Raw genomic sequence first — 115,343 nt, 5'->3', positions numbered from 1 at the left:
CGGCGCTGCTGCCGAAGGCGAATAGTGCCGTGACGCATGACGGCTTTGGCGTGCCCCTGATCCTGACCCGGGATGGCGAGGAGCGAGTGCATGCGTTTCTGAACGTCTGTCGCCACAGAGGAACCCGCCTGCTGGACGCAGACGAAGTGGTCAGCGCGCCGCGGATAATATGCCCCTATCATGCGTGGGCCTATGCCGGCGACGGGCGCCTGACGGGCTTGCCGCGGCCCGAGACCTTTCCCGGCCTCGACAAGGAGACGCGGCGGCTGATGGAACTGCCCGTGCGAGAGGCGGGGGGCATGATCTGGGTCGGGCTGGACCGCAATCGTGACTATGATTTCGCCCTTGTGGAGGGGCCTCTCGCCGCCGATTTCGACGCCCTTGGTCTCTCCGGCATACATCTTTACGCGCGCCGCACGCATCATGTTCCCGGCAATTGGAAGCTGATCATGGACGCCTTTCTGGAAAGCTACCACGTCCAGCGGCTGCACAAGAACACGCTGGCCCGTTTCTTTGCCGATGGAGAGGGCGCCGGCGACATGATCGGTCCGCATCAACGGTCTCTGGTCACGCGCGACTTTGATGCGGACGAAGTGGACATCGAAGATTGGGAGCAATTGCGCCGGGTCGGAACCTATACATATCAGATGCTGCCCGGCACGGTCATTGTCGCCTCACCAGATTATGTAAACGTCATGACATTGATGCCGCAGGATGTCGGCAACACGCTGGTCGAGGATTTCATGTTGATCCCCGAAGCGCCGCAAACTGAAAAGGCGGAGCAGCACTGGGCGCGAAGCTGGCAACTGCTGGATGGTCAAGTGTTCGGACAGGAGGATTTCGGCGCCATTGCGCTTGGCCAGCGCGGCCTCGATTCTGGCGCAGTGGGTGAAATGGTCCTGGGGACACTGGAACAGGGGATCCGCCGCTTCCATGACGAAGTGGAAAAGCGCCTCTAACCGCACCCGCGCTCAAAACGGCAGAATGCGGGTTTTAGAACGCCATGCCCAACCCGGCCTGCCTGTCCCCGTCCTGCAGCTCGTCGCCGATGATGCGCGCAACGTGCAGCACATTCGTACTGCCGGGCGTGCCGAACGGGACGCCTGCCATCACCACCATGCGGTCGCCCGCGACAGCAAGCCCGGTCCTGAGGGCCATGCGCCGCGACTTGCCAACCATTTCCTCGAAATCTGACACGTCGCGCGTGTGGACGGCATGAACGCCCCATAACAGACCGATCCGCCGTGCTGTTTCCAGATTTGGCGTCAGTACCAGCAGCGGCACCGGCAGGCGTTCGCGGCTGGCACGCCGTGCGGTCGATCCCGAGGACGTAAAGCAGCTGACCACCGCACATGGCACGGTTTGCAGCACCTGGCCCGCAGCAGACGCCATGGCATCTGCCGTCGTCGGCTGCGGCATTGTTCGCGTAAAGTGCACATGGCGCGCGAATTCCGGGTCCGCTTCCGCCTCCAGTGCGATGGCGTTCATCATGCGGACCGATTCTACAGGATAATCGCCGGCCGCGGTTTCCGCCGACAGCATCAGGCAGTCGGCGCCCTCGTAAATGGCATTGGCGACATCGCTGACCTCCGCCCGCGTCGGGGAAGGGGCGCCAACCATTGAGTCCAGCATCTGGGTCGCCACTACGACGGATTTGCCCGCTGCGCGCGCCAGCTGGATGATTTCCTTTTGCGCGCGTGGCACCTTCTGCGGCGGCAGTTCGACACCAAGATCGCCCCGCGCGACCATCAGCGCGTCGGACAGTTCCAATATGCCATCCAGCGTATCCATCGCTCGCGGCTTCTCGATCTTTGCCAGCAGCGCGGCACGACCCGCAATCAATCGCCGCGCCTCTGCCACATCATCCGGCCGCTGCACGAAGCTGAGCGCAATCCAGTCGACCCCTTCATCAAGGGCAAAATCCAGATCTCGGCGATCCTTTTCCGTCAACGCTGGCAAAGGAATGACCGCGTCGGGCACATTGATGCCCTTGCGGTCGTTCAGCTCGCCATCGTTCATGACCGTGGTGACGATCCGCCCCGAATCGGCGCTGTCGATATGCAGTGCCAGCTTGCCGTCATTTAGCAAAAGCCGTTGCCCCGCCTCGACCGCGGCAAACACTTCCGGATGGGGCAGACCGACGCGGGCGCTGTTGCCGGGCGCATCGCCCCTATCCAGCGTGAAGCGGTCGCCCTCCTTCAACTGCACCGGCCCGTCTGCAAAGGTACCGATCCTGATCTTCGGCCCCTGCAGGTCGGCCAGGATGGTCATGGGCCTGTCCAGCTTCGCCTCCAGCGACCGGATATGGCCGATGACGGCCCGATGATCCTGGTGGCTGCCATGGCTCATATTGACGCGAAATGCATCGGCCCCGGCGCGGTACAGCGCCTCGATCTTTTCCGCTGTACTGGATGACGGGCCCAGCGTGGCCAGGATACGGGCCTTGCGCCGGCGCGGTTCGATGCTCATCACTAGGCTCATCTCCCGATTGCGAAGGGGCCGGCCCCCTGCCCGGCCTTTTCCGTCCCACGCCCGAAAGTGCAAGCGAAGGATTGATGATGACTGACAATGTCGACACCGCGACCCGCACCGAATTGGAGGCTGCCGCATTCAGGCGGCTGGTCGCCCATTTGCAACACCGCACCGATGTGCAGAATATCGACCTGATGGGGCACAGCGGATTTTGCCGCAACTGCCTGGGCGACTGGTATCTGGAGGCTGCAGAGGCGAAGGGCCTCGACCTGTCCAAGGAGGACGCGCGCGCCGCGATCTATGGCATGCCGCAGTCGGAGTGGAAGGAGCGTTTCCAGACCGATGCAACCGACGAACAGCTGGACCGGATGAAGACAAGCGTTGCGAAGAATCAGTAGCGCCGTCTACACCTGCGCCATCGCCATTCCCATGCGGGTGGGGATCCGTGACTGAGCCAACTGACGGGTCTGCCTCGGCAATCCTGATAAGGCGCTCTTCGGATTCCCGCTGGTTTGGGAATGGCATATTCATTTTGAACGATAGGATTTCCGACCATGGCCGACGCCACCCACTCCGCCGAGCAGCTGCGCCTGTTCATCGAAAGAATCGAACGGCTGGAGGAGGAGAAGCAGGCGATCGCCGATGATGTGAAACTGGTCTATGGCGAGGCAAAGTCCGAAGGATTCGACCCAAAGATCATGCGGATGATTGTCCGCCTGCGGAAGATGGACAAGGACGACCGCGACGAACAGGAAGCGCTGCTGGAAACGTACAAGGCGGCAGTGGGCCTGCTAGGCTAACGAACGGACCGACATGGCGGGCCCTGGCGGATTGATTTGATCTGACACCTTCCGCCAGCGGTCGTCCTGGCCGGGACGCGCGAAGTGAACGCGCCCGCCCGGCGACCCCTAGGCGGCCTGTTCCATGGCGAGAAACTTCTCGCGCCGCTGTTTGCGTAGTTCGTCCGGCGACATTCCGTTCATCGACGACAGCTCTTCGGACAGCGCTTTCGCCAGCGACGCCATGACCGCCGGACGATCGCGGTGCGCGCCGCCCAGCGGCTCCTCCACGATACGGTCGATCAGGCCCAGTTGCTTCAACTCGCTGGCGGAAATGCGCATGGCGGCGGCGGCATCCTCTGCCTTGTCGGCGGAACGCCACAGGATCGACGCACAGCCCTCCGGCGAAATCACCGCATAGAAACCATGTTCCAGCATCAGGATACGATTGCCCGCGGCCATGGCGAGCGCTCCGCCGGAACCGCCCTCGCCCGTGATCGTCGCCACCATGGGTACGCCCAGACGCAGGCACGCCGCCGTCCCACGCGCCAGCGCCTCTGCGGCGCCACGCTCTTCCGCCTCAATGCCAGGAAAAGCTCCCGCCGTGTCAACGAAGGTCAGAACCGGTATCTGGAAGCGGTCGGCCAACTCCATCAGGCGCACCGACTTGCGGTAGCCCTCCGGCTTGCCCATGCCGAAATTATGCTTCAGCCGGGATGCGGTATCGCGCCCTTTCTCATGACCGATGATCATGACCGGCCGCCCCTCGAACCGTGCCATGCCGCCGACGATTGCGGCGTCCTCCGCGAAATACCGATCGCCTGCCAGCGGCTCGAAATCCGTAAACAGCGCCTCAGTAAAGTCGGAAAAATGCGGTCGCTCCGGATGTCGTGCGACCTGCGCCTTCTGCCAGGGCGTCAGATTCGCATAGATCCGCGCGAGTTCGCTATCGACCTTCTTTCTCAGCTTCTTCGTTTCGCTGGCAATATTGACCGGGCTGCCCTCGGCACTGCCTTCCAGCGCAACGATGCGCTCCTGCAGGGCGGCAATGGGTTTCTCGAATTCTAGAAAAGTGACCATGCCGCCGCTTTAGCAAGGCTTGCCGCGTGGGCAAACGGCGATCAACGGTCCGCCAGCGGGTGCTTCGCATTTACCAGCGCGACCAGCGCGTCGGACTGGACGTGGGTATAGATCTGCGTCGTCTGAATGTCCGAATGCCCCAGCATCGTCTGCAAGGCGCGCAGGTCCGCCCCGCCCTCCAGCAAGTGCGTTGCAAAGGCGTGGCGCAGAACGTGCGGGCTGATGCGATCGGGCGCGATTCCAGCAGATGCGGCAACCTCTCGCACGATTTGGAACAGGCGCACCCGGCTCAGGTGTCCCTTTCGCGACGGAAAAAGGTAGATGCCCGTTGTCGGCAGTGTTTCCCTATGCTCCTGCGCCGCGATGGCGGCACGAGCGCCCAAGGGTACCAGCCGCTCCTTGTCGCCCTTGCCGCGGAGGATCGCAAAGGGCGTATCTGGGCGAATGGCACTGCGCGGCAAGGACACCAGTTCGGTCGCCCTCAGCCCCGATCCGTAGAGCAGCTCAAGAAGCGCGCGGTCACGCAATGCGTGGGTGCGCCCCTCGGCAACCTGTCTTTCGGCAGTCTGGAACAGGGCCTCGATATCCTGACGCGACAGAATCTTGGGTAGGGATCGACGCGGCGCAGGACTGGGCAACTCTTCCGCCGGATTATCGGCACGATGCCCGTCCGACTGCAGGAAGGTGAAGAAGCGCCGGATTGCGGACAGCTTCCTCGCCAGCGTGGCCGGCGCGGCGTCGGACCAACGGTTCGGCAGGGCCTCCAGCGCCGCCGGTTCCGCCGTGGTCAGCGTGCCACCAAGCGCCTCGCTGGCCTGTTTCAAATCACGCTCATAGGCAATGATTGTATTCGCCGCCGCGCCGCGTTCGGCGCGCATCATGTCCAGAAACAGCGCGATTGCTTCGCCGTCTGCCAGTTCTGCCGTCACGCGCCCCGCATATAGGCTTCGGCGGCCAGCATACGGGCCTCGTCGCCCAGGCCTACTCTGCTCCATGCGGACAGGATCGGGCGCACGTCCTGTGGACGCACCCCGCTCCAACCGGTTTGCAGGCCGATCCCGGACAGGATCGCCACCTCGCCGCGGCGCCCGCTGCGCGCCGCGCGCTCCAGCGCCTCCGTATGGATATCCTCCCGCGCGGTAACGCCGAAATCCTCGTACAGGCTGCCCCAGCCTCGCCCCGAAATACGACCGAGGCCGGCAAGAGACGACAGCAGGCTGCGGATTCTGCGACGCGCCGCGTCGGCGCCCTCTTCCTCTGCAAACACGCGATAGGCGGACCGCATCAACCCGGGATTCAGCGGCACGACACCGCCCCGATCAGCCAGCAACAGCAACGCCCACCCCTCGAACTGAAGTGGCTCTTCCGCATTTGCCAATACCGGCCACCAAGCCAGCGCCTGATTGAAACGACCTGCGGAAAGCATGGATCGAATCAGGTCGGGCGCCGCTTCGATTGAATCGGCAGATGGCTCGATCAACGCAGCCGCGGGTGCCGTTGCGATCAGTGCGCCGAATGTGTCCGTCGACGTCTCTCGGTCCGCCCACAATTCCCGCATGGCGGAGATCCGCTCGCTGGACGTGCGGCCAGCATAGGCGGCGCGCATCTGCCGTGCGCTTTCCGGAACCTCGTCCTGGTCGGAGCGCGCAGAGACGGCTGCTGAAACAGCGGCCAATTCCTGTGCGGAAACGATCCCGGCGACCGCCGCACGCGGTGCAACCTGCGCCCTGCGTTCCAGCGCGACCTGCCCATTGCGAAACGCCCATCCCTTGACGCCCACAGGCGCATCGTTCCACAAATCGTCGGAAATCTCGAGTTCGCCAGCCGCTGCCATGCCGAACCTATAGGCAGTTAGGGAATCGGCCTCCGCCCAGTTAATGTTCGCCGCGCGGCCGATGCCGCTTGCGACGCTGGTGACGTGCTCCGCCAACAAAATGTTGAAATCATCGGCATTGCCTGATCGGCGCAGACTGTTGAACAGGGCCGACGACGTGCCCTCGTCGCCCTCGAAGCCGGCACAAACGGCCTGCGCCAGCACCCAGAAATCGTCCTCTGAAATCGTGCGCGCCGTCGGTGCCAGCGGGCAGAGCGCCGGCACATCGCCCGCGGCCATGTGAACCTGGCTGGCGACCTGATAGAGGCGCGGTGTGAAGCGATCGATCGGCAAACGGTCGATCAGCAGCTTTGCGCCATCGACCTCCCCCATCTTCAACAGCATCAGCGCGCGTGCCGCCACCCAGTCGGCAGCATTGATGCCGTTTGGCGTCGGTGCGCGCGACAACAGCGCGCGTCGCAGCACGATATGTGCCCAGCGGCTGGCAACCGGTGCATCGAGCCGATTCAGCAGAATCGACATGAACCTGCCTTCAGAGCCCGCAAAGGTACGCGCACCATAACCGCCTCGCGCAGGGGTCAGCGGACCGACATTACCGATATTGGCGGTTGCCCTCCTCGTCGCCATTGGATCGGGCGCCGATGGCGGAGCCAGGGCGTCCATGGGCTGGTCGGCAGCGCCGAACTCCTCCCCCACTTGATCCAGCGCCGATTCTGGCGTTTCGGCAGAACCGGGCGCGTCGGGCGTTGACGAGGGCGAGGGCGTCGGTGAACGATCGCGCGGGTCCGGCGCCGATGGTGCGGGCGCCGGCGTTTCCTCGAACAGGTCCGGCAACAGGCTTTTCGGCGCGTTTTGCGTCAGGGCGGGTACGGCAAGCGCGAAAACTGCCGTGCCGAACAGGCCGGCTTTAAAGGCCGAGCGCATCGGCGCTCACTTCCTGCTCCATCGTGGATTGCTCTACGGGCACGTCCTGGAAACCGAACCAGACCGACAGGCCGATCAGCACGACCAGGATCAGGACAATCAACCACATCAAAATTCGGCCCAAAACTCACCACCTTTGCAATTCACGCTGCGCCCCTCGCAAGGGGCATGTCGGACGTGTATAGCGCGGCGCAGGATGCAGAGTGAACCGAAAACGACGGCAGGCCCCCTTGTGCTCGTAGGGCTGATGGGCGCGGGCAAATCCACCGTCGGTCGGCGGCTGGCGGCGCGGCTGCGCCTGGACTTCGTCGACGCGGATGACGAGATCGAAGCCGCAGCCGGGCTCTCCATCGCCGAAATCTTCGAACGTTACGGCGAAGCGCAGTTCCGTGATGGTGAGCGGCGCGTACTGTCGCGCCTGATAGAGGAGGGGCGCGGCGTCATCGCCACCGGGGGCGGTGCCTTCATCGACCCCGAAACACGCGCAACAATTCTGGATCATGCCGTTGCCATCTGGCTGGACGCGGATATCGAAATACTGGCCGACCGGGTCTCCCGCCGCAACACGCGGCCGCTTTTGGCCGGCAAGGATCCGGCGATCGTGCTGAGAGAGCTGGCAGAGATACGCAATCCAATCTACGCGCAGGCGCACCTGCATATTTCCAGCTCTCCCGCGCCGCATGCGCGAACAGTCGACACGATAATCAAGGCATTGAAAAAGGGCGGTATCCTGTGACTCGCATCGACGTAGCGCTGGCGGGGCGCAGCTATCCCATATTCATCGAAAGCGGCATCAGCGCGCACGCCGGCATGCATATTCAGGGGCCTGGCGGCGACCGGCCACAAGTCATTGTCACGGACGAGACCGTGGCCGACCTGCATCTGGAAAGGCTGCGCAATGGCCTGAACCGTGCGGTCGAAACGATCATTCTACCACCCGGCGAGGCGACGAAAAACTGGACGCAGCTAGAGACGCTGGTGGAACGTCTGCTCTCTTTCGGCGTCGAACGAGGCGATAACATCATCGCCTTTGGCGGCGGCGTCATCGGCGACCTGACCGGCTTTGCGGCGGCAATCCTCAGGCGCGGCTGCCGCTTCGTGCAGGTGCCGACGACACTGCTGGCCCAGGTGGATTCGTCGGTCGGGGGGAAAACCGCGATCAACTCCGCAGCGGGCAAGAATCTCGTTGGCGCGTTCCACCAGCCCAGCCTGGTTCTGATCGATCCGGATTTTCTTGCGACACTGCCGTCTCGGCACCTGCGAGCCGGCTATGCAGAAGTGGTAAAATACGGGCTGATCGGCGATGCCGATTTCTTCGAATGGTGCGACGCGCATGCGGCGGCATTGCTGGCCGGAGAAACGGACGAACAAATCCACGCCATCGCGGCCTCCTGCCGCGCAAAGGCCGCCGTCGTCGCGGCCGATGAGAGGGAAACGGCAGACATGCGCGCGCTTCTAAATCTGGGCCACACATTCGGCCACGCATTGGAAGCGGAGGGCGGCTATTCCGACCGCCTACTGCACGGCGAAGCGGTGGCAAGCGGCATGGCGCTGGCATTTCGCTATTCCGCCCGTCGCGGGCTATGCCCCGCCGAAGACGCCCGGAAAGTCGAGAGGCATCTGCAGGCACATGGCCTTTCCACGCGAATCCCCGACTTCGCTGCCGATCCGGACCGCCTGATCGCGCACATGCGGCAGGATAAAAAGGCCGTTTCCGGAAAAGTGCCGCTGATCCTGGCGCGGGGCATTGGACGCGCGTTCGTCGCACATGATGTCGACCTTGAGGATGTCAGATCTTTTCTGTCGGAGGAGATTGCCGGATGACCGAGACGGTTCCGCATATCAGCGTTGAAGCCCTTGGCGTTCCGAACGGCTTTTTCGGCCGTGAGGGCGGCGTATCGACCGGGGTCATGGCCAGTCTGCAATGCGGCTTTGGCGCCGACGACCCCGAGCAGGCAATCGCAGAGAATCGTCGTCGCGTGGCCGATACGCTGGTTCCCGGCGCCTCTCTGTCCAGTCTCAACCAGGTTCACGGCACCGACGTCGTCACATTGACGGAGCCGATCAGCGATTCTCCCAGACCGAAGGCTGATGCCATGGTCACGGACAGGCCGGGCCTTTTGCTTGGGATATTGAACGCCGACTGCACACCGATTCTCTTTTCCGATGTGCAGGCGGGCGTTGTCGGCGCCGCCCATGCGGGGTGGAAGGGCGCGCTGGCGAATATTGCCGGCACGACGGTCGCAGCAATGGAGGCGCTCGGCGCGGAACGCGATCGCATCATTGCCGCCGTCGGCCCCTGCATCGCCCGCGCCAGCTATGAGGTGGACGAGGGTTTCTTCCAGCGCTTTCTTGCCGACGATCCTGCGCATGAACGTTTCTTCACCGCCGGTCGGCCCGGACACCACCAATTCGAACTTGAGGCATTCAATGGGGCCCGCCTGGCCGCAGCCGGGTTGACGCGTGTCATCCTGCTCGGTGAGGATACCTATGCCCAGGAAAACCGCTATTATTCCTACCGCCGCTCGACGCACCGGGCAGAGCCAGATTATGGTCGGCAGATAAGCGTGATTGGCCTGCCCCTGACATAAATTCGTCACCTCCTCCGTTGCCGGGACTGCCGCGGGGGGTTAGGCGGTCGGACGACGGACGGGGCCGAATCGCCGCCCCCAAGAACAGGGAACCGCCACGCCGATGAAGATCATGACCGGCAACGCCAATCTGCCGTTGGCCAAGGATATCTGCTCCTACCTCGAAGTATCGCTGACCGACGCCAGCGTTCGTCGGTTCGCCGACGAGGAAGTATTTGTGGAAATCCACGAAAACGTCCGTGGCGAGGACGTGTTCGTCGTGCAGTCGACCCCGGCGCCCGCAAATGACAATCTGATGGAACTGCTGATCATGATCGACGCGCTGAAGCGTGCGTCGGCCAAGCGGATTACGGCGGTTGTTCCCTATTACGGCTATGCGCGGCAGGACCGGAAGCCGGGACCGCGTACACCCATATCGGCAAAGCTGGTCGCCGACCTGATTACCACGGCGGGTGCACATCGCGTGCTGTCGGTCGATCTGCACGCGGGGCAGATCCAGGGCTTCTTCAATATTCCTACCGACAATCTTTATGCCGCACCGGTAATGGCCGAAGACATCAAGGCCCGCTTCGACATCGGCAATTTGACCATCGTAAGCCCGGATGTCGGCGGTGTGGTGCGTGCACGCGCGCTGGCCAAGCGCCTCGACAACGCACCGCTCGCCATCGTTGACAAGCGTCGCGAACGTGCAGGCGAATCCGAGGTGATGAACATCATCGGCGATGTCGATGGCCGCTTCTGTATTCTGATCGACGATATCGTCGATTCAGCGGGTACTTTGTGCAATGCCGCCGCCGCCCTGACGGAGGCTGGCGCGTCAAAGGCGCTCGCTTATTGCACCCATGGCGTGCTTTCGGGCGGTGCCGTCGCTCGCGTTGAAAATTCGGTGCTGGAAGAACTGGTGATCACCGATTCGATCACCTTGCCCGACAATGCGGAGGATCAGGGCCTGCGCAAGCTGACCATCGCCCCGCTTCTGGGGGAGGCGATCCGGCGTATCGCGGACGAAAGCTCTGTTTCCAGCCTGTTCGACTGAGGCGCGACTCAATCTTCCGGCGCAAGCACCTGAATGGTCTTGTCATATGATGCGGATGACAGGCTGTCCGGCGTCACCACGACCGTCGTTCCCGGGGTCAGGATGCTCGCCAGTTTCTGCCGGAAATCCTCGTTCAGCACCAATTTAGCGCGCTCTTCCGGGGCCACCTGCCCCCCTGAATCCTCCGCCGCGATGGGGACCCTCACCCATTGGAATTCGTCCCGGTCCGCATTGGCCCGCTGCAGGCTATAAACTTCAGTCAGTTCAACCGCCCGCTCCAGACGCACCGGCGCGCGGGCGATCTCTACGGCATTTCTCACCACGCGAAGCTGATGATCTGCGGCGCTGACCAGAATAGAGATGGGCCCCTCTTCCTGTAGCCAAGGTCTCCAGAGGGTATCCCCGGCAATGTCCGTGTCGCCGGACATTGCCGACCCTTCGCCCTCGCTCGCGGCGAGGCGCGGAACATCGGCACTGTCCGCAACGATAACGGTTATGCCGAGGCTGGTGACGGCGAACAGCTTTTCGGCAAACGCATCTGGCAGGCGGATACACCCATGAGAGGCCGGGTGGCCCGGCAAATTACCTGCATGCAGGGCAATTCCATCCCAGGTCAGCCGCTGCATGAATGGCATGGGTGCGTCATTATACAGGTTGGATTTGTGATCCCGGGCCTTTTGCAAGATTGTGAAAACGCCTGTGGGGGTTTCATGTCCCGGCTTCCCGGTGGAAACGCTTGAAATGCCTATGATGACACCGTTTCGATATACATAGACCCGCTGCAATGGCAGGCTGATAAGGGCGGTTACCGGCCCCTCCGGCGACACCTTCTCACTCCACAGGAAATCGCCCGGGGCAAGGTTCCGCACCGCCATCTCGACAGAACCGTCGGAAAGCGGAAGCTCTTTTGCGAACGCAGGCTGCGACAACAGGGCGAGAAAAAGAAGAATGCGGATCATGTCGATCGCGATACACGAAACGGGGCGCGATTCACGCAGGAATTTCTCCCAAGCCACCCGGGCTCAGGCCAGACAGGTTACCCGACGCGCTCTTTTTCCTTCTCGGCGCGTGCGGCCAATTTCTGGCGACCGTCGCAGTCGATGCTGATCGTGGGGTAATCGAGGTCGATGAGATTACGCAGAACGCCGGGCGCCGCTTCATGACATGCCTGGACACTGTTGAAGTCGGCATCAACGATTTTCAAGGTAGTGCATGCACTGCCCGCATCGCCACATCCCATGATTGCCATTGCAACGAAAAATTCCTGCATTGTCTTGCCGCCTTTCTGAATGGTCTAACCCTGATGGCGGCATTTTGTTCCCCTTCTGAACCCGGCGCGGGGCAGTAGAACCGTGGGCCGCAGCCCGCTTGCTCGGCCGAAAGTGGCAAATGATGCTCGTTCTTCCCATATAAACTCCATGGTATCAGAACGGCGGACCCTGCTCCGCTTCCTCCCTTATTTATGGCCTGTCGAACGACCGGACCTCCGCATCCGCATCGCCGCGGCAATGGCGCTTGTCCTCGCATCGAAAGGTGTGATCCTGCTGATGCCCTTCGCCTATAAGGCGGCAGTCGACACGATGAGTGCGGATGGCGGACCGGCGGAATCTGCCCTGTGGGTCGCGATTGCGATGGTGGTTGCCTATTCGGGTGCGCGTTTCGGCGGCACGTTGTTCGACAATATGCGCAATACGGTGTTCGAAAAGGTAGGGCAGAACGCCGCTACCGAATTTTCCATGGACGTCTTCCGTCACATGCACCGGCTCAGCCTCCGCTTCCATCTGGATCGCCGCACGGGCGCGCTGACCCGGATTATCGAGCGTGGGACGAAGTCGATCGATTCGATGCTTTATTTCCTGCTCTTCAATATTGCGCCGACGGTGCTGGAGCTGGCGGTGGTATGCGGCATCTTCTGGGTAAAGCTGGGCCCGCCCGCAGTGGCGGCGATGCTGGGCGCGGTCGCCGCCTATATCATTTTCACACAGAAGGTGACGGAATGGCGGCAGGCCCTGCGCCGGCAGATGGTCGACCATGACAATCACGCGGCGCAGCGCGCTGTCGACAGCCTGCTGAATTACGAGACGGTGAAATATTTCAATGCCGAGAAGATCGAGGCAGAAAATTACGATCGTGCGGTGTCGACCTATCGCGACAGCGCCGTCAAATCGGAAAACTCCCTTGCGCTGCTGAATGTGGGCCAGGCGCTGATCACCAACCTGACCATGGCGGGCGCGATGGCGTTCACTGTCTGGGGGTGGCGCCAAGGCCGCATGACGGTCGGCGATCTCGTCCTCGTTAACACGCTGCTGATGCAGCTGTTCCGGCCGCTCGACGCCCTTGGTTGGGTCTATCGCTCCATCAAGCAGGGCCTGATCGACATGGAGGAGATGTTCCGGCTGATCGATACGGAGGCGGAGATAGAGAACCGCCCGGGCGCGAAGCCGCTGAAGGTTGCGGGCGGTGAAATCGCGTTCCGCGACGTCGTCTTCCGTTACGAGGCAGACCGCACCATCCTGCATGGTCTGTCCTTTACCGTCCCGGCGGGCGGAACCGTCGCCATCGTCGGCGAATCGGGGGCAGGGAAATCGACGCTCAGCCGCATTCTCTACCGCTTCTATGAAATCGAATCGGGCAGCGTCTCCATCGATGGACAGGACATTGCGGACGTCACCCAGGACAGTCTGCGCGCGGCGATCGGGATCGTTCCGCAGGACACGGTGCTGTTCAACGACACGATTGGCTATAATATCGCCTACGGCCGCGCCGGTGCCACCCGCGCGGAAATCGAGGCCGCCGCCGAAGCTGCGCAGATCCACGATTTCATCCTGTCATTGCCGCAGGGTTACGACACCCTGGTCGGAGAGCGCGGATTGAAACTGTCCGGCGGAGAGAAGCAACGCGTGGCCCTCGCCCGTACCATGTTGAAGAATCCGCCCATCCTGATCCTGGATGAGGCGACCAGCGCCCTCGACAGCCGCACCGAACAGGCGATCCAGGCGTCTCTTCGGGAAGTCGAGAAGGGCCGCACCAGCCTGGTTATCGCGCACCGACTTTCGACAATCACCGATTCCGACGAAATCCTCGTCATGTCGGCCGGCCGCATTGTCGAACGAGGCACGCACAATGCGCTGCTTTCGCGGCGGGGCCTCTATGCCGACATGTGGGCCCGCCAACAGGCGGAGGCGAAGGCGGAGGCAGTTTGAGTTTTGGCTGGCAGAAGAACAGGCCTGCGCGCCCTACCGTCCCGTAAATTCCGGCTTTCTCTTACCCAGAAACGCCGTGACGCCTTCCATGAAGTCCTTCGTGCGACTGGCCTGCATTTGATTGCGACGCTCGGTTTTCAGCGCATCGGACAGGCTGTGCTCCATGCAGTCGCGCACGCCTTGGCGAATCATCGCATAGGCCTGTGTCGGTCCGTTCCCCAAACGTTGCGCCAGCGCCGCCGCCGCGTCCATCAGCTCGGCAGCGGACACAACCTTGTAGATCATGCCCCACTCCAGCGCTTTTGATGCCGGAATCTTTTCGCCCAGCATCATCATCTCCAGCGCGCGCGACCGTCCCACCACCCGGGGCAGCAACCAAGTGGATCCCATGTCTGGCACCAGGCCGATATTTGCGAACGCCTGCAGGAAATAGGCGTCATCCGCTGCGATCACGAAATCACCGAACAGGGCGAGCGAGCACCCCGCCCCCGCCGCCGGCCCGTTGACGGCGGTAATGACCGGCACGTTCAGCGCCATCATGTTTTCAAGAAGCGGATTGTAATGCGTTTCCAGCATTTTGCCCGCGTCCGCCTTGCCGCTGCTGATATCATCGCCGATGGACGACAGGTCCGCGCCCGATGAAAAACCCCTGCCCGCCCCCGTCAGGACCAGCACACGTGCATCTTCGTCGTCGCGTACCGCCTGCACCGCGTGCAGCATTTCCGCCAGCGTCGCCAGATTCAGGCCGTTCAGCTTGTCCGGCCGGTTGATGGTCAGCGTCGCAATACCGCCGGCCTGTTCCAGTATGATATTCTCATAGGTCATATTGGCCCTTCCACAATTCGTTCAGCTTTGGCGCGACCATAGGCGCGCCGCCGCCGAAATGCTCTGGCGAAAGCGGCAGGTGCGGGCTGCGCTTGCCGATCAGCGGCGCGATCCGCGCGCCAGCTCGCTCAGCCACAGGGGATATCCGCCGATCAGATGCGGGCCCGCCACCTCCTTCGGCCAGGCTCCGAACAGGGTGATGCCCGCCTGCAACAGACGCACTGGATCATCCGACCCGAAGGCTTCGAACGCGATCGTCGTCCATTTCGACCCTTGCGCCTCTACCATCGTATATTCGATGGCCAGCCCCTCCTCGACTTCATCCTGTCCACCCGCCTCCTGCCAGCCCCCATCGGCGAAGCCCAGAACGCGGCTCAGGCGCTCTTTCCCGACGGCGATCGTGTTTTCATCGTTCAGCGGCAGGGCGACGCTTTCCGCCTTCACCCATGTTTCCGCCTGGCCGGACATTGCCGGCGGCAGAGAGATATCGGGCAAGCCCGACAGCATCTTCACCTCAACCGCGCCGCCGGCCCGGCGTTTTATGCCGATGTCCGTCTGCTGGCTGTCGGCGAGGTAGAGGTCGGTCCGAAACTCCCGAATGGGGGATACGCCGCGCAGGACCCAGTCGCGTAACGCGGGCATGGCATCCGCCTGCCACCACCATCTGATTTCCGCCGTTGGCCACATGGTCCCGCCCCCTTTATAGGGCTTCCTTAAAAGAGTTTTTACCTTGCGGTCCAGATGCCGCAGTGTTGGCTCGCCTGTACCCTCGGAAGGATCGATCTCCGGCTATGGACAATCTGGCCCACACCCTCGCGGGCGCGGCTCTCGCCGAGGCGGGATTGAAGGAAAAGACGGGCCTGGGTCTCGCCACGCTGATGATTGCGGCGAACCTGCCGGATGTCGATATCATCGTGCTCGCATTCGGAGAGAACCTCGCCTACCGCCGGGGTGTGACGCATGGCCCTATCGGCCTTTTCATTCTGCCGCTTGTCCTGACCGCCCTGATGCTGTGGTTCGACCGCTGGCAGGGCAAGCGCGGAGAGCGCCCGGCGTCCCGACTGCCGGTCCGACCCGGCTGGCTGTTGCTGCTCGCTTACATAGGTATCCTGACCCATCCATTCCTGGACTGGCTGAACGTCTACGGGATCCGCTGCCTGGCACCGTTCAGCGACGAATGGTTCTATGGCGATACGCTTTTCATTATCGACGTCTGGCTGTGGAGCGTGCTGGCGATCGGCACATTCCTGTCGCAACGACGTCGGCGGGCAGGAAAGGACGCTCCCCGCATCCCTGCGCGCGCCGCCCTGGGCGCGGTCGTGCTTTATATCGGGGCCATGGGCGCTGGCACGGCGGTCGCGGAAAACCGCACCCGCGCGGCGGTGATTTCTGCCGGCTATGGAACGCCCGACACAGTAATCGCCAGCCCGCCGCCAGTTAATCCGTTCCGGCGCGACATGATCTACCGTGCGAGCGGAAACATCGGCGAAGGCGTGGCGCGATTCACGCCGGGGCTCGACCTGCGGCTTGGCGAAGCTCCTTTTGCCGACAAAATGGACGATCCGGCCGTGGCACAGGCGATGGCAGTGTCCAAGCCGCTGCGCGATTTTCTTTTCTGGGCCCGGACGCCCTATGCCCGAATTGAGGAAACCCCGATGGGCACGAATGTCACCGTATCCGATGCGCGTTACGATGATTCGCCGAATGGCGGCACCTTCACCGTGAAGGTGGCATTGCCGGCCGAGTGAGACCAAACCATCCCAACAGCGCCCATCCCACCATCAGAATGACGCCGCCCGTGGGCGCCACCGGCCCCAGGGACACCGCCAACAGAGCGCTGCTGTAAAGAGCGCCCGCAAACAACAGCGTTCCGGTCTGAAAGACGATCGCGGTAAGGATGGACGCCCGCCCCTTCAACAGGGCGAGAGCCGCAAGAGATGCCAGAGCGTGGATGAATTGCATGACGGTCGCCGTTCCCACCGTCGGCGGAAATCCCATATGCGCCGCCGCCGCCGCCATCGCGACACCGGTCAGCCCATAAAGGGCGGCGATGAAGATCAGTACGCGCCGTATCACGCGACCGGCGCCGACAGTTCTGATTCCGCCTGCGCCGCTGCCGCCGCTTCGGCGGCAGCCTCCCACGCCAGCAGGATGGAGGGATGGCGCGCCTTGTGAGGCTGTGCAGGGCCAAATATCTCAAGCTCCGTCAGCGGGTGTGGCAGGGGCGTCCCCTCTGCCAGAAATCCTCGCAGCGCATCGGCCGCAGAGCGCAGTTCGGCAGCGTTCAGCCCCATCACCCGGCTTCCCAGCAATGAAGCCGATGCTTGCCCCAGCGCGCAGGCGCGAACTTCCTGGCCAAATTGGCTGACTTCTCCCGCCGCGTCCAGGGTAACGTCGGCGGTGACACGGCTGCCGCAGATGGGCGACACCTTTCGAACCGAGGCCTGCGGCGTCTCGAGCCGCTCGTCCAGCGGGATGGCAGCGGCCAGGCGCAGGATGCGGGTATTGTATAGCTGCTCTGACATTATCGATCGATATAGGGCGTGGTGCGCACGCCGCCAATGCACGCCCGAGGGCCGAGGGCGCGGGCCATCATGCGCGGGGCGCTATTTTGCCCGCCCGTGTACAAACTGGTCGACCAGCGGATTGCCACTATTTTCCAGCTGGTCCACCGGGCCAGACCAGATGATCCGCCCCTCGTGCAGCATGGCGACTCGGTCGGCGATGATCTTCGCGCTTTCCATGTCGTGCGTGATGGTCAGGGCAGTGGCGCCAATGCCCGTGGTCAGATTGCGAATCAGATGATTGATCGTATTCGCACGGATTGGGTCCAGGCCCGTCGTCGGCTCGTCAAAGAAGATCAGGTCCGGGTTCGCCGCGATCGCCCGCGCCAGCGCCACACGCTTTTGCATGCCGCCGGAAATTTCCGCCGGGCGCAGATCGGCGACTCTTTCTTCCAGGCCCACCTTTTCCAGCATTGCAACAGCGATGCGGCGCATCTCCTTCGATTTTCTTTGGCGGCCGCGTGTCAGGGCAAAGGTGATGTTGCGCCACACGTTCATTGAATCGAACAGTGCGCCGCCCTGGAACAGCATTCCACAGCGATCGCGCACTTCCTCACGCTCGCTGCGGGGCGCGTCGGTCATATCCACGTCGTCGATCAGGATCGTACCTGTGTCGGGCGGCATCAGGCCCAGAATACACTTCAGCAGAACCGACTTGCCGGTACCCGACCCGCCGATGATAACCAGCGATTCGCCCGGCGTGGCGCCCAGATTAACGCCATCAAGAACGATCTTGTCGCCAAAGCTTTTTCGCAGGCCGGCGATCTCAATGGATGCGCCCTTGCGCCGTTGTTGGCCGTCTTCCACCATCAGCCGAATACCAGCACGGTGATGATCAGGTTCGCCAGCAGGATCATCAGGAAGGCAGAAACGACGCCGTTGGTCGTCGCGCGTCCCACACCGGCGGCGCCGCCTTCGGTATGATAGCCGTGATAACAGCCCATCAGCGCCAGCAGGAATCCGAATACGCCCGCCTTCACCATGGAGGAGACGATATCGTCCCATTCCAGATAGGCGCGCGTGGTTTCCAGATAATTCGCCCCGTTGAAGCCCAGTCGGTAAACCGCGAGGATATACCCGCCCAGCACACCGATGGCATTGGCAACCAACACGAGCAGCGGCATGACTATGGTACCGGCGAACAGGCGCGGCGCGATCAGGAATTGAAAGGGGTCGGTACGCAGGGTCTTCAGCGCGTCGATCTGTTCGGTCACGCGCATGGTCCCCAGCTCTGCCGCCATGGCGGAGGATACCCGGCCCGCCACCATCAGTCCGCCCAGAACCGGGGCCAGTTCGCGAACCATGGCGATCACCGTCACTGCAGGAACCGTGCTTTCCGCGTTGAAGCGGCTACCGCCGACATAGATTTGCTGGGCCAGCGCCGCGCCCGTAAAAAGGGCCGTCAGGCCGACCACCGGAAGGCTGAAATAGCCGAGCGAAATCAACTGCTCGATCAGCCGAATAGGATAATAAGGCGGCCTCATCGCGGACCAGATGGCGCGTGCGGCGAAAATGGACGCACGTCCGATAGACGCGAACAGGGCAATAATGGCCGCGCCCGGACGAGAAAAGACCTGAATAAGCGTTTCCATCATATATACCGCCGCTGATAGCGGTGGCCGAGGCCAGTAAGCAACTCATATTGGCTCTGCCCCGAAACGGCCGAGACCGCCGGCAGGTCATATTCCACTTCGACCCAGTCACCCTCGTCGACGTGAGCGTTGCCAATATCGACTGTCGTTAGGTCCATCGAAATCCGTCCGATGACAGGTCGCCGCTCTCCGCCGACGAGGACTTGACCTTCATTGGAAAAGCCGCGCCGATAGCCGTCGGCATAGCCGATGTTCAGCACCGCAACCCTCGTACCCACCTCAGCGCGCCACATACCGTTATAGCCAACGATGTCGCCTGCCGCCACGTGCCGGACAATGAGTACTTCCGCCTGGGGACGAACGACCTGCTGAAGGCAGCCCGCCGCCATCGGATGCGGAACGCCGCCATAGATGCCAAGGCCGGGTCGCGTCATGCCGAAGGCGAAATCCGGCCCCCGGCATATACCCGCCGAACCGGCAAGCGCCGCACGCGGCGGTCTGACGCTCGCGACGATCTCCTGAAAGCGGCGCTGCTGAATATCGTTCAGCGGGTTGTCCGGCTCGTCCGCGCTGGCGAGATGGGAATGCAGGGTACCGAGGTTCAGCCCGTCCAGCATTCCCCTCTCGAATTCACGCCAGCCAATACCCAAACGGTTCATTCCGGTGTCGACCATGACGTCGCATTTCCCGCCGGGCGCCGCTTCGCGCCAGCGGGCGATCTGCTCCTGACTGTTCAGGACGGGGACGATACCGGGTATCGGCTTCTCGCCTGGCCGCAGCCCATGAAGCGCATAAACGGTGCAACCGTCTGCCAGCGGCAATAGCCGCGCCGCCTCTTCGAAGGTGGTGACGAAAAATTCCCGGCATCCGGCACCGGCCAGGGCCGTGACGACCGCGTCCGCGCCAAGTCCATAGCCGTTCGCCTTGACGGCGGCGCCCGTGACTGCGCCATGCGAATGGTCGCGAAACCAGGTCCAGTTTGCCGTCAGTGCCTGCAGGTCGATGTTGAGGCGCAGAGGACCGTCGCCGTTCGCGCCGGCAGGCGTCATTCCCATGCCGCCAGCGGAGGAAGGCTCATCAATATCGCCTCGATATTACCGCCGGTCTTCAGCCCGAACAGGGTACCGCGATCATGCACCAGATTGAATTCGGTATAGAGGCCGCGATAACGCAGTTGCGCCTGCCGATCCTCCTCCGTCCATGACTCGTGCATGCGGCGCCGGACGAGCTTCGGATACGCGGACAGGAATGTTTCGCCCACGTCCTTGGTAAAGGCGAAATCGGCATCCCAGCCGCCGATCTCTGCGGCGCTGGACAAGCGATCGTAGAATATACCGCCGACACCGCGGGCGCGCTTGCGATGCGGAACGTAGAAATATTCGTCGCACCACTTTTGGTAGCCGGGCCCGTCCGCCACCTCGTGCCGTGCGCAGCAGTCTTGCCAGTCGCGGTGCCAGTCCTCGGTATCCTCCGCGCGCGGCAAGGGCGGATTCAGGTCGCCGCCGCCGCCGAACCAGTCGCGCGTCGTCACCAGATAACGTGTATTCATGTGGACCGCTGGAACGTGCGGACTCGCCATATGCGCCACCAGACTAATCCCCGTCGCAAAGAAACGAGGATCGTCGTCCGCACCCGGAATCGTCTTGGCGAATTCCGGTTCGAAGGTTCCCTCCACGGTAGAGATGTTGACGCCCACTTTCTCGAACAGGCGCCCCTTCATCATCGACATTACGCCGCCGCCGCCGGGTTCACCGGACGGATCCTCTCTTTCCCACGACTTTCGCACGAACCGCCCCGGCGAACCGGACAGGTGCGTCGCCTCGTCTTCCAGCGTTTCGAATTCCGCGCAGATTCGGTTGCGCAGGCTGGTGAACCAGTTGCGGGCAAGGGTTTTTCGGTCGGCGGGCGCGGTCATATTCCGCGCGCCTCTATGCGAAATTTCCGCCCGGTGCCAGTGAAGGTCGAACAACTCGCGGAACATGAGGTAGGTCTCGCGGCAAATTGCCCGTTGCACTTTTGCCCTCTGCGCGGCTATCAGGCGCGGCAGCATTTCAGATGGGGGCTGGCAGCGAGAACCCGCGCGCTCCCGCAACCTAAGAGTACAGGGACTTCTTCATGGCAACAGCTCCTGACGCCGGGGATCACACTGTCGGCGAAGCCGTCGGTCATTCTCCAGATGGTGTCCGTCGTCGCGATTTCATCTATGTCGCCACCGGCGCCTTTGCAGGCGTGGGCGCGGTTGCCGCCATATGGCCGTTCGTCGATCAGATGAACCCCAGTGCCGACGTGCTGGCGCTGGCATCGGTTGAGGTCAACCTGGCACAGCTGGCCGAGGGGCAGGGCATCAAGGTGTCATGGCGCGGCAAGCCCGTTTTCATCCAGCACCTCCCGCCCGCCAAGATCGCCGAAGCACAGGCAGTGGATGTTTCCTCGCTGCGCGATCCGCAAACCTATGATGAGCGCACCCAGGACGGGCATCGCCAGTATCTGATCCAAGTTGGCGTCTGCACTCACCTTGGTTGCATTCCTTCTGGGGTGGCCTCGGGCGAGGTGAAGGGCGACTTCGACGGCTTCTTCTGCCCCTGCCACGGATCGCATTATGATGACGCGGGGCGCATCCGGAAGGGTCCGGCGCCGAAGAACCTCGTCATTCCCGAATATGAATTCCTGTCCGACACCAATGTGAGGATCGGCTGATGTCCTTTGGCTGGAGCAAACCCTACGAGCCGAAGAGCGATTTCGGCAAATGGATGGACGCGCGTCTGCCGCTCCCTCGTCTGGTCTATGGATCGGTCGGCGGCGGCTATGAAGTGCCTAAGAACATCAATTATTTCTATAATTTCGGCGTTCTGTCCGGCCTCGCGCTGCTGATCCAGATCGTCACCGGCATCGTTCTGGCCATGCATTACGCGGCCAATACCGAGGTGGCGTTTTCCTCCGTTGAGCACATCATGCGCAACGTCAACTATGGTTGGCTGATGCGCTACATGCACGCCAACGGCGCCAGCTTCTTCTTCATCGTCGTTTATCTGCACATGTGGCGCGGTCTCTATTACGGCTCTTACAAGGCCCCTCGTGAGATGGTCTGGATGCTTGGCGTGGTCATCTTCCTGCTGATGATGGCAACGGCGTTCATGGGATACGTTCTGCCCTGGGGTCAGATGAGCTTCTGGGGTGCGACCGTTATCACCAACCTGTTCTCCGCGATCCCGATCGTCGGCGACACGCTGGTGACCTTCCTCCTCGGCGGCTTTGCAGTGGACAATGCGACCCTGAACCGCTTCTTCAGCCTGCACTTCCTGCTGCCCTTCGTGATCGCCGGCGTGGTGATTCTGAAGATCTGGTCGCTGCACATCCCGGGGTCGAACAACCCCACGGGCGTGGAGGTGAAGGGGCCCGCGGACACAATCCCGTTCCACCCCTATTTCACGGCAAAGGACCTGTTCGGCGTCGGCGTCTACCTGATCGCCTTCTCGATCTTCCTGTTCTTCATGCCGAACTTCCTTGGGCACCCGGATAATTATATCGAGGCGAACGCCCTTGCGACGCCGGAGCACATCGTTCCCGAATGGTATTTCTGGCCATTCTACGCGATCCTGCGCGCCTTTACGTTCGACTTCATCCTGCCTGCCAAGCTGTGGGGCGTGATCGCCATGGGTGCAGCCATCGTGCTGCTCTTCTTCCTGCCATGGCTCGACTCGTCGCCGGTCAAGTCGATGCGCTACCGCCCGAAGGCGCGCATGTGGACATGGGTGCTGGCCGCGGACATTATCGTGCTGTCATGGTGTGGCGGTGCAGTCGCGGAACAGCCGTACATCATCATCTCGCAGATCGCCTCGATGTACTATTTCGCGCACTTCCTGATCATCCTGCCGCTCGTTTCGCGGACGGAGACGCCCTTGCCGCTGCCCGCATCGATTTCCGAAGCGGTCTTGAAGGGCAAGGAATCGACCGGCGCGCCCGCAGGGCAGCCAGACTCCGGTCCCGCCCCCGTCGCTCCCGAAGCTCAGCCCGCTGAATAGGACGCATACATGTTTCGTTTCATCTCCTACGCCATCGGGCTGGTATTCATCTTCGTACTGGCGCTTGCGGCCGTCACCGGCCTCATCGACTCTGCAGGTGCGGAAACCAGCGAGGCCGATCTGGTCCGTGAAGAATTCCACGCCTCCAACAAGGACGTTCATTGGTCTTGGGAAGGGCCGATGGGACTCGGCGTCTTCGGCGGCTTCGACGATCGTCAGTTGCAGCGCGGATTTCAGGTCTACAAGGAAGTCTGCTCCAGCTGTCACAGCCTGAAGCGCGTCGCTTTCCGCAGCCTTCAGGATATCGGCTTCAACGAAGCCGAGGTGAAGCAGATCGCTGCCGACTGGATCAACGAAGTTCCAGACATCAATCCGGACACTGGCGAGACGACCACGCGTAAGGCCACGCCTGCCGATACCATCCCGCTCGTCTATCCGAACGAGATCGCTGCACGCGCCGCCAATAACAACGCGCTGCCGCCAGACATGTCGCTGCTGACGAAGGCACGGCCCCACGGGTCCGACTATCTTTACTCGCTGATTACCGGCTATGAGCCTGTCCCTGCCAACTTCCCTGAGGATCAGGTTTCAGAAGGGCTGCACTACAACCCGCATTTCCACAGCCTGTGGATCGCCATGCCGCCGCAGCTTTCCGATGGCCTCATCACCTATGCCGATGGTACGCCGGCAACGGTCGACCAGATGGGTCAGGACGTGACCGCGTTCCTGACCTGGGCGGCGGAACCGAAGATGGAGGCCCGCAAGGCCGCCGGTATCGGTACCATCGTCTTCCTGATCATCTTCACGGCCTTCGCCTACGTCGCATATCGCCGCGTGTGGGCGGACGTGAAGCACTGAGGGCTTCAGCACCCTTTTGGCCGTCACTCCCTTTCGGGCGGCAATCCATAACCGGTCGCGCCAGACCGCATTGCAAATCACGCAGACTTATGGATTGCCGCTCGCCCGGGTCAGATATTTGACGTGACCGTTCTGGGCATCATTGGCGGCAGCGGACTTTACGATCTCGATTCGTTGGAAGATCGCGAGTGGCGGCCAGTCACGACCCCTTGGGGCAATCCTTCCGATGACCTGCTCTTCGGCCGTATCGGCGAGCGACGCATGGTCTTCCTGCCCCGGCATGGCCGCGGCCATCGCCTTCTTCCACATGAAATCAATTATCGCGCAAACGTCGCCGCACTGAAGCTCGCCGGCTGCACCGATGTCCTGTCAGTAGCGGCATGCGGTTCCTTCCGGGAAGAACTGCCGCCCGGCAGTTTCGTGATGATCGATCAAATCGTCGACCGCACGCGGGCGCGGCCGCGCACCTTCTTCGGAGAGGGGATCGCCGCGCACGTCGGCCTCTCCGATCCTATTTGCGGGCGTCTCCGCGGCATTGTCGGAGATGCTGCAGCCCAGGCCGAAATCAATGTCACACAAAATGGCACCTATCTCTGCATGGAGGGACCGCAATTTTCAACGCGGGCGGAGTCGCGCCTTTATCGCGCCGGTGGCCTGGATGTGATCGGGATGACAGCCATGCCCGAAGCCGCCCTCGCGCGGGAGGCGGAGCTTTGTTACGCCGTCATGGCCATGGTCACCGACTATGACAGCTGGCAGGACGACGAGGGCGGCGCGCATACGGCAGACATCCTTTCTGTGATGCATGCCAATGTGGAATATGCACGCAACATCGTTACCGCCCTTGCCCGTCTCGATCATGGCGACCGCCAACCGTGTTCGCATGGCTGCGACAGGGCACTCGACCACGCCATCATCACCCCCCGCGCGGCATGGCCGGACATGACAGTCCGTGCGCTGCAAACGATTGCCGGACGTGTCCTCTCGTGACGATCGATCTGAAATCGTTGATTCGGACGATTCCCGATTATCCGCGCCGCGGCATTCGTTTTCGCGACATCTCGACCCTGCTGACCGACCCGGCCGGTTTCGGCGATGCCGTCGAACGCATGGTATCGCTTGCGCCCCGCGATATTGATCTGGTCGCCGGTATAGAGGCGCGCGGCTTCCTCTTCGCGGGCGCAATGGCCGCGCGGCTGGATGCCGGCGTTCTGATGATCCGCAAGTCGGGCAAGCTCCCCGGTCCCGCCATGGGCGCCGATTATGCGCTGGAATATGGTGCCGACCGGCTGGAAATGCACCAGAATTCGGTACCGAAGGATGCCCGCGTTCTTATCGTCGATGATCTGATCGCCACTGGCGGCACTGCCATCGCGGCGACAAAACTGATCGAAAGCGCGGGTGGCGAATGCGCCGGCGCCGTCTTCCTGATCGATCTGCCGGACCTAGGCGGTGCGGCGCGGCTTCGCGACAGCGGCCTGGATGTCCACGCGTTGATCGAATTCGAGGGCGAATAGCCGACTGGCCCCGCCGCCCATTGCTTTCGCGAAGGTAGATGGCAGGATGCGCGCACTCTTTCCCATCTGAAGGGCGGAAATCCATGGCCGAACGCACGCTGCATCCTGAAACCCTGGCGCTTCACGCCGGCTGGCGCGCAGATCCCGCCACGGGGGCCGTCGCCCCGCCTATCTATCAAACGACCTCCTATCAGTTTCGCGACACCGAACATGCCGCGAGCCTGTTCGCTCTGTCGGAAATGGGCAATATCTACACGCGGATCGGCAATCCCACGACCGACATATTGGAACAGCGTGTGACAGCACTGGAGGGCGGCGCGGCCGCCGTCGCGGTTGCGTCCGGTCAGGCCGCGTCCGCCTATGCGATCCAGACGCTCGCCCGCGCCGGGGACAATATCGTCAGCGGCACCGACCTTTATGGCGGCACCTATAATCTGTTCACCAACACGCTACCGGACATGGGGATAGAGGTGCGTTTCGTCGATCCCGCCGACCCGGACGCCTTCGCCCGCGCCGCGGATGACAAGACACGCGCCTTTTACGCCGAAACCCTACCCAATCCGAAACTGGCCGTCTGCCCCATAGGCGAGATCGCCGCGGCCGGCCGGCCGCTCGGCATTCCGCTGATCATGGATAATACGGCCGCGCCCCTCCTCTGCCGCCCCTTCGATCATGGCGCGGCGATCATCGTCTATTCGACGACGAAATATATTGGCGGTCACGGAACCAGCATCGGCGGTATGGTCATCGACGGCGGCAATTTGGACTGGGCGGCACATGCCAAGCGACAGCCCATGCTGAACCGGCCCGACCCCAGCTATCACGGCGTTGTCTGGGCAGAGGCGGCAAAGGCCCATGGGCCGGTCGCTTATGCCCTCCGCCTGCGCACCGTGCTGCTTCGCGATCTGGGCGCCGCGCTATCGCCGCTCAGCGCTTTTCAATTGATCCAGGGTGTCGAAACACTGCCGCTACGCATGCCCCGCCACTGCGACAATGCGCTGAACGTCGCCGCTTTCCTGAACGAACGGAGCGGGGTGACCCGCACGATCCATCCGTCGCTTGCGACGGGGGTGCAGAAGGACCGCGCGCAGAAATATATGACCGGCGGTCTGGGTGCCTTGGTCGGCTTTGAACTGGCGGGGGGAGAGGCGGCAGGTCGCGCCTTCATCGACGCGCTGCAGCTGTTCTACCATGTCGCCAATATCGGCGACGCCCGCAGCCTGGCCATTCATCCCGCGTCGACCACCCACTCTCAGCTGTCGTTAAAAGATCTGGAACTGACGGGCGTATCGGCCGGCTATGTCCGCCTGTCCATTGGCCTCGAACATAGTGACGACATCATCGCCGACCTCGACCAGGCACTGACGGCGGCGGGGGCGTAAACGCCTCCTGCCCGCTATGTGCCCAGTTGGGAGTCCGTCGATGGCCGCGTCGCCACCAAGACGATAGATTTCATGGTCATCACCGCCTGATCCTTTTGATTGAAGACGGTAACCAGCGAATGCACGGAACCCAGTTCCGGTCGCGACCGGCTGGGCCGCACATCGGTCAGTTCGGTTTCCACGCGCAATATGTCGCCGGGAAAGACCGGTTTCAGCCAGCGCAGTTCGTCGATCCCGGGTGAACCCAACCCGGCTCGCCTGTCACTTTTCTGATCCTCGACGATCATCGCCATGGTCATCGCGCAAGTGTGCCATCCCGATGCGCTCAACCGACCGAAATGCGTCTTGGCCGCCGCTTCGTCATCCAGGTGAAACGCCTGGGGATCATACTTGCGCGCAAAATCCAGCACCTCTTCGCGCGTGACCTCATAGCGACCAAACTGCGCCTTCGTACCGACGATCAGGTCCTCTAGATATTTCATGATTAGGATTCCTGCGCTGAAAAAAGGGCGACCGTCACCAAGCGTCCTGCCTCACACATTAAAGCGGAAATGCATGACGTCGCCGTCGCGGACCAGATATTCCTTGCCCTCCAGGCGCAGTTTGCCGGCCTCTTTCGCGCCCGTTTCTCCGCCGCAAGCGACGAAATCGTCATAGGCGGTGGTTTCCGCGCGGATGAAGCCCTTCTCGAAGTCGGTGTGGATTTCACCCGCTGCATTCGGTGCAGTGGCACCCTTCGGCGTCGTCCAGGCCCGTGCTTCCTTTGGCCCCACGGTGAAGAAAGTGATCAAGTCCAACAGGCTGTATCCCGCACGGATAATCCGGGACAGGCCGGTTTCGGAAAGGCCGAGGTCGGACAGGAAATCGGCGCGATCGGCTGGGTCCATCTGGCTGATTTCCGCTTCGATCGCGGCGGATATCACAACGCTCAGCGCGCCTTCCGCTTCCGCCTTTTTCGCGACCGCTTCGGAATATGCATTGCCCGTCGCCGCTTCCTCCTCGCCGACATTGCAGACGTAGAGCACGGGCTTGGCTGTCAGCAGCTGCGCCTGCTTTAAGACACGCGCCTCCTCGATATCCTTCGGTTCGGTCAGACGGGCGGGCTTTCCATCCAGCAGCAATTTCAGCGCCTGCCCCAGAACGCTCGCCTGGATCTTGGCTTCCTTATCTCCCTGTGCCGCCTTCTTCTCGGCAGCGGGAACCCGGCGCTCCAGACTTTCAACGTCGGCCAGCATCAGTTCGGTTTCAACGACTTCGGCGTCGGCAACCGGGTCTACACGGCCATCGACATGGGTGATGTCGTCATCCTCAAAGCATCGCAGCACATGAACGATGGCGTCGACCTCGCGAATGTTCGCAAGGAATTGATTGCCGAGCCCCTCACCAGAGGAAGCGCCCTTCACCAGTCCGGCAATGTCGACAAAGGCCAACTGCGTCGGAATGGTCTTTGCCGATTTCGCGATCTCCGCCAGCTTGTCCAGCCGGGGGTCGGGAACGCCGACCTGTCCGACATTGGGTTCGATCGTGCAAAACGGAAAGTTCGCCGCCTGCGCAGCCTGCGTTTCCGTTAAGGCGTTGAACAGAGTGGACTTGCCGACATTGGGCAGGCCGACGATACCGCATTTGAAACCCATGTAATTCTCAGTCCTCTTTCATCCGCCAGGCACAGTGGCGGCAATCCGCGACGCCATATGCGGGATATATATTGATGTGCGCCAAATTTCGCAGCCATGCCTGCACATCAGCGCCCGCTCTCATCGGGGCGTCAGCGGCGGAATGCAAGACCTGCGGCGGCCGTCTGCCACCCGTGCTATGACCTATAGAAGGCGGCGCACCGGGCGGGCCATAAAAGCCAACGGGGAGGATGAAAGCGCTGAGGTAAATCCATCTATCCGGTCGCGCCGCCTCAACACCTTTCTTAGCATGCTTTCTAGCCTGGGTGACAACCCTTTGCGCTCAGCCATTGCGAGATGCTCTTCCACAATAGACCGCTTGTCGTAGAGGCTGCCCTTGTACCACAGTGCCTCGTCGCGCCGGGCCAAGTCTGGAAATCCATCCAGCTTTCCCAGCAGTTCCAGTTCAATCGCGGTGCGAACGCATTTACCACACCTGCCGCAATTATAGTCCTCGCCATCGTTAACGGCGCAGACGCGCAGAAATGCCTTGGTCAGGTCTTCATCCCAGGCGAAAATCTTTTCGACCTTCTCGGCGCGCGTCACTTCGCAGCCATCGTGAATGATCGTGCAGGCATCATTGGAAAACAGCTCGTCCGTGAGGGGCGACGTGCCATAGCGCATTTCAAGGCCGCTATAACTGTGCGTCGATCCGATGCAGATAAAATCGAAGTTCCCGGACAGCGCCAAGCCGATGCTGGCAAGCACACTGCCGATATAATGTGGCTCCCACTCCAGGGTGACCTCGGTTGATTCCGCTATGTTTCGCAGATTGGTTGTGCCGATAATCAGATTTAAGCCGACCTCTTCGGCAAACTTCCGGGCCTGTTCGGTTGTGCCGGCGAGATCACCCATCCGGTCGAGGCGGTTTTCAACGCCGATCATATAAACGATGTCCGTCAATCTGGCGGGCAGTGCGGCGGCATCGTTTATATGTTTCAGGACCGTGTAAAGCGAATCGACGCCTCCCGAGAAAAACGCGGCTGCCCGTCCGGTGGGTCGGACGAGTGTCGTACCACGGTCCAGCTTCAGATCGACCAACGGCAGTTGCGGGAACCATTGGTGATAAATGCGGGCAAGACGTGGAAGCTGGGTATGCAGGCGTGGGGATATTGCCTGCTCGGCTGATAGGGCTTCGCCATTTGCCATGGCCGGCATCAGCATGGCCGCCACAAATGGGTCTGCTGCGTTTTCCGGTCCCGCCAGCCCCTCGCCCCGAAACTCGAAATAGGCTTCCTCGCGCGCGCCTGCCGTAAAGATTTCAGCGGTTAAGCGCAGTGTATGCTTTTCAACGACAATAGAAGGATTGCGAATTTCCATCATGAGTTCCTTCTATGGCGGGCGCGGGACCAAACGCGCGGCGTTCTAACAGCAAAAAGTCAGCATAGCGGGAAAATTTTGCGTACGCCCTGCCCCTTGTGCCCACGGGCATCAGCGTCGATAGTCGGGCCATGGCGCTGGCAGCACGCGAATGGCAATTCCGGATCGACCGGGGCGGCACCTTTACCGATATCGTTGCGCTGGGGCCGGACGGCCGCGTGACGACGGCAAAGCTGCTGTCCGATAATCCCGAAGCATATGACGATGCGGCGGTTGAGGGCATGCGGCAACTGACCGGCACGGCGAAGGGCGATGCGCTGCCGCCGCTCGATCTTCGTATGGGAACGACGGTTGCCACCAACGCCCTGCTGGAACGCAAGGGCGAGCCTGTTTTGCTCGTCATCACACAGGGCTTTGGCGACGCACTGGCGATCGGATATCAGGCGCGCCCGGATCTCTTCGCGCGTCACATCGTCAAGCCCGCACCCGTCTATGCCGACGTACTGGAGGTGCAGGAACGGATCACCGTCGACGGCGAAGTTCTTTTGCCGCTCGACGAGGATCATGCCCGTGCAGGCCTCGCCGCCGCCCGAAAACGCGGCCTGCGCGCTGCGGCCATTGTCACCATGCATGGCCATGCCCATCCCGCACATGAGGCAAGGCTGGCTGAGCTGGCGCGGGAAGTGGGCTTTACCCAGGTTTCGGTCAGCCACGAGGTCGGCGCACTGATCAAGCTGATCGGACGCGGCGACACGACGGTGGTGGATGCATATCTGTCCCCCGTCCTCGACCGTTACATCGCCCGCCTGACCGCCAGTCTGGGCGAGGATGCGGACGTTCTTTTCATGCAGTCCAATGGCGGCCTGGCAGAGCCCGGCCGGTTTTGCGGCAAGGATGCGATTCTGTCCGGCCCTGCAGGCGGCATCGTCGGCATGGCAAAGACGGCCGAGGCTGCCGGATTCGACCAAATAATCGGTTTTGATATGGGCGGCACCTCGACCGACGTGTCGCATTACGCCGGCGAATATGAGCTAAGCCACGAAACCCAGGTCGCCGGCGCCCGCATTCGCGCACCGATGATGGCGATACACACCGTGGCGGCGGGCGGCGGTTCCGTCTGCCGCTTTGACGGCGTGCGCCTGCTGGTCGGCCCTGAGAGCGCGGGGGCGGTGCCTGGCCCAGCCTGCTATCGGCGGGGCGGTCCCATGACCATTACCGACTGCAATCTGATCCTGGGCAAGGTACAGCCCGACCACTTCCCCCATGTATTCGGCGAAACCGGCGATCAGCCGCTCGATCGCGCCGCATCGGAGCGTCGAATGACCAGCCTCCTCGACGAGATGGAGGCCGCGACGGGCCAGCGCATGGCGGCAGAGGATGCCGCACGTGGCCTGATCGACATTGCGGTCGCCAATATGGCGAATGCGATCAAGCGTATCAGCGTCGGGCGCGGGCGCGACGTCACGCGCTATACCCTGGCCTGCTTCGGTGGCGCAGGCGGACAGCATGCCTGTCTGGTTGCTGACGCGCTCGGCATGAAACGCGTCATGATCCACCAGCATGCCGGCGTGCTCAGCGCCTATGGCATGGGCCTGGCCGACCGGCGGGCATCGCGCGGCAGGACGCTGGGCATTCCGCTGGAGGATCAGGACGCCATCACGGACGCGCGGCAGACGCTCGCCGCCGCCGCCCTCGACGAATTGGGAGAGGCGCGCGGCACAGAGGCCGAACCGCGGACCGAGACGCGGGTATTTTTGCGCTACGAGGGTACCGACCACGCCATAGAACTTGCCTTTGCATCGACCACCGAAATGCGCGCTGCATTTGAGGATGCTCACCGCGCGCAATTCGGCTTTGTCGGCGATGCGCCACTGATCGTCGAGATGATCCGCGTGGATGCAATTGCCGCGACCGGGTCGGGGCGAGAGAACAAAGTAGATCTGCCGGACAGTTCCGGCGAACCCATCGGACAGACAAACTATGCAGGGGCGCCGATGCCGCTTTACGACCGAAGCACCCTGGCGGTCGGGTTTTCGGTTTGCGGCCCTTCGCTGATCTTCGACAGCGTATCGACGACCATGGTGGAACCAGGTTGGACGGCGCAGGTCGACCGGCTCGGAAATCTAATTCTTGAGCGCACCGGATCGGCGGACAACATCGCCGAGAGCGACAGACACGCCCCCCGCGCTCTCGATTCTTCATCCGGCGGCGAAACGCAGCCAGTGGCTTCGCCGGACCCTGTCCGCTTGGAGATATTCAATGGCCTGTTCATGGCTATTGCCGAGGAGATGGGCGCGGCGCTGCAGCGTTCTGCCTCCAGCGTCAATATTCGCGAGCGGCTGGATTTCAGCTGTGCATTGTTCGACGCAAAGGGCGCCTTGATCGCCAATGCGCCGCACATGCCCGTCCATCTGGGTTCCATGGGCGCCAGCGTGGCTGCGGTCCGCGAAAGGCGCGGCAATGGCGTTCGCCCCGGCGACGTCTATGCGCTGAACGATCCTTATGCTGGCGGCACGCACCTGCCCGACATTACGGTGATCATGCCGGTTTTCCTGCGTCCGGAAGATGACGCCCCCGCCTATTGGGTGGCCGCGCGTGGTCATCATGCGGACATTGGCGGTATCGCCCCCGGGTCGATGCCGCCGGGCAGCCGCACGATCGCGGAAGAGGGCATATTGTTCGACAATGTACGCATTGTGACCAATGGCGCGTTTCAGGATGGCGAGGTCCGCGCACTGCTCGGCTCCGGCCCTCATCTGGCGCGAAACCCGGATCAGAATATTGCCGACCTGAAGGCGCAGATTGCCGCCTGCGCGCGCGGCGCCGAACAGTTGCGTCGCATCGCGGCCGATTACGGGCGCGGTGTGGTCGACGCCTATATGGAACATGTGCAGGATCAGGCAGAGGCGGCCGTCCGCCGCCTGCTTGGCCGGATCAGCGGCGGCCATATGCGCTACGAGCTCGACCAGGGGGCCGCGGTTGAAGTGAGGGTCGATATAGAGGGGGACCGCGCAAGCGTGGACTTCACCGGCACCTCGCCCCAGCTGGATGGAAATTTCAACGCGCCCTACGCGGTCGTGCGGGCCGCCGTCCTCTATGTCGTTCGGACGCTGCTCGATGAGGATATACCGATGAATGACGGCTGCCTGCGGCCAGTCGAAATTCACGTTCCCGAGGGGTCGATGCTGAACCCGCGCCCTCCCGCCGCGGTGGTCGCCGGCAATGTCGAAACCAGCCAGGTCATTTGCGATGCGCTGTTCGGCGCGCTGGGCGCGATGGCGGCGGCGCAGGGCACGATGAACAATTTTACCTTCGGCAATGATTCCTACCAATATTATGAAACCATAGCGGGCGGATCGGGAGCAGGCGCCGACTTTGACGGCGCCGACGCGGTGCAAACGCATATGACCAACAGCCGCCTGACCGATCCCGAAATCCTGGAGACGCGCTTTCCCGTCGTGCTGGAGGAATTTTCCATTCGACGCGGATCGGGCGGTACCGGCCTTCACAAGGGCGGAGACGGGGTCGTTCGCCGTCTGCGGTTCCGCGAAGCGGTGGAGGCGAACCTGCTGGCAAACCGCCGGCGAATCGCGCCCTTTGGTTTGGCCGGTGGCGCAGACGCCCTGCCAGGTACGGCCCGGGTCGAACGCGCCGATGGTACGATAGAAACCATCGGCAGCACGGGCAGCGCATCGCTGGCGCCCGGCGACGCCTTCCTGATCGAAACACCAGGCGGCGGCGGCGGCTATGGAGACCCGGGCTAGCGGATCGCGATCCCATCCCGCCGGGATAGAAGCAGCGTAAATCCTTACACGTTCCGTCCCATATGCACTTGACGTTTACGCGCACCGTGCAAATCTACTGGACAAGCGGGGCCGCCGCACTGGCGCGGCCGGTTCCTGGGATGAGGAACCTTATATGCCTGCGTTTTCACGCGAACTTGAAGCTACCCTCCACAACGCGCTCGCCCAGGCGGCACAGCGCAGCCACGAATATGCGACGCTGGAACATCTGCTCTTCGCCCTTATGTCTGACGAGCATGCGGGCGCGGTCATTCGCGCTTGCGGCGTCGATCTGGAAATTCTGGGCGGACAGCTGACGGAATATCTGGATAATGAGCTTGAGCCGCTGCGCACCAGCGCCTCGGTCGATCCCAATCCCACGGCCGGTTTTCAGCGCGTGGTTCAGCGCGCCATCCTGCACGTGCAATCGTCCGGCCGGGACGAGGTCACGGGGGCCAACGTCCTCGTCGCCCTGTTCTCGGAGCGTGAGAGCCATGCCGTCTATTTCCTGCAGCAGCAGGACATGACGCGCCTGGATGCCGTGTCCTATCTCAGCCACGGGGTGGCCAAGAACGGCACCGCAAAGCCGAAGGTTGCGCAAGGGACGGAAGAGGCCGACGCCGCCGACACCAAGAAAAAGGGCAAGCAAACCGAATCGCCGCTCGATCAGTTCACCGTGAACCTTAATGAAAAGGCGAAATCGGGCAAGATCGACCCCCTGATCGGCCGTCATGGAGAGGTGGATCGCACGATCCAGATTCTCTGCCGCCGCTCAAAGAACAACCCGCTCTATGTGGGCGACCCGGGCGTCGGCAAGACCGCTATCGCCGAGGGGCTGGCGCGCCGCATCACGGAAGGGGACGTGCCGGAAGTCCTGAAGGACGCCGTCATCTTCTCGCTCGACATGGGCGCCCTCCTTGCCGGAACGCGCTATCGCGGCGATTTCGAGGAGCGGCTGAAGGGCGTCGTGTCAGAGCTTGAGGACAAGCCAGAGGCCATTCTGTTCATTGACGAAATTCACACGGTGATTGGCGCGGGCGCCACGTCCGGCGGCGCCATGGATGCGTCGAACCTTTTGAAGCCGGCCCTGTCATCGGGGTCAATCCGCTGCATTGGTTCGACCACCTACAAGGAATTCCGCAATCATTTCGAGAAAGACCGCGCCCTGCTGCGCCGGTTCCAGAAGATCGATGTCACGGAACCGACCGTTGAGGACACGATCAAGATAATGCACGGCCTGAAACCCTATTTCGAGCGCCATCATGCGGTGAAATATACTCATGACGCGATCAAATCGGCGGTGGAGCTGAGCGCCCGTTACATCAATGACCGCAAGCTGCCGGACAAGGCCATCGACGTCATCGACGAGGTTGGCGCGTCGCAGAACCTGCTCGCAAAGTCGAAGCGCAAAAAGACGATGGGCGTGAAGGAGGTGGAGGCGGTCATCTCCACCATGGCGCGCATTCCGCCGAAATCGGTGTCATCGGACGACAAATTGCAGCTGGCGACGCTGGAACAGGATCTGAAACGCGTTGTATTCGGCCAGGACAAGGCCATTTCCACGCTATCCTCCGCCATCAAGCTGTCGCGCGCTGGCCTTCGCGAGCCGAACAAGCCCATCGGCAATTATCTGTTCTCCGGCCCCACGGGTGTCGGCAAGACCGAAGTTGCAAAGCAGCTTGCCTCCATTCTCGGCATCCCGCTGCAACGCTTCGACATGTCGGAATATATGGAACGCCACAGCGTCTCGCGCCTGATCGGCGCCCCTCCGGGCTATGTCGGCTATGATCAGGGCGGACAGCTGACCGATGCCGTGGACCAGAACCCGCACAGCGTCCTCCTGCTCGACGAGATCGAAAAGGCGCACCCGGACCTGTTCAACATTCTTCTGCAGGTCATGGATGCGGGCAAGCTGACCGACCACCACGGCAAGACGGTGGATTTCCGCAACATCATCCTGATCATGACGACCAATGCAGGCGCGGCGGAAATGGCGAAGGAAGCCATCGGCTTTGGCGCCTCCACGCGGGAGGGAGAGGATGAGGAAGCCATCAAGCGCATGTTCTCGCCCGAATTCCGCAACCGCCTGGATGCGGTCGTGCCGTTCGACTATCTGCCCACGGAAGTCGTCGGCATGGTCGCGGAAAAATTCGTTCTGGAGCTGGAGCTGCAACTGGCCGACCGTGATGTCCACATCAGCCTTGGCGACGACGCAAAGGCGTGGCTGACCGAACGCGGTTATGATCGTCTATATGGCGCCCGGCCGATGGGCCGTCTTATTCAGACGGAAATCAAACAGCCCCTTGCAGAAGAACTGCTATTTGGCAGACTGATGCATGGCGGCGAGGTCGTGGTGCGTATGAAGGACGGCAAGCCCTCCTTCGAAATCACCGCAGCTCCGCCCAAGCCCAAGCGCAAACCGCCCGGCAAGAAGAAGGCGTCTGACGATGCGGAGGCCTCCAGTGCCGGCAAGGGGGGCGACGAAGGAGACAAGGTCGATGCATAATGACGGAATAGACTGGAAACGCACCGGCCTCGTCGCCGGTGCCGTCGCCGCACTGGTCGGCGTGTCACAGATCGATAATCTGTTCGATCACGATTCCCGCGCTGGGCTGGTCTGGCATTCTTCCGGCGACGATTTCGGTCTGCACGTCCCGCACGAACGGGCCGATGTGCGCGTGGAGGTCGATGCTGTGCGCGACCGGGTGCAGAACATGGATGAGCGCCTTGCCAATGGCAGCGGCGCCTTCGAAGCAAGCTCGGATGCGTTCGAGCTGGAGATGGAACGTCTTGCTGACCAGCTCGAGAAGCTCGCCGACGAGCATGAGGATGCACGCGGCGCAGAACGCGCGGCAATCGAATCGCAGATGCGGCAATTGGGCGGGCGAATGGCGCAACTGACCACGGAGATGGCCGGCAATGCAATTAGCGAGGCACTGGGCCAATAGGCTGCGCCCAGCACGGCCGCGGCTGATGATCGGCACTCCCGTCGCCTGACGCCCCTGACGCGCGTCCGCACCGGACGATTAAGGCAGCGGCCGCTTGTGCTGTTCCGCACCACCAAACGACCCTGCTATCGTCTCCACCTGCAAATGGTGTGGCCCGGTTGGAAAGCTCCTCTAGCTGAAACGACACGCGACAACTTTCAGCCGCCGTTCAGGTCAGCTTCGATGTTCGCCCCTCAGGCAGCGGCTTTCGTGAGTAATCTCCTATCCGTGCCGATGTGCGCGCACAGAACGGCTCCTGGCGTCTGCCGTCTCCTGGGGCATTGGTGCCTGCCGACAGATTAAACGCGTCAGCAGCACCCGGCATTCCCGCGATGTCCGCAGATGAGCGCCGCACATAAAAAAGGTCCGGCAAGGTTTCCCTTGCCGGACCCCTTAAGTCCGATCGGCTCGGGCGCTCACGCCCCTCCTGACCTATTCGCGGTTGCCGAACAATTGCAGCAGGAACAGGAACATGTTGATGAAGTCGAGGTAGAGGGTCAGGGCGCCCATCACGATGGACTTGCCCATGAAATCGGTCCCTGCGACCTGGAAGTAGATATTCTTGATCTTCTGCGTATCGTAAGCCGTCAGGCCGGCGAAGATCAGCACGCCAAGGATCGAAATGGCCAGTTGCAGAACCGACGATCCGACGAAGATGTTGATCAGTGATGCGACCAGGATACCGATCACACCCATGATCAGGAACGTGCCCATCCCGCTCAGATCTTTCTTCGTGGTGTAACCCCACAGGCTAAGGCCAGCAAAGGCAGCCGCCGTGGCAAAGAAGACCTGCGCAATCGACGTGTTCGTATAAGCCAGAAAGATATACGAAATGCTGACGCCCATCACTGTCGCAAAGCCCCAGAAGGTGGCTTGCGCGGCGAATGTCGACATTCTGTTCAGGCCAAAGCTGAGCGCCAGGACAAAGCCCAGCGGAGCCAGCATCACGACCCAGCGCAGAATGCCACCGGAATAGAACAGCTGCTCGGCCATACCGCTCTGCGCGAACAGAAACGCGACGAGGCCGGTCAGCAGGACGCCGGATGCCATGTAATTATAGACCGACAGCATGTACTTCCTGAGGCCCGCATCATAGCTGGCCCCGCCGGCGCGCGGAACCGCGGTCGCGGATGCGCCATGCTGGCGGACGGTGAAACGAGGATCGGTACGGTTTACCATCGCTCTGTACTCTCTCCCAATCGTGCGCGCGCGATAGGCGCGACGCTCATGGGTGTATTGTGGGGTCGCGACACTCCAATTTCAAGCAAAACCGCTATAGGGTTCTCAGCGCCTGCGCCGGACGAACACGCAGCGACTGCCATGACCCGATCAGGCTGAACAAGATAACCGTGATGGCACCGGCTGCGGTAATCCCTAATACCGGCGCCCATTCGGGTAACCAGTCCAGCTCGAACACCTGCGTCACGACGTACCACCCCCCCACAACCCCAAGGCTCAGTGCCAGGACAGAGACGGTGACGGCCAGTAGGACGAACTCGATCAGAAATGCGATCAGCACCTGCGTCCGGGTCGCGCCCAGAACCTTCAGCATGACGGCATCATAGGTGCGGGCACGGCGCGCGGCAGCGATGGCACCGATCAGAACGGCAATGCCCGCCAGAATGGCAACGGCGGCGGATGCGCGTATGGCTGTGGTCAATTGCCCCAGCAGTGCCTCGGCACTGTCGACCACGTCGCGCACCCGGATCACACTCGCACTTGGAAATGCCTGGCCCAGTGCCTCCGACAGGGCGCGATCGGCGCTGTCCGCCGCACGGATTGTCGCCATGAAGCTGTGCGGTGCGTTTTCGATCGGCCCCGGAGAATAAACCAGCCCAAAGTTGAACCCCATGGAGCGCCAGTCAATCTCGCGCAGATTGGCGATCCGTGCCTCCAGTGGCAGGCCGAGTATCGTCACCGTAATGCGATCACCGACCGCCAGGCTGAGATTTTCCGCAATCTCCGCGTCCATGGACACTAGTTGCGGGCCGTCATAATCCGTCGGCCACCAGTCGCCCGCGACCACGCGGTTTCCTTCGGGCAGATCGGCGGTATAGGTCAGGCCACGATCGCCGCGCAGGATCCAGCCGCCTTCCGGAATTTCTTCCATATCGGCAACCCTGACATCGTTCAGCATCGTGACCGGACCGCGCAGGCTGGGAACGATGCGAACACCCGCACCTTCGGCGGCGCCTTCCACGACGGCCCGGAATTCAGGGGCCTCGTCAGAGGGTATGTCGAGAATGAAATGGCTCGGCGCCTCGGCCGGGATCGTCTGTTCGATCTGCCGTCCAAGATTGGTTTCGATGACCGCCAGCGTTGCGAACAGCGTCAGGCCGAGCCCGAGGGCCACCGTCAGCTCCCTGGTCATCCCACCCGGCCGCGTCAGATTGGCAAGCGCCAGCCTGAGGAGCGGCTGACGCGGGCGCGGCACCCGGCGGGCTGCGGCTGTAATCAGGCTGGCCAGCAGGCCAAGAATGAACAAGACGGCGACCGCCGCGGCGAGGAATCCGGCGGCGAACAGGGGCTCGCGCGCCTGCACAACCGCGAGAGCCGCAATGATCAGCGCGGCGGCGGCGATGATGGCGACGACGCGCGCCGGCGGCCTTTGCATCGTTTCAACGCCGGCTCGGAACAGGCGGGCCGCCGGCACATCCCGCGCCCGGGTTAGCGGTACGAGCGCAAAAACCGTCGCGGCGAGCAGGCCATAAACGGCGGCACTCAACAGCGGCAGGGGGTATATGCCTACACGCGGCGGCACCGGCAGCGCGTCACCGGCAATCTGCCCGACGATTCCCGGCACCAATGCACCGACAATGGCGCCCGCCATTACCGCCGCCAGAGCGACGATCCCGATCTGGATCAAATAGATAGCAAAGATCGTGCCCGAATCCGCGCCGATGCTTTTCAGGCTGGCGATGGATCGCGTCTTGGACGCCAGGTAAGAACCGACCCCGCTCGCCACGCCGACGCCCGCAACCAGCAGGCTGGTAAGGCCCACCATGGTCAAAAACTGCCCGGTATTCAGGATGAAACGGCGTGCACCGGGGGCTGCATTTGTGCGATCCTGAACACGAAAGCCTGACTGCGGAAACGCCTCTTCCAGCCGCGTCGCGACCGCTTCCGGGTCGGCTGTCTCGGGCGTCCGGATGCGGTAGTGCACGCGATAGAGACTACCCGGCCGCTCCAGCTGAGTCTGCGCCAGCCGCGCTTGATTTATCAGCAATGTCGGACCCAGGACGAAGCCCTCAGCAACCTTATCGGGTTCCTGATCCAGAACGCCCGATACCGGCAATTGCGTCAGACCGATCCGCACGAAATCGCCAATGCCGACGCCCAGCTTCTCGCTTGCCTGGCGTCCGATCAGCACTCCTTCTTGCAGCGCGGATTGAAGGCTGCCGCCTCCCACCAGCGTAAATTCGCCGTAAAGCGGATATGCGTCATCGACCGCTTTCAGCTCGCCGATCATCGACTCTTCGTCGGTGGCGACATTGGCCCGCATCTGCACGACCTCGGCCACGGCTCCCTCTGCGGCGAAGGATTGGCGCTCCTCCTCGGTCGCACGGCGCTGGGCAATGCGAACCTCAACGTCACCGCCCAAAATCGCCTGGCCCTGCGCTGCCAGCGCGGCGGCAATGGAGGATGACAGACTGCCGACACCTGCGATCGCCGCCACACCCAGAAACAGACAGACAGCCAGCAAGCGCAAGCCGCCCAGACCGCCCCGCAAATCGCGCAGCGCCAGCCGTAATGGCAGCCACGTGGTCATGCCGCCGTCCTGCCGCGCAGACGCATCCATTTTTGCCGCATCAACTGGCACGCTCGCGGTCGGAAATGATGCGGCCATCCTTCATCTCGACGATACGCGCGCAACGGACCGCAACCTCTGGATCATGCGTCACCAGCAGCAGCGTCGTTCCCTGCGCGGCCTGCCGGTCGAACAGAAGATCGATGATCTCATGGCCGGTCGTACCGTCCAGATTGCCTGTGGGTTCGTCCGCGAACAGGATGGCCGGGCCCGGCGCAGTAGCACGCGCGATGGCCACGCGTTGCTGTTCGCCGCCCGACAATTGCGCGGGGTAATGGGTCAGCCGGTGGCCCAGCCCGACGGCCCTCAGTTCGGCCTCCGCCCGCTCAAAGGCATCGCTGGCCCCTGACAGCTCCAACGGTACGGCGACATTTTCCAGCGCGGTCATCGTAGGCAGCAGGTGAAATGCTTGCAGGACAATGCCGATGCGGCCGCGACGCGCCCGTGCCAGCTGATCTTCCGACAGACTGCCGAACTCCGCGCCGGCGACGCGGATCGTGCCGGATGTTGCGCGCTCAAGGCCCGACAGCACCGCCATCAGGGAGGATTTGCCAGACCCCGACGGCCCCAGCACAGCAACGCTGCCCCCCGCCCGCAGGCTCAGATCGACCCCCTTCAATATCTCGACCGGTCCGGCCGCGCCCGACAGCGTCAAGGTGACATTCAGTGCATCAATGACAATATCGTTCGCGGAACCACCATCCGGTTTCGCCATGAAGGAATGATCCCGTGCCAGAAAATATTAAGCCGCACTCATATGGGGGCATGCGCGCCTTTGTCCATGCGGCACTGATGGTTCTGGCATTTGTGATGACGGCGCCGGCTCTAGCGCAGACAAAGACGGTTCTGGCGTTCGGCGATTCCCTGATGGCCGGGTATCAGCTCGACCAGGGCGACGGCTTCGCGCCGCAGCTGGAGCGTGAACTTGGCGAACGCGGCATAGATGCGCGGGTGATCGGCGCGGGCGTTTCGGGCGATACCAGCCGGGGCGGGCTACAGCGCATCGGATGGACGCTCGACAATCTGCCGGTGAAGCCGGACCTTGTCATCGTGGAACTGGGCGCCAATGACATGTTACGCAATCTCGACCCCAAACAGACGCTGCGCAATCTGAACGGCATCATTGAAGAGATAGACCGTCGCGGCATCGACGTGCTGATCGCGGGAATGCTTGCGACGCCAAATGTGGGCGAGGAGCGGTTCCGCTATTTCAACCGCATTTATCCCTTCCTCGCGCGTCGTCACGATGTGCCGCTTTACCCCTTCTTCCTGCGGGGCGTAGCAATGCGGCAGAAATATCTGCTGGAGGATTATCTGCACCCCAATGCAGAGGGCGTAAAAATCATCGTGGAGGGCATCGCGCCCAGCGTCGTGCAGGCGCTAAATTAGGCGATTTCCAGCCCGGCGCGCAGGTGACGGGCCCTGCCAGAGGCGCTAAGGCCATGGCATGCACCGCCTGTTCGTTGGCATAGATCCACCCTTCGACGTGAAGGAGGCGCTGATGGATGTCATGGGCGGCGTCATCGGCGCCCGCTGGCAGGACGAGGAGCAGCTCCACATGACGCTGCGCTTCCTGGGAGAGCGCAGCGCCGCGCAGGCCGACGATATCGCCCATACGCTTTCCCATGTCCTGACCCGCCCCGCCACGATCACCATCGACGGAGTCGGCCTGTTCGACCGGCGTGGCCGTCCGCACCAGCTCTACGCCCGGATTTCCCCGCCGGACGATGCAAAGCGCCTGCATCGCAAGGTCGACCGCGCGCTACAGCTGATCGGCGTGGAACCCGATACGCGCGCCTATCTGCCGCACATCACTCTCGCGCGCTTCTCCCACGGCGCTGGGCCACTCGACGATTTCATGATCCGCCACGGCGATCTGCGGCTGCCCGCGTTCGAGGCGTATGAATTCTGCCTCTACGAAAGCCATTTGACCAATGAAGGCGCGCATTACGATATCGTCGCGCGCTATTCCTTCGCTCAGGGTGCGCTGCTCTAGCGGGAAAGCGCCTTCAACAGGCCCGCGACACCCTCGTCGATCTGTGCGTACATCTGGCTGAACGCAGCCTCTTCCATGCCATAGGGATCGATCACGTCTTCCCCGTCTCGCCCCGCATGATCCATCAACATGGACAGGCTGGCTTTGGCATTTGCCGGACGCAGTGCCTCCAAATCCTGGAAATTGGAACGGTCGAGCGCGATCAGGTGCGTGAAATCGAACCAGTCCTGTTCGGTCACCTGTCGCGCGCGAAGGCCGGACAGGTCCAGGCCATTCGCGGTGGCGACGGCCTGCGCCCCCTCGTGGGGCGGCTGACCCAGATGCCAGTCGCCCGTCCCAGCGGAATCCACCAGAACCTCGATACCCGCCGCCGCTGCGCGGCTTCGCAGCAGCCCCTCGGCAACCGGGGAACGGCAGATGTTACCGAGGCAAACGAAAAGAATACTGGCGTTTTGCATGGGTCTGTTGTCGCTATCTAAACGAAGTCCGCGCTGCTAGCCCTGACGTTCAATCGCCACAAGGCGTCGCATTCGGGGGAGGAACGCGCATGGCTGCGGAATCACGGGATGATGCCGAACTGCTTCAATCGCGGCAGAATGATGTCGGCAGCCCCTATGCGTGGTACGTTCTGGGCGTCCTCGTCCTCGTCTACATATTGAATTTCGTCGACCGGCAGATCCTTTCGATCCTGGCGGAGGACATAAAGGCCGATCTTGGCATCGACGACGGTCAGATGGGTTTTCTCTACGGTACCGCCTTTGCCGTTTTTTATGCCTTGTTCGGTATTCCGCTTGGCCGCCTCGCCGACATGTGGATGAGAAAGCGACTGATGGCCATCGGTCTTGCCGTGTGGTCGACAATGACGGCGCTCAGCGGTCTGGCGGGCAATTTCGCGCAGATCGCGGGCGCTCGCATCGGTGTCGGCATTGGCGAGGCAACCGCCAGTCCCGCCGCCTTCTCAATGATTTCGGATTATTTTCCAAAAGAAAGCCGCGCCACCGCGCTCGCCATTTATTCGGGCGGGCTTTATCTGGGCAGCGGCATATCCCTGTTCATCGGCGGCGCGGTCGCCGGGAATTGGAACGAGGCTTTCCCCGGCGGTCTCGCCCTTGCCGGATTTAACATCGTCGGCTGGCAGGCGGCATTTCTGGCGGTCGGCATTCCCGGTCTTCTGGTCGCCCTGTGGGTCACAACCCTGCGGGAACCCCTGCGCGGTATGTCGGAGGGGACGTATCAGCCGCCGGACCCCAATCCATGGCCGAAATTCTTCGAGGAACTGACAAGCGTTATCCCGCCGCTGACGCTGATCGACGCGGCCCGGGGCGGCGTCCGGGGGCTGGTTCGCAACCTGATCGCTGCTGCCGTCATCGCGGCGGCAGCCTATGGGATGATCCTGCTGACGGACAATATGCTGCAGTTCGGCGCTCTCGGCATCGGCGCCTATGCCGTCTTTTCCTGGTCGCAGTCCATCAAGCGGCGCGATCCGGCGACCTATGCGCTGATCTGGGGCACGCCCAGTTTCATCCTCACCGTGGTCGGTTTCGGCTCGATTGCATTCAACACCTATGCAGCAACCTTCTGGTCCGCACCCTATGTGCTGCGCACGTTCGACGGCGTTAACCCGGCAACGGTCGGCCTGATCCTTGGCGGCCTCGGCGCAGGCGGCGGCTTCATCGGCGTTGTCCTCGGCGGCAGGATTTCCGATCTGCTGAAGCGCCGCAATCCGGCCGGCCGTGTTCTCGTCGGCATTTTCGCCATCCTCGCCATGGCCCCTGCCCTTCTGATCCTGTTCACGACCGACAGCCTGCTCGTGTTCTACTTGGTCAGCGTCCCCAGCAATATCGTCGCCAGCACCTGGGTGGGCGTCGCAGCCGCCACCAGCCAGGATCTGGTGCAGCCGCGCATGCGCGGGGCAGCGACCGCGACCTATTTCCTCGGGACGACGCTGATCGGCCTCGGCCTTGGCCCGTGGTTTGCGGGGGAAGTCAGCGCGCGTACCGGCGACCTGTCGACAGGCGTTCTCAGCCTGCTCCTCATGATGCCGGTCACGCTCATCTGCCTGTTCGTTCTCTACAAGCGCCTGCCGCTGGCAGAGGCGACCAAGGACGCTCGTGCCGCTGCCGCCATCGCGGCGGCTACTCCGCGTTGATCTCCAAAAGGTCCAGCTCCCGCCGCAGCCTTTCGATCTCCAGTTCATACAGGCGGCTGCAGTCCAGGCGCTTCGGCTGACGTCCCAGCGGCAGCGTGACGCGGGCATAAGCGACAGCCTCCTCGTCGCGCGGATCGCTGATGAAGGCCCGGTTCTCCTCTGGCAGGGAGGAACCAGCACGGCCGACCACGCCAAAATCCAGATAGGCGCCATTGGCGTTCATGCTTTGGCTGCAGCGTGTGCCGGTGGCCGACTGGATCGTGTCGTCACCGCCCGACCCCCGCGGCGCCTGCGGCAGATAGATACCATCCGTCGCTAGCGCCGGCGCCCAGAGGCTAAGACTTGCGACGAGCAATAAGTTTCGAGCAAACGCGCGCATCGATAGCCACCCCTTCCAGCGATCGGTCGAAACGGGCGCAGACGCGGGCGCGCCGCTCTTCGCCTTTTTCGAGATTGTTGAATATGACCAGCACCCGGCGCCGCTGGCCCGGGCCCAGGACGGCGCTGGCCGGCAGGATGTCGATTTCGGTTTCGCCCGCCTCACTGGCCCATGCCAAGGCATCCAGCCGGAACTTCTGCTGCTCATCATAAGGATTCATCACCGTCAGGTAGAAACCCTTGCGCGGGCTGAGGGTCGCGCCCTCCGCCTTCATCGGGCCTAGCCCGACGGCTTTCGCAGGCTGACCTGTCAGGAACAATGCTGCCAACAGCGCGGGGACAGCCCCTCTTATTGCGAGCATGTCGCTACCGAGGAGACGGCATAATCGCCCGCGACGAAGCCGTTCGCGTCAGTGATCGTGCCGTCTATGGTGACGATATCCAGCAACAGGTTCGATCTATAGCTGCTCTCGCCACTGGTCATCGTCTGATTGGCACCACCCAGGGACGTATAGCCGACAGCGACCATGGGCGATCCGGCATAGGCCCCCGGTGACAGGCTCATCGTCGGTGCGGTGAATTCCACCGTAGGCCGCCCGCCGGTCGCGACCACGGCCAGAACGGCGGCTGCGCCCAGCGGCGCGGTGCTCGTCATGTTCATGCCGCTATCGTCAGCAACCAGACGCCCCGGTGTAGACAGGGTCAGGATACAGGAATCCAAGATCCCACCGATCAGGCTGACGTTGGTGGCGGCCAAAGCTGGCCCTGCAATCGCCGACATCATGACGGTCGCCGACAAAAAATGAATACCCCACTTGCTCATCTTGCATCTCCTTGCAAAACAGGAGGGGCGAATATTGCGTGGGACGTATAATTACTGGTTACCACCTACAGACAACTTGATCCGAATCGGTCAGACCGATGTTCGGCGCTTCGTCGAATGCCATGCGGAACTGCCCTGCAGCCTGGGTATTTTCGCCGTATCGACGGCAGGGCGGCACGCGTAGACAGTCCTGTACCGGAATAGGGGTGGTAAGGGCGCATGCCGGACTATGACTATATCATCGTCGGCGCGGGCAGCGCTGGCTGCGTTCTCGCAAACCGGCTTAGCGCCGACCCCGGCATCCGCGTCCTTCTTCTTGAGGCGGGAGGCAGGGACAGCTCGATGTTCATCCATTTTCCTGCCGGGCTGGGAAAGCTGATCACACCTGACCGGCTCGCCAAGGAAAATTGGGGCTATTGGACCCAGCCGCAGCAGCATCTGATGAGCCGTCGCCTGTTCTGGCCGTGCGGCAAGACGCTCGGCGGCTCTTCCTCCATAAATGGCATGGTCTATACCAGGGGCGCGCCGTCGGATTACGACCGCTGGGCGCAAATGGGCTGTACCGGCTGGGGGTGGGACGATGTCCTGCCCTATTTCCTGAAATCAGAGAATTCCGAACGCGGCGCCAGCGATTTTCATGGCACCGGTGGACCGCTGCACATTTCGACACGCTCGATGCAGCATCCGCTCGTGGATGCATTTCTGACTGCCGGGACAGAAGCGGGATATTCGTTCAATCCGGATTTTAACGCTGCACGGCTGAAAGGGTGCGGGCGTTACGACTCGACAACCAAGGGGGGCGCCCGCTTCAGCGTAGCCAGAGGCTATCTCACCCCGATTCTCCAGCGACCCAATCTGCACGTACGCACCGGTGTCCTAGTCGATCGCATCCTGTTCAGGGACCGGCGCGCCCACGCCGTCGCCGTTCGATTGAGCGGCACGGCGACGTCCTTCTCTGGCGGTGAGATCATTCTTTCTGGCGGCGCCGTCAATTCGCCCCAGACCCTTATGCTTTCGGGTGTCGGACCAGCGGACCAATTACAGCGTCTCGGCATCCCTGTCGTTCATCACGCGCCCGATATGGGCGCAAACCTGCAGGACCATCTCGACCTTTTGCTGCAATGGACTATCCAGCGCCCGCTCAGCCTCAACAGCAATGCAAGGCGCATCAACCAGATGAAGGCGCTCGGCCTCTGGCTCGCCCGCAGGGGCGGCAGCGGCAGCTATATTCCCACGGTGGCAGGCGCATTTCTGGCGAGCCGCGACGGCCTCTCCGCACCTGATATACAGCTTCACCTGATCCCCGGCCTGACCAATCCGCATGGCCGGGGCACCATGGGACAGGTGCACGGCTTCTCCATTCATGCGTGCCAACTGCGTCCGGAAAGCCGCGGCGCGATCACGCTCGCCACACCGGACCCAGACGAGCATCCGAACATAGATCCCGCCTATCTCAGCGCCCAGAATGATGTGGAGACAGTCCTGGCTGCCCTCGACATGACGCGGGAAATCGGCCGCCAGCGGGCCTTTGCCGCATTTGGCGCAAAGGAAGTCTGGCCCGGTCCCGGTGTCGACACGCGTGAACAGAAACTCGCGGCGATCCGCAAATGGGGCGAAACCATCTATCATCCCGTCGGAACCTGCCGCATGGGGCGCGACGACCGGGCCGTTCTTTCGCCCGACCTTCGCGTGAAGGGCGTAGAGGGGCTACGCGTCGTCGATGCCAGCGTCATGCCGACGCTGATTTCCGGCAACACCAATGCTCCCACCGTGATGATTGCGGAACGGGCCAGCGACCTGATCCTCGCCGCGCGCAAGCACGCGATGGCAGCCTAGTCGCTAGTCCGCCTCACGGGCATCGAACGCGTGGCGGGCCTCGTCCATCCTCGTCCGGTTTGCGATTGCCCAGTCGCCCAGCACATTTACCGGCTGCAGCAACGAGTGCCCCAATTCCGTCAGCTCGTAATCCACCCGTGGCGGAATGCTGGGTGTGACCGTACGCGTAACCAGCCCATCCCGCTCCAGCCCGCGCAGTGTGCGCGTCAGCATACGCTGCGATATGCCCTCTATGCCGCGTTTCAGTTCGCTGAACCGGTGCGGTCCCTGACCCAATGTCCGGACAACCTGAACGCTCCATTTGTCGCCGATCCGCGCCAGCACCTCGCTGACGCGCATGCACGCTTCACTAGTGTGATCTGGCAAAGCTGCGGTCACATCCATGTGCCCCCGGTTACGAAAAGGTGCCGTCTTGCGGCCGTTCCGATCTTATCCCACCTTCGACCCAGGCACCAAACGGAAGTGAGTAACAGAATGAAACTCCTGCACCTCGACAGCAGCATTACCGGCGAAAATTCCATCAGCCGCCAGCTTTCGGCGGATATCGTGGCGCGGCTGCGCGCGGAAAATGCGGATCTTACCACGACCTATCGCGACCTGGCCGCACAGCCGCTCGATCACCTTACTCTCGGGGATTTGCCCACAGAGGGGGAAAGCACGGAGGTTCTCGACGAATTTCTGGCCGCCGATACGGTCGTGATCGGCGCGCCTATGTATAATTTCACCATTTCCAGCCAGCTGAAGTCATGGCTGGACCGCGTTCTGATCGCCGGCCGCACCTTCAAATATACGGAGGATGGGCCGGTCGGCCTCGTTGGCGACAAGCGCGTCATTCTCGCCCTGGCCCGGGGTGGCTATTATGGTGCGGACACGCCGTCCGCCCCCAATGAGCATCTGGAAACCTATTTGAAGGTCGTTTTCAACTTCATCGGCATAGAGCCGGAATTCGTCATCGCAGAGGGCATGCTGCTGGGGCCGGACCACCGGGAAAAGGCGCTTGAAAGCGCAGGGCAGCAGGTCATCGCGCTTCCCGCGTAAGGACCATGCACCGCCGCCGGCTAGTTTGAAGTGAGCTTCATCCATGCCGGCGGACTGGCGCGCAGATCAACGGGAACCGGTCGCGGTCGCTTCACACGCTCGGTGACTTCCACCCCGACAGTGTCACCCCGGCGCACAACCTGCCCGTGGGCGATCAGTTCATCGTCGGCATAAATGGCGACGGGCTTCTCCGCCAGACCGTCGGTCAGGTCGAATATGGCGCCAGCTTCAACCTTCAACAGTTGCCCGATGGGCATGGGCGTGGCACCGATGACCACCGATATGTCGACCTCGATTTCCTTACTCACGCGCCGTGGCCTCCATGGGAACCAGATGACGCTTTCTGCCCGGCCTTTCGTTAGGAGCGCGTAAACATGGAATGGCAGGTCTGGCCGGGTCTGACGCCCTATGACGACGCGCTTCTGGACATGGAGGTACGCGCCGCCGCCATTCACGAAGGAACGCTGGCAGAGCGCGTCCTCCTCGTGGAACATCCTCCGCTTTACACCGCAGGCACCAGCGCACGGGCAGAGGATCTGACCGATCCTGGCCGCTTTCCCGTATTCCAGACCGGGCGCGGCGGCCAATATACCTATCACGGGCCGGGCCAGCGCACCGTCTACCCCGCCATCGACCTGACCAGGCGCAACCGCGACGTGCGCGCCTATGTCACCGATCTGGAAAACTGGATCATCGCGGCACTTTCCCGGTTCGATATTGTCGGCCGCGCCATACCAGAGCGGGTTGGCGTCTGGGTCGACACCCCGGCGGGGGAGGCAAAGGTAGCCGCCATCGGTGTGCGCGTCCGAAAGTGGGTCACCCTGCACGGTATGGCCGTGAACGTCGCGCCCGACCTTTCCCACTATGGCGGCATCGTCCCCTGCGGCTTGCCGGATTATCCTGTCACCAGCCTCGCGGCGCTCGGCACCGACGCGACGATGACCGATTTCGACGCGGCCCTGCGAGACACCTGCCCCTTTGATGACTGACAGCCGGTGATCCCCGGCGGAGGCAAAATCTTACCTTAATGCCCGCCAGCGGCGACATAATCGTCGTGTCGGTCGCCAAAGCGGGTATATTGCGCTTCAAAGGTCAAGGGCACGATCCCCGTGGCACCATGGCGTTGCTTCGCGATGATGACCTCGGCCAGACCGCGCAGCTCCGCCCCCTTTTCCTGCCACTGGACGAATTTTTCGCTACCGTCTTCGGGCTTCTTCTGCGCGTGGTAATATTCCTCGCGATAAACGAACATGACGATGTCGGAATCCTGCTCGATGGTGCCCGATTCGCGCAGATCGGACAGCTGTGGACGCTTATCCTCTCGCTGCTCCACCTGCCGCGACAGCTGCGACAGCGCCAGCACCGGCACGTTCAGTTCCTTTGCCAGCGTCTTCAGGCCGCGCGTGATCTCCGAAATCTCCTGCACACGGTTTTCCGCCGATTTTCGGCTCGTCCCTTGCAACAGCTGCAGATAGTCGATGACGAACATGCCGACGCCCTTCTGCCGCTTCATGCGGCGTGCGCGGCTGCGCAGCGCGGCGATGGTCAGGCCCGGCGTGTCGTCGATATGCAGCGGCAGCTCGGTCAACTCCGCCGCTGCGCGCGACAGATCACGGAACTGCGACTGGTTGATGCGCCCCATGCGCAGATCTTCGGAATTGATGCGCGCCTGTTCCGCCAGGATACGCGTCGCCAACTGGTCGGCGGACATTTCCAGGCTGAAGAACCCCACGCCCGCGCCCGCCGTCTCGCCATCCGAGCGGTTCTTGGCATCGTCCATGAACCGTTTTGCACAGGAAAACGCCATATTGGTGGCCAGTGCGGTTTTGCCCATGGCGGGTCGTCCCGCCAGGATGACCAGATCGGACCGGTGCATGCCGCCGGTCTTCGCATCAATCCCCTTCAGGCCGGTGGTCAGGCCCGATAAATTCCCGCCGGTCTTCAGCGCCGCAGCGACCATGTTCACCGCTTCGGTCGCCGCCTGGGTAAAGCTGCGCGCAGTACCGCCCGTCTCGCCCTGCTCCGCCACCTTGTACAGCGCCATTTCCGCTTCGCCGATCTTGGCCTGCGGATCGACATCCTCACTGGTGTCCGTCGCACTGGTGACGAGGTCGCGGCCAACGGTAACCAGCGCACGAAGCAGCGCCAGATCATAGATCTGATTGGCAAAATCCCGCGCGGCGATCAGGCCGGCGGTGCCCTCCGTCATCTGCGCCAGATAGGCGGGGCCGCCCAGATCCTTCAGCGCCGGATCGTCCGAAAACAGTGGCCGCAGCGTGACCGGATTGGCGAGCATCCCCTTGTCGATCAGGTGCAGGATCTTCTCGTACAGTCGGGCGTGCAGCGGCTCGAAAAAATGATCCGGCTTCAGCTTCATCTGGATGTCGCCCGCCAGATTATTGTCCAGCATCAGCGCGCCCAGCAGCGCCGATTCGGCATCCAGATTCTGCGGGAGTTCCTGTCCTTGTCCGACGCCGGGGACGATCGAAGCGACATTTGGGTTCGTGGCCATGCGCACTTTCTAGCACAGCCGTCGCGCAGGCGCGCTATTGGTAAGTCGGGGGACTAGCCTGTGGAAAACCGTGGGATGGCCCGCTCTCGACACGAATGGCAAATCGCGCCAAACCCCGGACATAATGGCACTCGCGGACAAGCTCGCCGCCTGGCAGCAGGCCGGTATCATCGATGCAGAGACCGCCGCGCGCATCGCCGCGCATGAGGATGCGAGTGCCCGCCCGTTCGCGCTCTGGGCTGTCATCGGCCTTGGGTGTCTTGCGCTCGCTCTTGGTCTGATCAGCATTGTCGCGGCGAATTGGACGGACATTCCCGACGTTCTGAAACTCGTCGTGCATTTCACGCTCAGCGCCGCCGCCGCGCTCGCCGTCTGGTTCGGCGTTCGCCGCGACGCGCGCTGGTTTACTGAGGGGGCGCTGTTCCTGCTTGCGGCGCTGGTGCTGGCAGGCCTCGCCCTCCACAGCCAGATTTACCAGCTCAGCGGCGACATCTGGAAATTGCTGATGACCTGGCTGGCCCTTGCGGCGCCGGTCCTGCTGCTTGCCGGGCGCACGCGCCTGACCGCCTATGCCCTTGCCGGCATGACGCTCTGGGCCACGATCAGTTGGGCCAGCGCGCAGGTCGGCGAAACGCTTTCCGCGCAATTGGTGGAGGGGCTGGCGATGTGCGTCCCCTGGCTGCTTCTGGCAATCCCAGCCCTTATTCGCGAACGCCGCCGCTTTATCCATGGCCTTGTGGAGGTTGCGCTGATCGTCCTTCTGATCAGCGTCAGCCTTGCCCACATGGCATGGGCCGATCCCGTGACAGGTGCCGCCGCCAGCGACATGCGCGTCAGAATGGCCTTGGTTGCGGTGGTCGCAATGGCCGCGCTTTGGGCGCAGCGGCGACGCGGCCCTCTGCCACAGCCGCTGCACCTGCCGATGGTTGCCGTGCCGTTCGTCGCGCTGTTCCTCGCTACCGCCCTGCCCCATGGCGACGGCCCGCTGCCGCGCTTCTTCGGCGCGCTCGTTTTCGCCGGCATGTGGGGCTGGATCGCTTGGGCCGCTGCGCGCCTCGGCTGGCGCAGCCTGTTCGGCATTGCCATCGGCGCGCTCGCGATCAGGCTGTTCATCGTCTATTTCGAACTTTTCGGGTCGCTTGCCATGACGGGCGCCGGCCTGATCTTCGCGGGCGTGCTGCTGATCGGGCTGGCGCTCGGCTGGCGGCGGATATTCCAAACCTTCCGCAGGAACGCGCCATGAAACGCAGCCTGCTGATCGCCGCGCTGCTGCTGCCGCTCGCCGGACTCGCCGCCAGTGTGGTCATCAGGGAAAGCGAGATGTCGCGTGCAGAACAATACATCATGCCCGTCACCGGCTTCGATCCGCGTGACGTGCTACGCGGCCATTACATCCGCTATCGTTACGACTGGCAGGCATCGGGCCACCCCCTATGGTGCCGGGATGGGGCCTGCCGAATCTGCCTTGCGGGCGAGGCCCCCGACGGCAGCCGCGTCGAAATTCGCGACCTGCCGTCGGCACCATGTCCGAAAGAAATCGACTGGCAAGCAAGCGGCCTGACGCTCTATGCGGTGCCCGCGACAAGCGGCACTGCGGATGAGGCGGGCCAGCCCGCCCGCCTCGACGTTTCCGGCATTTTCTATCTTTCCGAATCCGATGCACCCGCCATGGAACAGCAAATGGCGGAAACGCCCATGGCCATGAACGTATTGCTGACGTCCAGCGGCCGCCTGGTGAATCAATCGCTGATCCCCTCGGCACCGCCCAGCCGGTAATAGTCGGCCACACGATCCAGCCCCAGGCAGAGAACGACTTTTCCCGCGCGGGCCGGCCAACCCATGGCCCGCTCCGCCGTCTCCAGCCCTTCACCGGCGCAGACGATACGATTCAATATATCCGACAGGCCCATTCCCGCGGCGGACAAGGCGCCCTCCAGCCGCCTTTTCGCCGCAACCTGCCGCTCAGTCGGCGACAGGCCATCGGGTGCGCCGCGCCGACTTTTTTCGAGCGGCCCCGCATCCCACGCCATCGTAATGCGCGGCGACTGTCCCGCCGCCATGAAGTCGGCCCGCAGGCGGGCGCCGGCTTCGAATTGGCGATCCGTGATTTTGCCCCGAGTATGCAGCCAGGCAAGCGGCTCCTCCGCGCGGTTGACCACGCGCGCGCCCGCAACTGCTGCGGCGCGCGTCCGCTTTACATCGGCAGCATTGGCGATCAGGCGGTTCGGATATTCTGGAGCCTCGCGCCGCTGGACATGCGCCATGCCCGGGCCACTTATGCGGAATGCCGCCCCAGATGCTTCGATCAGATCGTGCCGCTGCAGCCGTTCCAGCACGTCGCCGCCGCAACGCTTCGATCCCACACGCCATCCACCCCGGGCATCCACCTGCATCGGGACGCCAAGGGCCATCTGCCTCAGCAATTTCGCCTCACCGCCCGTAATTCGTACCTGCATCGCCACGCTCCTTGCTTTCTCACACGAAGAAACAGTTTGCCACGAGCCATCAGGTGTAGGAAAGAACCAAATAGGCGAGGGATGCGATATCATGATAACCAGAATTAGGGAGATCCGGAAGGGCAAGGGCATGACGCTCGCCGATGTGGCGGCGGCCTGTCAGCCGCCGACGACACCCCAGACGATCGGCCGGCTGGAAACCGGCGCACGCACCGTCAGCGTCGATTGGCTGAACCGGATCGCCGCCGCGCTCGACACTCTGCCGGGGGATCTCGTCAAGCTGCAGGACCGGCCCGATATTCCGATCGCTGCCCGCCTGACGGCCGAGGGTGCCCAGCCCCTGGCGGCGCGTCGAAACTTTGCCCCGCCGCAGCTAAGCGGCGATCTGGTCGGCCTGGAGATCGAGTTTCCATTTGGCGATTACCGCCCGCGCGATCAGATATGGCTGGAACGTCTGCCGCCGGAGCGGTTCCGGGAGGCGACGAACCGGGACATTCTCGCCCCACGCCCAGCGGGTCGTTTCGCATTTGGACGGCTGGTCGACATGTTCGGTGCCCGCCTCAGCCTGTTACCGCCCCAGCATGGCGCACGGCAGATGGTTCTGGTCGACGTTCCCTGGATCGCGGTCGCCCGCACCCTGATCCGCGTTCTCTAAGGAACCACCGGACCCTGATCATTCGTTTCACGAACGATCTACACATATGTTAAGTTTTTGTCTTTGCAACGAAAAGCAGGTTCGTCCGTTCGTGGGGGACAGTGGGCAAAACTTTAAGGAGTACCTCTCATATGCGTATCGAAACCGATGAATCCCATGACCTGATCTCAGCTGAAAAGGTGGACGGTACCGCCATATACGGTGCGGACGGCGACAAGATGGGCCACGTTAAAACCGTGATGATCAACAAACGCTCCGGCCAGGTGGCTCATGTGGTTGCCGACATTGGCTCTTTCCTGGGCATGGGCGGCGAATATCACGCCTTGCCGTGGGACAAGTTCACCTATGACACCGATCTGAATGGCTATAATCTTGACGTGACCGAAGAACAGCTTCGTGGTGGCCCGACCTTCCGCGAGGACAATTCAAATCAAGCGTTTGATCGCGATTATGAAACGCGGATGTACGGCTATTACGGCTCCACGCCTTATTTTGCATAGCATCTAACCGGTCACCGGCCGGACTCCTTTTTCCGGGAAGGGCTGCGGCTGCCTCGGCAGTCGCCGCCTTTCTCCTCGCTAGGGCTATTCGGTGATAGCCCTTAGAAGCTCTCTTCTTCGTAAACCTTCGAAACATCGCCATTCCAGCGGCCATGATAGGCCTCCAGCAATCGCTCCGCCGGCGTCTTGCCGCTTTCGACGATCTCGAACAGGGGCGACAGGAACCCTGCCTCATTATCGCCTGCTGCATTCAACCGACCCCGCGCCGTCAGGCCAGCTTCGGCGATTTTCAGCGCCTCGCGCCCGATTTCCAGCAACGTACCGCCCGGCGCGATGGTCTTCAGCCCCTCTTTGGGGACATTATCGCGCAGCGCCGCCATGTCCTGCAGCGTCCAGTCCTTCACCATGTCCCACGCCGCATCCAGCGCCGTGTCGTCATACAGCAGGCCGACCCACAGGGCTGGCAGGGCGCAGATGCGGTTCCACGGTCCGCCATCGGCCCCGCGCATTTCCATAAAGCTTTTCAACCGCACCTCTGGAAAAGCAGTCGACAGATGGTCGACCCAATCGTCGGCGGTCGCCCGCTCACCCGGCAAGGCATCCAGCTTGCCGTCGATAAAGCGCTGAAACGACTGCCCCGCCAGATCGACATATCTGCCGTCGCGAACGGCGAAGTACATCGGAACGTCCAGCATATAGTCCGCCCAGCGTTCGAACCCGAACCCTTCATCAAAGACAAAGGGCAGCATGCCCGTGCGATCGGGGTCAGTATCGGTCCAGATATGGCTGCGATAGCTCAGATAGCCGTTCGGCTTTCCCTCAGTGAAGGGTGAATTGGCGAACAGCGCCGTGGCCAGCGGCTGCAGGGCCAGCGACACGCGGAATTTCTTCACCATGTCCGCTTCCGACGCATAATCGAGGTTGGTCTGAATGGTGCAGGTCCGCAACATCATGTCGAGGCCAAGGGAGCCGACCTTCGGCATGTAGTTCAGCATGATTTCATAGCGGCCCTTGGGCATAACGGGCAGGTCGGCGCGCGCCTTGTCCGGCCACATGCCCAGCCCCAGAAAGCCTAGTCCCAGTTCATCGCCGACGGCCTTTGCCTGCTCCAAATGGCGTCCGGTCTCGGAACAGGTATCGTGCAGGCTTTCCAGCGCCGCGCCGGACAATTCCAACTGCCCCGCCGGCTCCAGGCTGACATTGCCGTCGGCACCCTTCAGCGCGATGACCTTCCCATTCTCGCGAATGGGCTGCCAGCCAAAGCGTTCCAGCTCTTTCAGGACGTCACGGATGCCGCCCTTCTCGTCATAGGAGGGCGCGCGATGATCCGACAGGCGATAGACAAACTTTTCGTGTTCCGTGCCGATCCGCCAGCGGTCTTTCGGCTTGCAGCCGGTTTCAAAGACGCGGAGCAGGTCGGCCCGGGTCTCAATGGGGGCGGCGATCTCGCCCTTGTCTTCGCGCGTGCTCATGGCCGCCGCTTACCCGCGACGAAAGCCCTGAGTCATCCTCGAATTTACACAGAGCCGCCAATGGCGGCCTGCCACAGGGACAGGGCCGCCACCGCCGCCGTGTCGGCGCGCAGGATACGCTGCCCGAGACTAATGCGGCGCGCCACTGGAATAGCAGCCAGCCTCTGCCGCTCCGCATCTGAAAAGCCGCCTTCGGGACCGATCAAGATGGCGGCCGGGGCCGGACAATCCCCCAGAACCGCCAATGCATCGTCTCCACCGTCTTCATCGCAAAAAATCAGCGCCCGATCCGCAGGCCACTCGTCCAGCAGGGACGCCAGCTTCACGGCGTTCGCCAGTTCGGGCAGCGCGGTACGGCCACATTGTTCCGCCGCTTCGATCATATGCGCGCGCAGGCGTTCGGGCTTCGCCTGCTGTGCTTCCACGCCGCCGGTGCGCTCGGTCAACAGGGGCAGCAGGCGCGCAGCGCCCAGTTCGCATGCCTTCTCGGCGATCCATTCATAGCGGGCGCGCTTGATCGGTGCCGCACATAACCAGATGTCCGGCACAGCCTCCCGCGGGCGCAGCTGGTTTTCCGGAATCAGAACCGCGCTTTTTTTCGATAGTACCTCTATTCGCGCGTCCCATTCGCCCGTGGCATCGTCGAACAACAGGACGCGATCGCCGACGCCCAGCCGCATGACACTGCCCAGATAACGGGCCTGATCCGCATCGACGGCCACCGCAACATCCGCCGACAAGGGCGCGGTGATAAACAGGCGAGGCACGTGACGAGACGACATGCATTCACTGCATAATGACCGGGACGCTTTGTGTCAGCCGCGCACCCGGCTAGGACGCGGATATTATGTCATCGCCCGCCACCCCCGACGCCGTCCGCCGCTCCGTCGTCGATATTCTGCCGACCAGGCTACAGCCCTGGGCGCGGCTTGCACGGCTCGACCGGCCCATCGGTACCTGGCTCTTGTTCTGGCCCTGCGTCTGGGGGGTGTTCCTGGCGGGGGAGCCGGTGCGCGACATCTATCTCGTGCCGCTGTTCTTCGTCGGCGCCCTCGTCATGCGTTCCGCAGGCTGTGTCTATAATGATATCGTCGACCGCGATCTCGACGCCCGCGTAGAGCGGACGCGCGACCGACCGCTGGCCAGCGGGGCGATTTCGGTGCGCGGCGCATGGACTTTCCTTGTCCTGCTGTGCCTGATCGGCCTTCTGGTTCTTGTTCAGCTTAACCTCTTCGCCGCCCTCGTCGCCCTTGGCAGTCTGGGTCTTGTCGCCGCCTATCCCTTTATGAAGCGCATCACCTGGTGGCCGCAGGCCTGGTTGGGCCTCACCTTCAATTGGGGCGCCCTCGTGGGTTATGCCGCCGCGACCGGCACGCTGGGCTGGGCGGCGGGCCTTCTCTATCTGGCGGGCATTTTCTGGACCCTCGGTTACGACACCATCTACGCTCTTCAGGATATGGAGGATGATGCGTTCGTCGGCATCAAATCCAGCGCCCGCCGTCTTGGCGCAAATACGCAGATGGGTGTCGGCGCCTTTTATGGCGCCATGGAAATCTTTCTATTCGCGGCGTTGTGGATCGCGACCGGCAATATAGTGGCGGCGTTGATCGGCCCGACGCTTGGCGGCATCATATCGCTCATGCATGTGCGGCAGCTTTCCGTTCTTGCTTCCGCCCCGGCTCTTGCCCTTTTCCGCGCCAGCACCTGGACCGGCCTGCTGGTGACGCTGGGGATTGTCGCGGCTTTCATGCTGGCGAAATAGCGCCCCCTTCCCTATGTGCTGCCGGTGATTTCAGAAGCCGAAGCCCTCACCCATCTCGAAACCGTCCTTACCGCATTGAAGCGCGCAGGCGCGACCGATGCGGACGCCGCCTATGTCGGCGGCGACAGCGCCTCCGTCTCCGTCCGCCTGGGACAGGTGGAGGACATCAGCCGCTCGGAAGATGCGGAAATTGGCCTGCGCGCCTTTGTGGGACGTCAATCGGCAAGCGTTGCTTTGTCGGATTTCGCCCCGGCCGCTATCGAGGAGGCTGCCGCGCGCGCCGTCGCGATGGCGCGCGCCACGACCGCCGATGAATATGCCGGCCTCGTCGACCGGGATCTTCTGCTGCGCGATCCGCCGCAGGATTTCGATACGGACGATGGCGGCGAGATCGACCTGGCCAGGCTAGAGGCGCGCGCACTATCCTGTGAGGACGCGGCCCGCGCGGTAGGGGGAATCACCAATTCCGGTGGCGGCGGGGCCAGCGCCAGCCGTTCGACCTTCGCGCTAGCCACCAGCCACGGATTTGCTGCCGCCCGCACCGGCACATCGCACAGCATTTATGCCAGCGTCATTGCCGGTGTGGGTGAACGCATGCAGCGCGACTATGCCCAGTCGAGTGCCCGCCATCTGGAAGATGTCGAGGGCGCGGAAATCATCGGAACCCGCGCCGGTGAACGTACTGTCGCCCGGCTGGACCCCGTGAAGCCGAAAAGCGGCGCGCTACCTGTCCTCTTCGACAAACGCGTCTCGCCCGGCCTGATCGGTCATCTTGCCGGTGCCATCAACGGCGCCGCCATCGCGCGCGGCACCAGTTTCCTCGATGATCCCCAGGCGCAGCCGTTTGCCCCCGACATCCGCATTGTGGAGGATCCGCACCGCCCACGCGGCCAGCGCAGCCGCGCCTTCGATGGGGAGGGTGTCGCCACACGCGCGCGCGATATCGTCGCCGATGGGCGCCTGACCGGCTGGCTGATGAATGCGGCGGCGGCACGGCAACTGGGCCTTGCCCCCACCGGCCATGCTGCGCGCGGTACCGGCGGCCCCCCGGGCATCGGCATGTCGAACGTCCACCTGCAGGCGGGATCGACACGCCTTTCCGACATGATTGCCGGTATCGACAGGGGCGTTCTGATTACCGAACTGATCGGGCAGGGCGTCAGCCTCGTGACCGGCGATTATTCGCGCGGCGCAGGCGGTTTCCTGATCGAGAAGGGCGAAATCACGCGCGCCGTCAACGGCATTACCATCGCCGGCAATCTGAAGGACATGTTCGCCCGCATGATCCCGGCGGACGATCTGGAATTTCGTCACGCCACCAACGCCCCCACCGTCCTTATAGAGGGTATGACGGTGGCGGGTGAATAGTCGGCCGGTCTCCAGCCTTCCCCCCTTCACGCGGGCAAGTGCCACAAGCGATCAGCGCAACCCCTGTCAATGACCACCGCCGCCCAAGATCTTGACCTTATTGCCGCTGCCGCCCGGCGTGCAGGGCAACGTGGCCTGGAACTCGCCGCGTCGGGATACCGCAAATGGGAAAAGTCCCCCGGCAATCCGGTGACGGATGCCGATATGGAGCTGGATCGCCTGCTTTCCGACCATTTGCGGGCGGAACGACCCGCCTATGGCTGGTTGTCGGAGGAGCGGGAGGATGACCGCGCGCGCCTGGACTGCGACCGCGCCTTTCTGGTCGATCCGATAGACGGCACCCGCGATTTCACCCGCGGTCGCCCCGGCTGGTGCGTATCCATCGCCGTCGTGGAAGCGGGGGAGCCGATCGCGGCAGCGATTTATCAGCCGCCAACCGATCTGCTCTTTACCGCCGGCCGCGGCGGCGGCGCCTTTCGCAACGGGGAGCCGATCCACGTTTCGAATCAACGCGATCTTGCGGGTGCCCGCCTGCCAGTGGACGCGGATATGCTCCGCTCCAAACATTGGCAGGGGCCGCGATGTGTGTCTGTCTCCAAGCCCAATTCCATCGCGCTGAGGATGGCGATGATCGCCGATGGGACGGCGGACGCCATGTTCGACGGCCGCGAAAGTCGCGAACTGGATATCGCGGCGGCCGTGCTGATCGTGACAGAGGCGGGCGGCGTTACCTCTGATACGGAGGGGCTGAAGCCGCATTTCAACAAACCGATCGCCCGCGAACGCAATCTGATCGTCGCGGCAACACCGCAGCTTCACGAGCAAATGCGTCTTGAAGCCAAGGGGATGCTGGAACGCCGCCGGGCATACCGGGAGCGGCGACGCGGCGGGTGAAACGCGGGAGAAACTAGTCCTCCCGCCGGGACATGCGCGTAACGCCCTAGAAAATCGAAAACAGCAGCAGCGCCACGCCCAGTCCGATGACCGGGACCACCACCGTCGTCGCACCGACGGCGGCATAAGCATCCTTGTGCGTTTCTCCGCATACCGCGCGGATCGTCGTTACGACATAGCCATTATGCGGCAGGCTATCGAGCGCGCCCGATGCGATGGCGACCACCCTATGCAGCTCCTCCGGATTGGCCCCTTCCGCCAGATAATGCGGCGCGATCAGCGGCAGGGCGATCGTCTGCCCGCCAGAGGCGCTTCCCGTCAGGCCGGCAATGACCGTCACCGCGATGGCGGCACCGATCAACGGGCTGCCGGGCAGGCTTTGCACGGCGTTCAAGGCTTCCTGGAATGCCGGTGTCAGCTGCGCCACCGAACCAAAGCCGACAACGGCGCAGGTATTGGTAATCGCGACGACGGCACCCGTCGCACCCCGGGAAAAGGCGTCCGGCATGGCGGCGATCTTGGGCCAGCCGACGGCGACGGCCGCAATCAGGCCGCTGCCCAGCGCCGCGATCAGCGCCCATTTGCCCAGATCTTGCGACACCAGAAACACGCCCAGCACTGCGGCGAGCGGCAACAGCGCCAGCAAAGGTGCTGGCAGGCCACCGAACCCGGCGGGCTCATCATCGCCCGCCCGGCTAGTGAATCCCTCCCCGGCGGCAACTGCGCGGCGCACCATGCGCGAAATCCACGCATAGCCCATGATCGCCATCATGATCGCGACGACCAGGCTGACCTCCCACCCGGCATAGGCGGTGGTGCCCAGAAACGGCATGGGGATCAGGTTCTGAATTTCCGGCGATCCCGCGCTCGTCATCGTAAACGTCACCGATCCGAACGCCAGTGCCCCGGGGATGAAGCGACGCGGCAGATTTGCTTCCCGGAACAGGGCGACTGCCAGGCCGTACACGCTGAACGCGACGATAAACACGGACACCCCGCCATAGGTCAGCACCGCGCAGGCAAGCACGGTGGCCAGCAGGGCATAGCGGCTGCCCAGCCTTTGCGTGATCCAGCGCGCGACCGACGCCGCCGCACCCGATGCGGCCATGACCTCGCCAAAGATCGCGCCCAGCAGGAACATAAAGAACCAGTCGGCAAAAAATGCCGTGAACCCGGCCATATAGCTGGTCGCGAAATCCACCGCACCGGCGGCATCCGCCCCGGCGTCGACAAAGGGCGGCAATAGCGGCAGACCCGCCGTGACCGCCACGACAAGGGCCGCCACTGGTCCCGCGATCAGGATGTTGACCCCCCGCACCGTCATCCAGATCAGCAATGCCAATCCGCCGACCAGACCGATCCAACTCATCATGCGTTCATGTCGGGTCCCTGATAACATTCAGGGTCTCAGGAACCGCCCTCCCCTATGTACGTTGGATGGGCTCTTAGAACAGTGGTGCGTAATTTAAAACGGGGCGGAAATTCATGACTGAAAATGCAGTCCCCCGGCTGAATACCGTACCGCCCCACCGGGCTGCGCATGCGTGTGCCTTAACTATAACCCTTTCAATAGAGTGGCGTAATTTATGGCAACCCTTACCCTGAACACCGACGGTGAAACCTACACCAATACCTCGACATGGGCCAGCGACACCGCAGGTGCCAGCGCCGTCGGGATCGACGCCGACAATGTTATCTTCATCAACGAGGCCGGCGGCGTCGTGCAGGCCGAGCAGGACGAGGGAGTGCAGGCACGCGGCGAAAACACCACAATCGAAAATCAGATTGGAGGCCTTTTCCAGTCCATCACCAGCGAGCCCGTTATCGATGCGACGAGCGCCGCACGCGGTGTCACGGTGCGCAACTATGGTGAGATGGTAGGGCGCGTAAACCTCAGCGCCGGAAATGACGCCTTTCTGCAGGCTGGAACACTGATCGTACCGCTGAATGCGGACGGCTCCGTGTCTCAGCCGTTTACCGCCGTCGGCCTCGCAGATGGCGCGGACGAGATGACGGTGGACTATAGCACCTTTACGTTCGATTTCCGTGATGCAGCGGCATCGCTGGCGACGACGCGCGTTGGTCTGTTCGGTGGAACGGGCGAGGATGTTTTCACCATCGACGATCTGGATGGCAGGTTTGAATATTTCCGCGTTGGCCAGTTCGAAACGCTGTCCCTGATGGCTTCTGACGGGCCCGTCACCACCACGCTGGACGGTACTGTCAGCACCTTTGAGAATGTGTCCACACTTGAAATCAATGACAATGTCAGCGCCATTCTCACCTCGATGGCCTTCGCGGGCATTGCCGTAACCGGCAGCGAGGGTGCAAACGCGCTTAACCTGACTGCCGATACGGTTGTAGCTGACATCAATCTTGGCGGCGGTGACGACAGCTTCACGGCGGTCGCGGGCACGACCCACGGCAATGTCTTTGGCGGAGCGGGCAACGATACGCTGACCAGCGGAGCGGACAGCGCGGGCATCCTCTACGGTGAGGCTGGCAATGACACTCTTCTCGGCGGGGCGTTCGCAGATACGCTGGAGGGCGGCCTTGGAGCGGACACGCTGACAGGCGGCGCAGGTGCAGACATCTTCAGTGGTTCTGTGGCCGATTTCGACGGCGACACCGTAACCGACCTTAGCGGCGAGGACCGGCTCGAGATCGCCGGCGTTCTGAAAATCGTCGAGACCGATGCGGCGCAGAGTGCGCAGATCGTCACCAACAATGGTGCTGTAAATTTCACTATTGGGTCCGACCTCAGTTCTTCCGGCTTCATTTCTACCGGACAGACCGCAGGCAATACATCGTCCCGCATCATCGCCGATCTTGCCGACCTGAATGAAGGCGTCGCTCTTACGGGGGCTGCCGTAAATGGCATTGCAGTCGAGGATTATCTGTCCAGCGATACGGCCACGGACTTCACCGTAACATTGCGAGAGGCCGATATCGCTGCAGATTTCAACAACAGTCTGGGTGTCTATGAGATTCGCGGCGACGGGACCATTGCTGACGTTCGCCTGCTGTCGCTTAATGTAAAGGACGGCGGCACATTCGACGTCGAGGATCTTGACGATGGCAGCACGCTCGGCTTCTTTATCGTTCAGGACGGCGCCGATTCCCTGACCGCAGGCGCGGTTCTCGACATCGACGTCAGCAGCGGCGGCGCCGTTCTTGAGGTGGATGGCGCGGCCTCCGACCTCACGATCTTCGTCAGTCACGACGCCAACCTGAACGTCGACAATGCCGAACACGTTGTCAGCGGCGCTGCGGAGGATGGCTCTGGCGCGCTCGCCATGGGTTTCGAGGATCTCGTCCGCACGACCAACAGCGACGATGATTTCCAGGACGTCGTGTTCCAGGTGGACGCGCTGCTGCCGCCCGACCCGGTCGCCTAGTCCCTGATGAAATGCATGGCAGGGGCGTGGATGGCGGATACCGCCGTCCACGCCCCTGCTGCTTTCCGCCCTCCTCTTTTCCACACCTTGCGTCAGACAGGTTGCGGGGACTCGGGGTCCACGATAACGACCGCGGGAAACTCTTCCCGACTCGTAATCTAAGGACATCCCTCCATGGCACGTAACAAGATCGCCCTTATCGGTTCCGGCATGATCGGCGGAACGCTCGCCCACCTCGTGGGTCTGAAGGAACTGGGCGATGCCGTGCTGTTCGACATTGCCGAGGGCATGCCGAAGGGGAAGGCGCTCGATCTCGCCCAGTCAGGTACTGTGGAGGGCTTCGACGCCGTGCTGAAGGGCACCAGCGATTATGCCGATATTGCCGGGGCCGATGTTTGCATCGTCACCGCCGGTGTCCCCCGCAAGCCCGGCATGAGCCGCGATGACCTGCTGGAAATCAACCTGAAGGTCATGAAGGCCGTCGGCGAGGGCATCAAGCAGCACGCCCCAGACGCATTTGTCATCTGCATCACCAACCCGCTCGACGCGATGGTCTGGGCGCTGCAGAAATTCTCCGGCCTTCCGACCAACAAGGTCGTCGGCATGGCCGGTGTCCTCGACAGTGCGCGCTTCCGCCTGTTCCTGGCAGAAGAATTCGACGTTTCCGTCGAAGACGTGACTGCCTTCGTTCTCGGCGGCCATGGCGACACGATGGTCCCGGTCCTCGAATATTCGACGGTTGCCGGCATTCCCGTTCCCGACCTCATCAAAATGGGCTGGTCGACGCAGGAAAAGATGGACGCCATCGTCGACCGCACGCGCAAGGGCGGCGGAGAGATCGTCGGCCTGCTTGGCAATGGCAGCGCCTATTACGCGCCGGCCAGCTCGGCCATCGCAATGGCCGATTCCTATCTGAAGGACAAACGCCGCCTGATGCCCTGCGCTGCCTGGCTTGACGGTGAATATGGCTGCGACGGCATGTATGTCGGCGTGCCTGTCATCATCGGCGAAGAAGGTGTCGAGAAGATCGTCGAAATCGACCTTGGCGACGAAGCGAAAAAGGGCTTCCAGGTGTCCGTCGACGCGGTGAAGGAACTGATGGAAGCCTGTAAGGGCCTGGACGGGTCGCTGGCCTGAGACACGCCCTCTGGCCGTCATCCCCGCGCAGGCGGGGATCCATCTCCCGAACGTTTCGAAAGCGCAATGCGAGGAAATGGCAAAAGACGGCTGGGTCTACATCGTCACAAATCGCAAACAAGGAGCACTTTATATCGGCGTCACGAACGATCTGGCTCGGCGAATTTCGGAGCACAAGGCGAAGTCGGCGCCGGGGTTTACCAGTCGATACCAGTGCAGCCGCCTTGTCTGGTCAGAGCATTTTGACCGGATCGAAGACGCAATTGCGATGGAAAAGCGCATGAAGAAATGGAACCGGGCGTGGAAGGCGCGCTTGGTTCAGGAAAACAATCCGAATTGGGACGATCTCGCACTTTACGGATTTTAGGAGATGGATCCCCGCCTCCGCGGGGATGACGGAAGGGTTGGAGACGGAAAGCAAATGAACATTCACGAATATCAGGCGAAGCAATTGCTCGCCAAACATGGCGCGCCCATTTCACAGGGTTTCCCTGCCTTTACAGCCGAGGAAGCTGTCGAGGCGGCAAAGAAACTTCCCGGTCCCGTCTATGTGGTGAAATCGCAGATCCACGCTGGCGGACGCGGCAAGGGCAAATTCGAAGGGCTTGGCGCCGATGCGGCAGGAGGCGTCCGCGTCGTGAAATCCGTGGAAGACGTCAAGACCAATGCCGAGGAAATGCTCGGCCGTGTCCTCGTCACGCACCAGACCGGTCCGCAGGGCAAGCAGGTCAACCGCCTCTACATCGAAGACGGCGCCGACATTGCGAAGGAATATTACCTGTCGCTACTGGTCGATCGCGCGTCAGGAAAGCCCGCTTTCGTCGTTTCGACCGAGGGCGGTATGGACATTGAGGACGTCGCCGAAAAGACGCCCGAAAAGATCATCACAATCACCGTCGACCCCGCCACCGGCTATCAGCCGCACCACGGCCGCGCGATTGCCGGTGCGCTGAAGCTGAGCGGCGAAACGGCGAAAAAGGCCGCAAAGCTCGGCAAGACGCTGTATGATGCGTTTCTTGCCACCGATTCCGCGATGCTGGAGGTCAATCCGCTGGTCGAAACCGGCTCGGGCGACCTTCTCGTTCTTGATGCAAAAATGGGATTTGACGGCAACTCCCTCTATCGCCATCCCGACATCGCCGAACTGCAGGACGAGACCGAAGAGGACGAAGCCGAGCTGGAAGCCGGCAAGTACGACCTCGCGTATGTCAAGCTGGACGGCAATATCGGCTGCATGGTGAACGGCGCAGGCCTCGCCATGGCGACGATGGACATCATCAAGCTGAATGGCGCGGAACCCGCCAACTTCCTAGATGTGGGCGGCGGTGCCACCACGGAAAAGGTGACTGCGGCGTTCAAGATCATCCTTTCGGACCCCGCCGTGCAGGGCATTCTGGTCAACATCTTCGGCGGCATCATGCGCTGCGACATCATCGCCGACGGCATCGTCGCAGCAGCGAAGGAGGTGAACCTCTCCGTCCCGCTGGTCGTGCGGCTTGAAGGCACGAATGTCGACAAGGGCAAGCAGATCCTCGCCGACAGCGGTCTCCCCATCGTCAGCGCCGACAATCTCGGCGACGCGGCAAAGAAAATCGTAGCTGAAGTCAAGAAGGCAGGCTGAACCCCATGTCCATTCTCATCAACAAAGACACGAAGGTTCTCTGTCAGGGCCTGACCGGCAATACCGCCACCTTCCACACCGAAGCAGCAATCGCCTATGGCACGAAAATGGTCGGCGGCGTCGTCCCCGGCAAGGGCGGGCAGGAACATCTTGGCCTGCCGGTTTTTTCGACCATGCAAGAGGCCATGAAGGAAACGAAGGCCGACGCCAGCGTCGTCTATGTGCCACCCCCCTTCGCCGCCGATTCCATCATGGAGGCGATCGAGGCGGAAGTGCCACTGATCATCGCCATCACCGAGGGCATCCCCGTTCTCGACATGGTCAAGGTAAAGCGCGCCCTGTGCGGTTCGAAGTCGCGCCTGATCGGCCCGAACTGTCCCGGCGTTCTGACCCCCGGCGAATGCAAGATCGGCATCATGCCCGGCAACATCTTCATGGATGGGTCCGTTGGCGTCCTGTCGCGTTCCGGTACGCTGACCTATGAGGCGGTGGCGCAGACGACGGCGGTTGGCCTCGGGCAGACAACGGCGGTCGGCATTGGCGGCGACCCCGTCAACGGCACGAACTTCATCGACGTCCTGGAAATGTTCCTGGCCGACGACGAAACCGAATCCATCATCATGATCGGTGAAATCGGCGGCAGCGCCGAGGAAGAGGCCGCCGAATTCCTAAAATCCCACCCGGTGAAAAAGCCGATGGTGGGCTTCATCGCCGGCCGCACCGCTCCCAAAGGTCGTACCATGGGCCATGCCGGCGCCATCGTGTCCGGCGGCAAGGGCGGCGCAGAATCAAAGATCGCGGCGATGCAGGATGCCGGCATCACCGTCGTCGATTCCCCTTCGGAACTCGGCACCACTCTGAAGAAGGTTTTAGAGGGCTGATTGGCCATCCACGTCATTCCCGCCTGCGCGGGAATGACGTAAGGGTCGGGACGATGTCACCGCCCCCCTCTCCTTCGCTTCTCTCGCCGCGCCCCGCGATCGGCTTCCTCATCGTGTTCGTTCTGGGTGTGCTGGGCGGTTTCGCCTTCGCCCCGTGGAACATAGCGCCCGCCATGCTGATTTCGCTGGCGGCGATGCTCTACCTTCTCGAACGGGCGGTAGAACGCGGCGCGACCCGAAAACATGCCTTTGCGCTTGGCTGGTGGTGGGGCCTCGGCAATTTCCTTGTCGGGCAGTTCTGGATCGCGGAGGCCTTCAACTTCCAGGCAAAGATGCCCGCCGCGCTCGGATGGTTCGCCGTCCTTCTGCTCAGCGCCATCATGGCCTGCTATCCGGGCGTCAGCGCCGCCATCGCCTATCGCTTCAAGACGGGGCCCGCTCCCCGCGTGCTCGCCTTTGCCGGCGCCTGGATGCTGACGGAATGGCTGCGCGGCTATCTTCTCTCCGGCTTTGGCTGGAACCCGCTCGGCGTTGTATCCCTTCCCTTGGGCGAGCTATCGCAGCTTTCGGCCGCCATCGGCACACTCGGCCTCTCTGGCCTCATTGCACTGACCTGCTACGGTCTCGCCCTTCTCGCCCTTCGGCGGACACGCATGGCGATTCTGCTGATTTGCCCCATCCTGGTGGGCATGGTCGCGCCGCTTCCTTTCATACAGCCGACACGCCTGACCGATGTCCGCCTCGACATCGTGCAGGCCAATATAGGTCAGGACGAGAAGTACGGCCCTGGCGCCATAGAGGGGGCCATCCGCCGCTACTCTGCATTGTCCCCGCCCCCGTCGAACAGCCCGCGCCTCCTCATCTGGCCAGAGGCGGCGATCCCGGACGTCCTCGACGAGCTGCCGGGTATGCGCGTACGTCTCGCCCGGCATCTCGTCGGCCCGAACGATATGTTCATTCTGGGCGGGCTGAAGGCGCTGAGGAACGAGGAGGGCTACACCACCGCCGCCCATAACAGCATGTTCGTTCTGGGGCCGGAGGGGGGCATTCGCGATCGCTATGACAAGACTGTTTTGGTTCCCTATGGCGAGTATCTGCCGGCCCGTCCGCTGCTGGAGGCGATCGGCCTCGCGCGTCTGGCGCCGGGCGCGATAGATTTCATCCCCGGCACCGGCCCCCGCACCCTTACCCTGCCCGGCTTTCCGAATGTGGGCGCGCTCATCTGTTATGAGGTTGTCTACCCTGAAGCAGCATCTTCTCACCCCCGGCCGCGCTGGCTTCTCAATCTCTCCAACGATGCCTGGTTCACCAACGAGGGCGCGGAGATGCATTTGGCCCAGGCACGCATGCGGAGTATTGAGCAGGGCCTGCCCATGGCCCGCTCCACCCCGACGGGGATCAGCGCGGTGATCGATCCCTGGGGCCGCGTGACGGCGGCGCTTGGCCGCCATGTGAAGGGCCGGGTCATCGCCATGCTGCCGGAGCCCCGCGCGCCGACCATTTTCTCCCGCGTCGGCACGCCGCTCCCCATGGGCATCGCCTTCTTCCTCATCGCGGCAGCCTTCTGGCTTTCGTCGCGCGCCCGTAAGGCGCCTCGCCAGCTGGAGCGACAAGCGGCATAGCATATAAGGATATCTTTATATCCTCTCTTGCACCCGCCCCTTGCGACAGTTAGACCCTGTCCCAATTCCTATTTCCCGACCGAAAGAGCCCCTGTCATGGCCCGCAACGACTATCTGTTCACCAGCGAGAGCGTTTCCGAGGGACATCCCGACAAGGTGTCGGACCAGATTTCCGACGCCATCGTCGATTTGATGATCAGCAAGGCGCCCGAGGCACGGGTGGCCTGCGAAACGCTGGTGACCACCAACCAGATCACGCTGGGTGGCGAGATCCGCTGTCCGGGCATGGTCGACGACAACGACCACATCACCGACGAAGCCAATGCCGAGATCGAAGCCGCCGCGCGCGAGGCCGTAAAGAAGATCGGCTATGAGCAGGAGGGCTTCCATTGGGAGACGGCCGCTTTCACCAATCATCTGCATGGCCAGTCCAGCGACATCGCGCAGGGCGTGGACGCCGGCTCTGACGGTTCCAACAAGGACGAGGGTGCGGGCGATCAGGGCATCATGTTTGGCTATGCCTGCGATGAAACCGACGCGCTGATGCCGGCCACCCTCGACTGGTCCCACCGCATACTGAAGACGATGGCGGATGATCGCCATTCCGGCCGTGCCCCGTTTCTGGAACCCGATTCAAAAAGCCAGGTAACGCTGCGCTACGTCGATAGAAAGCCAGTCGCCGCCACGGCGCTTGTCGTCTCGACGCAGCATGCGCCGGGCTATCACGAAGGCGCCAAGGGGACGGAGCTTGCCGACTATGTCCGCTCCGTTTTCAAGAAAGTGCTGCCGGAGGACTTCATCTCCGACGCGACGATCATGCACATCAACCCGACCGGCAAGTTCGAAATCGGCGGCCCCGACGGCGATGCCGGCCTGACCGGGCGCAAGATCATCGTCGATACCTATGGCGGTGCGGCGCCGCATGGCGGCGGCGCCTTTTCCGGCAAGGACCCGACGAAGGTCGACCGCTCTGCCGCATATGTTACGCGCTACCTTGCCAAGAATATCGTCGCCGCGGGTATTGCCAGCCGCTGCACGATCCAGCTTTCCTACGCCATTGGCGTTGCGGAGCCGCTCTCGCTCTATGTCGACCTGCACGACACGGGAGAGGTCGATCCGATGAAGCTGGAGCTGCTGCTGCCGGAGATCGTCAGACTGACGCCCAAGGGCATCCGCACCCATCTTGGCCTCAACAAGCCGATCTATCGCCCCACTGCCGCCTATGGCCATTTCGGCCGGGATGCGGAGGGCGACCTGTTCCCGTGGGAACGCACCGATCTGGTCGACACGCTGAAGAAGGAATTCTAGGCGACGCCGTTCTCGTAAGAAGGCAAAATCCCCGATAGAGACTAAGCCCCGGAATCCCAGCGGATTCCGGGGCTTCTGCTTGCGTACGCCGCACCACACAAAACGCAGGCGTGCGCTCACCTTTATGGCGGTCAGGCGCGGCGGCGGCGGGCGAATGCCAGCCCTGCCAGGCCAAGACCAAGCAGGCCGATGGCCGCCGGGGCCGGCACCTCGGCAACCTCCTCGCCCAATTCCACGAACGCACTGGAACGGCCGATATAGATATCGCCAGTCAGCAATTGTGTGCCGAGCAGGAAATCGCTGAGCGACACGTGGACGGCATTGGTTTCGATACCCAGCGTATTAACGCCGTCACCAGTTTCGATCTGCTCGTTCAGAATGATCGAAATACCCAGCAGGTCCAGCAGGACGGTGTTCGGCCCGGCCGCCGTGAAGAGGCCCAGGTCGATGGACAATGTATCGAGCAGCGTGCCTCCCAACGACGCATTTTCGATGAAGCTGGACCCGGACACACCGCCTACGGAGGCCGTCGATGTCGACGTGATCGCATCCGCGTCGAACGACAATAATGTCGTCCCGACCGCGCCCAGCAGGGATTGGCTAAAGCTGAAATTCAGCCCGGCGATCTGCGAGGAGCCGGTGGCCATGGTGCCGCTTCCGGCGGCGACGCCCTCGGCAGCTGCCGACGTGGCGCCAGCCGACACGTCCAGCTCCGTTGTCAGCAAACCAATTCCGCTGACCTCGGCATCGGCGTCGACATTTACCAGCGTCTGGCTCTCATCATAAGACGGTGGCGCTGTACCCGATGCAGACACAAATGGGCCTATATCGGCAAATATCGTCTGACCCACGGCTAAGTTAATGTCGACATCGGATCCTGCACTAGTGGACATGGGTGCCGCCATTGCCGATGTAGATGGCACCCATATGGCACTAACGGCGATCAATATGGTCGATAGTCTCTTGGTCACTTTACTCTCTCCCTATACCCGTGTGGCGATCGTCCACTTGCATAGAGTGTGCCAAAAACTATCCGCCTAGAGGTTTTGGCTTCGGCAACTTGGTTATTTCATGAATTTGTAAAACACGCCGACACTTGGTTGCGCATAAGGCTTGGACATTTCGTCACAGGCAACAGCGAACCCCCTCAGGCGCCTTGGAGTAAGAGTCATAATTTCATATAGTTACGAACTCCCTGGGTACTTCCAGTCCGGCACCGCGTATGCAAATCTTTGGGTGTAAGAATTTTCGACGCACTTGCGATATTGGGATACTATTCCTGGCAAAGATGGCAGCAGTCATTATAACCAAAATAGGCTTATCCGCGCTTTCCCGTTATCTAGTACTTCGTTAATCTGGTCTTAAATGGTTAATGTTTGTCTTGTCTAAAATGGTTATTACCACTGTCGATATGGATATTCCTGCGAACCTGCCCCTCTTGCCTATATTATTGTCGCGCATATTGCCGGGTAACTCTTGGCTATCCTTCCGGGGTAGCTTGCCCTCCCTGCATGTTCCGCCGCTCTTGATCCGCTGCCGCCAGACGCAATGCAAAGCTGGTTGCGCGACAGCGCAGGCTCGGTAAGCCGCCGTCTTCATGACAGCGCACAAACAGGGGGATCCGACCACCCTCAACCGGCTTTACGGCCGGTCCAAGGGGCATCGCCTGCGTCCATCGCAGCAGGCGTTGCTCGATCATGTCTATCCGGCGCTCGCCGTACCGGCGGAGGGGCCGATTACGTCGCGGACGCTGTTCGACGATCCGCCCGGACGCGAGCGGCCCCTGCATTTCGAGATTGGGTTCGGCGCCGGCGAGCACCTTGCCTATCGCGCCGACCTGCTGCCCGATCACGGCTTTATCGGCGCCGAACCGTTCGTGAACGGCATGGTCGGCGCGCTACAGCATGTGCGCGATCAGCGGCTCGGCAATATCCGTCTTTATCTGGGCGACGCGCTGGAGGCGCTTGCGCGCGTTCCGGATGGCACACTCGCCATGGTGTACCTTCTGCACCCGGACCCCTGGCCAAAGGCGCGACATTCAAAACGCCGCATGATGAACCCCGGCCCGCTAGACCTGATCGCCGCAAAGCTGCGTCCGGGCGGCGTCTTTCGCATGGCCACCGATCATCCGGTCTATTGCCGTTGGGCCATGATGCAGATGGCCCCGCGCATCGCCCCCGGCGGCGATTTCGAATGGATGGCAAAATCCGCCAGCGATTTTCGCAACCCACCTTCCGGCTGGCCCCTCACCCGCTACGCCGAAAAGGCCCTGCGCGAAGGCCGGGAACTGTGGTTTTTTCAGTATAAACGTAAGTGAACGCGCGGCGAACGAGATTGCCGTCACCCCCGCGGCGTAAGTCGCAACAGCCTCCCGCCCGAACCGTCGTCCATGTCTTCCAGCACGTAGACATAGCCGTCTGGGCCCTGTTCGATCTCGCGGATGCGTTCTCCCATGTCGTAACGCCCGACTTCGCGGGCATTTTCGCCGTCCAGCGAAACCTGGATGATCGCCTGCGATGACAGGCCGCCGATCAGGCCGGTGCCCTGCCAGGCCGGAAACTTGTCTCCGGTGTAGATGACGAATCCGGCGGGGGAGATGACAGGGGTCCACGATACTTCCGGCGCGTTGAATCCGTCTCCCGCACTGTGATCGGGAATATTGCGACCGTCATAATGGACGCCGTTCGACACCTCTGGATAGCCATAATTGTCGCCCTTGACGATGATGTTCAGCTCATCGCCGCCCTTCGGGCCCATCTCATGCGTCCACAACGTACCGTCAGGGGCAAAGGCGATGCCCAGCGGATTGCGATGGCCATAGCTCCATATGTTCGCCGTCGCGCCGCCGCGATCCGCAAAGGGATTGTCCGCCGGCACGCTGCCATCGGCATTTAGGCGCACGATGGAACCCAGATCGTTGCTCATATCCTGCGCAGGGTCGAATTTCTGCCGCTCGCCTGAACTGATATGCTCGCCTGAACTGATATACAGCATGCCGTCGGGGCCGAAGGCGATGCGGTGGCCGAAATGCCCCCGCCCTTCGACCTTTTCGCTCTGGCGCCAGATCACCTCCGCGCCCTCCAGCGCGCAGGATCCCGCATCGGCACAGTTCAGCGTGCCTCTCGCGACCGCTGCGCCGCGCGTATCGTTCTGCCCGGCCTCGGCGAAGGAGATATAGAGCATGCGGTTATCGGCGAAATCCGGATGGGCGACGACATCGCCCAGCCCGCCCTGACCGCCATAATCGACCTCTGGAATGCCGGACACATCCGCCACCTGCGGCGCCGCGCCGTCGGACAGGGTGACGATCTTCATCTCTCCCGCCTGTTCCGTCACCAGCAGTCGGCCATCGGGCAGGAACGTCATGGCCCAGGGCTCATCGAACTGGCCCAGTGCCTCGCTCGTAAACGGCGTGTCGCCGGTGCCTGCCTCCTGCGCCGCGTCAGGCGCCGCGGCGGGCGCCGTGTTCTCCTGGGCCGTCACGTCGTCGGCCCCGTTACAGGCGACCAGCGCGAAAATGGATGTGGCGGCAAACAGGCGAATCATGGCATGCTCCTTTGTCGGACGGGATGTCTCTTGCACCACTCAACGCGGCAGCCTATATCCGGGTCCATCTTCCACATGGTTAGCCTTTGGAAGCTGGCTCCGCCCCGCGGAACCGGCCGCGAGAGGGCTTTGCCGAATTTGACGGGAACATACGACGCTGGCCGACCTGTCCGCCATTGAAAATCTGATCGAGCCGCTGATAACGAAGCGCGGCTGGGAACTCGTGCGCGTCAAGATGACAAGCGGCGAAATGGGCCGAACCCTGCAGATCATGGCGGAGGATCCGGCAACAGGACAGTTAGTCGTCGATCAATGCGCCGCCCTGTCCCGCGACATTTCCGATCTGTTCGACGAGGTCGACCCCATCGAGGAAGAATATAATCTGGAGGTTTCGTCGCCGGGCATCGACCGTCCGCTGACCCGTCCCAAGGATTTCACCCTATGGGCCGGCCACAAGACGAAGGTGGCGCTGACCGAGGGGATCGATGGCCGCAAGAAATTTGTCGGCACCCTTCTCGGCCTGACGCAGGAGGGGGGCGAGGATGCCGCCAAAATAAAGCTGGATGATGGCTCCGACGCCGTGATGACCTTCCCGCTTTCTGATATACACAGTGCCAAGCTGGTGCTGACGGACGAACTGATCGCTGCGACGCAGCCCAAAAGCCTGAACTGAGGAAGCCTTACTGATGTCCAACGCCGTTACCGCAAACCGCGCCGAACTGCTCGCCATCGCCGACGCCGTCGCGCGTGAGAAGTCCATCGATCGCGGCATCGTCATAGAGGCGATGGAGGAGGCCATTCAGAAGGGCGCGCGCGCCAAATATGGCCAGGAAAACGACATTCGCGCAAAGATGGACCCGACCAGCGGCGAAGTCCGCTTGTGGCGCGTCGTTGAGGTGGTCGAGGCGCCGGAGAATAATTTCACGGAAATGTCGGTGGAAAAGGCTCAGGAACGCGAGCCCGGCGCGGCAATAGGCGATTTCATCGTCGACCCGCTGCCGCCCATCGAATTCGGGCGTATCGCCGCACAGGCCGCGAAGCAGACCATCGTGCAAAAGGTCCGCGATGCGGAGCGCGAGCGGCAATATAGCGAATATAAGGACCGCGCCGGAGAGATCATCACCGGCATCGTCAAGCGCGTCGAATTCGGCCATGTCGTCGTCGATCTGGGCCGCGCCGAGGGCGTCATTCGCCGCGACGAGCAGATTCCGCGCGAACTTCTGCGCGTCGGCGACCGCGTCCGCACCTATATAAAGGAGGTGCGTCGCGAACTGCGCGGGCCGCAGATTTTCCTGTCCCGCTCCGCTGGCGAATTCATGAAGCTGCTGTTCGCGCAGGAAGTCCCCGAAATCTACGACGGCATCATCGAGATCAAGGCCGTCGCCCGCGATCCCGGCAGCCGGGCAAAGATCGGCGTCATTTCCTATGACAGCTCCATCGACCCGGTCGGCGCCTGCGTCGGCATGAAGGGCAGCCGCGTGCAGGCCGTCGTACAGGAATTGCAGGGCGAGAAGATCGACATCATTCCCTGGTCGGAAGATATCGCCACCTTCACCGTCAACGCACTGCAACCGGCCGAGGTCGCGAAGGTGGTCATCGACGAGGACGAGAACCGCATTGAGGTCGTCGTTCCCGACGAGCAGCTATCGCTCGCCATCGGTCGCCGTGGCCAGAATGTTCGCCTCGCCAGCCAGATTTCCGGTCACCAGATCGATATTCTGACGGAGGACGAGGAATCCGCGCGCCGTCAGGAGGAATTCACCTCCCGCTCCACCATGTTCATGGAGGAACTCGACGTCGACGAAACGCTGGCACAGCTGATCGTGGCAGAGGGCTTCTCCGAAATGGAGGAGGTCGCCTATGTCGACGCAGAGGAAATCGCCGCCATTGAAGGCTTTGACGAGGATCTCGCCGAAGAGCTGCAGAACCGCGCCAAGGAAGCGCTCGACGTCCGCGAGCAGAAAGCGCGCGAGGCCCGCAAGAGCCTCGGCGTTTCCGACGACCTGGCCGCCATCGAGGGGCTGACCGAAAAGATGCTCGTCACGCTGGGCGAGGCCGGTATCAAGACGCTCGACGATCTCGGTGATCTCGCCACCGACGAGCTGGTGTCGAAGCGCGACGGCATATTGAAGGGCTACGACCTCGGCGAGGATGAGGGCAACCGCATCATCATGGCCGCGCGTGCACATTGGTTCGATGACGAGGACGCGGAGTCCGCGGCCCCCGCCGCCGACACCTCATCAGGGGAGGCCGAAGATGCGGCAGTCCCACAATGAACCTGTAAGGACGTGCATATTAACGCGTGAGACGGGCGAGCGGGACCTTCTGGTCCGGCTCGCGCTCGGTCCCGATGGTCAGGTCATGCCCGACCTGGGCGCGAAGGCGCCCGGTCGCGGCGCGTGGCTGGGCGTAGACGCGCCCGCGCTTCGGACCGCACAGCGAAAGGGCAAGCTGAAAGGCGCGCTCGGCCGTGCGTTCAAGGGCGAGGCGCGCGACATCCCCGACGATCTGGCAGACCTAATTTCGCAAGAAATGCAGCGCCGGACGCTTGATGGTCTGGGCCTGGAAATGAAGGCCGGCAATCTGGTTTTCGGCTTCGAACGCGTCCTGTCGGCGGCAAAATCCGGTGCCGCGAAATTGCTTCTCCATGCCAGCGACGGCGCCGAAGATGGCACCGCGAAACTGACCCGTGCCTTGCAAAATGGCGCTCCCGAGGCCAAGTCCCTCTTGTTGCCGCTGGACCGTGCTGCGCTTTCGATGGCGCTGGGGCAGGGAAATGTGGTACATGTCGCAGTCACGAATGCCGGGGCTGCATCCAGAATTGAGGCCGCCGCACGCCGGTGGAGGGCCTTTTCAGGTCTTGATGGTACGAACAGCGTGTCCGAAACGGACGCGAGCGAAGAGTTGCCCGTGAGCGGGCGGGCGAAAGGTGTTGAAGGATAGTATGAGCGACGAGAAGAAAACCCTGACCCGCAAGCCGCTTGGCCTGAAGAAGACCGTCGATGGCGGCCAGGTCCAGCAGCAGTTCAGTCATGGGCGCAAGAACACCGTCGTCGTGGAGCGCAAGCGCCGCTTCGTACCCAAGAAGCCCGGCGAGGAGGCGCAGACGCCCGAGCCGACCCCGACGCCGGAGCCGACCCCTGCGCCGAAGCCCACGCCTGCGCCTGCAGCGCGTCCTGCGCCGAAGCCGCCCGCGCCGCGCAAGCCGTCCGAAATGGAGGCGACGCTTTCCCGCAAGGAATTGCAGGAAAAGCTGCTTCGCGAGGCAGAGGAAGCGCGCCTGAAAATGGCCGAGGATGCGCGCCGCCGCGAGGAAGAGAAGAAGAACGCGGCGCAGGAAGAAGAGCGCCGCCGCGCCGAGGAAAATGCGCGCCGCGCCGAAGAAGAAAGCCGCGCCGCCGCAGAGGCTGCCGCGCTTGAAAAGCAGGAGGCCGTCGCTGAGGAGACCGCAGTCAATGCGGCCGCCGAACCCGTCGTCACCGAAGAAGAGCGCAAGGCAAGCCCCGCCCCCCGCAAGAAGGAAGAGCGCAAGGAGCCCGTCAAGCCACAGCTGCGCGGCGACAAGCGCCGTTCCGGCAAGCTGACCGTCAAGAACGCCATGCGTTCCGACGATGGCCGTCCCATGTCGATGGCGCGCCTGCGCCGCCAGCGGGAGAAGGCGCACAATCAGCACGCTTTCGATGCGTCAAAGACGAAAAAGCAGGTTCGCGATGTCGTGGTGCCAGAGGCGATCACGGTACAGGAACTGGCGAACCGCATGTCCGAAAAGGGCGCGGATCTCGTCAAATCACTGTTCAACATGGGGTCCATGGTGACGGTCAATCAGACCATCGACCAGGACACGGCAGAGCTGCTGGTCGAGGAATTCGGCCATAATGTGAAGCGCGTATCCGAGGCGGATATCGAGGTTGGCCTCGTCGCCGACGACGACGATGCAAAGGATCTGCAGCCGCGTCCCCCGGTGGTGACCATCATGGGCCATGTCGATCACGGCAAGACATCGCTGCTCGACGCGCTGCGCGGTACGGACGTCACGTCTGGCGAAGCAGGCGGCATCACGCAGCATATTGGCGCCTATCAGGTGACACCGGAAAATTCCGGTCCCATCACCTTCCTGGACACGCCAGGCCATGAGGCCTTCACCGAAATGCGTATGCGCGGTGCCAATGTCACCGACATCGTCGTTCTGGTGGTTGCCGCCGATGACGGCCTGATGCCGCAGACAATCGAGGCCATCAAGCACACGAAGGCGGCGAACGTCCCGATGATCGTGGCCATCAACAAGATGGACAAGGAGGGCGCCAATCCGACCAACGTCCGTACGCGCCTTCTGGAACATGAAGTCATCGTCGAGGAAATGTCCGGCGACGTTCAGGATGTGGAGGTCTCCGCGCTCAAGAGGACAGGCCTCGACAAGCTGATCGACGCCATCAATCTGCAGGCCGAATTGCTGGAACTCAGCGCCAATCCGAAACGCGATGCAGAGGCGACGGTGATCGAGGCGAAGCTGGACAAGGGCCGCGGCCCGGTCGCCACCGTCCTCGTCAACCGCGGTACGCTGAAGCGCGGCGACATCTTCGTCGTCGGTTCGGAATCGGGCAAGGTCCGCGCCCTGATCGACGAACATGGCAAGCAGGTGAAGGAGGCTGGCCCCTCGAAGCCCGTTGAGGTTCTCGGCCTCACCGGTGCGCCCATGGCCGGCGATCTGCTCACCGTCGTGGAAAACGAGGGTCGCGCACGCGAGGTCGCCGATTACCGCGCTGGCGAGAAGAAGAAGAAGCGTCTCGTCACCGCACCGACAAATGTCGATGCGCTGTTCGCTGCGCATGCCGACAAGATCGAGGAATATCCCGTTGTCATCAAGGGCGACGTGCAGGGCTCCGTGGAGGCAATCGTCTCCTCGCTGCAGGCGCTTTCGAATGACGAGATCAAGGTGCGCGTGCTGCACTCCGGTGTCGGTGCCATCACCGAATCCGACGTGACGCTGGCGGCCGCCTCGAACGCGCCCCTATACGGCTTCAACGTCCGCCCCAATGCAAAGGCCCGCGAGGTCGCGCAGAAGGAAGGCGCGGAGCTGCGCTATTATGATGTCATCTATGATCTGATCGACGAGACCAAGCTCGCCATGGCGGGACAATTGGGGCCGGAGCGGATCGAGAACGTCGTCGGCCGTGCCGAAGTAAAGGAAGCCTTCCCGGCGGGCAAAACCGGCAAGGCGGCGGGCCTGCTCGTCACCGACGGCATCATCAAGAAGAACATCCGCACCCGCGTCACGCGCGACGATGTCATCATCTACAACGGCAAGGTCGCCAGCCTTCGCCGCTTCAAGGACGATGTCGACGAAGTCCGCGCTGGCCTGGAATGCGGTGTCGTCTTCGACAGCTTCAAGGACATCAAGCCGGGCGACATGCTGGAAACCTTCGAGATCGAAGAACGCGAGCGGGTGCTATAAAACTCCCCCTTCCCTATCAGGGGAAGGGGCGAGCCGCCCAGTGACACCGGGGGTGGGATCCGCCTGCGCATTGAGAAATGTCGCCGTTCCAACACCGCCCCACCTCCGGCCCTCAGGGGGCGGAGAGAGAAGCAGATATGAAACACGTCCAAAGCCCTGAATCCAAATCGGTCCGCCTTCTCAAGATTGGCGAGCAGATTCGTCACGTCATCGCGCAGGTGCTGCAGCGGGGCGAGGTGAACGACCGCAATCTGTCCGACATGATCGTGTCGGTGTCGGAGGTGCGGGTATCGCCCGACCTGCGCCATGCCGCTGTCTATGTGAAGGAACTCGCCGGCCGTGACGAGGATATGCTCGCCGCGCTGAAGAAGAATGTCCGCTTCCTGCGTGGCCAGGTCGCGCGCGCGCTCAGCACGAAATATACGCCGGAACTGAAATTCCGCCTCGACGAGAGCTTTGCCGAAGCTGCGAAGATCGACGCGCTTCTGCGCTCCGAAAAGGTCGCGCCGGACCTAGACGAGGAAGAGTGACGGCCGCGTCCGCCCTCCACGGCTGGATCATCCTCGACAAACCCATCGGCATCACCTCCGCCGGCGGCGTCGCGCGGGTAAAGCGGGCCTTACGCGATGTTGGTTTTAAGAAGCCAAAGGTCGGCCATGGCGGCACGCTCGATCCGCGGGCAACCGGCGTCCTCCCCATCGCATTGGGGGAGGCGACGAAGCTGACCGGCTGGATGTTGAACGGCGACAAAAGCTATGACTTCACCATTTCCTTTGGCACACAGACCGCGACCGATGATCGGGAGGGCGAGGCGGTCGCGATCAGCGACGTCCGCCCGAGTCCCGCCGCGCTACAGGCGGTACTGCCACGTTTCACCGGGCCGATCCGGCAGCGCCCGCCCGCCTTTTCCGCGCTGAAGGTGGACGGCCAACGCGCCTATAAACGCGCGCGCGCAGGTGAAGATGTGCAGATGGCGGAACGCGAGACGAACATTCACACCCTCACTCTCTCGTCACCCCTCTCTGAAATTTCAGGCCGGTCGCGCGGTCAGAAAATGGACACCGCCCCGGACGTTGATGACGATAGCCGCCGCCTGGACAGCATCACCTTGTCCGCCACTGTGTCGAAGGGGACATATATACGCTCGCTCGCGCGCGACATCGCGGCGGCGCTTGGTACGGTGGGCCATGTTGCCATGCTGCGCCGTACCGCCTGCGGCCCGTTCACCCTTGAAAAGGCGATCGCGCTTGACAATCTGATGGAAAGCGCGGATGTGCGCGCACTGGAGAGCGTGGTGCTCCCCATGACGGCAGGGCTGGACGACATCCCGGCTATCGCCGTTTCCCCCGAGGAGGCCAGCGTCCTGAAACACGGACAACAGCTATTCGGACGTCCCGAACCGGACGGACCAGCATTCGCGATGCTTGGCAATACGCCCGTCGCGATCGTCGCCGTAAAGGATGGCGTGGTGCGTGTGGAACGGGGCTTCAACATTTAAGATAATAAGGAGGCACGATGTCGATTACCGCCGAACGTAAGCAAGAGCTTATCAAGGAAAATGCCCGCGAAGAGGGCGACACGGGCTCCCCCGAAGTGCAGATTTCGATCCTGACGGAGCGCATCGCCAATCTGACCGAGCATTTCAAGGATCACCACAAGGACAATCATTCGCGCCGCGGGCTGCTGATGCTGGTGAACAAGCGCCGCAAGCTGCTCGACTATCTGAACGCGAAGAATCCGGAGCGCTACGAAGCGATCCGCACGAAACTGGGTCTGCGCCGCTAAGGGCGAGGATCTTTTGAGGGGCGCCCCCCGCGTGAGGGCGCCCTTCTCATATAAACATCACGCATTTTGAAGCCGGATTCGCGATGGGCGCGGGTTCGGTAGTAGGTTGCCGGGCGGGCATTTTTGTTTCGTTTCCGGCTTTTGGAAAGACGAAACAATCATGTTCGACAAACATATCGTAGAAACGAAATGGGGCGGCAAGAAGCTGACCCTGGAAACCGGGCGCATCGCCCGTCAGGCCGATGGCGCGGTTCTCGCGACTCTCGGCGAAACAGTGGTCCTCTGCGCGGTCACCGCCGCAAAGTCGGTGAAGTCCGGACAGGACTTCTTCCCGCTGACCGTCCACTATCAGGAAAAATTCTCTGCGGCCGGTCGTATCCCCGGTGGCTTCTTCAAGCGTGAAGGCCGTCCGACGGACCACGAAACGCTGACAAGCCGTCTGATCGACCGCCCGATCCGCCCGCTCTTCCCAGAGGGGTTCTATAACGAAATCAACGTTATCTGTCAGGTCCTCTCCTATGATGGAGAAAATGAGCCCGACGTGCTGGCCATGGTCGCCGCATCTGCCGCGCTCACCATTTCCGGCCTGCCCTTCATGGGTCCGATCGCCTGTGGCCGCGTCGGCTATGTCGACGGGGAATATGTGCTGAACCCGGCCCGCGACATCGAAAACAGCGAACTCGACCTCGTGGCTGCCGGCACGCAAGACGCTGTTCTGATGGTGGAGTCGGAAGCAAAGGAACTGCCCGAGGACGTCATGCTGGGCGCCGTCATGTTCGCGCACGAACACGGCAAGGGCGTCATCGACGCGATCATCGAACTGGCCGAAAAGGCGGCGAAGGATCCGTGGGAACTGACCCTGCGCGACGAAGCTGCGGAGGCCGACAAGGAAACCATCCGCGCTGCCGTCGGCGACCACATCGCCGCCGCCTACAAGCTGACCGCGAAGCAGGATCGTCAGGACGCACTTGCGAAAGCAAAGGAACTCGGCCTTGCCGCGCTTGGCGAGGATCTCGATCCGAACCGCGTTTCGAAGGCGAACAAGAGCTTCAAGAAGCTGGAAGCTGAAATCGTCCGCGGCGGCATCATCAAGGACAAGACGCGCATCGACGGCCGCAAGCTGGATCAGGTTCGCCCGATCGAAGCGGAAGTCGCCGTTCTGCCCCGCACGCACGGCTCCGCGCTGTTCACGCGCGGCGAAACGCAGGCCATCGTGACGACGACGCTCGGCACGGCGGATTCCGAACAGATGATCGATGCGATCTACGGCCTGTCGAAGGAGCATTTCCTGCTTCACTACAACTTCCCGCCGTACAGCGTGGGCGAGGTTGGCCGTTTCGGCGGCACCGGCCGTCGCGAGGTTGGCCATGGCAAGCTCGCCTGGCGCGCGCTGCACCCCGTCATGCCGACGAAGGAGGAATTCCCCTACACGATCCGCGTGATCAGCGACATCACCGAATCGAACGGCTCCTCCTCGATGGCGTCCGTTTGCGGCGGCTCGCTGGCCATGATGGATGCGGGCGTTCCACTGAAGCGCCCCGTTTCCGGCATCGCCATGGGCCTCATCCTTGAAGAATCAGGCGAGTTCGCGGTTCTGTCCGACATTCTGGGCGACGAGGATCACCTCGGCGACATGGACTTCAAGGTTGCCGGCACGTCGGAGGGCATCACGTCCCTGCAGATGGACATCAAGGTCGCCGGCATCACCGAAGAGATCATGAAGTCTGCGCTGGAGCAGGCGAAGGGCGGCCGTGCCCATATCCTGGAGCGTATGAACGACGCCCTCGGCGGCACGCGCGAGACCATGTCCGAACACGCGCCGCGCATCGAAACGCTATCGGTGCCAAAGGACAAGATCCGCGACATCATCGGCACGGGCGGCAAGGTCATCCGCGAAATCGTCGCCGAAACCGGTGCGAAGGTCGACATTGACGATGACGGCGTGGTCAAGGTTTCCTCCTCCGTCGGCAGCGAGATCGAGGCCGCGATCAACTGGATCAAGGGCATCATCGAAGAACCCGAGGTCGGCGCAATCTACACCGGCAAGGTGGTTTCGCTGGTCGCATTCGGCGCCTTCGTGAACTTCATGGGCGGCAAGGACGGTCTGGTCCACATTTCCGAGATCAAGGACGAACGCGTCGAAAAGGTCGAGGATGAGCTTTCCGAAGGCCAGGAGGTCAAGGTCAAGGTGCTTGCCATCGACGATCGCGGCAAGGTTCGCCTGTCCATGCGCGTCGTCGATCAGGAAACCGGCGCAGAGCTGGAGGACACGCGTCCTCCGCGCGAAGACAAGCCCCGTGGTGACCGTGGCCCCCGTCGTGATGGCGGTGAACGCAGCGGTGGCGACCGTGGCGGCCGGGATCGCGATGGCGGCGGACGTGGCCGTGGCGGCAATCGCCGTGGCGGTGGCCGTGGACGCGGTCGCGACAATGAAGGCTCCGACAGCTCCGACAAGGGCGGCGGGGATGCCGGTCTGCCCGACTTCATCTCGGGCGACGACGACTGAGCACCCTGCGCCCCGGCATAGAATGAAGAAGGGGGGAGGCCGAATGGTCTCCCCCTTTTTTTCGGCATCCGCTTCCCGCCGCGTCAATCTGACATACGCACCATCTGATTTCCCGTGCTGAGGGATTTCCTACGCCGAGGGCACCAGCCCCCTTCCCACGCGTTTCCCGCAGGTGACTGCCACCGCCTCTTCCGCACAGCCTCCCCACCGTGCCTGGCTCGTCATCAACCCCGCCTCGCACAGTTTTACGGACACCCTGCTCTCCGACATCCGCAACACCGCTGCTGAAAAAGGGCTGAAGATTTGCGGCGAATCCCGCTTTCCGAAAGAGGAACTGCCGGACCAGAGGACGCTGGAAGCGCATTCGGTCGACACGGTGATTCTGTTCGGCGGCGACGGCACGATCAATGCGATGGCCTGCCACGTGGCGGACTGGCCGGGTAATTTGCTGCTGCTGCCCGGCGGCACGATGAACATGCTGCCCCGGCGCCTGCACGGGGATGCCGGTCCCTGCGAGATCATCCGCGCCGCCTGCGAGGCCCCGGCGATCCGCTCCCTCCCGTTCGTTCAGGCAGGCCCCCACCGCTCCTTCGTCAGCATTCTTGCCGGCCCCGCGGCCACCTTCGTTCATGCACGAGAGGCGCTGCGCGCCGGCCGGCTGCGACGTCTGTGGCGCGCGCTCGGCTTTGCCTGGCGGATCAGCTGGTCGCGCAGGATCCACGTAAGCGGCCTCAACGGCGGCTTTCGCCTCGTGATGGCAGAGGCGGGGGAGCAGGCGGAAAAAGGCAAGCTGCGCGTTGCGGGTACTCGCGCACGTCATCTTGGCGATCTTCTGACACTTGTTCGTTCGTGGTGGGGCAGCAATTGGCGCGACGCGACCACGGTGGCGGAACTCGAAACGATCGCCGCCGAGCTCCGCTCCACCCGGCCGATCCACGCGCTGTTTGATGGAGAGGAGCGGATCCTTGAATCGCCCGTTCACCTGTCGGCGGGTCTTTCCAAGACGCAATTCTACACCAGCGGGACCGACCAATGAGCGTTCTTTTCCACATTTCCGACCTCCATTTCGGCGCGGAGGACAGCGCAGCGCTGGCCTGGTTCGCTGGCCTTGTGCAGACAGAGGCGCCGGACGCGGTCATCGTCACCGGCGACATCACCCAGCGCGCAAAGAAGCGCGAATTCGCTGCGGCGGCGGAGTGGCTTGAGGCGCTGCCCGTGCCGGTCACGGTCGAGCCCGGCAATCACGACCTTCCCTATTTCAACCTGCTGGAGCGATTCACCCGCCCCTATGCCCGTCTGCGCGCCGTGCAGGACATGGTGAATGTCCCGCTGGATCTGGACGATTGCACGGTCGTGCCCTTGAAAACGACCGCGCGATTCCAGCTCCGTCTCAACTGGAGCCTCGGTCATGTCGCCGCCGGTGCCATCCGTGAGACACGCGCCGGCCTGTCGGCGGCCACGGCGGATCATGTGAAGCTGGTTGCCTGCCACCACCCCCTCGTCGATCTCGCAGAAACGGGCACGAAGGGTCGCACAAGAAACGGCCCCCACGCCCTTCGCGTCATTGCGTCCGCAGGCGCCGACGCGGTACTCAGCGGACATGTCCACACGCCCTTCGACCTCAATCGCCGCGTGCAGGGGGAAAATGTCCGATTAATTGGCGCAGGCACCCTGTCCGAACGTATTCGAGAGCACGAACCCAGTTTCAATCAAATCCTCATCGAGCGCGGGACCATTGACGTCACCGCACGAATCGCCTGACACCCCACGACGCGTGGAAAGGCCCGATCGCATATCTTGTTGGAGTCTACCCTCCTATAATATCGACTGCGGGGAGAACTTCGACCGTAAACACCACGTCCTGGAAGTCATCGTCTGAAGAATTTTCCGGGGTCCGGATCAGGTCTTCAAAACCGATCGTCAAGCCGCCGGAATCATCATCGGCCGCCCCGGACAATGCGTGCACATAATTGTCGAAATTATAGGCGGCATCGTGGCTGAGGAAGATTTCCACATCGTCACGCACTTCACCGTCTATTGCCAATCGCGCACTTCCGTCGACAAGTGCAAAGGCCGCATTCCCATTGAAGTCGCCTTCGTCAAGAATACTTGCGCCATCCTGGATCACGAAAAAGCCGAGACTATAGCCCGCATCCAGATTCAGCAGTTTTATCGGGGCATCCACCTTCGTTACGTCCTCTGCTATGATCCTGACATCAATGATCTCACCTTCCGGGTTATATTCGTATACGCCCAAGCTGTTGGAAAAATCAGCGACAGAGGTCGAAGCCAATTTTAAGGTAAACGCGGTCGAATTGCTGCTTGAGAGATATTCGTCGAACTCAATTCCGTTAATATCTTCCTCGCTGACCCTTACGGCATCACTTAGGGGAATGATTTCTTCCTGCAATTGAAGGCTTACCCCGTCTTCGTTGGCCAGCATCATGAGCCGCAGTGTTTCGGAAAGCCCCGGCGCGGCCAATTGTGAGTCCACCGTACCATCGCCATTTGAATCAAAACCGATGGAAGCATCAGGGCCATTTTTAAAAATGATCTGCGAACGCTTGATCCCCTCGCTGATGAACAAAACATCTTCGGCATTGAAATCGTCCAGCGTATCTCCGTCAAATTCCAGAATGGTTCCTGCAAAAATGTCCTTGCCGGCTCCGCCAGACAAAGCATCTGCGCCCGATCCACCGAAGAGAATGTCATTGCCCTCTCCGCCGCTCAACACGTCATCGCCATCACCGCCAAGCAGCTCGTCTTCACCGAACAATCCGGAGAGTGTATCATTGCCTGCGCGGCCCAGCATCCGATCGGCGCCCGCCGTTCCATCCAGCCCATCGTCGGTGGCACCACCTATTTTCAGCGCGTAACCGTAGTCCACGATATGGGCCCCGTCCTCGGCGAGGAGAGCCAAAACTCGATCATTTTCTTTTGCGAACTGAATCGCATTTCCACGGCGGGAAACTAGGGTATCTAGCTGAAATCCCGGATCTATGACATCGACGATGGAAAATTCGTGACCCGAGAGGCTGCTGGCGATGGTGGCAAGGATGATGCGGTCGCTGTTCGCATCCGCAATCGCAACGAGATTACCGTCGGCATTAACCGCAATGCCCCTCGCCACGAAGGGATTAGCCCCCTCTAGCTTCAGTTCGCCTTCGAAACTCAGGCCGGAATCGAGGACAAACGCTCCGCCTAACCCCTGCACAACAAGATCCGCAGCCTCGCTGATCGCCGCGGCGCCGGAATTGAATCCCGACGTAAAGGTTTCATAATCATAAGCAGATATTGACCGAACTACTCCGTCAATTGGATCGTACGAAGTAAGCCGCGCGTCGCTGGTATCAGCTTCAGGTATCAGGATCAGGTCGCCGCTGAGATCTTCAACTAGAGCAGAATGATTTCGGACCGACAGGCTTAAATCTGTAAATGCCTTCGCTACGGGATCGAATTCACGAACGGTAACCCAGCCACTTCCGAGAAAATCCCCGGTCAGCAAGGCTTTGCCCTGAGCCGTGACGGCAACATCGAAAAAAGCGCCGTCATAGCCATTAAGCGTTTTTATGTGTGTTTTGATTGTCTGGGTCTGGAGATCGATTTCATAAAGAGCGACATCCCGCGAGTCCCCATCCGTAGAGATGATGATGTCTTCAGTAGCGAAGATTGAGGTTCCCGCGCGATTCAGCGCGATCCCCCCGAGGTTTTCGCCCACATCAAAGGAGAGGAGAAGCTCACCCGTGCCAGCATCCACGACCTTTATCTGCCCGTCGTCACTTGCAGCGAACAATCGGGAGCCGCTCGAATTTAGAACAATATCTGAGGTGTCCGCCCCGGTCATTTTACGAACAGTGGTTTTGGATGAAAATGTCGAAAACATTGCTTAACCCCCGCTATAAGCTCGCATCTGCACTAAGGGAGCTCTCCATGCCGTCAAGAAATTTTACAGCAGAAAAAGATGATAAGCAGGTAAGCCAATCGTAATGCCCACAGAATCCTTCTTTCCCGCGCTCATTCGCTTGTACTAATTCGGCTCCGTCGGTTAGAAGCAGGCGCTCCATGACCGACCGCCTCATCCTGCGCCGCCCCGACGATTGGCATGTGCACCTGCGCGACGGCGACATGTTACGGGCTGTGGCCGCTCACACGGCACGGCAATTCGCCCGCGCCATCGTCATGCCAAACCTGGCCCCGCCCGTTACGACGGCCGAGGCCGCGCGCGCCTACCGCAACCGCATCATTGCGGCCGTCGATCCGGCGCTGGACTTCACACCGCTGATGACCTGCTATCTCACCGATGATATCGACCCGGCAGAGGTGGAACGCGGCTTCTCCGACGGCGTCTTTACCGCGGCCAAGCTGTATCCCGCCAACGCCACGACGAATTCCGCACACGGCGTTACGGAAATTGGCAATATCGACCAGGTCCTGTCGACGATGCAGCGGATCGGCATGCCGCTCCTCGTTCACGGCGAAGTCACCGATCCGGAAATCGACATTTTTGATCGGGAGGCTGTCTTTATCGAGCGCGTGATGCTGCCGCTCGTTCACCGCTTCCCCGATCTGAAGGTGGTCTTCGAACATATCACCACGTCCGACGCAGCACAGTTCGTGGCGGACAGCGGCCCCAACATCGCCGCGACTATCACGCCGCATCACCTGGAATTCAGCCGCAACGCCATTTTCCAGGGGGGCATCCGGCCACATTATTACTGCCTGCCCATCGCCAAGCGGGAAACCCATCGCCTCGCCCTGCGCGCCGCCGCCACCTCGGGATCGCCGAAATTCTTTCTGGGCACCGACAGCGCGCCGCACATGCAAGGGGCAAAGGAAAATGCCTGTGGCTGCGCCGGCCTGTTCAACGCCCCCGTTGCCCTCGAAAGCTATGCCCGCACGTTCGAGGAAGAGGGCGCCCTCGACCAGCTGGAGGGCTTCGCCAGCTTCCACGGCCCCACCTTCTACGGCCTGCCCGTCAATGAGGCACGGATCGTACTCCAACGCGGTGAAATGGACGTACCCGCCGCCATCGACCCCGATGGCGCATGCGTCGTCCCCTTCCACGCCGGCGAAACCCTGCATTGGCGCTATGCCGGCCTGTGCGCGTGACGGAATACCCGTCATTCCTTCATCTCCCGGTCATTTCAGGCCGATAGAAGAGCTTTCCATGCGCCCCTTCATCGCCCTCGCCCTTTTCCTGACCCTGCCCGGATGCCTGGCAAAGGCCGTCGCCGACACGGCCGTCGGCATCGTGAAGGTGCCCTACAAGGTCGGTTCAAAGGCCGTCGACCTCGCCACCGAGAGCGACGAGGAAAAGAACGAGAAATACATAAAGCGCGAACGCGAGCGCGCCGAGGCCGCCTGCGAAACCTGGGAGGTGAACCGCACCCAGGCCGAATATTGGGCAAAGAAATCCGGCGACTGGTCCAACGTTCCACCCCCGCCGAACGCCCATTGCGAGTAGCTGGTAGTTCGTCAACCTGAGCAAATGCAGAAACCCGGTAAAGCGAAATTTACGAAACCTATTACATCGGCGGATCGTTTGCCTCTGGCTATCGCGGTCGTTAATCTCGCATCGTTCTTACCTCATCGCCGCGGCCGGTCATTTCCCAGCGAATTAGGGAAATGGGAATGGAACCGGCAGCGCGAAAGCGATCATGGAAGGACTTGATATCGAACGCGGCACCTTCCTGCATTGCAACTTCTGACAGCAGCTTTTCCAGTTCCACTTTGCCCATGTAGTATCCGATTCCATAGCCAGGCTGGCGCAGATACAGTTCGATGTCGAACTGCGCGACGGCGTCGTTCTCCTCCATCCATTTCGGCGTACGGTCGATGAGCGACTCGTTAGCTTGTTTCCAAGTCCACTCGTTTTTTTGCATTTTTAGCTCGGGAAGAACGCGAGCGGCACGCTTGGCGCCGAGAATATAGTCGATCTCTCGGGTTTTCGGCAGATTTTCGAGCATACCCGCCTGCAGAATCATCTCCTCCAGGTAAAACGCCCAGCCTTCGGTACGTACGCCATTAACGAAAAAAAGTCGCGGGGCGCCACGTACCGGGCGATCGTCGCGCGCTGCCTGCAAGCTGTCGAAAGCGTGGCCTGGAAGATTGTGCGCGCGCAGAGGCCGCCCATCGCGAAACTCGGCCTGAAAGAAAAAATGCAAATCGAGGGGTGGATCGAACAGTCCCGGTTTCGATGGATCCTTCTCGAACGGAAATTGATAGGGGCCTTCATCCGGGTCATGCTTCACATAATCCGGGATCGTCACCCAGTCGCCGTCGCGCAGAAATGCTAATAGGTCCTCGTCCTCTTTCATGCGCTTTTCATCGAACTCGGCACGTGTTGTTACCGGGTCCGGCATTGCGATACTGCGATTGCGGTGCTCTTCGATTTTCAGAAAGGCAACCTGCCGCTGATATTCCCGCTCCCCAATGACCGCGATCTCCTCGGGCGTGTAGGGCAGCAATAGGACGTGGCGTAAGTACCACGCGTAATTGTCTTCGCCGACGCCTCCATGTGCGGGAAGGCCCGCCTCGATCTGCTGCAACCAAGCCTTGTAGTCGGCCGCCGCGGCTTTGGCGCGCTGTGCCGACGGTTCGAGAGCGGGCTGCAACTTCGCCGCGCTGGCGGCAAGCTCCCCATAGACGTTCTCCTCAACCTCTTTCTGTACGATGGCGAGGCGCGCAAGATCGCCTCTCGGATCGGTCAGATTTGCGCGCGCTTGTTTTAGCGCCTCTGGTACGGCGTCAAGTTTCGCCTTGAATTCAATTAACTCATCAGGGGTGAGTGGTAATTTCGGAATTGCTAGCGCTCCATGCATCTTGGGGCCAAAACCGAGATTGGTCGTGCTGTAATAGGCAGGGTCGCGTTTCCATGGTTCGACTACGCGATGCTGAAACTCCAGCCCGCGCATCTCTGCTAATACCACCATATAGTCGACGCGCTGCGCTATGGGCCAATCGCTATCGTCGATAGCCTTCATCCGCTTCTGAAGCTCTTTGAGTTGCTCAAATTGGCGCGCCATCGCGGCAGGAGAATAGTCCGGCACCCCGTTCACGACCGGCGGCGCTACAGAGCCGCGGAATTCCTCGTAGAGGGCAACCAAATCTGCATAATCGGCAGAAGCTGTTTTTGTCTGTGCAAAGGAAGGTGCTGCGGCCATGAGGAAGAAAGACGGCACCGTCATTAAAGCGAGCGCAAGTCGCAGCTTCAGCTTCATTATGCATCTCCCATTATATTCGAGATAGGTTTTTTCCGAAGCGGTTGTTCCGCAGTGTTAAAGAAGCGGGTCAGACGCTCCATTGCTTCTGTCACGCGCGCCTCTGATTCTGATCCGAAGCAGACCCGCAGATGCCCTTCCCCGGCAGCACCATAAAAGGAGCCGGATTCAACGACGACATGCGCCTCCGTCAAAATTGCCGTCGCGAGATCGTCCGACGCCCAGCCCGTTCCGCTTATGTCGGGAAAGGCATAAATCGTACCTTCCGGTTCCGCACAGATTACCCCAGGCATTTGATTAAGTGCCTGCACAACGATGTCGCGTTTGCGCCGATCCGCCTCCACCATCGCCCGCATCGCATCTTGTGGACCTTCGACAGCGGCACGCGCGCCTTCTTGAACAAATACATTGACGTGTGTGACATCGGTCATGGTGATACGCAAAATTGCCGGCATTAGCCGTGCATCGGCGGTCAGATAGCCGATCCGCCAGCCGTCCATGGAATAGGCTTTCGTGAAGGCGAAACAGGTTATCGTGCGTTCCCGCATCCTTGGCAGGCTTGCAATGCTAACATGCTGCGCATGCCCATAGGTAATATACTCATATACCTCGTCAGACAGCACGAGAAGATCGTGTTCGATCGCAAGGTCTGCGATGTGCTGTAGTTCTTGTGCGCTGTACACGCGGCCGGTTGGATTTGCTGGATTGATCAGGACGATCATCCGTGTTCGTTCAGTTATTTTCGCTGCAATTGCCGCTTTAGAAATCGAAAAATTATTTTCCTTATCGAGACCGGCGATTACCACCCTGCCCCCCGCGAGTTCCGTCTTAGCGATGTGCTGCGGATAATATGGGTCGAGCAGTATAACCTCATCCCCCGGATCGATTGCCGCCATGAAGGCCGCAAATGATGCATGCGTCAGTCCATTGGTGACCAGGATCTCATCAGGCCCGTAGTCGAGGCGGTTGAAGTCTTTCAGCTTTTCAGCGAGAGCCTGACGGAAGGAGAGGGTACCGCGAAAATCGCCATAGTGGACGACGCCGGCATCGAGCGCGGCCTTTGCCGCTTCCTTAATATGGGCCGGCGTATCGGCATGTGGCCTCCCAAACTCCAAGTGGATCAAATCGACGCCGTCCGCGTCAAGTTTGGATGCTTCGTCAAACATCCCAAAACTTTTTCTGGATGCCGCCGAAAGGCGCTGCGCCGGCCATTTCATATCACAACCTCCTTCATCACATTACATGTGAATAATTGCGTGATCTAGGATATTTTATGGCATTCGTCTCTGCCTCTTTTTTCGGAAAATTTTTGGGCGGCGGCTTTCCGAACGCACGTGCCCACCAGCGGATCGATGCGGCTCTGTTCACAATGCAGGCGAGCTGGGTTTTCGTACGTATAATTCGCATGGCGCGCAGCTAGGCAGCACAGCGAACACCCACCGCGTCGCAGTAATGATACACGCGACATGTCACGATGCGCGCGGAGGCTATTTCACTAATAATATTCGGCTATTGACCGGATAAAGCCATTGCAACCCGCGTTCGGTTACGACTCCATTGTCCTCCAGCGGAATCTTGACCTTCTGCGTCCCCCATTCAGGTACCGGGGTATAAAGAAAAAGCTCGATAGAAAGAAAATTACTGGGGCGTAGCAAGTAGGTCATTCGCAGCGGATTAAAATCGGCCATTGATGGACCGGAGCCATGCCCCAAATCCCCTACCGAGTGGCTGCCGATTACGACATCCGATACATTACCATCCTCGCTCGGATCGTCATAGCGACCCAGGACAAGCCCCGGCGTTTCTGAAATTCTTCGATTAACGGCAGCCAGCGCATCCCCGGCAGTAACACCGGGCCGGATGACGTCGAGGATCATCTGCCGAATTTCGATCGCCTTTTCGAACGCACGCTGCACACCGGCCGGCGGTGCGTTTTCGCTTGGTTTCAGCACATAGGCCATGCGCTTCATATCAGTGTAAGCAAGGAGGTAATTGACGCCCCAGTCCATGGTGATCAGGTCACCCGGCCGGATTATATGATCCCCGGACACCGGCCCCCGCTCACCCGGCCCAAGGACGTAAATGCTGGGTATTCCGAAGCTGCTACCAAGCCCTTCCTTTTGCAGCTCTTCCATCATCCACCACGCGACATCGCCAGTCGTCGTATGGCCAGGCTCGATTACCTCATTCGACAGCGCTCGTTCGGCAATCGTCCGCGAATATTCACCGGCGCGCGCAAATGCCGCGATCTCTGTGACGGTATGCCGGGAACGGAAATCAGAAACCAGCTTCTCTGCCGATACCAGCCGTGCCGACAAGTCCGCGCCCAGCGCTTCACGCAACTTCCCGTGCTGGGAATAGCTGAGGCCATCGGCAGTGCCAATTTCACTCGCGATATTGATTCCGATGCGTTCTGGATCGCGCTCTTCCACGAATTTGCGCAGACCGGCTGGTGCAGTTTTGATGTCATATAGGGGGCATTGGTCGAACAATGCGCCCCCTATACCCATCGCCGCGCGTTCGATCCGATCTTCGCCAAGGTCGGTAAACACGTAATAACCAATGTCGCCAACATATCCGCCGCCGAGTGTTTCAGCGTTCGGGTCCGCATGACCTTCGCGCGACGCCACGATCCACATGTCGATGCCGTTTTCGCGCATTACCTTCGGCAAGATCAGGTCAAGCTTGTCCTTGCGAATCTGGCAAAGCTGCTCCCAGCGCTGCTGCGCTTCCAGAGTCATTGCCGACCCCGGAGCTGCTGATAACAACACAGCGCCGACAAGAACTAGTCGATATAAAGCCCAGCGCATACCACCCCCTCCTCTCACCTAGCCTCGCCCAGGGTCGGACCCGATCATATCAATATTCACGCGATTAATAGCTAATTTTCGTGAATCTTCAATATTGAGGACCTATATGGCTGATCAGGACGGGCCGCCTTTGTCCGACTGGTTAACCGGGTCATCGTCAGGACGCGATGGCGACCATTGGCGACCCCTTGAAGGCGTTAAAGCACATTGCAGGTAACGAGGATTAGAGGCTTGATTCATGGCTAAATCGGTGAAGGCGCTCGCTCTCCCATCCAAAACTGCTTGATCGAGCAAGGCATTCGAGGAAAATATGAATAAAATATCAGTGCGCAAATCGATAATGAGAGCAGGGGAGATGATGGAAGATCGTAGTGATTATGATCCGAGCAGCCCGGCATTCCGGTTGGAAAACTCTCCATTTTATTTGATGACACACGCGGATTTCAAATATCATGAAGATATGGACAAGGTACTGCACAAGCATGGCGTGTCCAAGCCTATTTATCGCGTGCTTACGGTGTTGCGTGAGCAAGAGCCTGCAAGTATCGGGGCTATTGCTGAGGCGGCGCTGACGAAGAGGTCTACTATCAGCCGCATCATCGACCGAATGGTCGAACAGGGGCTCGTTTCCACCGGACCCAATCCCGATGATAACCGTGTAACTGAGGTCAGATTGACTTCGATGGGCCAGCAAACGCTACGCAAGCTGACACCGATCGTCGGCCGGCAACTCGCCCGCGCAATGGAAGGCGTTAGTAACGAAGACATCGATCATCTATTGCGAACGCTCAAAAAGATCAGCGCAAATCTTAGCAAGCTTCCGATCGAATAGTCCCCTGCACTCAGCGGGCCGGTTCATCTACTACGATTTTGCCGTCCGCGATGACGTAACGAACGTCTCTAAGATTATCTAGAGAATCCAATGGATTTTTGCCGACGATCAGAATATCGGCGATTTTTCCCTGTTCCAATGTCCCCAGCTTATCGCCCATGCGCATGATTTCGGCTCCAACACGGGTCGCCGAAGCCAGCACATCCGCGTTGGTCATCCCCGCCTCGCTTAGATAGGCAAGTTCGCGGAAATAGGCGTCTGGATATCTAATCTCGTTCTCAAACGGAATGTCGGTGCCGACGCCAATTTGAACCCCGCTTCGATACGCCTCCGCGACGCGGTCCAGATGATCCTGCTGATCTATCACGAAACGGCGAGAATGCGTGTGATAAAAGCCGCCGGTCGGAATGCCTGCGGTCGGGTAGCCCCCGGTCAGCAAATTGTCGAAAGCACCGATCGTCGGCACGAAGGCAGTTCCATGTCTCTTCATCAGCGGCACGGCATCGTCGGACAATGCCAGCGGATGTTCAAGCGTATCAACCCCTGCCTCAATCGCCCAATCGGTGTACTTGCCATAACTATCTATCGCGACGGGCACCCCCAATGAGTGCGCCTCCTCGATGGCGGCGGCGATTTCTTCCTTATTGGCCGGTGCGCCCAGCTTGATCCAATCGACTAGGCTTCGCACCTCGTTCCGAACCGCAGCGCGCCATTCCCACGGGCCATTAAAACCTTTTGTAGGGCCCCCAAACGCAGGTTTCTGTCGGCCAGTCGCAGTCGAGGTTACTTCATCACCGTGACCTCCAGTGCTGGAAATTATGCTTCCGCTCCATAGAACCCGCGGACCTGTAATGATTTCGCGATCGACAGCCTCCTTGATCCGCAAGGCTACATCGTCAACGGTGCCCACATCCCTGACCGCGGTAATGCCCGCGCTGATCAACTGCTCGGCGAGCGCGACGCCACGAATGGCAGCACCTGCGGCGCTATCTGAATATCTACCAAAATCTTCGCCGCGCTGCTGCGTGAAATGAATGTGCAGGTCGATCAGGCCAGGCAGAATATAAAGGCCGGTGGCATCAATGGTTTTTGCCGAACCTGCGGGGAGAGGCGTGGACCGGGCAGGGCCTGCGGCAAGTATCCGATCGCCCTGCATGACGATGACAGCATCCTCGATCGCCTCGCCCCCGCGTCCGTCAATAAGGGTGCCTCCCGTCAGCACCATGATAGGTTCTTGGCTTCGGTCCACTGGAGGGATGGGCAAACGGCGGACGTCATCCGTGGTCGCCGGAATGGCGCGCGGCGCAGCATGCGCCGGGGCGAGCGATACACCGGCGCCAACCAGCAGGCCCACGCAAAGAGCGGTTCCCTTCAAAAGTTCACAAGTCCTTCGGAATAAACCAGCTTGCAGCATAATCGCCCCCTCGCGTGAATTTACACATGATTTATGTCGTTATTTTGTTGACAACACAAGGGGGGTTTGGTTTGCCAAGGACCCACTCCATGCGATCGCGATGGGACGAGTGCGTTATGCGAGAGTCGATATCGCAGACGAAGCTGCAGGAGGAGTTGAGGCAGGCAATGGCGTTGGCCCAGGGCGGAGATTTCCGCCGTGCAGAGGCCTGTCTAAACCGAATACTCGCTGCCGCGCCTACGGACCCGGACGCCCTGCAATTGCTGGGAATGGTAGCGCGGAAACGTGGCGATCAAATTGCGGCCGCCAAACTGTTTCGCCAGTCTTTGGCCGCCCGTCCCCACCAATATCATGTCCTGAACAATCTGGGCAATTGTCTCATTGACCTTGGTCGTCCTGAGGAAGCGGCCCGCGCTTACACGCAGGCGTTGGAACTGAAATCAGATTATATTGACGCACGACTTAACCTGGCCCTGGCGCAAATGGCGCTTGGCCATCCTTCAACCGCGTATGAAACAGTGAAACCCCTTGCCCGCGTCCGGCCAGAAGACGCCCGGGTCTGGGGAATTCTCGGTCAGGCGCTTGGTGCAATGAACGCAGGCGGCCGTGCCGTCGACGCCTATCAGACGGCGCTGCGATTACGCCCCGGGCATGCCCCTTGGCTTCACAATCTTGCACTGGCGCTTCGAAGCGTCGGACGTGCGGAGGAGGCCCTGCCCATCCTTTCCAGTTGCGCGATCAGGTCCCCCTCAGATGCAAGAATCCATTATAATCTGGGCAATTGTCTACAGGATCTGGGGCACATCAAGGAAGCGGAGGCGGCCTATCGCCGCGCCTTGCAACTAACACCCACCGATGTTGCTGTGCATGATTCCCTCTGCCGTTTGCTTTGGCAGCATGGTCAAAGGGGCGATCATTTGAAAAGCTATCGCGCAGCCCTCGTAGAGCATGGCGATGATCCTGGTCTGCTTACAGGCCTCGCCTATCAGCTGACGCTAGGGGGAGACGCGCAGGAAGCGGTGAACCTGCTCGCGCCGGCGGCAGAGTGTGGCGTGGGCGGCGCCGATCTTCAATATCGGCTCGGGCAGGCACTGTGGTCTGCTGGCAAACCCGACAAGGCTTGCAACGCTTTTGATCGCGCTCTCTCTTACGATCCTGAGCATGCAGCAACGCTGAAAGAATCCGCCCGCTCTCTTATTATCATGGACCGGACCCACGATGCAGTCGAACGGATCAAACGCCGGCTTGCTGCAGACCCCGCAGATCAACAGGCCCTGGCGCTGCAGGGAATTGCCTGGCGCCTCTCCGGTGATACCCGTGCAGCCGCCCTACACGATCCGGATTTAATCGGAACATTTGCGCTGAAGCCGAGCGATGGCGACGCCGCGACATTCAATCAGCACCTCGACACTGTGTTGACGGGGCTGCACCACGGACGACAGCACCCCCTCGAGCAAACACTTCGCGGCGGCACCCAGACCACCGACGATCTATTCACTCGCGCTCTGCCGGAGGTGGCAGCGGTGCGAACCATGATAGAGCATGCCGTCCACGACTATATATCGGGACTGCCCGATGATCCCGCCCATCCCTTTTTATGCCGCAAGACGTCCAATTTCGCTTTTTCGGGATCTTGGTCTGTACGCTTATATGGCGGTGGTCATCACACAAACCATATCCATCCAGAAGGTTGGGTGAGCGCGGTCTATTACGTTGCGCTTCATGACGCGGCACCTGCCGGTAGGGAGGGTTGGCTAAAATTCGGAGAGTCAGGACTGAACCTAGGTGACCGGGAAGAGCTGTTATGCGCTGTTCGGCCGGAGACCGGACTGCTCGTTCTGTTTCCATCCTATTTCTACCACGGCACTTACCCCTTTTCGGGAAATGGGCACCGTACGACGATCGCCTTCGACATCATCCCGGCACGCTGACCGAAGGCGCAGATTACCCGGCGGCGCGGCGCAGCGATCGCCAGCAAAGCGCACTCTCTAGCGCGGCGTTGCGGCAATCCAAGCATCCACTTTTGCCTCCAGCATCGTCATAGGCAATTGCCCTTGTGCCAAGATGAGATCGTGGAAGGCGCGAACGTCGAAGCGAGTGCCGAGGGCCTCCTCGGCGCGCTGGCGCAGTTCGACAATTTTCAATTCGCCAACCTTATACGCAACCGCACCGCCCGGCGCGCCGATATAACGCGCTAGTTCGGTATCTATGTTGATATCGGCAAGCGCCGTGTTTTCCGCAAAGCATTCGCGCGCTTTATCATAGTCCCACGCCATGACGTGGATGCCGGTATCGACGACCATTCGGCACGCCCTCCACATTTCATTCGAAAGGCTCCCGAATTTTTCATATGCATCACGATAGACCCCCATTTCGTGTCCCAGCCTTTCGGCATAAAGCGCCCAGCCCTCGCGGAAGGCCAGTAGATCGCGTGCGCGCCGGAACGAAGGCAGCGAACCATTCTCTCTGTTCAAAGCCCCATGCGTATGATGACCGGGCGCCGCCTCATGCAGGCTAAGCGCTGGCACCTCGTACAAGGGGCGTTGATCGAGGTGCGAGGTGTTGACAACGAAGGTTCCGGCAAACCCTTTCGCAAAATCACCGCCCCCGCCGCCCCGCGCAGTCGTATAGCCTTCTTCAAGGTCGCGCGGCACCGGAACGATTGTGAACGGCTGGCGGGGCAGAATGGAAAAATAACCGGGCAGGACGCCATCAATGCGTTTTGAGGCAGCGGCATATTTTTCGATCAATTCCTCCCGGCTCTCGGCGTAAAAGCGGGAATCGGTACGTAAAAATTTTAACCAGTCGGCAAATGTGCCTTCAAAACCAGTCGAGGCGATCACCTCATCCATAGCGGCGCGAATGCGCTCGACCTCTGACAGGCCGAGCTCGTGAATTTCCTCGGCCGTCAAATCTGTCGTCGTATAATAACGCAGAAGAAAGTCATAATAGGCGCGACCGCCCGGTATTTCGGCAATGCCAAGCCCTTTGCGCGCCTTGGAACGGTAGGGACCATCGATATAGGCCAATGCCGCTTGCTGCGCGGGACGAATTTCCCTCTCGATCAGCTTCTGCGCATCGGCGGCAATTGCAGGATATGCCTTCAAAGGGTCGAGCATCGGATCGTCTGCGACCGGCCGGGCAACCTGATTGCGCAGCGTTTCAACGGCGACGTCGATCACCACTGCCGGGTGCGTCCACCCGGTCTCAACTCCGCGCTCCAGATTTGCACGTTGCTCAGAAAAATAGCCGGGTATGCCGCCCATCCGGGCCACCCACTCTTGCGCTTCGGCTTCGGACCGCAGGTTTAACCCTCGCGCCAATGCGTAGGGTGTATTGTAGAACCCCTCATGCGCAACGAACGAAAAACGCCGCTCATCGAAGTTTATTCCTTCGATCCGCCAGCCGATCAGTTCACGCAGATAGTCGCGATTGACCCGATCCTCATCCACAAGGGAAGAATCGTCGAGCGCATCGAGTTCCGCTGCGATTTGGGTCAGAATTATCTTTCGACTTTCCATACCCGAAGGCGTTTCGTTCGGCCAACCGGTGCGCGATCGGGACGGGTCTGATCGTCCGGCTTCCATTGGATAATCATCGGCAAAACGCTCGTAGCGTTCCGCAAGCTCGGAAAAGCCGGGCTCACCGGCGCCCAATAATAGCAAACTCGTGCCGCACAGCGAAAGCGCACGGCCGCAGCGGCGTTTTATGCTAGATGTCCAAAGTGCCATTCCGGCTTCCTTTCATCACAGACTGCCGCACCACGCCGCATTACGACAGGTCAGGCGGGGAGAGATCCCGTCGCGGACCAGAACCACTATGCTGACTTCGAATTGATCCTCGACAAATACGCCATCGACATGAGCAGCTTTGGCAACATGGCCGCGGCAGAATAGAAGCGGATTGGCTTGGGTTTCCGCATCCGCACCGACAAGGATTCCGAATCCCCGGTGGCCAGCATGGCGGCGACTTCTGCGCCGAGAACCGTGTTGGTGGCGATACCGCGACCATTACACGCCTGAATTGATATCGCGTCATCCCCCAAATCATATACTTCTGGCAGGAAGGATGTGTTCACCCATGCCACACCGCGCCACAGGTGGCCGATATCGGGATCGCGCATCGTTTCGAAATGCTCCCTCAAGCGGCTCCTCGCCTCGCGGTAATATCCCTCGTCACCCTTCAGGAGGAACGACATGGGGAAGGCAGAGACAAGGTGACCATGATTGTCGATCCGCGCCGTAAACAAATAGGGCACCTTGTCGGTAAAGCCCCCTCCGTTCGGCAGGATTGCACGCCGCTGAGAGGGGTCCAGCGGGGTAGTAGCGAACTGTACGACATGGAGCGGCAGCGACGTTCTGCGCATAGCCGGATGCAGTGCCGCATTACCCCCATTGGCCGCCAGCACGACACGCGGTGCTCGGATCGTCCCCGACGACGTCTGACAGACCCAAACATCCTTTTCCCGGTTCAGGGCCCTTACCGTGCTATTCGTAAAGACGCGCGCACCATTCAACTGTGCCGAGCGGGCCAAGCCGCGAACGTAACCGAGGGGGTTTAGGCTACCTCCTTCTTCAAAACGGAGGGCGCCGCAATAGCGATCGGCGCCGAACAACTGCCGCACCTCCTCGCCTTCGACAAAGCTGACCTTATGACCACGCACGCGCCACTGGTTCGCGTATCGGCGCTGATCTTCGGCCAGAGAGGGTGTGTGTGACGGCGTATAGAAACCGTCCTGTCGCGCGCCACAATCGATGCCATAACGCGTAATCAGGTCGAACACATGTTGCCCCGATCGACCGATCATTCCAGTCAGGCGTTCGGCATCCTTGTGCCCCAGCACCGAGCGGATGCTTTCAGGAGAATGACGAATATAGTCGGGCGCCACAAGTCCGCCGCTCTGCCCGGTGGCCCCGTCGCCAGGCTGTCCGGCCTCCACCAGAGCGACGTCTATTCCTTTTTCGGCCAGGGAGAGTGCCGTGGACATTCCGGCAATACCGCCGCCGACCACAAGAACATCTGCCTGTTGATCGCCCGACAATGACGTGAACGCAGGCGCCCGCGCGGCCGTCGCCGTCCATAAGGAGCTCGTCAGCGCTGTCGCGGAACGCTGGCGCAGGTTCGCTTTCTTTTTCATCAGCGGGTCGAAAGAAGGGTGTATCGCAAGAAGGTGGAACCTCCTTGTGACGTCCATTGATCGGACCGGGTCATAATAGCGAACTTTCTGCTCGTCCGGGGTCGAACGCTAAATCTCTTCACGCATTAAATGGGGACGCTGGATCGCCGCGTTGCGTTTCCCGTGCGCCTGGAAAGGGCGACGAAAATCAGGACGAAGCAGAGCGCAACGGGGGTGTTCATGATCATTGGCAGCGACATCTCGTTATTGCCAACTATAGAGACGGCAATGAAGATTGCGGTGCCTTCTTGCCGCATCAGATGCTCGATCCCAATGGCGATATTTTCGCGCCGATTAAATCCCGCGAAGCGCACAATGGTCATCACCACCCCAACCATGATCACATTAAGGCCAATCGTTATCAACAACAACGTATTGAGATTTTCGCGCAAGATGGCCGCTTGATCGTAGAGGATCACACCGAACGATCCAAACAGGACGACGGTCGCAATATTCTTCAGATAGCGCTTTACCGAAATTGCAAAGCCCGGCCTCCAGGCGCGAACGACGAAGCCAATCGTAGCCGGCAGCAAGGTGATCGAAAAAATGTCCCAGAAAAACGAACCGATGGGTACGTTAATGTCCGTTTGCAGTGCCATGAAATGGAGGAGCGCGAAATGCGCGTAGAAAGGGACCAGGACGATATACAACATACTGACGATCAGTGTCATCGACATTGATAGCGCAAGATCGCCCTTGGCCATGTCGGTGAAAAGATTCGACAGCATCCCCCCTGGCGCCGTGGCAAGGAGGATGAAGCCAACTGCCAGGGCCGCAGTCGGCGCCACCGTAAGGGCAAGTGATAGACCAATTAGGGGCGGCACTATCAGCATCGAACATACGCCAAAGATCAGCGCCCGCTTGTTGCGAAACACCAGCCGAAAGTCATTCGCGGTCAACGAAAGGCCCATTGATGCCATGATTGCGATCAGCGAGCCTGGCAACAGCCAATTGCTCAGCAAGGACATCAGCTCGTTATAAGTCATGGCGCCCTCTTAGGCAGTTTCGAGCGAGAGCGTGCAGGCGCCGTTGCGCCGGACTGTGCTACATGCAGCCTGCGCCTCGGCCATGTCTTCCTCGAGAATGCGGGCGCAGACATTGGCTTGGATCCAGCCAAACGGCATAGCGAGCCGGCCCCCTCCGCCATAAAAAAGACCGATGTCGTAAAAGTCGCCGCCCGGGGGGAGCCCCTTCGTGCTGCCTTCCCTCAGATAGGCCAGAACGATATCGCCGGCTTCGGGAAAAGACGTTGCGTTTTCCGCAGGGATGACCGGTTGCTCGATGCCAGAAGGGAGCGTACCGGCCGGTATCGGAACGGATATTTCCGGGCCAGTCCAGATCGCATGCATTGCCGCGAAGCCGGCCTTGCGTTCGGCAAGGTCCCAAAGAAAGGCAGCCGATTTCGGCGCTAAATCGTCCAGCAGGCGGCAGCGCGCAGATAGGCGCGAATTCGGTTCAACTAATCTGATAACACGCATACCGCTTCCGCCTTCTCACCCACCATCGCCAAATATTCTTCTTTCAGAAGGGCAATGGGAACGTTGCCGTTCTGCCAAAGATAATCGTGAAAACAGCGCAGATCGAAGCTATCACCCTCGCGAACCCGTGCTTCCGCCAGAAACTCTGCAGTCTGCATCTTCCCGATTTGATAGCTAATCGCCTGACCTGGCGAAGCAGCGAAGAACACAGCTTCCTCTTTTGCCGTCCTGCGGTCCATTGGCACCATCGTCTCAAGATAGGTCGCCGCGTCTTCGATACTGAATTCGCCAAGCGCCAGTTTCACATCAACCTCGACGCGCAGCGCGCGTAAACGACCGAAATTATAAATGATCTCGCGGGTTTTTGGGTCGTCCGCCCACAACCCCGCCTGCAGCATCATTTCTTCCGCATAGAAGCCCGTGCCCTCGTTGGCGCCGCTATCGTAATAATGTCTGCGCAGCGGGTTTGGATGTTTCCAGCCGAGGGTAAGCTGAAAGAAGTGGCCTGGCACGCCTTCATGAACGATGATGGGCCTGGGGTCGCGCGCGATCGAAAGATTGAAATATCCGAGTTGGGGCGAAGGTTCAGGAAGATAAACAGTCGCATTCTGCCCCACACGCGTCCGATCCGTCAGATCGAACGTTCGCCCCAGCCAGCTTATCGGCGCCAAATATGGGGAGAATGGCTGCGCCCTGTAATGACCAGTCCATTCCGGAACCGTCAGTAACCTTTGGTCTCGCAGGAAATCACGAATTTTCAGCTCTTCGGCGTCAAGGCGCGCCGTCACCGCACCGATTGACTTGCCTATTGGCAGCTCAGCGATGTCCGCATTGCGGTTGCGTTCCAGCTCTTCGAACAACACCGAGCGAGCCCATTCCTGCCTGCCCATGATCAGCAGCTCGTCAGGCGAATAGGGATAGAGCGCGACGCTGCGCAAGAAGTAGCGATAGCTTTTCTTCCCGACCGCGGTACTTTCGGGCAGCCCAGCGCGCTTGGTTCTTAGATGGACTGCAAAGTTTGAAAACGCGGCTATTGCTTTTCCCGAGGCGGCGTCGAGACGTTCGCGCTGTGCCGACGTCGCATGAGGAGTCATCCCGTCGACCATGCCTCGCAGACTATTTGGGACTTCCGCAATCTCCTGCAGCGCCGCTTCGACGAATGGCGCGCGCATGTCGGTCAAATTGGCGCGGCCTGCAAGAAGGATGGCAGGTGCGTTTTCAAGGTGGCGGATGACGTCATCCACACGCGCGCTTTCAAGCGGGGGTGGTGGTAACAATATTTCAAAAATCGGATTAAGGGCCTGCGCTATATAAAAAGCTGGCTGCCGCCGCCACGCGGCGACGTGGTCGAGTTCCCAGCGTACGCGAGCGATCGCAGACCCAACCAGGCGATAGTCGACCTTCTCACTGATTGTCTGTGGCTCATTCGCCAAGCTCGCCCACTGCTTCTCAAACGCGGAGAGCTTGGCCTGCTGCGCAGCCACAGCCGCAGCCGACCAGTCTGGCGTCCAGTTTTCGGGACGAACAATTCGCGGAATATCATCGCTCGTTGCAGGTTGCGTGACGGCACGCCACGCCCAGAATTCAGCGCCGAGATTTTGTACCGCATCCTGCGCCGACGCAACTTGCGCCGTCAACAGCACAGCTACGGCAAACATTCCGGCAACTGTCCGCCGAAACATTTACTTACTGCCCTTCAATTTATCGTCGAAGAATTCGATCATTTTCTTAAAGGCGAAACGCGCCTGGGGCAGATTATCGCTTGCCCAGGCATGGTTGGCACCAGGCAGCGTGACCAGTTCGAACATCTGCTCGCGCTGCACCATGTCGCTGACCAACGCCATCGTGTCGGAATAGAGCACCACGGGATCGCGTGTCCCATGGATGATCATCAAAGGATCTTCGATGCCTTGTGCCTGATAGAGCGCAGACTGCGCTTCATAGCGACCGGGCATGTCGGTCCCTTCGGGCGGACCCATGATCCACATCTGTGACGGATAAGCGTGCCATACGTTGGTTGCAGGCGCCCCGGCAATCCCCGCAGCATAAACGCCAGGCTTCTTAGCGAGAGACATTAGTGTCATCAGTCCGCCATAGCTGGACCCCCAGATTCCCACTCGCTTCGGATCCGCGTAGCCCTTTTCGACGAGATAGCGGACCCCGCTTTCAAGATCATTGATGTCCGTTTCGCCATAGCTCTCATACTGGGTTTGGTTGTGGTCTCTGCCCTGACCCCATGATCCACGGATATTGACGTTCAGGACGATATAGCCCTGGGCCACGAAATATTGATCGAGGCCCCAAGTCGGGTGCGCACGTCGCCCGCCCCACTGATTTCGAACTGCATCCGAATAGACCGATCCGACAATCACGGGATATCGGTGCGCCGGGTTGTAGTTCGCAGGAAGGCTGAGCCGTGCGACGAGATTGGTACCATCGACATGGCTCGGAAATTCCACATAGCCAATATTTGCCCATGTCTGTTCATAGAATTCCGGCTGAGGCGATTTAGTTATTTGCGCGGCCACGCGCGGGCTGGCCGTATCGATCAGGTACAGTTCTGGCGGCGAGGTATCATTGCTGAACCAATCAGCCACATAACGGAAATTCGGGGAATAAACTGGTTCATGGGTGCCGCTGGTGTCACCGCTGACCCGCTCAATGGCACCGCCGGCTACCGGCACACGATAAAGCTGTCGCTCGGACAGGTAAAACTCGTTGGCGGTAAAATATAGCTGCTCGCTGCGCGCGTCGACTTCGAACGATGCTATCTCCCAGCTTCCACTGGTGATCTGTTGCGGCGACGCTCCCGCACTCCGCTGATGATAGAGGTGCAGCCAACCGTCGCGGTCCGTGAGAATGATCAGACCATCGTCATCCGGCGCCCACGCGACCTGCCAATCCGGACGCAAATGTTTGGGCTCGAAATGTTCGTAGAAGGTCTCACGTGCAGCAGACGCCACGTCGTAGACATAGACGGTATGCCGCTTCGCCTCCATATCCGATCCGCTAACGAACAGGCGCGTACCGTCGCTCGATAGACCATATCCCCAAATATGATGCTTCGCATCGGGCCGCGCGTAGAAACGCTGATCGCCCGACCCAACGTTCACGACACCGATTGTGGATTTGGTGGTTTCATCGCCTGGAAAGGCACGGATCACGCGATTATTCTGCAGACCATCTTTGGTATAATAAAAAATGTCGCGTTCGGGTATCTCGCGATCGTCGGATTGCTGAAATGCAATCGTCCTGCTGTCTTCTGCCCACTCAAAGCTCTCGACGTAGATTTTGGGATTGTCCTCGCCCGCAATCCGACGTGCCGCATTAGTGCCGGTCGCCGCGATATCGCGCACCCAGAGCACACCACCAGTGGCAACGCCGTTTTCTGATTCTACATCACTTCCAGAAATGAAGGCGAGCCGCGTACCGTCAGGCGACACAGCAAGCTTGCGTATGACGTGCTTGTCATCTTCGATCTTGGTGATCACACCATCAGCGTCACGAATATGAAGCTGGCCGCCGAGCGTAAAAGCGACGCGGCCTTCGCCAACAAAGACCGCCTGAGCGATCCCCTTCTCCTCCGCTTCCGGTTCGCTGTCACGCCCGATAAAGGTCAGACGGGTTTTCTGCTCCGTTTCGACAGAATAGGACCATATATCGCGAAAACTGTAGCCTTCGTCGTTCCACAGAAACAAGAATTGGGTACCGTCGGGTGACCAGCTATAGCCTTCCGGGCTAATGCCGATAAGGCTTTTATGCTGATAAAGTTCGTCGATCGACAGCGAAGTTCCCGCCACTTCCGATCCGCCATGTACCGGGGCATGCGGCGACGGGCGCTCCTGCGCTATTGCAGCCACCGACAAAAACAGCGCCGTGGCGGCTATGAACGACCTGAAAATCAACATTCTATCCACCTAGCCGAGGTTGCGCCTGCCCAATAGATGACGGGCCGGTCACGATGGCCTTTGCCAGCCGCGACCGACCGTTCTCAATCAGAAGTTTGAACGGAACCCGACAGTGAAGCGGCGCCCAATCGCGTCATATGTTTCCCGTTCATACAAATAGAATGGAGGGTCTCTATCAAAGAGATTGTCGATAGCGGCATAAAAGCTCGCATTCTCCATGACATTAAAGTTGGCGCTGAGATCGAAATAATGGACGTCCCCTGTTTCAGGCACCGCCAGCAAAGGAGCCTCTAGCTCGGCCGCCCTCGCGCCCGCGATACGACCATCCTTCGCTGAGCCGATAAAGCGATGGCGAAGTGAAACCTGCAATCTTTCCATATCCCATGTCAGACGCTGGGTGAGGCGCCACGTCGGGTTGGCCGTCGAGCAACTGCCACCCCCAATGTACCCCGCACAATCGACTGGGTTCGCAATTGGGCTGCCCTGGGTAACGGAGTCGATTAGGTAGGTTCCCGCTATGTAGTAGTTGAGGCTGCCTGCGGACCCGAGGTTGTGGCGATAGTCGAGGCGATAATCGATACCAGATGTTTCCAGGCTTGCGATGTTCGCATTCAGCAACGGAACATCGTAAAGCTGGCCGTCTGGCGTTCGATTGCCCAGCGGCACGCAGAAGACGTTATCTAGCGACAAATCGCTGTTACATGCGGTTATTACCGCTTGGAGGCCGCCGCCAAAGGAGCCGATAGCGTCCACGATTTTGATATTATAATAATCGACGGTCAACTGCAGGTTCGGTACAAAATCGGGGCGAATAACTGCACCCACGGACCACGTGTCGGATGTTTCTTCTTGCAGGTTCGGGTTGCCACCAGTGATCGCCCGGATCTGTTGATTTTCCTGCTGGAACACGTCGATGACTGCGCTCGGTATACCTAGTGCGTCGACACAGAAATCGCGCTCAGCGGCAGTGCGTTCCGGGGTCGCGTTGCAGAAGTCGACCGCCTGCGGCGCTGTGTTAGTGGCCCCCGAGAACAGCTCGACCACGTTAGGGGCACGCACCGCGCGTTGATAAAGGCCGCGGAATTTCAGCGAACGAACCGGCGAGTATTCGCCGCCCAGCTTGTACGACCAGACCGAACCAGCCGTCGAGTAGTCGGAGAAGCGGGCACCACCTTCAAATGCCAGCAGTTCGACGCCGGGCATGTCAGCCAAGAGCGGCACATAAAGTTCAGTATAAACCTCAGCAACGTCAAATGAGCCAGCGGTCGGACTGAGGCCGGCTGAGCGCGAGAGCGCCTTACCCATGACGTAAAGCTGGTCGGGGTCAAACGCTGAGCTTTCCTTGCGGTACTCGGCGCCCAGCGACACTCCTACGTCTCCGGCTGGCAGCGTGAAGAGCGAACCCGTGATGTTCGCGCCTACCTGCTTTTGCCGAATCGTCGTGATATTGGTCAGATCAGTATTGATATAATCAATCATCTCTGGCGTCAGCGAATTTAGGCCGAAAGGATTTAGAACCACACAGTCGGGATCGTCCGTGGCGCAGGAATAGGGATCGTTCGGATCTGTAAGAAAACCATTCGCGAAATTATCGATCAGAACGCCGCCACCCTGGACGTCGGTGACTTTCGTCTGGCCCTGATTGTAGAAGAGCTCCCAATTCAGCCGATCCGTGAGATCACCTTCCAATCCAACGACGAAGCGATAGAAATCGCGCGTCTGATCGCTGGTGCGCGACCCGCCATCCAGCAACCGACGGTTGATATTCACCGGAACAAGACTGTCTCCGTCCCCGTCCAGATTGGCGCTCAGAAAATCACGGAGTGTCGGATCAAGATAGGGATTACGGATATCCAGCTGGAAGCCCGGAATGAAGCCAGAGCTGCTCATCGGCACCGCGCCCAGCGTAGAATTGATCTTGCTGTGGACGTAGGAGCCTTCCCAAAACGCACTGACATTTTCGGTGACATCGTAATGACCGATGACCGTTCCCTGCCAGCGCTGCATCGGCATTTGCAGATTGGTGAAAGGACGGTCGTTGAAGCCGTCGCTCGGGCGATAGGCGCGCCAGCCCTCTGGCGCAAAAAAGATACCGGCCGTGCCGATGTTGTCGCCATAGGGGTCGGTCAGGCCGACCAACTGTGGGCTGAAAATGGTACCCTGTGGCGTGACGCCGTTGCCGGCCGGAATCAGGACGGGCTCCCCATCGACGATGGCGTCGTTAAAAAACTCGACGGCATGGTCTCGTGCAGCGCCCCGAACTTGGGCACGGTCAAAATAGCTGCCGTGGAAAACCATATTTCCGCGACCCTCGGCGAAATTGCCCCCGACCGTGAGGCCAAGATTCAGCCGTTCGGCATCCCCTTCTTCGCTAATCCCATAGGAACCGTCGATTTCCAATCCTTCGAAATCGTCCTTCATCACGAAGTTGACGACGCCGGCCATTGCGTCGGATCCATAAACCGCCGAGGCGCCGCCGGTTACGACTTCAACACGTGAGACCAGTGAGGGCGGGATCATGTTAAGGTCGACAACGCCATCCTGCGACGCGCCGACGATCCTGCGGCCGTTTTGCAGTACCAGAGTGCGAACTGCCCCCAAATTGCGGAGATTGACGGTGGCCGAACCATTGCCCGAATTGGATTGCGCACCAGCGCCCGAAACCGCCTGTGGAATGGCATTGAGAAGCTGTTCTGTCTCGTTGGTTACCGCGAGCTTGATTTCCTCTTCGCCAACCACATTCACAGGGCTGTTAGCCTGCACGTCCGGGCGCGGAATCCGCGATCCAGTGACGACGATCTCGGTGCCCTCGCCTTGCGCGACCGGAGCCTGCGCAAACGCCGCCCCCATCACCGCCATCGACATGAACAGTGCCGAGCCGCCTTTCAGCCCCGCCCGAAAACTTACCACCCGCTGCATAGCCATTTTGTAACTCCCTGTGTGAACACCCGCCCGAGATTGCCCGGAAATCGACGCTCCCCATCGTCATATCCGTGAACAGTCGTGTGATTTTGAGCATATCATCATTCATGCGTCAATTCTATGAAAAAAATAATGTGGCGCGATACTCATCGTCTTTGGATACCCTCGGTGGCTCCATACCTTTGAAATTAATAACCACGAAGGGTCGGCGGGATTTTTTAGATTCGGCGGACGTAGAGAGAGCGCACCATTTCCTGCGGATCGGGCTTCCGGATGAAAGGCGCGAAAGTCCGCGCGCAGAATGCTCGTAAAACTCGATCAGCGGCACAAAAGAACTCTTGACCCATAAATGGGCACGCCACATCATAACAAAAATCACGCGCTTTTCGTTTTAATTTGGTCGAGCCAGTTCAGATGGGCGACAAGGTTCGGGAGGGAGGGTCTGATGTGTAAGACTTCTGTTTTAGCTATGGCTGCCTTGATGGCAGGTTGCGTAAGCATCCTTCCAGTTGCTGCCGCCACAGCATCTGCACAAACGACGGCTGATGCCCCTGCTCCCCCCGACGGAGAGCGCGGCTATGAAGAATTGGTAAGCCTTTTTTCCGAATTTAGGGAATGGCAGACCCTGACGCCCGTGAATGGCGTTGTCGATTATAGTCCGGCCGTTGTCGACAAACGACGCGCAGACCTTCGCGTCTTCCAGGCGCAACTGCCAGAATTTGCGGTTTCCGGATGGGATCGCCACCGACAGGTCGACTATCTGGCGGTACGCGCCCAGATGGATCTGCAGGATTTCACGTTGAACGTCACAAAGCCATGGGCGCGTGATCCCGGTATGTACGTCGATGAGCTTCAGCGGCTTGCGTATAATGACCTGCCTCTGAGCGGAGCGGATCTCGACGTATTTCGGACGAGACTGCAAGGTGTCCCTTCCTATTTGGCGCAGGCACGAACCAATTTGGACTCCGTGGCCGCAGATTATGCCGATCTTGCAATTCACAGCCTATCGAACGGAGACGGCGTCGGCCATGGCATGCCGTATCGATCGGTAGAGCCTGAGGGCTTGATAGGCTGGTTCGAAGACCTCCACCGGCGCGCGGCGGAGGAACAACCGGAACTGCTGCCTGATATAGAAGCAGCACAACAAGCAATCTCCGAGTTTCGCCAATGGCTGATTACGAGCAGGCCATCGATGACTGCATCTGCGGGTGTGGGAAAACCTGCTTACGATTGGTTTCTCACCAATGTTCGCCTGATGCCTTACGATTCCGATCAGATCGTCACGCTTGCGGAGCGCGAGTTGGAGCGCCACTGGGCCAACTACGTGACCGAGCGGCATCGCAACCGCAATTTGCCGGAACTAGAGCTACCAGAATCTGCGGAGCAGTATGAAGCACAGCTGGCCGGGACCGATGCAAAGATAAGGGAGTGGCTGCAGAAAGAAGAGATCATCACCATTCCAGACTACATTCCGGATACCTATCAAGAGGTTGGTTTCAACGCCCCATGGATCGTGCGTCCGAACGGCCCGATGTTTTGGGAACAGGTCCAGTTTCGCGACGCGTCGCCTGACCACCTACATGCCACCTTCCCGGGTCACCGATTCGATGGAATGGTCGGCAAGAGGGTCACTCATCCGATACGCGCATATATCAGCGACAGCGGGCGGACCGAGGGGTGGGGCTTTTATCTCGAAGAGAGCGCAATTCAGCTCGGCTTGTTCGATGAGCGCCCCCGTACACGCGAACTGATTTATATTTTCGGTCTGTTCCGCGCAGCGCGGACAATCGGGGACGTTAAGATGCAGCGGAACGAGATGACCGTAGATCAAACGATGCAATTTTGGAAGGAATGGACGCCTTATCTCGACGACGATGTGGCGCGCGTCGATGCAGGAATTTATATTCGGCGTCCCCCCGGATATGGGATGACATACACGATTGGCGCGATGCAGTTGCAGAAACTGTTAGTCGACCGGAAACGACAGCTGGGCGAGGACTTTTCCATCAAAGGATATCATGATTATCTAATGAACACGGGCCGCCTTCCCGTATCGTTGTTACGCTACGACCTTACTGGTTATGATGATGAAATAAGGGAGATGTGGGATCACCAGCCGCTGGCGGAAATCCTGCAGGTGCAAAAGACTGGCTGATAAAAAGCAGAGATTTCTGAAGCGTTCGCTGACCAAATGTCCGGCGAACGCAACAGTCGCACCCGTTCGCCGGGGGGATACGTGGCCGAGGTTTGCGTAGGAGCACTATTAGGGAGTCCCAGAGCCGCATTTTTAACGGCGGTCCGGACCCACTTACAGGGCACCGATCGGCCCGCCGGCTAAATACCCGCATCTCCGCAAAGCCTGCTGCCGCACCCGGCCACTATTATGGCTGGCTCATTACCGCGCGGGCGGAATGAAATGGAAATTCAGGTCGCGCGGGCCGGTGGAATCAGCCCTCGCCGGGTTCTGCCGAGAAATATTTGTCGAACTTGCCTTCTTCGCCCTTATGTTCGTCGGCGTCGGCCGGTTCGGGCTTCTTCACCGTGATGTTCGGCCATTCGGCGGAATAGGTGTTGTTGATTTCCAGCCATTTTTCCAGGCCGTCTTCGGTGTCAGGCAGAATCGCTTCGGCGGGACATTCCGGCTCGCATACGCCGCAGTCAATGCACTCCGACGGATTGATCACCAACATGTTCTCACCCTCGTAGAAGCAGTCCACGGGACAGACTTCGACGCAGTCGGTATATTTGCATTTGATGCATGCGTCGGTGACGACATAGGTCATGGGTCGAAAGGCTCCGAAATAACGATCGGCGCCGTTCGTAGGCGCTTCGCCCCCTCAGGGTCAATCCTCGCTGACGCCGGTTCAGTCAGCAATCGCCTGACATGGCGTCATCATTCCTCCGTCAGGTCGGAATACAGGCTCCTTGCCATGGCGAACGGTCCTCGTCGCTCGGCCAGTGCCTCTACCCGAACGATTCGCACCGCTCCCGCCCTCGTAAAGGCCAGCACGCTGCCAATGCGGACGGTCGCCGATGCGCGTGTCACGACGCGGCCATCAATGCGCAGCCTGCGGCTTTCCGCCAGCTTCTGTGCCTCCGATCGTGTTTTCGTCAGACGCGAAAACCACAGGAATTTGTCGACCCGCTGGCCACTTGCATCAGCCGCAGCCGCAGCCGAGGCCTCCGCCGTCAAACTTTCAGGTCCTTCAGGACGGCAAAGGGTGAATGGCGTGGCGCGGTAGGGCGCTTGTGGGGCGACCCTGATTTTCCGCGCCTTGAATGCGCCGGAGCGGCACGCGGTGCCGGCCCCATGCCATGCCACCGAAAGCCGTCGGCTTCCGCTACCTTGGCCCGCCTATAACCGAGCGCGCGCATGACCTTTGCAAACACCTCATTATCCAAACCCAGTGTCGGCACCCATTTTTCCTCTGGCACGAAGGGGGCGCTCCCTTTCCGCGCCTTGTGCATCGCCCGCGCCAGCCGTTCGATCATGTCCAGCCGGATCGCCTTACCGCCCACCACCGCAAAGCCCGCAACGGCATAGAAGTCCCCCGGCGCATCCGGGTCAGCCGCCAGCGATACCAGACCCGGCCCCGGCGGCTCCGGCATGTCCTTCAGCCCGCCCGCGATTGCCCACAGCGCCAGCCGCCACCGTGTGGCTGCCGGTCGCAGCAGCGCCGGAACGAACAAATGCGTGACACCGATGGTAACGCCGACGCGGCGCAGCAATTTTCGGTCCGCATCGTTCATCGCCGCGAGGAGCGGCGCCACGCCCGCCTTTTCGATAACGCCCAGCGCCTCGATCATCTGCACCGCCAGACCGCGTGCGCTGGGGCTGACATCGGCTGCGACCGCCGTCGTCGCCAATTGGGTCAGCGGCGCCATTTGCCGCTGTATTTCACTCGACAGCCAGATCTCCAGCCGCGCCGCGATCCGTGCGACCGTCGCACTTTCCATCGTGTCGAACGCACGCGCCAGGCGCAGCTGCGGCCGCAGGACGGTCGGCCCCGCATAGACCCGCGCCACCCGCGATCCGCGCCACAATATGCGCGGCGGCAGCTTCCCGGTCAGGGCAAGTTCGAATTCCGCATCGGGCGCGGCAACCAATTGGCCTGCACGTTTGGCGCGCTCGCCAGACAGGCGCCGGTCCGCCGCCGCGACCAGCTTTTTTTGCTCGCCCGCCTTTGCGCCGGGCTCAGCCTCGAAGCGAAAGCCGGTCAACGTGCCGATCTCTTCGCCGCCAATGGCGACCGTCCCATCGGCATCGACTTCGACCGGCAGCATGTCCGCGCCGCCCGCCAATTCGCGCATCAGCACCGATGTCCGCCGGTCGACGAAGCGCTGCGTCAGTCGCTCGTGCAGTGCATCGGACAGTCGGTCTTCCACCTCCCGCGTGCGCGCCGCCCATTTCTGTACGTCGTGCAGCCAGTCCTCGCGGTGGGAAATATAGGTCCAGGTCCGCGCCGCCGACATGCGATGCGACAGCGCGTCTATGTCGCCCTGCACGTCGTTCAGGCGTGCAACCTCGCTGGCGATCCATTCCGTTGGCAGTTTGCCATCACCCTCCGTCAAATGGCGATAAATGCGTCCCGCCAAGCGCGCGTGACCCTTCGGCCCCGTCTTGCGGTAATCCGGCAGGCTACACACCGACCATAGCAGGCGCAGCCGGTCGGGCGTCGTCGCGCGCGCCGCCACGTCCGGGTCGTCGGCCAGCAGTTTCAGGACCGCCTCGTCCATGGCCCGCCGCGTCCGCACCAGGTCGTCCCGATCGGGCCGCATTTCCAGCGACTGGATCAGGCTGGTCAGCGAACGCCAATCCAGCCGCGCATTGCGCCAGACCAGCTTCTTTACCGGCGCGAAATCATGGGTGGTGATCGCCGCGACCTCGCCCTCCTGCAGTTCCGGCCCGCCATTGTCGCCGAATACCAGCGTCCCAAAAGTGCCATCCGTCTGATAGCGTCCCGCGCGACCGGCGATCTGCGCCATTTCCGCCGGCGACAGCCGCCGCAGCCGTTCGCCATCGAACTTGGTCAGCCCGGCAAAGGCGACATGTTCTATGTCCATGTTCAGGCCCATGCCGATGGCGTCGGTGGCAACGATATAATCGACCTCGCCCGACTGATACATGGCGACCTGTGCGTTGCGCGTGCGCGGGCTCAGCGCGCCCATCACCACGGCGGCACCGCCCTTTTGCCGTCGCAGCATCTCGCCCAGGCCATAGACCTCCTCCGCGCTGAACGCGATCAGGGCGGACCGGCGCGGCAGGCGCGACAGCTTCTTTGGCCCGGCATAGCTCAGCTCGGAAAAGCGCGGACGACTGTCGATCACCGCATCGGGCAGCAGGCGCCGCACCATCGGCACCATGGTAGAGGCGCCCAGCAGCATGGTTTCCGCCGTACCGCGCCGATGCAGCAGCCGGTCGGTGAACACATGGCCGCGTTCCGGATCGGCGGCCAGCTGCACCTCGTCTATCGCGATGAATTCGGGGTGCACGTCGGTGGGCATGGCCTCTGCCGTGCACAGCCAATAGCGCGCCTGCGGCGGCACGATCTTTTCCTCGCCCGTCACCAGCGCGACCTGCCGCTCGCCCTTTATGGCGACGACGCGGTCATAGACTTCGCGCGCAAGCAGGCGCAGCGGAAAGCCCATCATGCCGCTGGCATATCCGCACATGCGCGTGACGGCCAGGTGCGTCTTGCCCGTATTTGTGGGGCCCAGGACGGCCGTCAGCTTCGCGCCGGTCATGCCCCTGAATGTGGCAGCGCGCCGGGCGCTTTACAACGCCCGAAAATCCTTTGGCCGCCGCACATATTGCAGCAGTTTCGGCACATAGCGCGCAGCCACCCTCGGCCTAAGCCGCGCCCTTTCGGTTGTTCACATAAAAGGCGTAGCTGACATGCCAGAAGCTCCACATGGCGATGCCCAGCCATTTCGGCCCGTCCTCCATCAGATAGGCCCAGTTGCCAAAGCGCCAGACCATCTGTTCCTCCAGCATGTCGACGCCCACGGCTGTAGCGAACAGCGCCAGCGCTGCGGCGAACACTGCCGGCGCATGCGACAGATATTCCCGCCGGAAAGTGACGATATGCCAAAGGGTCAGCGCGCCCAGCACCGCAAAGGTATAGCGTTCCCGGATCTGCAGCGCCGACAGCTGCAATTGTTCGTGCATCATAAAGAAATCGTCCACCCACAGCAGGGCGGACAGGGCCGCCGCGGCGCACATGAACCGAATTTTCCCG

105 protein-coding genes (2 of these 105 running past the window's edge) are annotated in these 115,343 nt (G+C 61.2%); 54 read left to right on the top strand and 51 right to left on the bottom strand.

Annotated elements, in window-relative coordinates; translation table 11 throughout:
- Positions 1-959, top strand: partial view of an aromatic ring-hydroxylating oxygenase subunit alpha gene (locus tag ACSMXM_RS16650; RefSeq protein WP_460317570.1) — the 3' portion only. 157 nt of this gene lie to the left of the window's left edge; 959 of the gene's 1,116 nt are visible here — the last part of the coding sequence; its start codon lies beyond the left edge, outside the window; its stop codon occupies positions 957-959.
- A gap of 34 nt (positions 960-993) precedes the next feature.
- Here ACSMXM_RS16650 and pyk read toward each other — a convergent pair whose 3' ends face one another.
- Positions 994-2,469 carry a pyruvate kinase gene (gene pyk / locus ACSMXM_RS16645; RefSeq protein ID WP_460317569.1) on the bottom strand — a complete coding sequence of 492 codons (1,476 nt, stop codon included), beginning with the start codon at positions 2,467-2,469 and terminating at the stop codon, positions 994-996.
- Positions 2,470-2,558: 89 nt separating this feature from the next.
- Here pyk and ACSMXM_RS16640 point away from each other — a divergent pair, with 89 nt between their 5' ends.
- Both ACSMXM_RS16640 and ACSMXM_RS16635 read left to right on the top strand, forming a co-directional pair.
- A complete protein-coding gene (locus ACSMXM_RS16640) occupies positions 2,559-2,870 on the top strand; it encodes a DUF1244 domain-containing protein (RefSeq protein ID WP_460317568.1) in 312 nt (103 codons plus the stop codon).
- Between the two features lie 156 nt (positions 2,871-3,026).
- On the top strand, positions 3,027-3,272 hold the full coding sequence (locus ACSMXM_RS16635) for a DUF2312 domain-containing protein (RefSeq protein WP_460317567.1): 246 nt from the start codon (positions 3,027-3,029) through the stop codon (positions 3,270-3,272).
- A gap of 108 nt (positions 3,273-3,380) precedes the next feature.
- On the opposite strand, the gene ACSMXM_RS16630 is transcribed toward ACSMXM_RS16635, so the two are convergent.
- The 4 genes from ACSMXM_RS16630 to ACSMXM_RS16615 are packed head-to-tail and all read right to left on the bottom strand — an operon-like array spanning position 3,381 to position 7,198.
- A complete protein-coding gene (locus tag ACSMXM_RS16630) occupies positions 3,381-4,331 on the bottom strand; it encodes an acetyl-CoA carboxylase carboxyltransferase subunit alpha (protein ID WP_460317566.1) in 951 nt (316 codons plus the stop codon).
- Positions 4,332-4,372: 41 nt separating this feature from the next.
- The gene (locus tag ACSMXM_RS16625; RefSeq protein WP_460317565.1) at positions 4,373-5,260 is read right to left on the bottom strand and encodes a tyrosine recombinase; all 888 of its coding nucleotides are present in this window, start codon (positions 5,258-5,260) and stop codon (positions 4,373-4,375) included.
- Positions 5,257-7,089, bottom strand: a complete 1,833-nt coding sequence (locus ACSMXM_RS16620) for a hypothetical protein (protein ID WP_460317564.1) — start codon at positions 7,087-7,089, stop codon at positions 5,257-5,259. Before ACSMXM_RS16620 ends, ACSMXM_RS16625 begins: the two co-directional genes overlap by 4 nt.
- The gene (locus ACSMXM_RS16615; RefSeq protein WP_460317563.1) at positions 7,073-7,198 is read right to left on the bottom strand and encodes a hypothetical protein; all 126 of its coding nucleotides are present in this window, start codon (positions 7,196-7,198) and stop codon (positions 7,073-7,075) included. The genes ACSMXM_RS16620 and ACSMXM_RS16615 overlap by 17 nt, the downstream gene beginning before the upstream one ends.
- A gap of 87 nt (positions 7,199-7,285) precedes the next feature.
- Between ACSMXM_RS16615 and ACSMXM_RS16610 the strand changes: the two genes are divergently transcribed.
- From ACSMXM_RS16610 to ACSMXM_RS16595, 4 genes are all read left to right on the top strand, one after another.
- Positions 7,286-7,825, top strand: a complete 540-nt coding sequence (locus ACSMXM_RS16610; protein ID WP_460317562.1) for a shikimate kinase — start codon at positions 7,286-7,288, stop codon at positions 7,823-7,825.
- Positions 7,822-8,913 carry a 3-dehydroquinate synthase gene (aroB, locus tag ACSMXM_RS16605; RefSeq protein ID WP_460317561.1) on the top strand — a complete coding sequence of 364 codons (1,092 nt, stop codon included), beginning with the start codon at positions 7,822-7,824 and terminating at the stop codon, positions 8,911-8,913. Before ACSMXM_RS16610 ends, aroB begins: the two co-directional genes overlap by 4 nt.
- Positions 8,910-9,680: a peptidoglycan editing factor PgeF gene (pgeF, locus tag ACSMXM_RS16600; RefSeq protein WP_460317560.1), complete on the top strand. Its 771-nt coding sequence runs from the start codon at positions 8,910-8,912 to the stop codon at positions 9,678-9,680. The genes aroB and pgeF overlap by 4 nt, the downstream gene beginning before the upstream one ends.
- Before the next feature lie 103 nt (positions 9,681-9,783).
- Positions 9,784-10,716 (top strand): ribose-phosphate pyrophosphokinase, encoded by a 933-nt coding sequence (locus ACSMXM_RS16595; RefSeq protein ID WP_460317559.1) that lies wholly within the window; start codon positions 9,784-9,786, stop codon positions 10,714-10,716.
- A gap of 8 nt (positions 10,717-10,724) precedes the next feature.
- Here the strand turns inward: ACSMXM_RS16595 and ACSMXM_RS16590 are convergent, their stop codons facing one another.
- The gene (locus ACSMXM_RS16590; protein ID WP_460317558.1) at positions 10,725-11,675 is read right to left on the bottom strand and encodes a L,D-transpeptidase; all 951 of its coding nucleotides are present in this window, start codon (positions 11,673-11,675) and stop codon (positions 10,725-10,727) included.
- A 77-nt stretch (positions 11,676-11,752) separates the two neighbouring features.
- Positions 11,753-11,986: a hypothetical protein gene (locus ACSMXM_RS16585; protein ID WP_460317557.1), complete on the bottom strand. Its 234-nt coding sequence runs from the start codon at positions 11,984-11,986 to the stop codon at positions 11,753-11,755.
- Positions 11,987-12,134: 148 nt separating this feature from the next.
- Here ACSMXM_RS16585 and ACSMXM_RS16580 point away from each other — a divergent pair, with 148 nt between their 5' ends.
- A complete protein-coding gene (locus ACSMXM_RS16580) occupies positions 12,135-13,919 on the top strand; it encodes an ABCB family ABC transporter ATP-binding protein/permease (protein ID WP_460317556.1) in 1,785 nt (594 codons plus the stop codon).
- Positions 13,920-13,952: 33 nt separating this feature from the next.
- Here the strand turns inward: ACSMXM_RS16580 and ACSMXM_RS16575 are convergent, their stop codons facing one another.
- The 3 genes from ACSMXM_RS16575 to ACSMXM_RS16565 are packed head-to-tail and all read right to left on the bottom strand — an operon-like array spanning position 13,953 to position 15,386.
- Positions 13,953-14,744, bottom strand: a complete 792-nt coding sequence (locus ACSMXM_RS16575; protein ID WP_460317555.1) for an enoyl-CoA hydratase-related protein — start codon at positions 14,742-14,744, stop codon at positions 13,953-13,955.
- Positions 14,734-14,880 carry a hypothetical protein gene (locus ACSMXM_RS16570; RefSeq protein ID WP_460317554.1) on the bottom strand — a complete coding sequence of 49 codons (147 nt, stop codon included), beginning with the start codon at positions 14,878-14,880 and terminating at the stop codon, positions 14,734-14,736. The genes ACSMXM_RS16575 and ACSMXM_RS16570 overlap by 11 nt, the downstream gene beginning before the upstream one ends.
- Positions 14,844-15,386: a hypothetical protein gene (locus ACSMXM_RS16565; RefSeq protein WP_460317553.1), complete on the bottom strand. Its 543-nt coding sequence runs from the start codon at positions 15,384-15,386 to the stop codon at positions 14,844-14,846. The genes ACSMXM_RS16570 and ACSMXM_RS16565 overlap by 37 nt, the downstream gene beginning before the upstream one ends.
- Positions 15,387-15,535: 149 nt before the next feature.
- Between ACSMXM_RS16565 and ACSMXM_RS16560 the strand changes: the two genes are divergently transcribed.
- Positions 15,536-16,492 carry a metal-dependent hydrolase gene (locus ACSMXM_RS16560; RefSeq protein WP_460317552.1) on the top strand — a complete coding sequence of 319 codons (957 nt, stop codon included), beginning with the start codon at positions 15,536-15,538 and terminating at the stop codon, positions 16,490-16,492.
- Here the strand turns inward: ACSMXM_RS16560 and ACSMXM_RS16555 are convergent.
- The 6 genes from ACSMXM_RS16555 to hemF all read right to left on the bottom strand — a co-directional run bounded on the left by ACSMXM_RS16555 (position 16,461) and on the right by hemF (position 20,815).
- The gene (locus ACSMXM_RS16555) at positions 16,461-16,820 is read right to left on the bottom strand and encodes a DUF423 domain-containing protein (protein ID WP_460317551.1); all 360 of its coding nucleotides are present in this window, start codon (positions 16,818-16,820) and stop codon (positions 16,461-16,463) included. The genes ACSMXM_RS16560 and ACSMXM_RS16555 overlap by 32 nt on opposite strands.
- The gene (locus ACSMXM_RS16550) at positions 16,817-17,269 is read right to left on the bottom strand and encodes an iron-sulfur cluster assembly scaffold protein (RefSeq protein WP_460317550.1); all 453 of its coding nucleotides are present in this window, start codon (positions 17,267-17,269) and stop codon (positions 16,817-16,819) included. The genes ACSMXM_RS16555 and ACSMXM_RS16550 overlap by 4 nt, the downstream gene beginning before the upstream one ends.
- Positions 17,270-17,350: 81 nt before the next feature.
- Complete coding sequence (locus ACSMXM_RS16545; protein WP_460317549.1) at positions 17,351-18,118, bottom strand: ABC transporter ATP-binding protein; 768 nt, start codon at positions 18,116-18,118, stop codon at positions 17,351-17,353.
- Positions 18,118-18,903: an MlaE family ABC transporter permease gene (locus ACSMXM_RS16540; protein ID WP_460317548.1), complete on the bottom strand. Its 786-nt coding sequence runs from the start codon at positions 18,901-18,903 to the stop codon at positions 18,118-18,120. Before ACSMXM_RS16540 ends, ACSMXM_RS16545 begins: the two co-directional genes overlap by 1 nt.
- Entirely contained in the window at positions 18,900-19,949 is a 1,050-nt protein-coding gene (gene alr, locus ACSMXM_RS16535; protein ID WP_460317547.1) for an alanine racemase, read from the bottom strand. The genes ACSMXM_RS16540 and alr overlap by 4 nt, the downstream gene beginning before the upstream one ends.
- A complete protein-coding gene (gene hemF / locus ACSMXM_RS16530; protein WP_460317546.1) occupies positions 19,946-20,815 on the bottom strand; it encodes an oxygen-dependent coproporphyrinogen oxidase in 870 nt (289 codons plus the stop codon). Before hemF ends, alr begins: the two co-directional genes overlap by 4 nt.
- A gap of 200 nt (positions 20,816-21,015) precedes the next feature.
- Between hemF and petA the strand changes: the two genes are divergently transcribed.
- The 6 genes from petA to ACSMXM_RS16500 all read left to right on the top strand — a co-directional run bounded on the left by petA (position 21,016) and on the right by ACSMXM_RS16500 (position 26,679).
- Positions 21,016-21,597: a ubiquinol-cytochrome c reductase iron-sulfur subunit gene (petA, locus tag ACSMXM_RS16525; protein ID WP_460317545.1), complete on the top strand. Its 582-nt coding sequence runs from the start codon at positions 21,016-21,018 to the stop codon at positions 21,595-21,597.
- A complete protein-coding gene (locus tag ACSMXM_RS16520; protein ID WP_460317544.1) occupies positions 21,597-22,922 on the top strand; it encodes a cytochrome b in 1,326 nt (441 codons plus the stop codon). Before petA ends, ACSMXM_RS16520 begins: the two co-directional genes overlap by 1 nt.
- Positions 22,923-22,931: 9 nt before the next feature.
- Positions 22,932-23,780 carry a cytochrome c1 gene (locus ACSMXM_RS16515; RefSeq protein WP_460317543.1) on the top strand — a complete coding sequence of 283 codons (849 nt, stop codon included), beginning with the start codon at positions 22,932-22,934 and terminating at the stop codon, positions 23,778-23,780.
- A 123-nt stretch (positions 23,781-23,903) separates the two neighbouring features.
- Positions 23,904-24,770, top strand: coding sequence for an S-methyl-5'-thioadenosine phosphorylase (gene mtnP, locus ACSMXM_RS16510; RefSeq protein ID WP_460317542.1), 867 nt, complete (start codon positions 23,904-23,906; stop codon positions 24,768-24,770).
- Positions 24,767-25,297, top strand: a complete 531-nt coding sequence (locus tag ACSMXM_RS16505; RefSeq protein WP_460317541.1) for an adenine phosphoribosyltransferase — start codon at positions 24,767-24,769, stop codon at positions 25,295-25,297. Before mtnP ends, ACSMXM_RS16505 begins: the two co-directional genes overlap by 4 nt.
- Positions 25,298-25,380: 83 nt before the next feature.
- Positions 25,381-26,679 carry an O-acetylhomoserine aminocarboxypropyltransferase/cysteine synthase family protein gene (locus tag ACSMXM_RS16500; RefSeq protein WP_460317540.1) on the top strand — a complete coding sequence of 433 codons (1,299 nt, stop codon included), beginning with the start codon at positions 25,381-25,383 and terminating at the stop codon, positions 26,677-26,679.
- Positions 26,680-26,693: 14 nt separating this feature from the next.
- Here the strand turns inward: ACSMXM_RS16500 and ACSMXM_RS16495 are convergent, their stop codons facing one another.
- From ACSMXM_RS16495 to ACSMXM_RS16485, 3 genes are all read right to left on the bottom strand, one after another.
- Positions 26,694-27,161 carry a MaoC family dehydratase gene (locus tag ACSMXM_RS16495; protein WP_460317539.1) on the bottom strand — a complete coding sequence of 156 codons (468 nt, stop codon included), beginning with the start codon at positions 27,159-27,161 and terminating at the stop codon, positions 26,694-26,696.
- Between the two features lie 51 nt (positions 27,162-27,212).
- Positions 27,213-28,313, bottom strand: coding sequence for a redox-regulated ATPase YchF (ychF, locus tag ACSMXM_RS16490; RefSeq protein ID WP_460317538.1), 1,101 nt, complete (start codon positions 28,311-28,313; stop codon positions 27,213-27,215).
- A 183-nt stretch (positions 28,314-28,496) separates the two neighbouring features.
- Positions 28,497-29,675 (bottom strand): hypothetical protein, encoded by a 1,179-nt coding sequence (locus tag ACSMXM_RS16485; RefSeq protein ID WP_460317537.1) that lies wholly within the window; start codon positions 29,673-29,675, stop codon positions 28,497-28,499.
- A gap of 128 nt (positions 29,676-29,803) precedes the next feature.
- Here ACSMXM_RS16485 and ACSMXM_RS16480 point away from each other — a divergent pair, with 128 nt between their 5' ends.
- The 3 genes from ACSMXM_RS16480 to ACSMXM_RS16470 all read left to right on the top strand — a co-directional run bounded on the left by ACSMXM_RS16480 (position 29,804) and on the right by ACSMXM_RS16470 (position 36,402).
- The gene (locus ACSMXM_RS16480; RefSeq protein WP_460317536.1) at positions 29,804-33,436 is read left to right on the top strand and encodes a hydantoinase B/oxoprolinase family protein; all 3,633 of its coding nucleotides are present in this window, start codon (positions 29,804-29,806) and stop codon (positions 33,434-33,436) included.
- A 154-nt stretch (positions 33,437-33,590) separates the two neighbouring features.
- On the top strand, positions 33,591-35,960 hold the full coding sequence (clpA, locus tag ACSMXM_RS16475) for an ATP-dependent Clp protease ATP-binding subunit ClpA (RefSeq protein ID WP_460317535.1): 2,370 nt from the start codon (positions 33,591-33,593) through the stop codon (positions 35,958-35,960).
- Complete coding sequence (locus ACSMXM_RS16470; protein ID WP_460317534.1) at positions 35,953-36,402, top strand: hypothetical protein; 450 nt, start codon at positions 35,953-35,955, stop codon at positions 36,400-36,402. The genes clpA and ACSMXM_RS16470 overlap by 8 nt, the downstream gene beginning before the upstream one ends.
- Positions 36,403-36,873: 471 nt before the next feature.
- On the opposite strand, the gene ACSMXM_RS16465 is transcribed toward ACSMXM_RS16470, so the two are convergent.
- The 3 genes from ACSMXM_RS16465 to ACSMXM_RS16455 form a co-directional block, all read right to left on the bottom strand.
- On the bottom strand, positions 36,874-37,620 hold the full coding sequence (locus ACSMXM_RS16465) for a Bax inhibitor-1/YccA family protein (protein ID WP_460317533.1): 747 nt from the start codon (positions 37,618-37,620) through the stop codon (positions 36,874-36,876).
- 94 nt (positions 37,621-37,714) lie between these two features.
- Positions 37,715-40,288, bottom strand: a complete 2,574-nt coding sequence (locus tag ACSMXM_RS16460; RefSeq protein WP_460317532.1) for an ABC transporter permease — start codon at positions 40,286-40,288, stop codon at positions 37,715-37,717.
- Complete coding sequence (locus tag ACSMXM_RS16455) at positions 40,251-40,964, bottom strand: ABC transporter ATP-binding protein (RefSeq protein ID WP_460317531.1); 714 nt, start codon at positions 40,962-40,964, stop codon at positions 40,251-40,253. The genes ACSMXM_RS16460 and ACSMXM_RS16455 overlap by 38 nt, the downstream gene beginning before the upstream one ends.
- A gap of 14 nt (positions 40,965-40,978) precedes the next feature.
- On the opposite strand from ACSMXM_RS16455, the gene ACSMXM_RS16450 reads away from it, so the two are divergent.
- Together ACSMXM_RS16450 and thpR are read left to right on the top strand one after the other, a co-directional pair.
- Positions 40,979-41,638: an arylesterase gene (locus tag ACSMXM_RS16450; protein ID WP_460317530.1), complete on the top strand. Its 660-nt coding sequence runs from the start codon at positions 40,979-40,981 to the stop codon at positions 41,636-41,638.
- A gap of 58 nt (positions 41,639-41,696) precedes the next feature.
- Complete coding sequence (thpR, locus tag ACSMXM_RS16445; protein WP_460317529.1) at positions 41,697-42,245, top strand: RNA 2',3'-cyclic phosphodiesterase; 549 nt, start codon at positions 41,697-41,699, stop codon at positions 42,243-42,245.
- Here thpR and ACSMXM_RS16440 read toward each other — a convergent pair.
- A complete protein-coding gene (locus ACSMXM_RS16440; RefSeq protein WP_460317528.1) occupies positions 42,242-42,703 on the bottom strand; it encodes a low molecular weight protein-tyrosine-phosphatase in 462 nt (153 codons plus the stop codon). The genes thpR and ACSMXM_RS16440 overlap by 4 nt on opposite strands.
- 89 nt (positions 42,704-42,792) lie before the next feature.
- Here ACSMXM_RS16440 and ACSMXM_RS16435 point away from each other — a divergent pair, with 89 nt between their 5' ends.
- Positions 42,793-44,394: a spinster family MFS transporter gene (locus tag ACSMXM_RS16435; protein WP_460317527.1), complete on the top strand. Its 1,602-nt coding sequence runs from the start codon at positions 42,793-42,795 to the stop codon at positions 44,392-44,394.
- Here the strand turns inward: ACSMXM_RS16435 and ACSMXM_RS16430 are convergent.
- The 3 genes from ACSMXM_RS16430 to ACSMXM_RS16420 all read right to left on the bottom strand — a co-directional run bounded on the left by ACSMXM_RS16430 (position 44,381) and on the right by ACSMXM_RS16420 (position 45,595).
- Positions 44,381-44,773, bottom strand: coding sequence for a hypothetical protein (locus tag ACSMXM_RS16430; RefSeq protein WP_460317526.1), 393 nt, complete (start codon positions 44,771-44,773; stop codon positions 44,381-44,383). The two genes, ACSMXM_RS16435 and ACSMXM_RS16430, sit on opposite strands and share 14 nt — an antisense overlap.
- Positions 44,730-45,047 (bottom strand): hypothetical protein, encoded by a 318-nt coding sequence (locus tag ACSMXM_RS16425; protein WP_460317525.1) that lies wholly within the window; start codon positions 45,045-45,047, stop codon positions 44,730-44,732. The genes ACSMXM_RS16430 and ACSMXM_RS16425 overlap by 44 nt, the downstream gene beginning before the upstream one ends.
- Before the next feature lie 74 nt (positions 45,048-45,121).
- Complete coding sequence (locus ACSMXM_RS16420) at positions 45,122-45,595, bottom strand: hypothetical protein (protein WP_460317524.1); 474 nt, start codon at positions 45,593-45,595, stop codon at positions 45,122-45,124.
- Between the two features lie 219 nt (positions 45,596-45,814).
- Between ACSMXM_RS16420 and ACSMXM_RS16415 the strand changes: the two genes are divergently transcribed.
- Entirely contained in the window at positions 45,815-47,431 is a 1,617-nt protein-coding gene (locus ACSMXM_RS16415; RefSeq protein WP_460317523.1) for a GMC family oxidoreductase, read from the top strand.
- A gap of 3 nt (positions 47,432-47,434) precedes the next feature.
- On the opposite strand, the gene ACSMXM_RS16410 is transcribed toward ACSMXM_RS16415, so the two are convergent.
- Positions 47,435-47,770, bottom strand: coding sequence for a winged helix-turn-helix transcriptional regulator (locus tag ACSMXM_RS16410; RefSeq protein WP_460317522.1), 336 nt, complete (start codon positions 47,768-47,770; stop codon positions 47,435-47,437).
- A 135-nt stretch (positions 47,771-47,905) separates the two neighbouring features.
- Between ACSMXM_RS16410 and ACSMXM_RS16405 the strand changes: the two genes are divergently transcribed.
- On the top strand, positions 47,906-48,469 hold the full coding sequence (locus ACSMXM_RS16405; protein WP_460317521.1) for an FMN-dependent NADH-azoreductase: 564 nt from the start codon (positions 47,906-47,908) through the stop codon (positions 48,467-48,469).
- A gap of 20 nt (positions 48,470-48,489) precedes the next feature.
- Here the strand turns inward: ACSMXM_RS16405 and ACSMXM_RS16400 are convergent, their stop codons facing one another.
- Positions 48,490-48,777 carry a FliM/FliN family flagellar motor switch protein gene (locus ACSMXM_RS16400; protein WP_460317520.1) on the bottom strand — a complete coding sequence of 96 codons (288 nt, stop codon included), beginning with the start codon at positions 48,775-48,777 and terminating at the stop codon, positions 48,490-48,492.
- Between the two features lie 66 nt (positions 48,778-48,843).
- Between ACSMXM_RS16400 and lipB the strand changes: the two genes are divergently transcribed.
- On the top strand, positions 48,844-49,458 hold the full coding sequence (gene lipB, locus ACSMXM_RS16395; protein ID WP_460317519.1) for a lipoyl(octanoyl) transferase LipB: 615 nt from the start codon (positions 48,844-48,846) through the stop codon (positions 49,456-49,458).
- A 35-nt stretch (positions 49,459-49,493) separates the two neighbouring features.
- Here lipB and ACSMXM_RS16390 read toward each other — a convergent pair whose 3' ends face one another.
- Complete coding sequence (locus ACSMXM_RS16390; protein WP_460317518.1) at positions 49,494-50,981, bottom strand: replicative DNA helicase; 1,488 nt, start codon at positions 50,979-50,981, stop codon at positions 49,494-49,496.
- Positions 50,982-51,051: 70 nt separating this feature from the next.
- Here ACSMXM_RS16390 and ACSMXM_RS16385 point away from each other — a divergent pair, with 70 nt between their 5' ends.
- Complete coding sequence (locus tag ACSMXM_RS16385) at positions 51,052-52,224, top strand: DUF2157 domain-containing protein (protein WP_460317517.1); 1,173 nt, start codon at positions 51,052-51,054, stop codon at positions 52,222-52,224.
- Positions 52,221-52,757, top strand: a complete 537-nt coding sequence (locus tag ACSMXM_RS16380; RefSeq protein ID WP_460317516.1) for a GDYXXLXY domain-containing protein — start codon at positions 52,221-52,223, stop codon at positions 52,755-52,757. The genes ACSMXM_RS16385 and ACSMXM_RS16380 overlap by 4 nt, the downstream gene beginning before the upstream one ends.
- On the opposite strand, the gene ACSMXM_RS16375 is transcribed toward ACSMXM_RS16380, so the two are convergent.
- A complete protein-coding gene (locus tag ACSMXM_RS16375) occupies positions 52,721-53,437 on the bottom strand; it encodes a DUF6456 domain-containing protein (protein ID WP_460317515.1) in 717 nt (238 codons plus the stop codon). The two genes, ACSMXM_RS16380 and ACSMXM_RS16375, sit on opposite strands and share 37 nt — an antisense overlap.
- A 91-nt stretch (positions 53,438-53,528) precedes the next feature.
- Between ACSMXM_RS16375 and ACSMXM_RS16370 the strand changes: the two genes are divergently transcribed.
- Together ACSMXM_RS16370 and ACSMXM_RS16365 are read left to right on the top strand one after the other, a co-directional pair.
- Positions 53,529-54,092, top strand: a complete 564-nt coding sequence (locus ACSMXM_RS16370) for a helix-turn-helix domain-containing protein (RefSeq protein WP_460317514.1) — start codon at positions 53,529-53,531, stop codon at positions 54,090-54,092.
- Between the two features lie 131 nt (positions 54,093-54,223).
- Complete coding sequence (locus tag ACSMXM_RS16365; protein ID WP_460317513.1) at positions 54,224-54,592, top strand: PRC-barrel domain-containing protein; 369 nt, start codon at positions 54,224-54,226, stop codon at positions 54,590-54,592.
- Positions 54,593-54,693: 101 nt separating this feature from the next.
- Here ACSMXM_RS16365 and ACSMXM_RS16360 read toward each other — a convergent pair whose 3' ends face one another.
- Both ACSMXM_RS16360 and ACSMXM_RS16355 read right to left on the bottom strand, forming a co-directional pair.
- The gene (locus tag ACSMXM_RS16360; RefSeq protein WP_460317512.1) at positions 54,694-56,064 is read right to left on the bottom strand and encodes a glutamate--cysteine ligase; all 1,371 of its coding nucleotides are present in this window, start codon (positions 56,062-56,064) and stop codon (positions 54,694-54,696) included.
- Between the two features lie 44 nt (positions 56,065-56,108).
- A complete protein-coding gene (locus tag ACSMXM_RS16355; protein WP_460317511.1) occupies positions 56,109-56,846 on the bottom strand; it encodes a 16S rRNA (uracil(1498)-N(3))-methyltransferase in 738 nt (245 codons plus the stop codon).
- 65 nt (positions 56,847-56,911) lie between these two features.
- On the opposite strand from ACSMXM_RS16355, the gene ubiA reads away from it, so the two are divergent.
- The 3 genes from ubiA to ACSMXM_RS16340 all read left to right on the top strand — a co-directional run bounded on the left by ubiA (position 56,912) and on the right by ACSMXM_RS16340 (position 60,088).
- Entirely contained in the window at positions 56,912-57,826 is a 915-nt protein-coding gene (gene ubiA, locus ACSMXM_RS16350; protein WP_460317510.1) for a 4-hydroxybenzoate octaprenyltransferase, read from the top strand.
- Positions 57,827-57,850: 24 nt separating this feature from the next.
- Positions 57,851-59,194, top strand: a complete 1,344-nt coding sequence (locus ACSMXM_RS16345; protein WP_460317509.1) for a TldD/PmbA family protein — start codon at positions 57,851-57,853, stop codon at positions 59,192-59,194.
- Positions 59,195-59,263: 69 nt separating this feature from the next.
- Positions 59,264-60,088, top strand: a complete 825-nt coding sequence (locus ACSMXM_RS16340) for an inositol monophosphatase family protein (protein ID WP_460317508.1) — start codon at positions 59,264-59,266, stop codon at positions 60,086-60,088.
- 46 nt (positions 60,089-60,134) lie between these two features.
- On the opposite strand, the gene ACSMXM_RS16335 is transcribed toward ACSMXM_RS16340, so the two are convergent.
- Positions 60,135-61,457, bottom strand: coding sequence for a GntP family permease (locus ACSMXM_RS16335; protein WP_460317507.1), 1,323 nt, complete (start codon positions 61,455-61,457; stop codon positions 60,135-60,137).
- Between the two features lie 217 nt (positions 61,458-61,674).
- Between ACSMXM_RS16335 and ACSMXM_RS16330 the strand changes: the two genes are divergently transcribed.
- From ACSMXM_RS16330 to metK, 7 genes are all read left to right on the top strand, one after another.
- The gene (locus ACSMXM_RS16330; RefSeq protein ID WP_460317506.1) at positions 61,675-63,486 is read left to right on the top strand and encodes a calcium-binding protein; all 1,812 of its coding nucleotides are present in this window, start codon (positions 61,675-61,677) and stop codon (positions 63,484-63,486) included.
- Between the two features lie 174 nt (positions 63,487-63,660).
- Entirely contained in the window at positions 63,661-64,623 is a 963-nt protein-coding gene (gene mdh, locus ACSMXM_RS16325; RefSeq protein WP_460317505.1) for a malate dehydrogenase, read from the top strand.
- 76 nt (positions 64,624-64,699) lie between these two features.
- Complete coding sequence (locus tag ACSMXM_RS16320) at positions 64,700-64,990, top strand: GIY-YIG nuclease family protein (protein ID WP_460317504.1); 291 nt, start codon at positions 64,700-64,702, stop codon at positions 64,988-64,990.
- Positions 64,991-65,044: 54 nt separating this feature from the next.
- Entirely contained in the window at positions 65,045-66,244 is a 1,200-nt protein-coding gene (gene sucC / locus ACSMXM_RS16315) for an ADP-forming succinate--CoA ligase subunit beta (RefSeq protein WP_460317503.1), read from the top strand.
- Positions 66,245-66,249: 5 nt separating this feature from the next.
- Positions 66,250-67,125, top strand: coding sequence for a succinate--CoA ligase subunit alpha (gene sucD, locus ACSMXM_RS16310; protein WP_460317502.1), 876 nt, complete (start codon positions 66,250-66,252; stop codon positions 67,123-67,125).
- A 53-nt stretch (positions 67,126-67,178) separates the two neighbouring features.
- Positions 67,179-68,747: an apolipoprotein N-acyltransferase gene (lnt, locus tag ACSMXM_RS16305; protein ID WP_460317501.1), complete on the top strand. Its 1,569-nt coding sequence runs from the start codon at positions 67,179-67,181 to the stop codon at positions 68,745-68,747.
- A gap of 96 nt (positions 68,748-68,843) precedes the next feature.
- On the top strand, positions 68,844-70,055 hold the full coding sequence (gene metK, locus ACSMXM_RS16300) for a methionine adenosyltransferase (protein WP_460317500.1): 1,212 nt from the start codon (positions 68,844-68,846) through the stop codon (positions 70,053-70,055).
- 131 nt (positions 70,056-70,186) lie between these two features.
- On the opposite strand, the gene ACSMXM_RS16295 is transcribed toward metK, so the two are convergent.
- Positions 70,187-70,948, bottom strand: coding sequence for a choice-of-anchor P family protein (locus ACSMXM_RS16295; RefSeq protein ID WP_460317499.1), 762 nt, complete (start codon positions 70,946-70,948; stop codon positions 70,187-70,189).
- Between the two features lie 704 nt (positions 70,949-71,652).
- Between ACSMXM_RS16295 and trmB the strand changes: the two genes are divergently transcribed.
- Positions 71,653-72,372, top strand: coding sequence for a tRNA (guanine(46)-N(7))-methyltransferase TrmB (trmB, locus tag ACSMXM_RS16290; protein WP_460317498.1), 720 nt, complete (start codon positions 71,653-71,655; stop codon positions 72,370-72,372).
- 23 nt (positions 72,373-72,395) lie between these two features.
- Here the strand turns inward: trmB and ACSMXM_RS16285 are convergent, their stop codons facing one another.
- Positions 72,396-73,601 carry a PQQ-dependent sugar dehydrogenase gene (locus ACSMXM_RS16285; protein WP_460317497.1) on the bottom strand — a complete coding sequence of 402 codons (1,206 nt, stop codon included), beginning with the start codon at positions 73,599-73,601 and terminating at the stop codon, positions 72,396-72,398.
- Between the two features lie 157 nt (positions 73,602-73,758).
- Here ACSMXM_RS16285 and ACSMXM_RS16280 point away from each other — a divergent pair, with 157 nt between their 5' ends.
- The 10 genes from ACSMXM_RS16280 (at position 73,759) to ACSMXM_RS16235 (ending at position 85,105) form a co-directional block, all read left to right on the top strand.
- Positions 73,759-74,274: an LSm family protein gene (locus tag ACSMXM_RS16280; RefSeq protein ID WP_460317627.1), complete on the top strand. Its 516-nt coding sequence runs from the start codon at positions 73,759-73,761 to the stop codon at positions 74,272-74,274.
- Positions 74,275-74,287: 13 nt separating this feature from the next.
- Positions 74,288-75,877, top strand: a complete 1,590-nt coding sequence (gene nusA / locus ACSMXM_RS16275; RefSeq protein WP_460317496.1) for a transcription termination factor NusA — start codon at positions 74,288-74,290, stop codon at positions 75,875-75,877.
- Positions 75,858-76,544: a DUF448 domain-containing protein gene (locus tag ACSMXM_RS16270; protein WP_460317495.1), complete on the top strand. Its 687-nt coding sequence runs from the start codon at positions 75,858-75,860 to the stop codon at positions 76,542-76,544. The genes nusA and ACSMXM_RS16270 overlap by 20 nt, the downstream gene beginning before the upstream one ends.
- A gap of 1 nt (position 76,545) precedes the next feature.
- Positions 76,546-79,053, top strand: coding sequence for a translation initiation factor IF-2 (gene infB / locus ACSMXM_RS16265; RefSeq protein ID WP_460317494.1), 2,508 nt, complete (start codon positions 76,546-76,548; stop codon positions 79,051-79,053).
- A 137-nt stretch (positions 79,054-79,190) separates the two neighbouring features.
- Complete coding sequence (gene rbfA, locus ACSMXM_RS16260) at positions 79,191-79,583, top strand: 30S ribosome-binding factor RbfA (RefSeq protein WP_460317493.1); 393 nt, start codon at positions 79,191-79,193, stop codon at positions 79,581-79,583.
- Positions 79,580-80,551, top strand: a complete 972-nt coding sequence (gene truB / locus ACSMXM_RS16255; protein ID WP_460317492.1) for a tRNA pseudouridine(55) synthase TruB — start codon at positions 79,580-79,582, stop codon at positions 80,549-80,551. The genes rbfA and truB overlap by 4 nt, the downstream gene beginning before the upstream one ends.
- Positions 80,552-80,568: 17 nt before the next feature.
- Positions 80,569-80,838, top strand: coding sequence for a 30S ribosomal protein S15 (gene rpsO, locus ACSMXM_RS16250; RefSeq protein ID WP_460317491.1), 270 nt, complete (start codon positions 80,569-80,571; stop codon positions 80,836-80,838).
- A 160-nt stretch (positions 80,839-80,998) separates the two neighbouring features.
- Entirely contained in the window at positions 80,999-83,344 is a 2,346-nt protein-coding gene (pnp, locus tag ACSMXM_RS16245) for a polyribonucleotide nucleotidyltransferase (RefSeq protein ID WP_460317490.1), read from the top strand.
- A 172-nt stretch (positions 83,345-83,516) separates the two neighbouring features.
- Positions 83,517-84,380, top strand: coding sequence for a diacylglycerol/lipid kinase family protein (locus ACSMXM_RS16240; protein ID WP_460317489.1), 864 nt, complete (start codon positions 83,517-83,519; stop codon positions 84,378-84,380).
- On the top strand, positions 84,377-85,105 hold the full coding sequence (locus ACSMXM_RS16235) for a metallophosphoesterase family protein (protein ID WP_460317488.1): 729 nt from the start codon (positions 84,377-84,379) through the stop codon (positions 85,103-85,105). Before ACSMXM_RS16240 ends, ACSMXM_RS16235 begins: the two co-directional genes overlap by 4 nt.
- A gap of 46 nt (positions 85,106-85,151) precedes the next feature.
- On the opposite strand, the gene ACSMXM_RS16230 is transcribed toward ACSMXM_RS16235, so the two are convergent.
- Complete coding sequence (locus ACSMXM_RS16230) at positions 85,152-87,227, bottom strand: DUF4114 domain-containing protein (protein ID WP_460317487.1); 2,076 nt, start codon at positions 87,225-87,227, stop codon at positions 85,152-85,154.
- A 179-nt stretch (positions 87,228-87,406) separates the two neighbouring features.
- On the opposite strand from ACSMXM_RS16230, the gene pyrC reads away from it, so the two are divergent.
- Positions 87,407-88,453, top strand: coding sequence for a dihydroorotase (pyrC, locus tag ACSMXM_RS16225; RefSeq protein WP_460317486.1), 1,047 nt, complete (start codon positions 87,407-87,409; stop codon positions 88,451-88,453).
- A 58-nt stretch (positions 88,454-88,511) separates the two neighbouring features.
- Positions 88,512-88,808, top strand: a complete 297-nt coding sequence (locus ACSMXM_RS16220; RefSeq protein WP_460317485.1) for a hypothetical protein — start codon at positions 88,512-88,514, stop codon at positions 88,806-88,808.
- A 100-nt stretch (positions 88,809-88,908) separates the two neighbouring features.
- Here ACSMXM_RS16220 and ACSMXM_RS16215 read toward each other — a convergent pair whose 3' ends face one another.
- From ACSMXM_RS16215 to ACSMXM_RS16205, 3 genes are all read right to left on the bottom strand, one after another.
- Entirely contained in the window at positions 88,909-90,564 is a 1,656-nt protein-coding gene (locus tag ACSMXM_RS16215; RefSeq protein WP_460317484.1) for a DUF885 family protein, read from the bottom strand.
- The gene (locus ACSMXM_RS16210) at positions 90,564-91,781 is read right to left on the bottom strand and encodes a pyridoxal phosphate-dependent aminotransferase (protein ID WP_460317483.1); all 1,218 of its coding nucleotides are present in this window, start codon (positions 91,779-91,781) and stop codon (positions 90,564-90,566) included. Before ACSMXM_RS16210 ends, ACSMXM_RS16215 begins: the two co-directional genes overlap by 1 nt.
- 270 nt (positions 91,782-92,051) lie before the next feature.
- Positions 92,052-93,305, bottom strand: coding sequence for a M24 family metallopeptidase (locus ACSMXM_RS16205; RefSeq protein WP_460317482.1), 1,254 nt, complete (start codon positions 93,303-93,305; stop codon positions 92,052-92,054).
- 424 nt (positions 93,306-93,729) lie between these two features.
- On the opposite strand from ACSMXM_RS16205, the gene ACSMXM_RS16200 reads away from it, so the two are divergent.
- Entirely contained in the window at positions 93,730-94,206 is a 477-nt protein-coding gene (locus ACSMXM_RS16200) for a MarR family winged helix-turn-helix transcriptional regulator (RefSeq protein ID WP_460317481.1), read from the top strand.
- Positions 94,207-94,216: 10 nt separating this feature from the next.
- Here the strand turns inward: ACSMXM_RS16200 and ACSMXM_RS16195 are convergent, their stop codons facing one another.
- Positions 94,217-95,431 carry an amidohydrolase family protein gene (locus ACSMXM_RS16195; protein ID WP_460317480.1) on the bottom strand — a complete coding sequence of 405 codons (1,215 nt, stop codon included), beginning with the start codon at positions 95,429-95,431 and terminating at the stop codon, positions 94,217-94,219.
- A gap of 305 nt (positions 95,432-95,736) precedes the next feature.
- Here ACSMXM_RS16195 and ACSMXM_RS16190 point away from each other — a divergent pair, with 305 nt between their 5' ends.
- Positions 95,737-97,551, top strand: a complete 1,815-nt coding sequence (locus tag ACSMXM_RS16190) for a 2OG-Fe(II) oxygenase family protein (RefSeq protein WP_460317479.1) — start codon at positions 95,737-95,739, stop codon at positions 97,549-97,551.
- Positions 97,552-97,608: 57 nt separating this feature from the next.
- Here the strand turns inward: ACSMXM_RS16190 and ACSMXM_RS16185 are convergent, their stop codons facing one another.
- From ACSMXM_RS16185 to ACSMXM_RS16155, 7 genes are all read right to left on the bottom strand, one after another.
- Positions 97,609-99,351 carry a DUF885 domain-containing protein gene (locus tag ACSMXM_RS16185; RefSeq protein ID WP_460317478.1) on the bottom strand — a complete coding sequence of 581 codons (1,743 nt, stop codon included), beginning with the start codon at positions 99,349-99,351 and terminating at the stop codon, positions 97,609-97,611.
- Between the two features lie 86 nt (positions 99,352-99,437).
- Entirely contained in the window at positions 99,438-100,757 is a 1,320-nt protein-coding gene (locus tag ACSMXM_RS16180) for an NAD(P)/FAD-dependent oxidoreductase (RefSeq protein WP_460317477.1), read from the bottom strand.
- Between the two features lie 125 nt (positions 100,758-100,882).
- On the bottom strand, positions 100,883-101,782 hold the full coding sequence (locus ACSMXM_RS16175; RefSeq protein ID WP_460317476.1) for a bile acid:sodium symporter family protein: 900 nt from the start codon (positions 101,780-101,782) through the stop codon (positions 100,883-100,885).
- A gap of 9 nt (positions 101,783-101,791) precedes the next feature.
- Complete coding sequence (locus ACSMXM_RS16170; protein ID WP_460317474.1) at positions 101,792-102,274, bottom strand: DUF3830 family protein; 483 nt, start codon at positions 102,272-102,274, stop codon at positions 101,792-101,794.
- On the bottom strand, positions 102,256-103,932 hold the full coding sequence (locus ACSMXM_RS16165; protein WP_460317473.1) for a DUF885 family protein: 1,677 nt from the start codon (positions 103,930-103,932) through the stop codon (positions 102,256-102,258). The genes ACSMXM_RS16170 and ACSMXM_RS16165 overlap by 19 nt, the downstream gene beginning before the upstream one ends.
- 24 nt (positions 103,933-103,956) lie before the next feature.
- Positions 103,957-106,182: a prolyl oligopeptidase family serine peptidase gene (locus tag ACSMXM_RS16160; protein WP_460317472.1), complete on the bottom strand. Its 2,226-nt coding sequence runs from the start codon at positions 106,180-106,182 to the stop codon at positions 103,957-103,959.
- An 87-nt stretch (positions 106,183-106,269) separates the two neighbouring features.
- Entirely contained in the window at positions 106,270-109,107 is a 2,838-nt protein-coding gene (locus tag ACSMXM_RS16155) for a TonB-dependent receptor plug domain-containing protein (RefSeq protein ID WP_460317470.1), read from the bottom strand.
- Between the two features lie 442 nt (positions 109,108-109,549).
- Here ACSMXM_RS16155 and ACSMXM_RS16150 point away from each other — a divergent pair, with 442 nt between their 5' ends.
- Entirely contained in the window at positions 109,550-111,259 is a 1,710-nt protein-coding gene (locus ACSMXM_RS16150) for a DUF885 family protein (RefSeq protein ID WP_460317469.1), read from the top strand.
- A 292-nt stretch (positions 111,260-111,551) separates the two neighbouring features.
- Here the strand turns inward: ACSMXM_RS16150 and fdxA are convergent, their stop codons facing one another.
- The 4 genes from fdxA to ACSMXM_RS16130 form a co-directional block, all read right to left on the bottom strand.
- Complete coding sequence (gene fdxA, locus ACSMXM_RS16145) at positions 111,552-111,887, bottom strand: ferredoxin FdxA (protein WP_460317467.1); 336 nt, start codon at positions 111,885-111,887, stop codon at positions 111,552-111,554.
- A 110-nt stretch (positions 111,888-111,997) separates the two neighbouring features.
- Complete coding sequence (locus ACSMXM_RS16140) at positions 111,998-112,297, bottom strand: RNA-binding S4 domain-containing protein (protein ID WP_460317465.1); 300 nt, start codon at positions 112,295-112,297, stop codon at positions 111,998-112,000.
- A complete protein-coding gene (locus ACSMXM_RS16135; RefSeq protein WP_460317463.1) occupies positions 112,294-114,849 on the bottom strand; it encodes a helicase-related protein in 2,556 nt (851 codons plus the stop codon). Before ACSMXM_RS16135 ends, ACSMXM_RS16140 begins: the two co-directional genes overlap by 4 nt.
- Positions 114,850-114,955: 106 nt before the next feature.
- Positions 114,956-115,343 carry the 3' portion of a hypothetical protein gene (locus ACSMXM_RS16130; RefSeq protein WP_460317462.1) on the bottom strand. The gene runs 218 nt beyond the window's last position, so the window shows 388 of its 606 coding nt (coding positions 219-606); the start codon falls outside the window, past its right edge — the gene reads right to left on this strand; its stop codon occupies positions 114,956-114,958.

It is taken from the genome of Pacificimonas sp. ICDLI1SI03 (assembly GCF_054740865.1).
Note: the sequence above shows the minus strand (reverse complement) of the source record. Positions and strands in the feature narration are given on the sequence as shown.

Coding starts and splice junctions, on each gene's coding strand:
- pyk (WP_460317569.1), bottom strand. CDS start 2,469: ATGAGCATCGAACCGCGCCGGCGCAAGGCCCGTATCCTGGCCACGCTG.
- ACSMXM_RS16640 (WP_460317568.1), top strand. CDS start 2,559: ATGACTGACAATGTCGACACCGCGACCCGCACCGAATTGGAGGCTGCC.
- ACSMXM_RS16635 (WP_460317567.1), top strand. CDS start 3,027: ATGGCCGACGCCACCCACTCCGCCGAGCAGCTGCGCCTGTTCATCGAA.
- ACSMXM_RS16630 (WP_460317566.1), bottom strand. CDS start 4,331: ATGGTCACTTTTCTAGAATTCGAGAAACCCATTGCCGCCCTGCAGGAG.
- ACSMXM_RS16620 (WP_460317564.1), bottom strand. CDS start 7,089: ATGCGCTCGGCCTTTAAAGCCGGCCTGTTCGGCACGGCAGTTTTCGCG.
- ACSMXM_RS16615 (WP_460317563.1), bottom strand. CDS start 7,198: ATGTGGTTGATTGTCCTGATCCTGGTCGTGCTGATCGGCCTGTCGGTC.
- ACSMXM_RS16610 (WP_460317562.1), top strand. CDS start 7,286: ATGCAGAGTGAACCGAAAACGACGGCAGGCCCCCTTGTGCTCGTAGGG.
- pgeF (WP_460317560.1), top strand. CDS start 8,910: ATGACCGAGACGGTTCCGCATATCAGCGTTGAAGCCCTTGGCGTTCCG.
- ACSMXM_RS16595 (WP_460317559.1), top strand. CDS start 9,784: ATGAAGATCATGACCGGCAACGCCAATCTGCCGTTGGCCAAGGATATC.
- ACSMXM_RS16590 (WP_460317558.1), bottom strand. CDS start 11,675: ATGATCCGCATTCTTCTTTTTCTCGCCCTGTTGTCGCAGCCTGCGTTC.
- ACSMXM_RS16585 (WP_460317557.1), bottom strand. CDS start 11,986: ATGCAGGAATTTTTCGTTGCAATGGCAATCATGGGATGTGGCGATGCG.
- ACSMXM_RS16580 (WP_460317556.1), top strand. CDS start 12,135: ATGGTATCAGAACGGCGGACCCTGCTCCGCTTCCTCCCTTATTTATGG.
- ACSMXM_RS16575 (WP_460317555.1), bottom strand. CDS start 14,744: ATGACCTATGAGAATATCATACTGGAACAGGCCGGCGGTATTGCGACG.
- ACSMXM_RS16565 (WP_460317553.1), bottom strand. CDS start 15,386: ATGCCCGCGTTACGCGACTGGGTCCTGCGCGGCGTATCCCCCATTCGG.
- ACSMXM_RS16560 (WP_460317552.1), top strand. CDS start 15,536: ATGGACAATCTGGCCCACACCCTCGCGGGCGCGGCTCTCGCCGAGGCG.
- ACSMXM_RS16550 (WP_460317550.1), bottom strand. CDS start 17,269: ATGTCAGAGCAGCTATACAATACCCGCATCCTGCGCCTGGCCGCTGCC.
- ACSMXM_RS16545 (WP_460317549.1), bottom strand. CDS start 18,118: ATGGTGGAAGACGGCCAACAACGGCGCAAGGGCGCATCCATTGAGATC.
- ACSMXM_RS16540 (WP_460317548.1), bottom strand. CDS start 18,903: ATGATGGAAACGCTTATTCAGGTCTTTTCTCGTCCGGGCGCGGCCATT.
- alr (WP_460317547.1), bottom strand. CDS start 19,949: ATGACGCCTGCCGGCGCGAACGGCGACGGTCCTCTGCGCCTCAACATC.
- hemF (WP_460317546.1), bottom strand. CDS start 20,815: ATGACCGCGCCCGCCGACCGAAAAACCCTTGCCCGCAACTGGTTCACC.
- petA (WP_460317545.1), top strand. CDS start 21,016: ATGGCAACAGCTCCTGACGCCGGGGATCACACTGTCGGCGAAGCCGTC.
- ACSMXM_RS16520 (WP_460317544.1), top strand. CDS start 21,597: ATGTCCTTTGGCTGGAGCAAACCCTACGAGCCGAAGAGCGATTTCGGC.
- ACSMXM_RS16515 (WP_460317543.1), top strand. CDS start 22,932: ATGTTTCGTTTCATCTCCTACGCCATCGGGCTGGTATTCATCTTCGTA.
- ACSMXM_RS16500 (WP_460317540.1), top strand. CDS start 25,381: ATGGCCGAACGCACGCTGCATCCTGAAACCCTGGCGCTTCACGCCGGC.
- ACSMXM_RS16495 (WP_460317539.1), bottom strand. CDS start 27,161: ATGAAATATCTAGAGGACCTGATCGTCGGTACGAAGGCGCAGTTTGGT.
- ychF (WP_460317538.1), bottom strand. CDS start 28,313: ATGGGTTTCAAATGCGGTATCGTCGGCCTGCCCAATGTCGGCAAGTCC.
- ACSMXM_RS16485 (WP_460317537.1), bottom strand. CDS start 29,675: ATGATGGAAATTCGCAATCCTTCTATTGTCGTTGAAAAGCATACACTG.
- ACSMXM_RS16480 (WP_460317536.1), top strand. CDS start 29,804: ATGGCGCTGGCAGCACGCGAATGGCAATTCCGGATCGACCGGGGCGGC.
- clpA (WP_460317535.1), top strand. CDS start 33,591: ATGCCTGCGTTTTCACGCGAACTTGAAGCTACCCTCCACAACGCGCTC.
- ACSMXM_RS16470 (WP_460317534.1), top strand. CDS start 35,953: ATGCATAATGACGGAATAGACTGGAAACGCACCGGCCTCGTCGCCGGT.
- ACSMXM_RS16465 (WP_460317533.1), bottom strand. CDS start 37,620: ATGGTAAACCGTACCGATCCTCGTTTCACCGTCCGCCAGCATGGCGCA.
- ACSMXM_RS16460 (WP_460317532.1), bottom strand. CDS start 40,288: ATGGCCGCATCATTTCCGACCGCGAGCGTGCCAGTTGATGCGGCAAAA.
- ACSMXM_RS16455 (WP_460317531.1), bottom strand. CDS start 40,964: ATGGCGAAACCGGATGGTGGTTCCGCGAACGATATTGTCATTGATGCA.
- thpR (WP_460317529.1), top strand. CDS start 41,697: ATGCACCGCCTGTTCGTTGGCATAGATCCACCCTTCGACGTGAAGGAG.
- ACSMXM_RS16440 (WP_460317528.1), bottom strand. CDS start 42,703: ATGCAAAACGCCAGTATTCTTTTCGTTTGCCTCGGTAACATCTGCCGT.
- ACSMXM_RS16435 (WP_460317527.1), top strand. CDS start 42,793: ATGGCTGCGGAATCACGGGATGATGCCGAACTGCTTCAATCGCGGCAG.
- ACSMXM_RS16430 (WP_460317526.1), bottom strand. CDS start 44,773: ATGCGCGCGTTTGCTCGAAACTTATTGCTCGTCGCAAGTCTTAGCCTC.
- ACSMXM_RS16425 (WP_460317525.1), bottom strand. CDS start 45,047: ATGAAGGCGGAGGGCGCGACCCTCAGCCCGCGCAAGGGTTTCTACCTG.
- ACSMXM_RS16420 (WP_460317524.1), bottom strand. CDS start 45,595: ATGAGCAAGTGGGGTATTCATTTTTTGTCGGCGACCGTCATGATGTCG.
- ACSMXM_RS16415 (WP_460317523.1), top strand. CDS start 45,815: ATGCCGGACTATGACTATATCATCGTCGGCGCGGGCAGCGCTGGCTGC.
- ACSMXM_RS16410 (WP_460317522.1), bottom strand. CDS start 47,770: ATGCGCGTCAGCGAGGTGCTGGCGCGGATCGGCGACAAATGGAGCGTT.
- ACSMXM_RS16405 (WP_460317521.1), top strand. CDS start 47,906: ATGAAACTCCTGCACCTCGACAGCAGCATTACCGGCGAAAATTCCATC.
- lipB (WP_460317519.1), top strand. CDS start 48,844: ATGGAATGGCAGGTCTGGCCGGGTCTGACGCCCTATGACGACGCGCTT.
- ACSMXM_RS16390 (WP_460317518.1), bottom strand. CDS start 50,981: ATGGCCACGAACCCAAATGTCGCTTCGATCGTCCCCGGCGTCGGACAA.
- ACSMXM_RS16380 (WP_460317516.1), top strand. CDS start 52,221: ATGAAACGCAGCCTGCTGATCGCCGCGCTGCTGCTGCCGCTCGCCGGA.
- ACSMXM_RS16375 (WP_460317515.1), bottom strand. CDS start 53,437: ATGCAGGTACGAATTACGGGCGGTGAGGCGAAATTGCTGAGGCAGATG.
- ACSMXM_RS16370 (WP_460317514.1), top strand. CDS start 53,529: ATGATAACCAGAATTAGGGAGATCCGGAAGGGCAAGGGCATGACGCTC.
- ACSMXM_RS16365 (WP_460317513.1), top strand. CDS start 54,224: ATGCGTATCGAAACCGATGAATCCCATGACCTGATCTCAGCTGAAAAG.
- ACSMXM_RS16360 (WP_460317512.1), bottom strand. CDS start 56,064: ATGAGCACGCGCGAAGACAAGGGCGAGATCGCCGCCCCCATTGAGACC.
- ACSMXM_RS16355 (WP_460317511.1), bottom strand. CDS start 56,846: ATGTCGTCTCGTCACGTGCCTCGCCTGTTTATCACCGCGCCCTTGTCG.
- ubiA (WP_460317510.1), top strand. CDS start 56,912: ATGTCATCGCCCGCCACCCCCGACGCCGTCCGCCGCTCCGTCGTCGAT.
- ACSMXM_RS16340 (WP_460317508.1), top strand. CDS start 59,264: ATGACCACCGCCGCCCAAGATCTTGACCTTATTGCCGCTGCCGCCCGG.
- ACSMXM_RS16335 (WP_460317507.1), bottom strand. CDS start 61,457: ATGAGTTGGATCGGTCTGGTCGGCGGATTGGCATTGCTGATCTGGATG.
- ACSMXM_RS16330 (WP_460317506.1), top strand. CDS start 61,675: ATGGCAACCCTTACCCTGAACACCGACGGTGAAACCTACACCAATACC.
- mdh (WP_460317505.1), top strand. CDS start 63,661: ATGGCACGTAACAAGATCGCCCTTATCGGTTCCGGCATGATCGGCGGA.
- ACSMXM_RS16320 (WP_460317504.1), top strand. CDS start 64,700: ATGGCAAAAGACGGCTGGGTCTACATCGTCACAAATCGCAAACAAGGA.
- sucC (WP_460317503.1), top strand. CDS start 65,045: ATGAACATTCACGAATATCAGGCGAAGCAATTGCTCGCCAAACATGGC.
- sucD (WP_460317502.1), top strand. CDS start 66,250: ATGTCCATTCTCATCAACAAAGACACGAAGGTTCTCTGTCAGGGCCTG.
- lnt (WP_460317501.1), top strand. CDS start 67,179: ATGTCACCGCCCCCCTCTCCTTCGCTTCTCTCGCCGCGCCCCGCGATC.
- metK (WP_460317500.1), top strand. CDS start 68,844: ATGGCCCGCAACGACTATCTGTTCACCAGCGAGAGCGTTTCCGAGGGA.
- ACSMXM_RS16295 (WP_460317499.1), bottom strand. CDS start 70,948: ATGTCCACTAGTGCAGGATCCGATGTCGACATTAACTTAGCCGTGGGT.
- trmB (WP_460317498.1), top strand. CDS start 71,653: ATGACAGCGCACAAACAGGGGGATCCGACCACCCTCAACCGGCTTTAC.
- ACSMXM_RS16285 (WP_460317497.1), bottom strand. CDS start 73,601: ATGATTCGCCTGTTTGCCGCCACATCCATTTTCGCGCTGGTCGCCTGT.
- nusA (WP_460317496.1), top strand. CDS start 74,288: ATGTCCAACGCCGTTACCGCAAACCGCGCCGAACTGCTCGCCATCGCC.
- ACSMXM_RS16270 (WP_460317495.1), top strand. CDS start 75,858: ATGCGGCAGTCCCACAATGAACCTGTAAGGACGTGCATATTAACGCGT.
- infB (WP_460317494.1), top strand. CDS start 76,546: ATGAGCGACGAGAAGAAAACCCTGACCCGCAAGCCGCTTGGCCTGAAG.
- rbfA (WP_460317493.1), top strand. CDS start 79,191: ATGAAACACGTCCAAAGCCCTGAATCCAAATCGGTCCGCCTTCTCAAG.
- rpsO (WP_460317491.1), top strand. CDS start 80,569: ATGTCGATTACCGCCGAACGTAAGCAAGAGCTTATCAAGGAAAATGCC.
- pnp (WP_460317490.1), top strand. CDS start 80,999: ATGTTCGACAAACATATCGTAGAAACGAAATGGGGCGGCAAGAAGCTG.
- ACSMXM_RS16235 (WP_460317488.1), top strand. CDS start 84,377: ATGAGCGTTCTTTTCCACATTTCCGACCTCCATTTCGGCGCGGAGGAC.
- ACSMXM_RS16230 (WP_460317487.1), bottom strand. CDS start 87,227: ATGTTTTCGACATTTTCATCCAAAACCACTGTTCGTAAAATGACCGGG.
- pyrC (WP_460317486.1), top strand. CDS start 87,407: ATGACCGACCGCCTCATCCTGCGCCGCCCCGACGATTGGCATGTGCAC.
- ACSMXM_RS16220 (WP_460317485.1), top strand. CDS start 88,512: ATGCGCCCCTTCATCGCCCTCGCCCTTTTCCTGACCCTGCCCGGATGC.
- ACSMXM_RS16215 (WP_460317484.1), bottom strand. CDS start 90,564: ATGAAGCTGAAGCTGCGACTTGCGCTCGCTTTAATGACGGTGCCGTCT.
- ACSMXM_RS16210 (WP_460317483.1), bottom strand. CDS start 91,781: ATGAAATGGCCGGCGCAGCGCCTTTCGGCGGCATCCAGAAAAAGTTTT.
- ACSMXM_RS16205 (WP_460317482.1), bottom strand. CDS start 93,305: ATGACTCTGGAAGCGCAGCAGCGCTGGGAGCAGCTTTGCCAGATTCGC.
- ACSMXM_RS16200 (WP_460317481.1), top strand. CDS start 93,730: ATGATGGAAGATCGTAGTGATTATGATCCGAGCAGCCCGGCATTCCGG.
- ACSMXM_RS16195 (WP_460317480.1), bottom strand. CDS start 95,431: ATGGTGCTGACGGGAGGCACCCTTATTGACGGACGCGGGGGCGAGGCG.
- ACSMXM_RS16190 (WP_460317479.1), top strand. CDS start 95,737: ATGCGAGAGTCGATATCGCAGACGAAGCTGCAGGAGGAGTTGAGGCAG.
- ACSMXM_RS16185 (WP_460317478.1), bottom strand. CDS start 99,351: ATGGCACTTTGGACATCTAGCATAAAACGCCGCTGCGGCCGTGCGCTT.
- ACSMXM_RS16180 (WP_460317477.1), bottom strand. CDS start 100,757: ATGAAAAAGAAAGCGAACCTGCGCCAGCGTTCCGCGACAGCGCTGACG.
- ACSMXM_RS16175 (WP_460317476.1), bottom strand. CDS start 101,782: ATGACTTATAACGAGCTGATGTCCTTGCTGAGCAATTGGCTGTTGCCA.
- ACSMXM_RS16170 (WP_460317474.1), bottom strand. CDS start 102,274: ATGCGTGTTATCAGATTAGTTGAACCGAATTCGCGCCTATCTGCGCGC.
- ACSMXM_RS16165 (WP_460317473.1), bottom strand. CDS start 103,932: ATGTTTGCCGTAGCTGTGCTGTTGACGGCGCAAGTTGCGTCGGCGCAG.
- ACSMXM_RS16160 (WP_460317472.1), bottom strand. CDS start 106,182: ATGTTGATTTTCAGGTCGTTCATAGCCGCCACGGCGCTGTTTTTGTCG.
- ACSMXM_RS16155 (WP_460317470.1), bottom strand. CDS start 109,107: ATGGCTATGCAGCGGGTGGTAAGTTTTCGGGCGGGGCTGAAAGGCGGC.
- ACSMXM_RS16150 (WP_460317469.1), top strand. CDS start 109,550: ATGTGTAAGACTTCTGTTTTAGCTATGGCTGCCTTGATGGCAGGTTGC.
- fdxA (WP_460317467.1), bottom strand. CDS start 111,887: ATGACCTATGTCGTCACCGACGCATGCATCAAATGCAAATATACCGAC.
- ACSMXM_RS16135 (WP_460317463.1), bottom strand. CDS start 114,849: ATGACCGGCGCGAAGCTGACGGCCGTCCTGGGCCCCACAAATACGGGC.